107 protein-coding genes and 9 tRNA genes (1 of these 116 only partly in view) are annotated in these 115343 nt (G+C 62.5%); 36 read left to right on the forward strand and 80 right to left on the reverse strand.

Features of this window, described 5'->3' with window-relative positions; translation table 11 throughout:
- Nucleotides 1-74, reverse strand: the start of a protein-coding gene (locus tag PCJ49_RS06030) for a ligase-associated DNA damage response DEXH box helicase (RefSeq protein WP_269910163.1). Its footprint begins 2419 nt before the window's first position; only the first 74 of its 2493 coding nucleotides appear in the window; it begins with the start codon at nt 72-74; its stop codon lies off the left edge, out of view.
- Between the two features lie 98 nt (nt 75-172).
- Here PCJ49_RS06030 and PCJ49_RS06035 point away from each other — a divergent pair, with 98 nt between their 5' ends.
- The 4 genes from PCJ49_RS06035 to PCJ49_RS06050 are packed head-to-tail and all read left to right on the forward strand — an operon-like array spanning nt 173 to nt 1866.
- Nucleotides 173-415: a type II toxin-antitoxin system prevent-host-death family antitoxin gene (locus PCJ49_RS06035; RefSeq protein ID WP_269910164.1), complete on the forward strand. Its 243-nt coding sequence runs from the start codon at nt 173-175 to the stop codon at nt 413-415.
- A 3-nt stretch (nt 416-418) separates the two neighbouring features.
- Entirely contained in the window at nt 419-805 is a 387-nt protein-coding gene (locus PCJ49_RS06040) for a type II toxin-antitoxin system VapC family toxin (protein WP_269910165.1), read from the forward strand.
- Nucleotides 806-865: 60 nt separating this feature from the next.
- Nucleotides 866-1396 (forward strand): lipocalin family protein, encoded by a 531-nt coding sequence (locus PCJ49_RS06045; protein ID WP_269910166.1) that lies wholly within the window; start codon nt 866-868, stop codon nt 1394-1396.
- Nucleotides 1397-1428: 32 nt separating this feature from the next.
- Nucleotides 1429-1866: a GNAT family N-acetyltransferase gene (locus PCJ49_RS06050; protein WP_269910167.1), complete on the forward strand. Its 438-nt coding sequence runs from the start codon at nt 1429-1431 to the stop codon at nt 1864-1866.
- A gap of 6 nt (nt 1867-1872) precedes the next feature.
- Here PCJ49_RS06050 and PCJ49_RS06055 read toward each other — a convergent pair whose 3' ends face one another.
- The 3 genes from PCJ49_RS06055 to PCJ49_RS06065 form a co-directional block, all read right to left on the reverse strand.
- Nucleotides 1873-2700 carry an endonuclease/exonuclease/phosphatase family protein gene (locus PCJ49_RS06055; protein WP_269910168.1) on the reverse strand — a complete coding sequence of 276 codons (828 nt, stop codon included), beginning with the start codon at nt 2698-2700 and terminating at the stop codon, nt 1873-1875.
- Between the two features lie 98 nt (nt 2701-2798).
- Nucleotides 2799-3218: an HIT domain-containing protein gene (locus PCJ49_RS06060; protein ID WP_269910169.1), complete on the reverse strand. Its 420-nt coding sequence runs from the start codon at nt 3216-3218 to the stop codon at nt 2799-2801.
- 14 nt (nt 3219-3232) lie between these two features.
- Nucleotides 3233-4072 carry an alpha/beta hydrolase-fold protein gene (locus PCJ49_RS06065; RefSeq protein WP_269910170.1) on the reverse strand — a complete coding sequence of 280 codons (840 nt, stop codon included), beginning with the start codon at nt 4070-4072 and terminating at the stop codon, nt 3233-3235.
- 214 nt (nt 4073-4286) lie between these two features.
- On the opposite strand from PCJ49_RS06065, the gene PCJ49_RS06070 reads away from it, so the two are divergent.
- On the forward strand, nt 4287-6896 hold the full coding sequence (locus PCJ49_RS06070; protein WP_269910171.1) for a glycosyltransferase: 2610 nt from the start codon (nt 4287-4289) through the stop codon (nt 6894-6896).
- On the opposite strand, the gene PCJ49_RS06075 is transcribed toward PCJ49_RS06070, so the two are convergent.
- Nucleotides 6897-7082, reverse strand: a complete 186-nt coding sequence (locus PCJ49_RS06075; protein WP_089286648.1) for a DUF4169 family protein — start codon at nt 7080-7082, stop codon at nt 6897-6899. It abuts the gene before it with no gap.
- 78 nt (nt 7083-7160) lie between these two features.
- Between PCJ49_RS06075 and PCJ49_RS06080 the strand changes: the two genes are divergently transcribed.
- From PCJ49_RS06080 to PCJ49_RS06095, 4 genes are all read left to right on the forward strand, one after another.
- Complete coding sequence (locus PCJ49_RS06080; RefSeq protein ID WP_269910172.1) at nt 7161-10328, forward strand: AsmA family protein; 3168 nt, start codon at nt 7161-7163, stop codon at nt 10326-10328.
- Nucleotides 10329-10442: 114 nt separating this feature from the next.
- Entirely contained in the window at nt 10443-11225 is a 783-nt protein-coding gene (locus tag PCJ49_RS06085) for a 3-hydroxybutyrate dehydrogenase (protein WP_269910173.1), read from the forward strand.
- Between the two features lie 172 nt (nt 11226-11397).
- Entirely contained in the window at nt 11398-12486 is a 1089-nt protein-coding gene (locus PCJ49_RS06090; RefSeq protein WP_269910174.1) for a patatin-like phospholipase family protein, read from the forward strand.
- Between the two features lie 265 nt (nt 12487-12751).
- A complete protein-coding gene (locus tag PCJ49_RS06095; protein ID WP_269910175.1) occupies nt 12752-14329 on the forward strand; it encodes a peptide MFS transporter in 1578 nt (525 codons plus the stop codon).
- Between the two features lie 69 nt (nt 14330-14398).
- Here PCJ49_RS06095 and surE read toward each other — a convergent pair whose 3' ends face one another.
- On the reverse strand, nt 14399-15157 hold the full coding sequence (gene surE, locus PCJ49_RS06100; protein WP_269910176.1) for a 5'/3'-nucleotidase SurE: 759 nt from the start codon (nt 15155-15157) through the stop codon (nt 14399-14401).
- A 111-nt stretch (nt 15158-15268) separates the two neighbouring features.
- Between surE and PCJ49_RS06105 the strand changes: the two genes are divergently transcribed.
- Complete coding sequence (locus tag PCJ49_RS06105) at nt 15269-15601, forward strand: DUF1491 family protein (RefSeq protein ID WP_269910177.1); 333 nt, start codon at nt 15269-15271, stop codon at nt 15599-15601.
- A gap of 293 nt (nt 15602-15894) precedes the next feature.
- Here the strand turns inward: PCJ49_RS06105 and PCJ49_RS06110 are convergent, their stop codons facing one another.
- Both PCJ49_RS06110 and proS read right to left on the reverse strand, forming a co-directional pair.
- Nucleotides 15895-16338, reverse strand: coding sequence for a hypothetical protein (locus PCJ49_RS06110; RefSeq protein WP_269910178.1), 444 nt, complete (start codon nt 16336-16338; stop codon nt 15895-15897).
- 87 nt (nt 16339-16425) lie between these two features.
- The gene (gene proS / locus PCJ49_RS06115; protein ID WP_269910179.1) at nt 16426-17739 is read right to left on the reverse strand and encodes a proline--tRNA ligase; all 1314 of its coding nucleotides are present in this window, start codon (nt 17737-17739) and stop codon (nt 16426-16428) included.
- Nucleotides 17740-17896: 157 nt separating this feature from the next.
- Between proS and PCJ49_RS06120 the strand changes: the two genes are divergently transcribed.
- Both PCJ49_RS06120 and PCJ49_RS06125 read left to right on the forward strand, forming a co-directional pair.
- Nucleotides 17897-18109, forward strand: a complete 213-nt coding sequence (locus PCJ49_RS06120; RefSeq protein ID WP_269910180.1) for an antitoxin MazE family protein — start codon at nt 17897-17899, stop codon at nt 18107-18109.
- The gene (locus PCJ49_RS06125; protein ID WP_269910181.1) at nt 18106-18432 is read left to right on the forward strand and encodes a type II toxin-antitoxin system PemK/MazF family toxin; all 327 of its coding nucleotides are present in this window, start codon (nt 18106-18108) and stop codon (nt 18430-18432) included. Before PCJ49_RS06120 ends, PCJ49_RS06125 begins: the two co-directional genes overlap by 4 nt.
- On the opposite strand, the gene PCJ49_RS06130 is transcribed toward PCJ49_RS06125, so the two are convergent.
- The 3 genes from PCJ49_RS06130 to PCJ49_RS06140 all read right to left on the reverse strand — a co-directional run bounded on the left by PCJ49_RS06130 (nt 18392) and on the right by PCJ49_RS06140 (nt 21504).
- Nucleotides 18392-19228, reverse strand: coding sequence for a hypothetical protein (locus PCJ49_RS06130; RefSeq protein ID WP_269910182.1), 837 nt, complete (start codon nt 19226-19228; stop codon nt 18392-18394). The genes PCJ49_RS06125 and PCJ49_RS06130 overlap by 41 nt on opposite strands.
- A 25-nt stretch (nt 19229-19253) precedes the next feature.
- Nucleotides 19254-20969: an adenine deaminase gene (gene ade / locus PCJ49_RS06135; protein ID WP_269910183.1), complete on the reverse strand. Its 1716-nt coding sequence runs from the start codon at nt 20967-20969 to the stop codon at nt 19254-19256.
- A gap of 79 nt (nt 20970-21048) precedes the next feature.
- A complete protein-coding gene (locus PCJ49_RS06140; RefSeq protein ID WP_269910184.1) occupies nt 21049-21504 on the reverse strand; it encodes a hypothetical protein in 456 nt (151 codons plus the stop codon).
- 36 nt (nt 21505-21540) lie between these two features.
- Between PCJ49_RS06140 and PCJ49_RS06145 the strand changes: the two genes are divergently transcribed.
- A complete protein-coding gene (locus PCJ49_RS06145) occupies nt 21541-22836 on the forward strand; it encodes an NCS2 family permease (protein WP_089288024.1) in 1296 nt (431 codons plus the stop codon).
- Nucleotides 22837-23207: 371 nt separating this feature from the next.
- Here PCJ49_RS06145 and PCJ49_RS06150 read toward each other — a convergent pair whose 3' ends face one another.
- From PCJ49_RS06150 to purM, 31 genes are all read right to left on the reverse strand, one after another.
- On the reverse strand, nt 23208-23774 hold the full coding sequence (locus PCJ49_RS06150; protein WP_269910185.1) for a DNA-3-methyladenine glycosylase I: 567 nt from the start codon (nt 23772-23774) through the stop codon (nt 23208-23210).
- Nucleotides 23775-23919: 145 nt separating this feature from the next.
- Nucleotides 23920-25725, reverse strand: coding sequence for a sulfatase-like hydrolase/transferase (locus PCJ49_RS06155; protein ID WP_347710423.1), 1806 nt, complete (start codon nt 25723-25725; stop codon nt 23920-23922).
- A gap of 208 nt (nt 25726-25933) precedes the next feature.
- Nucleotides 25934-26179, reverse strand: a complete 246-nt coding sequence (locus PCJ49_RS06160; RefSeq protein ID WP_089288027.1) for a DUF1467 family protein — start codon at nt 26177-26179, stop codon at nt 25934-25936.
- Between the two features lie 12 nt (nt 26180-26191).
- Complete coding sequence (mce, locus tag PCJ49_RS06165; protein WP_269910186.1) at nt 26192-26596, reverse strand: methylmalonyl-CoA epimerase; 405 nt, start codon at nt 26594-26596, stop codon at nt 26192-26194.
- Between the two features lie 94 nt (nt 26597-26690).
- Nucleotides 26691-28376 carry a ribonuclease J gene (locus PCJ49_RS06170; protein WP_269910187.1) on the reverse strand — a complete coding sequence of 562 codons (1686 nt, stop codon included), beginning with the start codon at nt 28374-28376 and terminating at the stop codon, nt 26691-26693.
- Complete coding sequence (locus PCJ49_RS06175) at nt 28373-29176, reverse strand: type III pantothenate kinase (RefSeq protein WP_269910188.1); 804 nt, start codon at nt 29174-29176, stop codon at nt 28373-28375. The genes PCJ49_RS06170 and PCJ49_RS06175 overlap by 4 nt, the downstream gene beginning before the upstream one ends.
- Nucleotides 29177-29181: 5 nt before the next feature.
- Complete coding sequence (locus PCJ49_RS06180) at nt 29182-29967, reverse strand: biotin--[acetyl-CoA-carboxylase] ligase (RefSeq protein WP_269910189.1); 786 nt, start codon at nt 29965-29967, stop codon at nt 29182-29184.
- Nucleotides 29968-29977: 10 nt separating this feature from the next.
- A complete protein-coding gene (gene nuoN, locus PCJ49_RS06185; protein ID WP_269910190.1) occupies nt 29978-31426 on the reverse strand; it encodes an NADH-quinone oxidoreductase subunit NuoN in 1449 nt (482 codons plus the stop codon).
- Between the two features lie 3 nt (nt 31427-31429).
- Nucleotides 31430-33022, reverse strand: a complete 1593-nt coding sequence (locus tag PCJ49_RS06190) for an NADH-quinone oxidoreductase subunit M (protein WP_269910191.1) — start codon at nt 33020-33022, stop codon at nt 31430-31432.
- Nucleotides 33023-33040: 18 nt separating this feature from the next.
- Entirely contained in the window at nt 33041-34978 is a 1938-nt protein-coding gene (nuoL, locus tag PCJ49_RS06195; RefSeq protein ID WP_269910192.1) for an NADH-quinone oxidoreductase subunit L, read from the reverse strand.
- Between the two features lie 10 nt (nt 34979-34988).
- On the reverse strand, nt 34989-35297 hold the full coding sequence (gene nuoK / locus PCJ49_RS06200; RefSeq protein WP_089288127.1) for an NADH-quinone oxidoreductase subunit NuoK: 309 nt from the start codon (nt 35295-35297) through the stop codon (nt 34989-34991).
- Between the two features lie 5 nt (nt 35298-35302).
- Nucleotides 35303-35911, reverse strand: coding sequence for an NADH-quinone oxidoreductase subunit J (locus tag PCJ49_RS06205; RefSeq protein ID WP_089288034.1), 609 nt, complete (start codon nt 35909-35911; stop codon nt 35303-35305).
- A gap of 108 nt (nt 35912-36019) precedes the next feature.
- Nucleotides 36020-36508 carry an NADH-quinone oxidoreductase subunit NuoI gene (gene nuoI / locus PCJ49_RS06210; RefSeq protein WP_089288128.1) on the reverse strand — a complete coding sequence of 163 codons (489 nt, stop codon included), beginning with the start codon at nt 36506-36508 and terminating at the stop codon, nt 36020-36022.
- Between the two features lie 55 nt (nt 36509-36563).
- The gene (gene nuoH, locus PCJ49_RS06215; RefSeq protein ID WP_269910193.1) at nt 36564-37583 is read right to left on the reverse strand and encodes an NADH-quinone oxidoreductase subunit NuoH; all 1020 of its coding nucleotides are present in this window, start codon (nt 37581-37583) and stop codon (nt 36564-36566) included.
- A 6-nt stretch (nt 37584-37589) separates the two neighbouring features.
- Nucleotides 37590-39656, reverse strand: coding sequence for an NADH-quinone oxidoreductase subunit NuoG (gene nuoG, locus PCJ49_RS06220; RefSeq protein ID WP_269910194.1), 2067 nt, complete (start codon nt 39654-39656; stop codon nt 37590-37592).
- 21 nt (nt 39657-39677) lie between these two features.
- Nucleotides 39678-40976, reverse strand: a complete 1299-nt coding sequence (gene nuoF / locus PCJ49_RS06225; protein WP_269910195.1) for an NADH-quinone oxidoreductase subunit NuoF — start codon at nt 40974-40976, stop codon at nt 39678-39680.
- Nucleotides 40977-40992: 16 nt separating this feature from the next.
- Nucleotides 40993-41631, reverse strand: coding sequence for an NADH-quinone oxidoreductase subunit NuoE (gene nuoE, locus PCJ49_RS06230; RefSeq protein ID WP_269910196.1), 639 nt, complete (start codon nt 41629-41631; stop codon nt 40993-40995).
- Nucleotides 41628-42782: an NADH-quinone oxidoreductase subunit D gene (locus PCJ49_RS06235; protein ID WP_269910505.1), complete on the reverse strand. Its 1155-nt coding sequence runs from the start codon at nt 42780-42782 to the stop codon at nt 41628-41630. Before PCJ49_RS06235 ends, nuoE begins: the two co-directional genes overlap by 4 nt.
- Before the next feature lie 100 nt (nt 42783-42882).
- Nucleotides 42883-43524, reverse strand: coding sequence for an NADH-quinone oxidoreductase subunit C (locus PCJ49_RS06240; protein ID WP_269910197.1), 642 nt, complete (start codon nt 43522-43524; stop codon nt 42883-42885).
- A gap of 34 nt (nt 43525-43558) precedes the next feature.
- The gene (locus PCJ49_RS06245) at nt 43559-44131 is read right to left on the reverse strand and encodes an NADH-quinone oxidoreductase subunit B (RefSeq protein WP_089288041.1); all 573 of its coding nucleotides are present in this window, start codon (nt 44129-44131) and stop codon (nt 43559-43561) included.
- Nucleotides 44132-44165: 34 nt separating this feature from the next.
- The gene (locus PCJ49_RS06250; RefSeq protein ID WP_089288042.1) at nt 44166-44546 is read right to left on the reverse strand and encodes an NADH-quinone oxidoreductase subunit A; all 381 of its coding nucleotides are present in this window, start codon (nt 44544-44546) and stop codon (nt 44166-44168) included.
- Between the two features lie 436 nt (nt 44547-44982).
- Nucleotides 44983-45059: transfer RNA gene (locus PCJ49_RS06255), tRNA-Asp, on the reverse strand.
- Nucleotides 45060-45133: 74 nt separating this feature from the next.
- A tRNA-Asp gene (locus PCJ49_RS06260) sits at nt 45134-45210 on the reverse strand.
- Between the two features lie 39 nt (nt 45211-45249).
- Nucleotides 45250-45326, reverse strand: a tRNA-Asp gene (locus PCJ49_RS06265).
- Between the two features lie 232 nt (nt 45327-45558).
- Nucleotides 45559-45633 (reverse strand) — tRNA-Val (locus tag PCJ49_RS06270).
- Nucleotides 45634-45797: 164 nt separating this feature from the next.
- Nucleotides 45798-46070 (reverse strand): HU family DNA-binding protein, encoded by a 273-nt coding sequence (locus PCJ49_RS06275; RefSeq protein WP_089288043.1) that lies wholly within the window; start codon nt 46068-46070, stop codon nt 45798-45800.
- Nucleotides 46071-46213: 143 nt separating this feature from the next.
- Complete coding sequence (gene lon / locus PCJ49_RS06280; RefSeq protein ID WP_269910198.1) at nt 46214-48622, reverse strand: endopeptidase La; 2409 nt, start codon at nt 48620-48622, stop codon at nt 46214-46216.
- Nucleotides 48623-48909: 287 nt separating this feature from the next.
- Complete coding sequence (locus PCJ49_RS06285; RefSeq protein WP_269910199.1) at nt 48910-49134, reverse strand: hypothetical protein; 225 nt, start codon at nt 49132-49134, stop codon at nt 48910-48912.
- A 98-nt stretch (nt 49135-49232) separates the two neighbouring features.
- Entirely contained in the window at nt 49233-49691 is a 459-nt protein-coding gene (locus PCJ49_RS06290; protein ID WP_269910200.1) for a GNAT family N-acetyltransferase, read from the reverse strand.
- Between the two features lie 13 nt (nt 49692-49704).
- The gene (gene purN / locus PCJ49_RS06295; protein ID WP_269910201.1) at nt 49705-50358 is read right to left on the reverse strand and encodes a phosphoribosylglycinamide formyltransferase; all 654 of its coding nucleotides are present in this window, start codon (nt 50356-50358) and stop codon (nt 49705-49707) included.
- Nucleotides 50355-51422 (reverse strand): phosphoribosylformylglycinamidine cyclo-ligase, encoded by a 1068-nt coding sequence (gene purM / locus PCJ49_RS06300; RefSeq protein WP_269910202.1) that lies wholly within the window; start codon nt 51420-51422, stop codon nt 50355-50357. Before purM ends, purN begins: the two co-directional genes overlap by 4 nt.
- 108 nt (nt 51423-51530) lie before the next feature.
- Here purM and PCJ49_RS06305 point away from each other — a divergent pair, with 108 nt between their 5' ends.
- The 4 genes from PCJ49_RS06305 (at nt 51531) to PCJ49_RS06320 (ending at nt 55532) form a co-directional block, all read left to right on the forward strand.
- The gene (locus PCJ49_RS06305; RefSeq protein ID WP_269910203.1) at nt 51531-52685 is read left to right on the forward strand and encodes a DUF2066 domain-containing protein; all 1155 of its coding nucleotides are present in this window, start codon (nt 51531-51533) and stop codon (nt 52683-52685) included.
- 338 nt (nt 52686-53023) lie between these two features.
- On the forward strand, nt 53024-53629 hold the full coding sequence (locus tag PCJ49_RS06310; protein ID WP_269910204.1) for a CDP-alcohol phosphatidyltransferase family protein: 606 nt from the start codon (nt 53024-53026) through the stop codon (nt 53627-53629).
- Entirely contained in the window at nt 53626-54786 is a 1161-nt protein-coding gene (locus PCJ49_RS06315; RefSeq protein WP_269910205.1) for an AI-2E family transporter, read from the forward strand. The genes PCJ49_RS06310 and PCJ49_RS06315 overlap by 4 nt, the downstream gene beginning before the upstream one ends.
- A 47-nt stretch (nt 54787-54833) precedes the next feature.
- Complete coding sequence (locus tag PCJ49_RS06320; protein ID WP_269910206.1) at nt 54834-55532, forward strand: DnaA/Hda family protein; 699 nt, start codon at nt 54834-54836, stop codon at nt 55530-55532.
- 16 nt (nt 55533-55548) lie between these two features.
- Here PCJ49_RS06320 and PCJ49_RS06325 read toward each other — a convergent pair whose 3' ends face one another.
- The 16 genes from PCJ49_RS06325 to miaA all read right to left on the reverse strand — a co-directional run bounded on the left by PCJ49_RS06325 (nt 55549) and on the right by miaA (nt 70366).
- Nucleotides 55549-56136: a protein-tyrosine-phosphatase gene (locus PCJ49_RS06325; RefSeq protein WP_269910207.1), complete on the reverse strand. Its 588-nt coding sequence runs from the start codon at nt 56134-56136 to the stop codon at nt 55549-55551.
- 70 nt (nt 56137-56206) lie between these two features.
- Nucleotides 56207-56282 (reverse strand) — tRNA-Lys (locus PCJ49_RS06330).
- 35 nt (nt 56283-56317) lie between these two features.
- Nucleotides 56318-56393, reverse strand: a tRNA-Lys gene (locus PCJ49_RS06335).
- A gap of 36 nt (nt 56394-56429) precedes the next feature.
- Nucleotides 56430-56505 (reverse strand) — tRNA-Lys (locus PCJ49_RS06340).
- 166 nt (nt 56506-56671) lie between these two features.
- Nucleotides 56672-57823, reverse strand: a complete 1152-nt coding sequence (rodA, locus tag PCJ49_RS06345; RefSeq protein ID WP_269910208.1) for a rod shape-determining protein RodA — start codon at nt 57821-57823, stop codon at nt 56672-56674.
- 2 nt (nt 57824-57825) lie between these two features.
- Nucleotides 57826-59694 carry a penicillin-binding protein 2 gene (gene mrdA / locus PCJ49_RS06350; protein WP_269910506.1) on the reverse strand — a complete coding sequence of 623 codons (1869 nt, stop codon included), beginning with the start codon at nt 59692-59694 and terminating at the stop codon, nt 57826-57828.
- A 46-nt stretch (nt 59695-59740) separates the two neighbouring features.
- On the reverse strand, nt 59741-60250 hold the full coding sequence (mreD, locus tag PCJ49_RS06355) for a rod shape-determining protein MreD (protein ID WP_269910209.1): 510 nt from the start codon (nt 60248-60250) through the stop codon (nt 59741-59743).
- 11 nt (nt 60251-60261) lie between these two features.
- On the reverse strand, nt 60262-61140 hold the full coding sequence (mreC, locus tag PCJ49_RS06360; protein ID WP_089288056.1) for a rod shape-determining protein MreC: 879 nt from the start codon (nt 61138-61140) through the stop codon (nt 60262-60264).
- A gap of 172 nt (nt 61141-61312) precedes the next feature.
- Nucleotides 61313-62347 (reverse strand): rod shape-determining protein, encoded by a 1035-nt coding sequence (locus PCJ49_RS06365; protein ID WP_089288057.1) that lies wholly within the window; start codon nt 62345-62347, stop codon nt 61313-61315.
- A 325-nt stretch (nt 62348-62672) separates the two neighbouring features.
- Nucleotides 62673-64235 (reverse strand): 2-isopropylmalate synthase, encoded by a 1563-nt coding sequence (locus tag PCJ49_RS06370; RefSeq protein WP_089288058.1) that lies wholly within the window; start codon nt 64233-64235, stop codon nt 62673-62675.
- A gap of 230 nt (nt 64236-64465) precedes the next feature.
- The gene (locus PCJ49_RS06375; RefSeq protein WP_269910210.1) at nt 64466-64618 is read right to left on the reverse strand and encodes a hypothetical protein; all 153 of its coding nucleotides are present in this window, start codon (nt 64616-64618) and stop codon (nt 64466-64468) included.
- Between the two features lie 152 nt (nt 64619-64770).
- On the reverse strand, nt 64771-65697 hold the full coding sequence (locus PCJ49_RS06380; protein ID WP_269910211.1) for a hypothetical protein: 927 nt from the start codon (nt 65695-65697) through the stop codon (nt 64771-64773).
- 146 nt (nt 65698-65843) lie between these two features.
- Complete coding sequence (gene ilvC, locus PCJ49_RS06385) at nt 65844-66863, reverse strand: ketol-acid reductoisomerase (protein WP_089288060.1); 1020 nt, start codon at nt 66861-66863, stop codon at nt 65844-65846.
- Between the two features lie 72 nt (nt 66864-66935).
- A complete protein-coding gene (gene ilvN / locus PCJ49_RS06390; RefSeq protein ID WP_269910212.1) occupies nt 66936-67448 on the reverse strand; it encodes an acetolactate synthase small subunit in 513 nt (170 codons plus the stop codon).
- Nucleotides 67449-67503: 55 nt separating this feature from the next.
- On the reverse strand, nt 67504-69270 hold the full coding sequence (locus PCJ49_RS06395; RefSeq protein ID WP_269910213.1) for an acetolactate synthase 3 large subunit: 1767 nt from the start codon (nt 69268-69270) through the stop codon (nt 67504-67506).
- A 124-nt stretch (nt 69271-69394) separates the two neighbouring features.
- Complete coding sequence (gene miaA / locus PCJ49_RS06400; RefSeq protein ID WP_269910214.1) at nt 69395-70366, reverse strand: tRNA (adenosine(37)-N6)-dimethylallyltransferase MiaA; 972 nt, start codon at nt 70364-70366, stop codon at nt 69395-69397.
- A gap of 201 nt (nt 70367-70567) precedes the next feature.
- Here miaA and PCJ49_RS06405 point away from each other — a divergent pair, with 201 nt between their 5' ends.
- The 4 genes from PCJ49_RS06405 (at nt 70568) to PCJ49_RS06420 (ending at nt 74137) form a co-directional block, all read left to right on the forward strand.
- Nucleotides 70568-71722: an OpgC domain-containing protein gene (locus PCJ49_RS06405; RefSeq protein ID WP_269910215.1), complete on the forward strand. Its 1155-nt coding sequence runs from the start codon at nt 70568-70570 to the stop codon at nt 71720-71722.
- A gap of 62 nt (nt 71723-71784) precedes the next feature.
- The gene (locus PCJ49_RS06410; protein ID WP_269910216.1) at nt 71785-72369 is read left to right on the forward strand and encodes a hypothetical protein; all 585 of its coding nucleotides are present in this window, start codon (nt 71785-71787) and stop codon (nt 72367-72369) included.
- A gap of 103 nt (nt 72370-72472) precedes the next feature.
- On the forward strand, nt 72473-73372 hold the full coding sequence (gene serB / locus PCJ49_RS06415) for a phosphoserine phosphatase SerB (protein WP_269910217.1): 900 nt from the start codon (nt 72473-72475) through the stop codon (nt 73370-73372).
- 6 nt (nt 73373-73378) lie between these two features.
- Nucleotides 73379-74137, forward strand: coding sequence for a sulfite exporter TauE/SafE family protein (locus PCJ49_RS06420; RefSeq protein ID WP_269910218.1), 759 nt, complete (start codon nt 73379-73381; stop codon nt 74135-74137).
- Here the strand turns inward: PCJ49_RS06420 and PCJ49_RS06425 are convergent, their stop codons facing one another.
- A complete protein-coding gene (locus PCJ49_RS06425; protein ID WP_269910219.1) occupies nt 74138-74725 on the reverse strand; it encodes an FMN-binding negative transcriptional regulator in 588 nt (195 codons plus the stop codon).
- Between the two features lie 145 nt (nt 74726-74870).
- Between PCJ49_RS06425 and chrA the strand changes: the two genes are divergently transcribed.
- On the forward strand, nt 74871-76133 hold the full coding sequence (chrA, locus tag PCJ49_RS06430) for a chromate efflux transporter (RefSeq protein WP_269910220.1): 1263 nt from the start codon (nt 74871-74873) through the stop codon (nt 76131-76133).
- A 90-nt stretch (nt 76134-76223) separates the two neighbouring features.
- On the forward strand, nt 76224-78665 hold the full coding sequence (gene galA / locus PCJ49_RS06435; protein WP_269910221.1) for a beta-galactosidase GalA: 2442 nt from the start codon (nt 76224-76226) through the stop codon (nt 78663-78665).
- Between the two features lie 17 nt (nt 78666-78682).
- Here the strand turns inward: galA and PCJ49_RS06440 are convergent, their stop codons facing one another.
- A complete protein-coding gene (locus PCJ49_RS06440) occupies nt 78683-79528 on the reverse strand; it encodes a MoxR family ATPase (protein ID WP_269910222.1) in 846 nt (281 codons plus the stop codon).
- A gap of 105 nt (nt 79529-79633) precedes the next feature.
- Between PCJ49_RS06440 and PCJ49_RS06445 the strand changes: the two genes are divergently transcribed.
- Entirely contained in the window at nt 79634-79855 is a 222-nt protein-coding gene (locus PCJ49_RS06445; RefSeq protein ID WP_269910223.1) for a hypothetical protein, read from the forward strand.
- Nucleotides 79852-80190 (forward strand): type II toxin-antitoxin system PemK/MazF family toxin, encoded by a 339-nt coding sequence (locus PCJ49_RS06450; protein ID WP_269910224.1) that lies wholly within the window; start codon nt 79852-79854, stop codon nt 80188-80190. Before PCJ49_RS06445 ends, PCJ49_RS06450 begins: the two co-directional genes overlap by 4 nt.
- A 125-nt stretch (nt 80191-80315) precedes the next feature.
- Here PCJ49_RS06450 and PCJ49_RS06455 read toward each other — a convergent pair whose 3' ends face one another.
- From PCJ49_RS06455 to PCJ49_RS06490, 8 genes are all read right to left on the reverse strand, one after another.
- Nucleotides 80316-80468, reverse strand: coding sequence for a DUF2283 domain-containing protein (locus PCJ49_RS06455; RefSeq protein ID WP_269910225.1), 153 nt, complete (start codon nt 80466-80468; stop codon nt 80316-80318).
- Between the two features lie 342 nt (nt 80469-80810).
- Nucleotides 80811-83474: an alanine--tRNA ligase gene (alaS, locus tag PCJ49_RS06460; RefSeq protein ID WP_269910226.1), complete on the reverse strand. Its 2664-nt coding sequence runs from the start codon at nt 83472-83474 to the stop codon at nt 80811-80813.
- A gap of 123 nt (nt 83475-83597) precedes the next feature.
- Nucleotides 83598-84224: a thiamine phosphate synthase gene (gene thiE, locus PCJ49_RS06465; protein ID WP_269910227.1), complete on the reverse strand. Its 627-nt coding sequence runs from the start codon at nt 84222-84224 to the stop codon at nt 83598-83600.
- Nucleotides 84225-84416: 192 nt separating this feature from the next.
- Entirely contained in the window at nt 84417-85346 is a 930-nt protein-coding gene (locus PCJ49_RS06470) for a class I fructose-bisphosphate aldolase (protein ID WP_269910228.1), read from the reverse strand.
- 118 nt (nt 85347-85464) lie between these two features.
- Nucleotides 85465-85917, reverse strand: a complete 453-nt coding sequence (locus PCJ49_RS06475) for a hypothetical protein (protein ID WP_269910229.1) — start codon at nt 85915-85917, stop codon at nt 85465-85467.
- Between the two features lie 57 nt (nt 85918-85974).
- Nucleotides 85975-86931, reverse strand: coding sequence for a DUF481 domain-containing protein (locus PCJ49_RS06480; protein WP_269910230.1), 957 nt, complete (start codon nt 86929-86931; stop codon nt 85975-85977).
- A gap of 140 nt (nt 86932-87071) precedes the next feature.
- Entirely contained in the window at nt 87072-87554 is a 483-nt protein-coding gene (locus PCJ49_RS06485; protein ID WP_089287968.1) for a Dps family protein, read from the reverse strand.
- A gap of 350 nt (nt 87555-87904) precedes the next feature.
- Nucleotides 87905-88696 carry a 5'-methylthioadenosine/adenosylhomocysteine nucleosidase gene (locus PCJ49_RS06490; RefSeq protein WP_269910231.1) on the reverse strand — a complete coding sequence of 264 codons (792 nt, stop codon included), beginning with the start codon at nt 88694-88696 and terminating at the stop codon, nt 87905-87907.
- 131 nt (nt 88697-88827) lie between these two features.
- Here PCJ49_RS06490 and PCJ49_RS06495 point away from each other — a divergent pair, with 131 nt between their 5' ends.
- Complete coding sequence (locus PCJ49_RS06495; protein ID WP_269910232.1) at nt 88828-89706, forward strand: AraC family transcriptional regulator; 879 nt, start codon at nt 88828-88830, stop codon at nt 89704-89706.
- Here the strand turns inward: PCJ49_RS06495 and rpoH are convergent, their stop codons facing one another.
- Nucleotides 89707-90588 carry an RNA polymerase sigma factor RpoH gene (gene rpoH / locus PCJ49_RS06500; RefSeq protein ID WP_089288117.1) on the reverse strand — a complete coding sequence of 294 codons (882 nt, stop codon included), beginning with the start codon at nt 90586-90588 and terminating at the stop codon, nt 89707-89709.
- A gap of 136 nt (nt 90589-90724) precedes the next feature.
- A complete protein-coding gene (locus tag PCJ49_RS06505) occupies nt 90725-91816 on the reverse strand; it encodes an RluA family pseudouridine synthase (protein WP_269910233.1) in 1092 nt (363 codons plus the stop codon).
- Between PCJ49_RS06505 and PCJ49_RS06510 the strand changes: the two genes are divergently transcribed.
- The 4 genes from PCJ49_RS06510 (at nt 91807) to PCJ49_RS06525 (ending at nt 95444) form a co-directional block, all read left to right on the forward strand.
- A complete protein-coding gene (locus PCJ49_RS06510) occupies nt 91807-92202 on the forward strand; it encodes a hypothetical protein (RefSeq protein WP_269910234.1) in 396 nt (131 codons plus the stop codon). The genes PCJ49_RS06505 and PCJ49_RS06510 overlap by 10 nt on opposite strands.
- A gap of 89 nt (nt 92203-92291) precedes the next feature.
- Nucleotides 92292-93320 carry a low specificity L-threonine aldolase gene (locus PCJ49_RS06515; protein WP_269910235.1) on the forward strand — a complete coding sequence of 343 codons (1029 nt, stop codon included), beginning with the start codon at nt 92292-92294 and terminating at the stop codon, nt 93318-93320.
- A 71-nt stretch (nt 93321-93391) separates the two neighbouring features.
- Nucleotides 93392-93467: transfer RNA gene (locus PCJ49_RS06520), tRNA-Glu, on the forward strand.
- A 177-nt stretch (nt 93468-93644) separates the two neighbouring features.
- Nucleotides 93645-95444, forward strand: a complete 1800-nt coding sequence (locus tag PCJ49_RS06525; protein WP_269910236.1) for a calcium-binding protein — start codon at nt 93645-93647, stop codon at nt 95442-95444.
- A 27-nt stretch (nt 95445-95471) separates the two neighbouring features.
- Here PCJ49_RS06525 and PCJ49_RS06530 read toward each other — a convergent pair whose 3' ends face one another.
- Nucleotides 95472-96599 carry a class I SAM-dependent RNA methyltransferase gene (locus tag PCJ49_RS06530; protein ID WP_269910237.1) on the reverse strand — a complete coding sequence of 376 codons (1128 nt, stop codon included), beginning with the start codon at nt 96597-96599 and terminating at the stop codon, nt 95472-95474.
- A gap of 148 nt (nt 96600-96747) precedes the next feature.
- Between PCJ49_RS06530 and PCJ49_RS06535 the strand changes: the two genes are divergently transcribed.
- Nucleotides 96748-96823 (forward strand) — tRNA-Glu (locus tag PCJ49_RS06535).
- A 127-nt stretch (nt 96824-96950) separates the two neighbouring features.
- On the opposite strand, the gene fliG is transcribed toward PCJ49_RS06535, so the two are convergent.
- Both fliG and PCJ49_RS06545 read right to left on the reverse strand, forming a co-directional pair.
- A complete protein-coding gene (gene fliG, locus PCJ49_RS06540) occupies nt 96951-97973 on the reverse strand; it encodes a flagellar motor switch protein FliG (protein WP_089287977.1) in 1023 nt (340 codons plus the stop codon).
- Between the two features lie 113 nt (nt 97974-98086).
- Nucleotides 98087-99370 (reverse strand): GAF domain-containing sensor histidine kinase, encoded by a 1284-nt coding sequence (locus PCJ49_RS06545; RefSeq protein WP_269910238.1) that lies wholly within the window; start codon nt 99368-99370, stop codon nt 98087-98089.
- Nucleotides 99371-99478: 108 nt separating this feature from the next.
- Between PCJ49_RS06545 and PCJ49_RS06550 the strand changes: the two genes are divergently transcribed.
- On the forward strand, nt 99479-99841 hold the full coding sequence (locus PCJ49_RS06550) for a cupin domain-containing protein (RefSeq protein WP_269910239.1): 363 nt from the start codon (nt 99479-99481) through the stop codon (nt 99839-99841).
- Between the two features lie 24 nt (nt 99842-99865).
- Here PCJ49_RS06550 and PCJ49_RS06555 read toward each other — a convergent pair whose 3' ends face one another.
- A complete protein-coding gene (locus PCJ49_RS06555; protein WP_269910240.1) occupies nt 99866-102007 on the reverse strand; it encodes a ComEC/Rec2 family competence protein in 2142 nt (713 codons plus the stop codon).
- 89 nt (nt 102008-102096) lie between these two features.
- Here PCJ49_RS06555 and gltX point away from each other — a divergent pair, with 89 nt between their 5' ends.
- Both gltX and gltA read left to right on the forward strand, forming a co-directional pair.
- Complete coding sequence (gltX, locus tag PCJ49_RS06560) at nt 102097-103503, forward strand: glutamate--tRNA ligase (RefSeq protein ID WP_269910241.1); 1407 nt, start codon at nt 102097-102099, stop codon at nt 103501-103503.
- A 108-nt stretch (nt 103504-103611) separates the two neighbouring features.
- The gene (gltA, locus tag PCJ49_RS06565) at nt 103612-104940 is read left to right on the forward strand and encodes a citrate synthase (protein ID WP_089287912.1); all 1329 of its coding nucleotides are present in this window, start codon (nt 103612-103614) and stop codon (nt 104938-104940) included.
- A 325-nt stretch (nt 104941-105265) separates the two neighbouring features.
- Here gltA and rpoD read toward each other — a convergent pair whose 3' ends face one another.
- From rpoD to PCJ49_RS06585, 4 genes are all read right to left on the reverse strand, one after another.
- A complete protein-coding gene (rpoD, locus tag PCJ49_RS06570; RefSeq protein WP_269910242.1) occupies nt 105266-107215 on the reverse strand; it encodes an RNA polymerase sigma factor RpoD in 1950 nt (649 codons plus the stop codon).
- 190 nt (nt 107216-107405) lie between these two features.
- On the reverse strand, nt 107406-109274 hold the full coding sequence (gene dnaG, locus PCJ49_RS06575; protein ID WP_269910243.1) for a DNA primase: 1869 nt from the start codon (nt 109272-109274) through the stop codon (nt 107406-107408).
- Between the two features lie 125 nt (nt 109275-109399).
- Nucleotides 109400-110257, reverse strand: a complete 858-nt coding sequence (locus PCJ49_RS06580; protein ID WP_269910244.1) for a GNAT family N-acetyltransferase — start codon at nt 110255-110257, stop codon at nt 109400-109402.
- Between the two features lie 9 nt (nt 110258-110266).
- Nucleotides 110267-110725 carry a GatB/YqeY domain-containing protein gene (locus tag PCJ49_RS06585; protein WP_269910245.1) on the reverse strand — a complete coding sequence of 153 codons (459 nt, stop codon included), beginning with the start codon at nt 110723-110725 and terminating at the stop codon, nt 110267-110269.
- A 372-nt stretch (nt 110726-111097) separates the two neighbouring features.
- Here PCJ49_RS06585 and carA point away from each other — a divergent pair, with 372 nt between their 5' ends.
- A complete protein-coding gene (carA, locus tag PCJ49_RS06590; protein WP_269910246.1) occupies nt 111098-112282 on the forward strand; it encodes a glutamine-hydrolyzing carbamoyl-phosphate synthase small subunit in 1185 nt (394 codons plus the stop codon).
- 1 nt (nt 112283) lies between these two features.
- Nucleotides 112284-113288 carry a hypothetical protein gene (locus PCJ49_RS06595; RefSeq protein ID WP_269910247.1) on the forward strand — a complete coding sequence of 335 codons (1005 nt, stop codon included), beginning with the start codon at nt 112284-112286 and terminating at the stop codon, nt 113286-113288.
- Nucleotides 113289-113291: 3 nt separating this feature from the next.
- On the opposite strand, the gene PCJ49_RS06600 is transcribed toward PCJ49_RS06595, so the two are convergent.
- Nucleotides 113292-114266 (reverse strand): glycerophosphodiester phosphodiesterase, encoded by a 975-nt coding sequence (locus PCJ49_RS06600; RefSeq protein WP_269910248.1) that lies wholly within the window; start codon nt 114264-114266, stop codon nt 113292-113294.
- Between the two features lie 87 nt (nt 114267-114353).
- Nucleotides 114354-115286, reverse strand: coding sequence for a tetratricopeptide repeat protein (locus PCJ49_RS06605; protein WP_269910249.1), 933 nt, complete (start codon nt 115284-115286; stop codon nt 114354-114356).
- Between the last annotated feature and the right edge of the window lie 57 nt (nt 115287-115343).

Below are 115343 nucleotides of genomic sequence, written 5' to 3' on the forward strand. Positions count from 1 at the left end.
GCCCAGCCCTGCGCGCGGAACCAGCCGGCAATGGCGGGGGGGATCAGATTATCGATGGGCTCAAGCGCATCCATCGGCGCATCATGGCGGAACGCAGCACGAACGGAAAGGGTGATTGCTGGCAGGCAGCATTTAAACTAAGCTTAATAGACTAAGTCCGTAGGAGAGCGACATGACGCGTGTGGTAAACATCCATGAAGCCAAGACCAACCTTTCCCGTCTGATCGAGGATGCCGTGAAGGGTGAGGAATTTATCATTGCCAAGGCTGGCAAACCGCTGGTCAAGGTGGTTCCCCTTGCCGCGATTGAGAAGCCGCCACGCCGGTTGGGAACATTGGCCGGTCAATTTCTGGTACCCGATGATTTTGATGAGTTGGGGCGGGCGGAAATTGACGCCATGTTCAATGACGGGTGATCCATGGACCTCTTGCTCGATACCAATATCCTGCTGTGGTCGCGGATCACCCCGGAACGCCTGGGTGCAGCCGCGCAGACCCTGTTGACCTCTCCTGACAACAGGTTGTTTTTCAGCATCGCGTCACTGTGGGAAATTTCCATCAAGCGTTCTCTCAACCGGCCGGACTTCACCGTTGATCCTGCCTTGTTGCTGCGCGATCTGCTGGCCAATGATTATCAGGAACTGGGCATTTCCAGCGCCCATACCCTGGCTGTGATGTCGTTGCCCTGGCTGCACAGGGATCCGTTCGACCGGATATTGATCGCCCAGGCGAATATCGAAGGTTTGTTGCTGGTGACGGCAGACAGCACCATTGCCCGCTACCCTGGCCCCATAAAGCGGATCTAGACACTTGCCTTGGGTGAGGCGCGCCCCAGTTTGCATGACCGGTCAATCGAAAGCGCTATCATGCTGAAACGCCTCGCCCTTCTCACCCTGCCGCTGCTGTTGCTGGCCGGCTGCAACCGCATCCCGGAAAACGCGCCGCCCACCGTCGTTGCGGTGGATATCCAGCGCTATCAGGGCACATGGTACGAGATTGCGGCCTTCCCCAACCGGTTCCAGAAGAATTGCACCGCCACCCGTGCGGAATATCGGCTGCGCGATGATGGGAAAGTCGACGTTATCAACCGCTGCCACCTGGGCAATCCCAAGGGCGAAGAAAATATCGCCAGAGCCACCGCCCGGCTGGACCCGGCCAAGCCCGACGGCTCCAGACTGCTGGTCAGTTTCTTTCCGCTGATTGAGGGGAATTACTGGATTTTGGGCTTGGACCCGGATTATCGCTGGGCCCTGGTGGGGGCGCCGGGGCGGGATTACCTCTGGATTCTCGCCCGTACACCCGACATGGACCCCGGCACCTATGATGATATTGTCGCCCGCGCCCAGGCGCTGGGCTTCGATACAGCGAAGCTGAAAAAGACAGTGCAGCCGGGGTGAAAATCGGCCAGGGTCGGGGGGATGGAGAAATCATGACAACGTCCCCCGCCGATCACATCCGCCTTGCGACGAAATCGGATATCCCTAACCTGATGCAAATCCGGCTTTCGGTGCGGGAAAACATCCTGTCCAACCCGGCCAAGGTGCCGGAGAGCGCCTATGACCCGTTCATCGAACAAGGATCGCTTTGGCTATGCGAACAGGTCACAGGCAAATGTCTGGGGTTTGCCGCCGCCGATCTGCGCGATGGCAGCATCTGGGCGCTGTTCATTTCCCCCGCGGCGGAGGGCCGGGGCATCGGGCAAAGACTGATGGAACGGATGATCGGCGATCTGCGCCGCGCTGGCTGGCAACAGGCGACCTTATCCACCCAACCAGAAAGCCGCGCCGCCGCCTTTTATCAGCGCAATGGCTGGGTAGCGGGCGGGATGACCGGCGGCGGCGAGCAGATTTTTATCCGCCCCCTGTGAGCCAGCTTACCTGACCGCCGGCACAATATCCGCCACCAGCGGGTAATGGTCGGAAATCACCTGTCCATTGATGCTGTCGGTCAGGGTGGCAAAACGCGCCACCCCCAGACCGGCATCAATGAAAATATGGTCGATGGCTTCCCCGCTCTGGCGGATATCGAAATCATTGAAGGTGCCCTCCGGCCCGAAAATGATCGGGCTGAGCGGGCGGGCATCGCGCAGGCCGCTCCCCGTTGCCAACAGGCGATAGGCGCCGCCATCCAAGCCGCTGTTGAGGTCACCCAGCACAATGGTATGGGCCCCCGCCGCCACTGGAATCGCGGCAACCTGCCGGGCGCAATCACTGCGGGCGCGGTCGCTGACATTGTCGAAATGCACATTGCGGACATCGTAGAGCGCGCCATCCTGCCGATCCTTCAGCACCAGCCGGGTGATGGTGCGCGGTTCCCCTGCCCCGTCGGCCTTGCTGGGCCGATCGGGTGTCTTGGAACACCATTGGGTTTCGGCACGCACCTGTTCAAAGCGGGATTGGCTGTAGAAAATGGCCGTGCTTTCGCCCTCTACCCCGTCATTGCGGCCCTTGCCGTAATGGGCATAGCCGGGCAGCCCCTGGGCCAGTGCTGACAGCATATGCGGCAGCGCTTCCTGCACACCCAGGATATCCGGGGCGGTGAAGCGGATTTGCGCCAGCATCGGCCCCTGGCGCTGGCCCCAATTGGGCTGATCGTCGGGATTGTCGTAGCGGATATTATAGCTCATCACCCGCACGGGCGTGGCCGCCTGGACCAGGGAGGCAGAAAGGGCGACAGCCAGGCCGAACAGAAGGCGCTTCATAATAAATCCAATACCATTACCGCATTTGGATGGAACCAATCGGTAAAGGCCGTGGGACGGCCTGTCCAGCCCGTCACCAAAACTTCATGCCTGGGTGATCAGGCAGAACGTTGCAGTGCCGCCCAAAGCTGTCCCGCCAGCCGCTCTGCCTCCCCTTCTGCATAATCCACCGCCTGGCCGCTGCCCCAGACGGGGCCGGGCCAGGCGGGATCGTCGCGGCGGCGGGCGATGACATGAATGTGAAGCTGCGAGACAACATTGCCCAGGGCGCCAGTATTGATCTTGTCGGGCTGGAACATCTGTTCCAGCACCTTTGCTGCCGCTGAGGTTTCATGTGTCAACTGCATCTGATCCGCCACCGGCAGGCGATGGATTTCCACCGCCCCCGCCCGGCGCGGCACCAGAATCAGCCAGGGAAACAATCGGTTGCGCATAAGCAGCACGCGCGACAGCGGCCAGTCCCCCAGCAGAATTGTATCGGCTTCCAGCCGCGCATTCAGTTCGAAGCCACGATCCATCGCCGCCCCTTCCCTTACTTGATTGGATTTGGACCGGGAAACGCAGCCCGTAAAGCGGGTAATGCCGCCGGATGATAGATGGAATGGTGGCGTTCGCCCGGAAAATCTTGGAAATCCCAGGTCAGACCGGCCGGCGGTGCGGCCTTCAAAGCGGCCATTAAACGGTCCAACCCGCCGCGCATCCCCCCGCCTTCATTGCCGATGGAAAGATGCAGGCTGCGCGTCGCAGGCTTTTGCGCCTTCAACAGATCCGCCGCCTGATAAGACAGCGCCTCCTTGTTCCACCACATTGACGGGCTGACCGCGATGTAATGGGTGAACAGCTCCGGCTGGCGCAGGAAAGTTTCGACGATGAACAGACCGGCCAGACTTTCGCCAATCACGCCTGTTTCCGCCGTGGTGCGGAAATTCCGGTCGATATAGGGCTTCAGCTCGCTGGCCAGGAAGCGACGGAAATTGTCGGCACCGCCATGGGTCGGCAATTCCTTGATATCCAACGGATCTTGCGAGGGGGAGGTCAGGTCGCGTTTGCGATCCGTCCCCTCAATCCCCACCAGGATCACCTCCTTGGTAACGCCATTCATATCGCCCAGTTGCACCAGACCCGCGATGTGAAACCAATCCTCCTTCACGCCGCCATCGATCAGGTAAAGCACCGGATAGCGCTGATCGCCCGTGCCATAGGAGGCCGGAAGCAAAATATTGATCCGCCGCTTTTCCGACAGTAGCTTCGATTCCAGCACATAGCTGGTGCCGAACTGGATCGGTTCGCCAGCGCCGGGCTTGAGTGTTTCAGCGGCGAACACGGCCGGCGGGGTCAGCAAACAAGCGGTCAGCAGGACCGTTTTCAGCATCTTGTTCATCATCAATCCCAGATCACACCTACCCTGTTGCACGGGGCCGACAGGCAATGCCCGGTCTATACCAAAGCGGCCCGCCTGCGCTATGCTGTGTTCCAGCGTGAAGGATCATGATTGCGCTTTTCATAAAAATAACAAAAAACGGCTGCAAATAGTTGAACCGCCGCCATTCCTGGCCGGCAATGTTCCCAGGGGCTTGATTGGTAAGATGGGCAAAATCCTGAAGATGCGTGGTTCGGCCTGGCTGGTGCTGGTGCTGCTGGTTCTGGGCAATATCGGCGCCTGGGCCTTGTCGAACCGGCCCACCACGCCGGAACGGCTCTGGGCCGGCACCATTGCCGGCGTGGCATTCAGCCCCTATCAGGAAAATCAGAATCCGCAGGATGGCCGCCATCCCAGCCGCGCCGATATGGAGCGTGACCTGGAGGTGGTGGCCCCCTATGTCCGCTCCATCCGCACCTACACCGCCACCGACGGGCTGGAGGTGATCCCGGAGCTGGCCGCCAAACATGACCTGGATGTGACGGCCGGGGCCTGGATCTCCGGCGATCTGGGCAAGAATGAGCAGGAGATCAATTCCCTGGTCCGCCTCACCCGCGCCAACCCCAACGTCAAGCGGGTGATGGTCGGCAATGAGGTGATGTATCGCGGCGATCTGGAGGTCGGCGCGCTGATCGATTATGTGCAGCGCGTCAAGAAGCAACTGGATGTGCCGGTTTCCACTGCTGAGCCGCCCTATGTCTGGATCAAGCATCCTGAACTGGCGGAGGCGGTGGATTACATCACCATCCATCTGCTGCCCTATTGGGAAAAGGTGCCGATCGAACAGGCGATGGATCAGGTGCGCCGTGGCTATGACGAGGTGCGTGCCAAGTATCCCGACAAGCATATCCTGGTGGGTGAGGCCGGCTGGCCGTCCGATGGCCCCTATCGCGGCGGGGCCCAGGCCAGCCTGGTGAACGAGGCCACCTTCATCCGCAATTTCCTGAACCTGGCCGGTGAGAACCGCTGGGACTATTACATCATGGAAGCCTTCGACCAGCCCTGGAAGCGGGAGATCGGCGGCGAGGCGGAAGCCAACTGGGGCATCTGGGATACCCATCGCCAGATGAAATTCCCCATGGAAGGCGGCGTGTTTGAGGTGCCGGGCTGGCCCGTGCTCTGCGCCATCGCCACCGCGCTGGCCTTCCTGCCCATGGTCTGGTTCGTGCTGCAGCGCGACGATCTGAAACCTGCCGGCCAGTTGTTTTATGGCGCCCTGATCCAGGGGATTGCGTCCGGTCTGGTCTGGACGGCAACAGAGGCGATGACCACGGGCATGAACACCATGTCCTTCATCGCCTTCCTGGTGCTGATCTTTGCCCAGATATTGCTGTTGGTGGTGGTGCTGATTGACGGGCTGGAACTGACGGAGGTGGTGTGGACCGACCGTTGGAAGCGGAAATTCGCCCCCGTCAAGGCCAACCCCAATAATTACTATCCCAAGGTTTCCATCCATGTGCCCTGCTATAATGAGCCGGCGCATATGGTGATTGAGACCCTGAACGCACTGGCGAAGATGGATTATCCCAACTTCGAAGTGCTGGTGCTGGACAACAACACCAAGGATGAGGCGGTGTGGAAGCCGCTGGAGGAACATTGCGCCAAGCTGGGGCCGCGCTTCCGCTTCTTCCATCTGGCGAAATGGCCGGGCTACAAGGCCGGTGCCTTGAATTTCGGTCTGGCCGTCACTGCCCCTGATGCCGAAGTGGTGGGCGTGATCGACAGCGATTATCAGGTCACGCCGGACTGGCTGTCCTCCACCACCCCCTATTTCGAAAATCCCAAGGTCGCCTTTGTGCAGAGCCCGCAGGATTACCGGGATTGGCACATCCATCCGTTCCATCGGATGATCAATTGGGAATATCAGGGCTTCTTCCATATCGGCATGGTGCAGCGGAACGAACGCAACGCCATCATCCAGCATGGCACCATGACGCTGATCCGCACCTCCATCCTGAAACAGGTGGGTTGGTGGGCCGAATGGTGCATTTGTGAGGATGCGGAACTGGGCCTGCGCCTGTTCGAGGAGGGGCTGGAATCGGTCTATATGCCCGACAGTTTCGGCAAGGGCCTGGTACCGGACAGCTTCGCCGGCTACAAGACACAGCGTTTCCGCTGGGCCTATGGGGCCGTGCAGATCATCAAGCGGCATTGGCGGGAATTCCTGCCGTCCGGCAAGAAACTGACCTTCGGCCAGAAATACCATTTCGTCACCGGCTGGCTGCCCTGGTTCGCCGATGCGGCCCATATGGGCTTTGTCATCGGCGGTGTCTTCTGGTCGCTGGGCCTGCTGCTGGCACCGCGCTATTTCGAATTCCCACCCACCGTCTTCATCATGCCCACGCTGGGGGTGTTCTTCTTCAAGGTGGCCTGCGGTCTGTGGCTTTATGCGGCGCGGGTGAAGTGCGGCTTCCTGGACAAGGTGAATGCCGCCGTGGCCGGCATGGCGCTGACCCACACCGTGGGCCGCGCCGTCTGGACCGGGCTATTCACCCAGGGCCGCCCCTTCGTGCGCACACCGAAATGCGAGGATCAGCCGGCGCTGATCCAGGGCTTCCTGCACGCCAAGGAAGAGGTGATGCTGATGGTGGCCCTGTGGATCACCGCCTTTGCCGTCGGCTGGCGCGAAGGTGGTGACAACCGCGACGCCTATATCTGGTCGGCCATGCTGGTGGTGCAGTCCCTGCCCTATATCGCAGCCCTGGCCGTGGCCACCATCAACGGTCTGCCCATGCCCAAGCAGGATGAACCGCAGCCGGCACCGGCGGCGGAGTAATTATTTCTCTGGTTTATCCAGCTTGTGACCTTCCAAAAGCCGGGCCTTGGCTTCATCCTCGGCCCGGCTTTTTTGTTTTTCAGCCTTGGTGCGGCCGAACTTCACCCGGTTCTCTGCCGCCTGTGCTTCCCGTGCGGCCTTTTCCTTGGCCTTGCGGGCCCGATTGAGATTCACGATTTCGCCCATTTCATCCCCTATCCCTCGGCGGCGTTCCCGCGATAGGTTAACGCCGGTCTGCACGGCGATGGCAAGAAGGTTGGTCCGTTGCGCAAATTCCTGGTCCTGGTGGTTCTGTTGCTGCTGGTCGGCGCCGGTCTGGTGCTGGCCCCCGCACTTATTCCCTGGAACCAGTTCCGCGATCAGGTGGCCGCCGTCCTGGCCGACCTGACAGGGCGGCAGGTGGTGATCGATGGCGACCTGTCGCTGACCCTGCTGCCCGCCCCTGCCTTGACCGTGGCCGATGTGCGGCTGCTGGATGGCGGGGAGAATGTCGCCAGCGTGGAAAAGGTGGCGCTGCGCGTGCGCCCGCTGGCCCTGCTGTCGCAATCCATCGAAATCGAATCGCTGCGCCTGCAAGGGGCGGACATGCGGGTGCGCCAGGACCGTGACGGCACTGTGCGCTGGCCCATCGCCGTGCAGTCGCTGGGCAAATCGGTGCAGGTGGAAAGCCTGCATTTCAGCGACAGCCGGCTGAGCTGGGAGCGCCCGGAGCGCCCCACCCTGCGGCTGGATTCACTGGCGGGGGAGCTTTCCGCCGGGGGCCCGGACGGGCCGTTTGAACTGACCGCCAATGCCAGTGTGAATGACCAGCCGCTGCGCCTCAGCTTTGCCGCCGCGCGCCGGGCTGCGGGCGGTGCCTTGCCGGTACGCGCCACCCTGTCCATGCCGGCCGGCAAGACGGAAATGCGCTTTTCCGGCGTGCTGCCAGCGGGCGACAGCGACAAGCTGACCGGCGATATCAGCCTGCAGGCGGTGGATGCCAATCCGCTGGCCGCATTGTTGCGCCCGCTGCTGGGGCTGACGGCACAACCGGCCGAGGGGCTGGGCCGCTCGGTGCAGTTTGGCGGGCGGCTGACGGCAGACCATGACAGTGTCGGGATCGATGGCATCGACCTGCAATGGGGTGTAGCCCGCGCCACCGGCAGCGCCGAATTCCCCCGTTCTGCCGAGGCATCGGGATCGCTGGTGCTGGCCTTCAGCCAGCTGGATCTGGATGCGCTGGGCAAGCCTGGCGAATTGCCGGTGGATTTCTGGCCCAGCGCCCTGATGGAAATTGACCTGCTGGCCGATGAGGCGCGCTGGCATGGTGATACGCTGCGTGACCTACGGCTGGTGGGCCGGATGCAGGATCGGGTGCTGGCCCTGGATCAGAGCAATGCCACCCTGCCCGGCGGCACCACAGTCACCCTGTCGGGCAGTGCCGATCTGAGGGAAGCGGCAGCGCGCATGGAGCTTGCCGTCAGCCTGACCAGCCCGTCCCTGCGCGACACGCTGGCCTGGGCCGGGCTTGACCTGACCAAGGTGCCGGTGGAACGGCTGCGGCAGGCTGATCTGCATGGCAAGCTGGCCGGCAAGCCGGATGACCTGTCGCTGACCGACCTGACCGGCAGTATCGACACCACGAAACTGAGCGGGGCCGTCAGCCTGACAAGGCGGGAACGCACCGGGCTGGGCGCCCGGCTGGTGCTGGATAGGCTGGACCTGGATGCCTATCGCACGGCCGACGCGCCCGGCTGGGCCGATCTGCTGGCCCCGCTGGTGAAGCAAACCGACCTGACCCTGGACCTGAAGGCGGATCAGTTGGCCCTGGCCGGCTTGCAGACCGAAGGGTTGGCCCTGGATGGCAGCCTGGAAAATGGTGCTGTCACCCTGCGCCAACTGGCGGTGAAATCCCTGTCCGGCATCGCCCTGCAGGCCAATGGCCGCTATGCCGGGGGTGGGCAGACCGGCGGTTCCCACCTGACCCTGACCGCCAGCGCGCCGACCCTGGCCCCGCTGTTCCGCGCACTGGCCATCGATGCCATCCCGCTGGCCGACCGGCTGGGGGCCGTATCGCTGGAGGCGCGGATGGTGGGCGATGATGCCAAGGCCGCGCTGGATATCCGCGCCGGCCTGCTGGGCGGCACCGTCCAGATCGGCGGGGAGGTGCTGGAACCAGCAACGGCACCCAACCTCGCCTTGAAAATCCGTACCACCCTGCCGGAAACCGCCGACGCGCTGCGCCTGCTGCAGCCCGATGCCGCGCTGGCGGGGTTGGGCAATCTGGACCTTTATGGGGAACTGGGTGGCCGACGGGGCGAAGTGCTGACGCTTTCCGCCCTGCAAGGCAATTTCGCTGGCCAGCCCCTGGAAGGCACCCTGCGCTGGACGCAAGGCAAGCCGGCCCCGGCAGAGGGGGGGGAAGCCAAGCCGCCCAATCTGGATGGGGAATTGAGCCTGGGTGCGCTGGACCTGGACCGGTTCATCCCCAACCTGACCAAACCGGAGGGGGATATCGGCCTGGGCTGGACCCGCCGCTATAATGGGACGCTGACCCTGCGCAGCACCGCCCTGACCCTGGCGGGGGAGAAGGCGGAAAACGCCCTGTTGCGGCTGGAGGCGCGGCCCGGCCTGCTGCGCCTGAATGAAGGTGCCGGCACCTGGCAGGGCGGCAGCCTGAGCGCCAGCGGCGCCTGGGCACAGATGGAAACGGGACCGGAGGGCGGGCCGCCGCCGCTGACCGGCAATCTGACCCTGGCGGTGAAGGGCGCAACCCTGCCCGAGCGGTTCGCCGCACTTCCCACCGGTATGGGTGTCACCGCCGGTCAGGTGGAGTTGAGCTTCACCGGCACCGGGGAAGGCAAGAACCCGCGTACCCTTTGGTCCGGGCTGAATGGCCAGGGCAAGGCCGCGTTCCGAAACGGCACGCTGAGCGGGCTGGATTTGGGGGCCGTTGCCAAGCGCATCGACCAGGGCGGGGCCAGTCTGGCCGCCGATCTACGCCGCCTGTTGCCGCGCGGCGGGCAGACCGGATTCGATCAGCTGACGCTTGACTGGTCGCTGGCCGACAAGGTGGTCGCCCTGAGCGGGGTGAGCCTTGAATCCGCCGCCGGCAGTGTGACCGGCGGCGGTGCCTGGGCGCTGGAGCCGGAGAGCCTGACCATGGCATTCAGTCTGCTGCCCGCCGCCGATGGCAGCCCCCCCGCCATCGGACTTGCCCTGAAGGGGCCGAAAAACAACGCCACACGCACAGCCGATCTTGCCGCCTTGCAGAGCTGGAGCCAGAAGCGGGAAGCCGCCAAGGCCCCCAAGCCCGCCCCGGCGCTGGCAGCGCCCACCAGCACCCCCGCCGCGCCGTCCAAGCCAGCGACCAAGCCGGCGGCCAAGCCCACCCCCACCCCGCGTGACCCGGTGGGCGGGATTCTCGACCGGCTGCGCAAGGGGGATGGCTGATGCCCGCATCGCCGCACCCCCTATCGCACTGCCGAAAAGCGTGGTTGGATGGCGGCGCGATCCGGGTTATTCCATCAACCTGAATAACCATTCACTTTCGGGAGCCTGCACAGCATGTTGAAGGGTAAGACCGCCATCGTCACCGGTTCCACCAGCGGCATCGGGCTGGGCATCGCCCGCAAGCTGGCCGCCGCCGGGGCCGACATCATGCTGAACGGTTTCGGCGATGCCGCCGAGATTGAGGCGGAGCGTCAGGCGATTGAGGCGGATTTCGGCGTCAAGGCGCTCTATTCCGCCGCGGACATGAGCAAGCCTGACCAGATCGCCGCCATGGTGGCCAGTGCGGCGCAGGCCTTTGGCGCCGTTGACATTCTGGTCAACAATGCCGGCATCCAGCACACGGCCCTGGTGGAGAATTTCCCGGCGGAACGGTGGGAGACCATCATCGCCATCAACCTGTCCGCCGTCTTCTATGGCACCCAGGCCGTGCTGCCGGGCATGAAGGCGCGCAACTGGGGCCGCATCATCAATATCGCCTCGGCCCATGGTCTGGTCGCCAGCGCCCAGAAGGCCGCCTATGTCGCCGCCAAGCATGGCGTCGTCGGGCTGACCAAAGTGGTGGCCCTGGAAACGGCGGAAAGCGGCATCACCTGCAACGCCATCTGCCCCGGCTGGGTGCTGACCCCCCTGGTGCAGAAGCAGATCGACGCGCTGGCCGAGCGGGAAAACATCACCGTTGCCGAGGCACAGGTAAAGCTGCTGTCCGAAAAGCAGCCTTCGCGCCAGTTCACCACCCCTGACCAATTGGGCGATCTGGCCGTCTTCCTGTGCAGTGAAGCCGCTGGCAATATCAAAGGCGCTTCCCTGCCCGTCGATGGCGGCTGGACAGCGCAATAATTACCAGGAGCCATGTGCCATGGCTCCTGGTATGTGCATTTTCCCTCAGGCGCCGGGCGGGCGCCTACGCGCCCTTGGCTTGCGCGCACATGTGTGCGCGGGCCAGCGGTCGCTGGCCTGCAAGGGGCATGGTCCATGCCCCTTGGTGTAATTTTATGAAGACACCGGAACCATGACCAAGCCCCCCTCCCCGCGCACGCCGGGCCGCCGTTCCGCGCCCGTCGCTGCGCAGCCATCTGCTGTGCCCACCCGCCATCGCGTCAATCTGGCCCTGCAGGGGGGCGGCTCCCATGGCGCCTTCACCTGGGGTGTGCTGGACCGGCTGCTGGAGGATGGGCGGCTGGAGGTGGAGGGGATCAGCGGCACCTCCGCCGGTGCCATGAACGGCGCCCTGCTGGCCCAGGGCCTGCTGACCGGCGGACCGCAGGCAGCGCGGGAGCTGCTGGAGCGGCTATGGCGGCGGGTGGCCAAGTCGCACGCGCTGGGGCCGCTGTCACAGCCCTGGCCGTTTCCCTTTGGCAGCGGCCCCAACCTGGACAGCAACCCCATCTATGCCGGACTGGACATGATGGTGCGCATGATGTCGCCCTATCAGTTCAACCCGATGGGGTTGAACCCGCTGCATGATGTGCTGGAAGGGCTGGTGGATTTCAGCCTGCTGCGGCAGGCGACCGATGTGCGCCTGTTCGTCAGCGCCACCAATGTCAACCGGGGCCAGTTGCGGGTGTTCGCCGGGCAGGAACTGTCGGTGGAATGCCTGCTGGCATCCGCCTGCCTGCCCATGCTGTTCCAGGCCGTGAAGATCGACGGCGAACATTATTGGGATGGCGGCTATATGGGCAACCCGGTGATCGACCCGCTGGTGAAACATTGCCAGTCGGCCGATGTGATGATCGTCCAGGTCACGCCCATCCATCGGCCGGAACTGCCCCGCGCGCCGAGCGCCATCATCGACCGCATCAATGAAATCAGCTTCAATTCCACCTTCTACCGCGAACTGCGCTCCATCGAACTGGTGAACCGGCTGCTGGCCGACGGGCGCATCGGCCCGGAAAGCGGCCTGCGCCCCATCCATCTGCATATGGTGGAAAGTGAAGCCGGCATGGCGGAGCTGGGCGTTTCCAGCAAGCTGAACGGCGATTGGGGCTTCCTGTGCGAATTGCGCGATATGGGCCGCAGTGCCGCCGATTCCTGGCTCACCAGCCATTCGGACCGCTTAGGCCACGGCAGCAGCTTTGAAACAGGGCCATTTTTTGTCTGATCTATGACGGGTGGGTGAAAAAAATTTTCCCCACCCGCAACGGTCAGCCATGGTGATGATGGCGGATTATTTCAAGCCAGACGTTGGTTGAGAGGCATTATTTCAACACAACGCCCCTGCTGATGGAAAATGTGCCGAACACCCCTTGAACATCGCTCATCCCGCACTTGCGAAGGGCCATGTCTGTCCCGCAAAGCCGGTATTCCAGACCCGCCAAACATGATATAGCCCGCGCCTTCGGACATATATCACCCGCAAGGCGACGATGGCTTTGATCTCTAACGACCCGGAGCGCGGCTTCTTCGGCCACCCGCGTGGTCTGGCACCCCTGTTTTTTGCCGAGATGTGGGAGCGCTTTTCCTTTTACGGGATGCGCGCCCTGCTGACCCTCTATCTGGTCAAGCATTTCCTTTACAGTGACGAGATGGCGGGCTTCATCTATGCCAGCTATGCCTCGCTGAACTATGCGATGCCGGTGATCGGCGGCGTCATCGCCGACCGTTATCTGGGCAACCGCAAGGCGGTGATGCTGGGTGCCATCCTGCTGGTCTGCGGCCATATCGGCATGGCGTTCGAGGGCAGCCCGGCCCAGATCATCGATGGCGTCATCGTCCGCCAGTCGCCTTTTGATCAGATCATGTTCCTGTCGCTGGCCTTCATCATTGTCGGCGTCGGCTTCCTGAAATCCAACATCTCCACCATGGTGGGCAAGCTCTATCCCAGCAAGGATGATCCGCGCCGCGACCCCGGCTATACGATCTTCTACATGGGTGTGAATCTGGGCTCCTTCTTCTCCACCATCGCCTGCGGCTATCTGGGCGAAACCTATGGCTGGGCCTATGGTTTCGGCCTGGCCGGCATCGGCATGGTGGCGGGCCTGGTGGTGTTTGCCCGTGGTACCCAATGGTACCGCAATGCCGAACCGCCCAATCCGGCACAGTTGAAGGCGCGCACCGCCATCGGCCTGTCGCGCGAAGCCATGATCTATGTCGGGGCCGTGGCCGCCGTGCTGATCAACTGGCAACTGGTGCAGTGGCACGCGGTCGTCGGCAGCCTGCTGCTGGTGATTGTGGCCGTGGTGCTGGCCGGTATCCTGTGGTTCAGCCTGACCCAGTGCAGCAAGATCGAACGCGACCGCATGGTCGTGGTGCTGGTGCTGACCTGTCTGTCGGTGGTGTTCTGGACCCTGTTCGAACAGGCCGGCACCTCGCTGACCCTGTTCGCCGACCGCAATTCCGACCGCTCCTTCTTCGGTCTGTTCATCGTGCCGGCGTCGGTGGTGCAGGTCTTCAACCCGATGTTCATCGTGCTGCTGGCCCCCGTCTTCTCCTGGGGCTGGGTGAAGCTGGCGCAGAAGGGCTGGGAGCCGTCCACCCCGATGAAATTCGCGCTGGCCATCCTGCAGGTGGGCCTGGGCTTCGGCGCGCTGGTCTTCGGTGCCTCGCTCGCGGGGGAGGATGCGCAGACCGGCCTGTTCTGGCTGGCACTGGGCTATCTGCTGCACACGACGGGTGAGCTGTGCCTGTCGCCGGTCGGCCTGTCGATGATCTCCCGCCTGTCGGTGGCGCGCATCACCGCCATGGTGATGGGCGTCTGGTTCCTGGCCTCTGCCGGGGCGCATTTCCTGGCCGGCTGGGTTGCGGCCCTGGCCAGCACCAGCACGGAACCGGGCAAGGTGATGACGGCGCAGGAAAGCCTGCCGGTCTATAGCGGCGTGTTCTGGGATCTGTTCATCGGGGCCACGGTGATCGCCGTGCTGGTCGCCCTGGTCAGCCCCTTCCTGCGCAAGCTGATGCATATGGACGCCGCCGATATGCACACCTCCAAGAACGGCAAGAAGTAATCAAAACAAGCCGTCCCCAAGGCAATCCAGAATGGCCCGCCGGATCACCCTCCGGCGGGCCGTTTATTTTTAAATTCCCCCCGCCGCGCGCAGCTCCTCCAGCATGGCCTCATCGGTGAAATCAAAGCCCAGCGGGCAGACGCTGATTTCCCCCCGGCGCAGGGCCGCAATGTCGCTGTCATCGGGCGTGGGGGCCCCCTGGCGGCGGCGCAGGGCCAGCCAGTGATAATCATAGCCCCGCGTATCGCTGCGCCGTTCCACCTCCACCGACATGGAACCCGGCTGGCCCTGGCGGGTGATGGACAGGCCGGTCAGTTCGTCGGGCTCCAGATCGGGGAAATTCACGTTCAACACCGTGCGCGGGGCCGGGCCGAAGCGGCGCACCACGGCGGGCAGCGCCTGGATGGCCGTGTGCCAGCGCACATTCTCCCGGTCGCGCCAAGCCTGGCTGACGGCATAGGCCGGCACGCCCAGCAGCCGCGCCATCATCGCCCCGCTGACCGTGCCGGAATAGCCCACCTCATCGGCCAGATTGGCGCCGCGATTGATGCCGGAAAACACAATATCCGGCGGGTTGTCCACCATCACCACCCGCAGCGCCATGGCCACACAGTCGCTGGGCGTGCCGCTGACGGCAAAGCGCCGCTCCCCCCGTGGATAAAGCCGCAGCGGGGTGTAAAGCGACAGCGCCCGCGACACCCCGCTTTGATCATGTTCCGGCGCCACCACCCAGATTTCCCGCGCCAGCGGGGCCACCGCCGCCGCCAGGGCGGCCAGACCGGGGGCATCGATCCCGTCATCATTGGTCAGAAGGGCGCGATTGAACATCACTGGCTCTTGCATCATCGGGTCCGCATGGTGTTGTTGATCTCTCGTCGGCCCCATTTGAAGCCAACGGGCGTTTGAAGTCGATCCCCATCCTGCCGGAAAGCCAATCCCATGGAAGACCGCCTGCCCACCCACCTGATCGTGCAGGCCGGCCTGCGCCGCTGCAACAGCACCGGTATCGGTGCCTATGTGCTGCGCAAGGGGGATCGGGAGGGGGGGCTGATCCTGCTGAAAGTCGCCGTGCTGGGCCAGGGCAACCGGCTGTTCACCCAGGGCCGCGACCTGTCCGGCAAGCTGGGCTGGGTGCCGGGCGCCAATGGTGCCCTGATGGATGAGATGGAGGCCACTGCCTTCATCGACCGCCACACCAAGCGCGACCCCGACCTCTGGGTGATCGAGGTGGAAAGCCGCGATGGGGAAAATCCGTTCCAGATGGCGGATTGACCCGGTGGAATCGGCGACGGCTTCTTCCCCTGCGCGGCGGAACCGGCTATGCTGTTGCCGACAGGGATAAGCGAGCGGCCTGGTACCCCTGGAAACCCCGGCACCCGCTCGCAAGCCGGCAAGCCATTGAGATGGTTTGTTTCTTGGACATGGTGAATACGGGAACAAGCCTTTGCCCGATGTTTTTTCGTCTCCTTTCCGGACCCGCTCACAATGACAGGCAATTTGCCTTATCATGCAGTGGCTTCCGACAGGGGGCCCTTTCATGCGCGTTCAGGACCGGCCGGTCCCGGTCAGCCTGTATGAAAGGCGAGGTGTCGGTCTTCAGTGGATAGGTGGGGGGCTTCAGCCGCCTCGGTCAGCCAAGTGAGGGCGGCCGTTTCTTCCGTGAAGCTCCGATGGCGCATGACGGGATAAAGCGCGGCAAGAACGTTGATCAGCAAGCGCCGCATATCGCCCGGTTCCAGAATATAGGCACAGACATTGCGAATGGCGGGATCATCGATCCACGGCCCCAGCGCACGCAGTTCCCGTATGGCACCCCAATCGACCGAACCAGTGAACTGCCGTAAATCCACCAGCAGGCGATTATCGGGCGATAGCCAACCGCGCTGTTGAGCGATCTTGAAACCCGCCACAATGTCACGCGAAACGGCATCGAAATATAGACGCACCGTCACAAGATCGGCTTGTTTGGCGAAGGTGATGTAACCGTCGCCATGCCCAACACAGAACATACAGAATACTCAAATACCGGATGGGACTCTGCCCCAAAACGGGCCGGCGGGGGCTGAAAAGACACCCCGCCGGTTCCCCTTCTTTGCTCAGCCGATCAGTTTGGCCAGCGCTTCTTCCAGCGGCAGTTCCAGCTTTTCCCCGCTGGCGCGGCGCTTCAGTTCCACCGTGCCGGCCTTCAGGCCGCGCGGGCCCACGGTCAACTGCCAGGGAATGCCGATCAGGTCCATATCGGCGAACTTGGCACCCGGACGCTCGTTACGGTCATCATAGATCACCTCAACGCCCGCCGCGTTCAGCTTGGCATAGAGCTCATCACAGGTGCTGCGGCAGGCCTCGTCATCGGCCTTCAGGTTGATCAGCGCCACCTTGAACGGGGCCACCTGATCCGGCCAGATGATGCCGGCATCGTCATGGCTGGCCTCAATCAGGGCCGCGACGACGCGGGACACGCCGATGCCATAGGAACCCATTTCCACCGTCACCGGCTGGCCATCCGGCCCGGTGACGACGGCACCCATGGGGGCGGAATATTTGGTGCCGAAATAGAAGATATGGCCGACTTCGATGCCGCGCGCGGTTTCCAGCTGTTCAGCCGGGACCGGGCAGTTGGCGGCGTCGTGCATCTCTTCCGTCGCGGCATAGACGGAGGTGTATTTGGCAAAGAAATCCTTCAGGTCGCCATTGGCGTCCGGGTTATCGGCCAGCACGTCCAGTTCGAGCCACTTCTTGTCGCAGAAGACCTGGCTCTCGCCGGTTTCCGCCAGGATGATGAATTCATGGGACAGGTCACCGCCGATGGGGCCGGTATCGGCGCGCATCGGAATGGCCTTGATGCCCATGCGGGCGAAGGTGCGCAGGTAGGCCAGGAACATCCGGCGATAGGACAGGCGCGCACCTTCGGCATCCAGATCGAAGGAGTAATTGTCCTTCATCAGGAATTCGCGGCCGCGCATCACGCCGAAGCGGGGGCGCACCTCGTCCCGGAATTTCCACTGGATATGGTACAGGTTCTTCGGCAGGTCCTTGTAGGACTTCACGAAGGTCTTGACGATATCGGTGATCATCTCCTCATTCGTCGGGCCGAACAGCATTTCGCGGTCATGCCGGTCGGTGATGCGCAGCATCTCCTTGCCATAGGCCTCATACCGGCCCGACTGGCGCCACAGGTCGGCCGACTGAATAGTCGGCATCAGCAGTTCCTGCGCCCCGGCGCGGTCCTGCTCCTCCCGCACGATCTGCGCCACCTTCTGCAGAACCTTCCAGCCCAGCGGCAGCCAGGCATAGATACCAGCAGAGGTCTGCCGGATCATGCCGGCGCGCAGCATCAGACGATGGCTGACAATCTGCGCCTCAGACGGCGTTTCCTTCAGCGTGGGCAGGAAATAGGTGGACATGCGCATGGGGGAAAACTCGCAAGGTCGATGAGGATGAAACTGGCCGCGACTTTAGGGGCTGCGCAAGCCGGCGGCAAGGCGGGAGAGTGGGAAGCCGCCGGATGGCCGGCTTGCAAGGGCACCTGTGTAAGCCTATGTTACATGTAACAGGAGGGCTATAGCCATGAGCATGTCCAGCGCATCCCGTGTGCAGAAGCACCGCGCCCAGTTGCGGGCCGCCGGTCTGCGGCCCATCCAGATTTGGGTTCCCGACACGCGCCGCCCCGGCTTTGCCGAGGAGTGCAGGCGGCAATCGCTGTCCCTCCGCGATGATGCGCAGGAACGGGAGGTTGGGGAATGGCTGGAACAGGTCGGTGATAGGGACGGTTGGGAATGAGGCGCGGCGATATCGTTATCGTCGCCCTGCAAGGGGATTTCGGCAAGCCGCGCCCCGCCCTGGTCATCCAGTCAGACCTGTTCGCCGAGCATCCGACCGTGACGATACTGCCAATCACTAGCGACTTAAGGGGCACGCCCCTGTTTCGGCTGAACGTAGAGCCGGAAGCAGGGAATGGCCTGCGCCAACCCTGCCAGATCATGGTGGACAAAGCGCAGAGTGTGCGAAAAGAAAAGATCGGGGGACGCATTGGACGCTTGGAGGATAGTCGAATGCTAATGGTCAGTCAGGCATTGGCGCTTTGGATGGGGTTGGCCCAGTAGAAGGCGGTAAGAAAACGACATTTTCCACTTCGTTGAAATTTATATTCAAGAATCTATGGTTGTCTTTTTTAAGTTTCTCCCAATCAAATTCATACATTTCATCATCACACCAATCAGTCGGATATTTCACCATAAAAATACCACCAATTGAGTACGAAAATTCCCCATCTCCCCCGCCAATAACTTTCAATTCACTTGAGCCAACATCAATATCTTTAAATTGTGAAGTTATTAAAACCAGCAATCCCGAAACAGCTTTGATTAAATTCTCAAAGTTTGCTTCCTTAAAATTTTGATACCTGTCATGTTTTGAATTATTATACGCTTTATACCACTCCAACGGAGTAAAATCGCCTCTCTTAATCTGCTTACCTCGATAGGGTCTCCATTTTTCGAATGGAACCCACCTCCCAAAACCATCCCATATTGGTAATAACACCTCATAAGAAGATAAATGGTGCGTATGATCTACAAGAAAATAATCAACCATATTTGGTTTATTTTTTTTATAGCCATTCTCCCTAAGAATTGCCTTAAAATTTGCCTCTACCTCTACACATGCCCTCATGAACATTTCATGTATTCTATGCGAATACGAACGCAAACATTCGTCGCTTGGCTCAATATAGTTAAATAGATTTTTTAAATCATCAATTATTATTAAGAATCCACGAATATAACGCTGGGCATGTAAAGCATACTCACGATCAACGATGTACTGCGCTGTGTCATCAAAATGATTTATCAAGCCCTTCATTGGACGATAACAGCGGCGATAAGGCTTGGTGCTGCTCATATTCCACTCTCCCATAACCAAGCCATCACGCCGCCACCAGTTCAAACTTATCCACATCCACCAGCCCCATATCGGTGATCTTCAGGTGCGGGATCACCGGCAGGGGCAGGAAGGCCAGTTGCAGGAAGGGTTCGGCCAACGGGCAGCCCAGCGCCTTGACCGAGGCGCGCAGGGCTTCCAGCTCATGCTCCACCGTCTCGAACGGTTTCAGGCTCATCAACCCCGCCACCGGCAAGGCCAGTTCGCCCACCACGGCCCCATCCTTCACCGCCACGAAGCCGCCGCCAATCTCGATCAGCCGGTTGATCGCCACCACCATGTCGGCGTCGCTGGAACCCACGGCACAGATATTATGGCTGTCATGGCCAACGGAACTGGCCAGCGCGCCCGACTTGATGCCGAAGCCCTTCACAAAGCCCTTGCCGATATTGCGGGTGAAGCCGTGGCGTTCCACCACCACGATCTTCAGAATATCATTCTCCGGGTCGGCATGGCGGCGGCCATTGCGATAGGGCACGGACGCCTGCAACGCCTCCGTAATGATCTTGTTGGGCAGCACGCCAATGACCGGCGTGCCGGGGCCGCTGGCCGGGATGGCCAAATCCTCCGCCACGATCCGCGCCCGCTTAATCGACCCCAGCCCCACCGGCGGCGGGGAGCGGCGACCGGCGAAGGTTTCAGCCGTAACAGGCTTGCCGGCGCGGATCACCTGGGAAACGGTGCATTGCGCCAGATCGTCCAGCAGCACGATATCCGCCAGATAGCCCGGTGCCACCAACCCGCGATCCTTCAGGCCAAAGCCGCGCGCTGCCGACCATGTGGCCGTGCGGTATGTGGCGGCAATATCGGCCCCATGGGCGATGGCGCGGCGGATCAGGTGATCGAGGTGCCCTTCCTCGGCAATATCCAGCGGGTTGCGGTCATCGGTGCAGAAGGCCAGGAAAGGACTGGTCAGCGGATCAATCAGCCCCGCCAGCGAATCCACATCCTTGGAGACGGAGCCATCGCGGATGAGCACCTGCATCCCCTTGGCAATCTTCTCCCGCGCCTCCGCCTGGCTGGTACATTCATGGCAGTTGCGGATACCGCACGAAAGATAGGCGTTCAGTTCCTTGCCTGTCACCAGCGGGGAATGGCCGTCAATATGGGCACCATAGAATTCCGCCAGCTTGTCCAGCGTCTCCTCATCCTTCCACAACACGCCGGGGAAGTTCATGAACTCGGCCAGGCCAATCACCTTGGGATGGTGGCGGTGGCGGGCCAGATCGTCGGCACTCAGCCGCGCGCCCGCCGTTTCCAGATGCGTGGCCGGCACGCAAGACGATAGCTGCACCCGCAAATCCATGGCGGTGGAAAGGGAGCTGTCGAGGAAATATTTAAGCCCCGTCTCCCCCAGCACATTACAGATTTCATGCGGGTCACAGATGGCCGTGGTGGTGCCGCGCGGCAGAACGCAGCGGTCAAATTCGCTGGGTGCCACCAGGGTGCTTTCGCAATGCACATGGGTGTCGATGAAGCCGGGAACGGCGAAGCGGCCCTTGCCATCGATTTCCACCAAGCCGTCATAGCGGTCATAGGTGCCAACGATGGTATCGCCGCAGATGGCGATATCAGTTTCGGCAATGGTGCCCGTCGCCACATTCAGCAGCCGCACATTCTTGATCACCAGATCGGCGCGCGACCGGCCCATGGCCTGATCAATGCGCTGTTTCAGGATGGTCTTGGCAGTGGCGCGGTCCATGAAGGCTACTCCGGCGGGTACGGGCGATAATGATGCCCTATCCTGCGCCGAACCGGCTATGCGGCGCAACAAGCCGGTGTTACTGCCCCTTCTCCCGACACAGGACCAGCAGTTCCTGTTCGGCCTCCGGCTGGATGGGTTTGCCGTTGAACAGCACCTGATTGCCGCGCACCGTCACCATGCCCACCTGCACCTCCCCCTTATAGAGGTCATTGGCGGGGATACCTAAGCGCTTGGCCGTGTTCACCGTAATGGCGATATTGATATCCTGGGGCAGGTCGATGCCCCCGCTGTCCGGCAGATCGGCCGGGGCCACCGCATTGCCATTCACATCCACCCCCGGCTTGTACTCCACATCGGCGGACGGGTGATGGCGCGTCACCCATTGGCAGGCGGCGGGATCAATGCGGATGGTGGGTTCGCGGCCGGGCGCTGGCTGCGGCGGGGTTTGGGCCAAAGCCGGGGCTGCCAGCGTGCTGCACAGCAGCAAACCTATGGCGCCCCATGATTTTCCGTTGAATACTGGCATATCCATCCCGCCTTTTCCCGTCTGCCCTGGGGAGCCGAAACCTTGCTGGAATCCTACTTCAAACTGAAGGCGTTGGGCAGCGATGTCCGCACCGAGCTGCTGGCCGGATTCACCACCTTTTTAACCATGGCCTACATTATCTTCGTCAACCCGCAGGTACTGGCGGCGGCGGGGATGGATCAGGGGGCTGTGTTCGTGGCCACCTGTGTCGCCGCCGCCATCGGCTCGGCCATTATGGGGCTTTACGCCAATTACCCCATCGCCCAGGCACCCGGCATGGGGCTGAACGCCTATTTCGCGTTCACCGTCGTCGGGCAGATGGGGTACAGCTGGCAGGTGGCGCTGGGGGCCGTGTTCATTTCCGGCATCCTGTTCATCATCCTTTCCGTGCTGCCGGTGCGGGAGGCGGTGGTGAACGCCATCCCTAAAAGCCTGAAGCTGGCCATTTCCGCCGGGATCGGCCTGTTCCTGGCCATCATCGCGCTGGAAAATGCCGGCATTATCAAGGCGCACCCGGTGACCCTGGTGACCTTGGGTGACATGTCGAAGCCGCCGGCCATTCTGGCCGCTGTCGGGTTCCTTCTGCTCTGCGCCCTGGTGGCGCGGCGGGTGACCGGGGCGGTGATCATCACCATTCTGGCGGTGGCCGGGCTGGGCATGGCACTGGGGGTAACACCGTTCAGTGGACAGATCTTCTCGCTGCCGCCGGACCCGACGCCAACCCTGTTGGCCATGGATATCAAGGGGGCCTTGAATATCGGCCTGATCACCGTGGTCTTCGCCTTCTTCTTCGTTGATCTGTTTGATACGGCCGGCACGCTGGTGGGCGTGGCCCACCGGGCCGGCCTGCTGGATGAACAGGGCCGCCTGCCCCGGCTGAAACGGGCCCTGTTTGCCGATGCCGCAGCCACCACCGTCGGGGCGGCCCTGGGCACCTCCACTGTCACCTCTTATATCGAGAGCGCGGCCGGCACCAATGTCGGCGGGCGTACCGGACTGACGGCAGTGACCGTGGCGCTGCTGTTCCTGGCCTGCCTGTTCCTGGCACCACTCGCCGCCAACATACCCACTTATGCCACCGCCCCTGCCCTGCTCTATATCGCCTGCGTCATGGCCCGCGGATTGACGGAAATCGACTGGGAAGAGGTTACGGAATATGCACCCGCCGTCGTGTCAGCGCTAACAATGCCACTTACTTACTCAATTGCACACGGAATAGGCTTCGGCTTTATCGCCTATGCCGGCATAAAGATCCTCGCGGGGAAGTGGCGGGAGGCGGGGCCGGTGGTGATCGGCTTAGCGGCTCTTTTCCTTGCGAAATTCGTCCTGCTGGGCTGAAATCGGTTGCGGCGCCCCTGATACGGTATACCCCTGTCAGTGGTGCTGCCACGATCAAGGCTCGCACCTTTTTTGTGCGTTTTTTTGACAAAATATGATTTTGGGGATGGACGGGCGGGAAGAGCGCCTCTATACTCCGCCCCACAAAAAGAAAGACCGCGCCGAAAGGCAGCGCGGCCTGAGTTTAGGGAGGAATCGCCACCAGGCGTGTCAAGAAGGGATCCAACCCCGCTCGACAAGATTTAGTTTTTTCTTTTTACTGATCGAAGGCAAGCCGAAAATTCGGCTTGCCTTTTTGTTTGTGCATTTTTTGCCCGTTTTGCATAAACACTTGGCAACTGCATAGGCAGGGGCAGAAAAATGCCGCTTTATTAAGCGGCATATCCAGCAAAACCCGCCTGCTGCGCCGTGATCCAGGGGATTTCGTGATTCGTCAGGCGCAGATGCGCCGGGCAATCCGGCCGGTGGGCACCGGGCAGGTAGCCAATGCTCATGAGGAACTCGCCCACGATCTCCCCACCGGTGAAACGGAAAGTCTTGGCGAACAGCTTCACCCAATCCGCCTTGGCGCGGGGATGATGGGCAGCGATCCAGCCATGGAACCCGCCATGGCTGTCGCGCAGACGCTGGATCACCTGGGCATTATGGATGGCAGCCTGTACCTTCAGCCGGTTGCGGATGATGCCGGGATCGGCCAGCAGACGGGCAACATCCGCCTCCCCATAGGCAGCCACCTTGTCGACCTCAAACTGATCATAGGCGGCGCGGAAGCTCTCCCGCTTTTTCAGAATGGTCAGCCAGGACAGGCCGGCCTGATTGATCTCCAGAATCAACCGTTCAAACAGCTCCGCCTCCCCTGTCAGCGGCTGGCCATATTCATGGTCGTGATAAGGGCCGTGCCATTCGTGGCCGGGGGCAATATCGCAATAGCCGGACATGGCGGCAATTCCTGCATTTGCTGAGATGGTGCCTCAGCGTAGCCGAGTAGCGCAGCCTTGTCGCCCAAAAATGTTCCTGTTTTGTACATAATAAAATGCCCGGCCATCCTCGGGAATGGCCGGGCACAGCAGCAATTATACCGGATCAGCCGTTAAACACCGTCGGCAGTTCCCGACGGTTCTGGAGATTGTCGATATAGGCCCAATAAGCCTGCTCGGCCTCCCGCTGGGCGGCCCGCAGGTCCGGCGGCAGCGGCTTTTGCAGCTCATTCGGGATCAGCTCCTTGAACAGCACTTCCTTCATGGCGTCGGCTTCTGCCGTATCTGGTGTGCTGTCCAGCTCCAGCAGGCCGCGCGGGGTGGCGTAGTTGTAATATTCATACTCCAACGACTCCGTGACGATCTCCTGTGACGCATCCTTCCAGATCGAATAGGCGCCCAGCTTTCCCGCCGGCCCGATGGCGCCCAGCACATGTTCCGGCACCGGCACACCATTCAAGGGGAAGCTCTCATCCGTCGCCGTAACAGCGAACTGCCGACCGGGGGCCGCTGGGTCGCGCAGAATGGCAAGCAGATCGGCCCGGTGGCCATACAGATCATTCAGCCAAGGATCATTCTTCCACCCATTGCCATCATCCGCCAGGGACAGGAACAGCGGCAGGATATCAACCGTGCTGGTCAATTGCTGGCGGGGAATGTCCGTGGCCGCGGTAAAGCGGCCGGAATAATCGGCCACGATCAGCGGCACCTGCACACTTTCCCGATAGACAGCCGCGCCCTTGCCCTGCAACCCGTGGGAGCCAGCATATTCGCCATGGTCGGACATGAAGACGAAGACCGTCTCCTTCACCACATCTTCCGGGATGTTGCAGAGGAACTGACCAATCTGGCGGTCAACCTCCCGGATGGCCTGAGTATACATGTCCTGGCACTTGGCCCAGTAATGGAACGGTGCCAACGCCTGATACTGGTCTTGTAACTTGGAAGGCTCCAGGCGGAATTCCTTCTCGGCTGGGTCTTCACTGATACCACCGACCCAGCAATTGGTGAAGGATTGGAAATAAGTCTGCAGCTTGGGCTTCTTCGCCAGCTCTTCACTGGTTTCCCAATTATCGGGAACACCATAGCCCAATTCCGGCGGAAAACATTGTTCCAGCACCGTGGTATTCCACGATTGCATCGGCTTCTGATCCGCCTGATCAAACAGGGCGGAATAGCGCTGCCATTCAATACCACCCCAGAAAAACTGCTTGTCGTGCGGATTGACGAAGCCGACGGAGAGACAGAAGGGCGGCAGCTCCTTACCCGTCACCTGCTCTTTACGGGCATTCTGTTCGATCCAGGCGATGGCCTGAGCGGCAATATAGGCATCGTTGGGAATGACCGAACCATGGGCGATGGCCGGCGGACGCCCGCCCAGCCCTTCCCCCGGCATCCCAATGGGATCGGGCGTCGTCAGCCCTTCAAATCCATAGGCATTGAGATAATCCAGTGGCGCATTCAGCACCAGGGGCGCGTCGCTGAGATGCCATTTGCCGATGTACGGCGTGCGGTAGCCGCGCTGGCGCAACAACTTACCATAGGTGGGGAAAGCCGTATTCAACGAAGGCTGCGGTGCTGGAAGATCCGTGCCCGTCTTATTGGCACGTGTCAACATCATATAGGTTTGATGAGAATAAAGACCGGTGACGAACGCACCACGCGAAGGGGTACAGTCGCAGGCGGCAATCTGATGATTATAAAATTTTACACCTTTATTCCAAAGGAACTCAAAAGTGTTGGGCATGAAGCGGCGCATGAACTCATCAGCGTTCGCGACACCATTCGGGAAATTCATCGGAAAGCGAAGTTCGTCGACGGTGATGAAGATGATATTGGGACGCGTCGTCATGGAAAACCTCCTGTGCAGCGACAGGTTGATATGTGGCCACGACTCCTGGTTGCTATCCATCACATTTTCAGTTTTTGATGGAAAAAATTATATTTCCCAACCCAAGTGGGTTGCAATATTTCTGTCGCAGAATTTTACGCGATAAAAATCAATGATCTACGCTCAAAGTACGGAAATGACGAGAGCGGGCGCGCCATACCCTGTGCAGACGCACCCCACCCCTCAAGGTAGCAAAAGACGACAGAAATGCCGCGAATCGGGCACAGCGTTACTCGCGCAGCAGCGCCCGCCAGTCGATCCAGCCGAAATAACTGGTGGACCAGGCGGCCAGCACCAGAAGGGCGGAGATCAGGCTGGTCCAGATAAATTTCTTGATCAACAGCGGGTTGGCGGGGGCACCGGGCTGGTGCCCCACCTGTTCAGCCGCCTCGCGCTTCACGCCGAACGGCAGCACGGCGAACAGAACCGTCCACCAGACCGTGAAATAGATCGCCGCCCAGGTCGCCCAGCCCATCGCGTGCCCCCATCAGACCTGTTCGATTTCAACCAGGGTGCCGTAGAGATCCTTCGGGTGCAGAAACAGCACAGGTTTGCCATGGGCCCCGATCTTCGGCTCCCCATCCCCCAGCACGCGCAACCCGTCGGCCTTCAGCTTGTCACGAGCGGCCAGAATATCCTCCACCTCATAACAGACATGGTGAATGCCACCGGACGGGTTGCTGGCCAGGAATTTGGCAATGGGGCTGCCCTCCCCGAACGGGTGCAGCAACTCAATCTTGGTGTTGGGCAGTTCCACGAACACCGTGGTCACGCCATGGTCCGGCAGGTCCAGTGCCGCGCTGACCTTGGCCCCCAACGTATCCCGATAGGTGGCGGTGGCCGCCGCCAGATCGGGCACCACAATGGCGACATGGTTCAAACGACCGATCATTTCTTCCCCCTGTTGATTCTTTTATCGACAGATAGACACAAGGGCCGGGTACCGAAAGCCCCGGCCCTTGCGACATGGTGGCGCGCACGGAAAGCTAAATCCGGACCAGATGGATTTCCGTCATTGGCTTGCGCCCCTGCATGGCGGAGAAATTGCGCCGCACTGCCACGCGCGCCGCTTCCTTCACCGAAGAATCCTCCAGCCGGGCGGTACGGGACAGCTGGTCCACCGCCCCGCGGATGCGGCTGATCAAATCCGCCGTCTCCTCCTCATACTCATCCTCTTCCAGCAGCCCCATGATGGAGACTTTGGGATCAGCCAGAAGGTCACCCCGCGGCGTCATCACCAGCGTCACCACCACCGCCCCGCTCTGGGCCATGCGGGTACGGCCGCGCAGGGCGTGGTTATTCATCGGGACAATGCGCTTGCCATCAATGCATAGCCGGCCGGCATGGACATGCCCCACCAGCGCCGCTGGTCCGGGGGCCAAGCGGATGGCCCCGCCATCCTCCGGCACCAGCACCTCCGGCACCTGGCAATCCCGCGCCAGTTCGGCATGGGCCGCCAGATGGCGCCCTTCGCCATGGACCGGTATGGCGATCTTGGGCCGAACCCATTGATACATCTGCACCAGCTCTTCGCGCGCCGGATGGCCGGAGACATGCACGAAGGCGTCATCGGCGGTGATGATCTTGATGCCCCGCCGCAGCAGGCCATTCTGGATCTTGCCGATCGACTTCTCATTACCGGGAATTTCACGGGCGGAGAAAATCACCACATCGCCGCGTTCCAGCGTCACATCCGGGTGCTCGCCGGTGGCCATACGTGACAAGGCGGCGCGCGCCTCCCCCTGGCTGCCGGTGCAGATCAACAGCACCTTTTCGCGCGGCAGGAAGCCCGCCTCCTTCTCCGTCAGGAAAGGCGGCAGATCGGTCAGATAGCCATTCTCCCGCGCGGCGTCATTGATGCGCCAGAGGGAGCGGCCCACCAGCGCCACCTGCCGGTCATGCGCATGGGCCGCCTGGGTGATCGAATGCAGCCGGGCCACGTTGCTGGCAAAGCAGGTGACGGCAATCCGCGTGTCCTTATATTGCCCGAACAGGTCCATGAAACTGTCGCGGACTTCTGATTCGGAACCGGAACGACCGGGTACCAGCGCATTGGTGCTGTCGCACACCATGGCGGTGACGCCTTCGCGCCCGAGATTCTGCAGGGCCGTCTCGTTCGACAGCAGACCGATTACCGGGTCGGGGTCCAGCTTCCAGTCGCCCGTATGCAGCACCGTCCCCGCCGGGGTGCGGATGACCACGGCATTGGGCTCGGGGATGGAATGGGTCAGGCTGATCAGTTCGATATCGAAAGGACCGATATGGCTGCGACCACCAAGGGGCAGCACATGGATCGGCACCTTGTTCTGCAACCCCTTCTCCACCAGCTTCGCCTTCAGGAAGCTGGCGGCAAAGGGCGTACACCAGACCGGGACGCGCAAATCCTCCCACAGATAGGGGATGGCGCCCAGATGATCCTCGTGCGCGTGCGTCACCAGGATGCCGGCCAGATCGCCCAGACGCTCCTCAATGAAGCTGGTGTCGGGCAAAATAATCTCGATACCGGGGGTCGTTTCGTCAGCGAAACTAACACCCAGATCAACCATCAGCCATTTCCCGGCATGATGGTAGAGGTTGAGATTCATGCCGATTTCGCCGGAACCGCCCAGCGGCAGGAAATACAGGGCGGCGGGATCGAAATCCTTTGTCGTCAAATGTTTGCTATCGCTCATTCGGTCCTGTTTTCAGTCCGGGGGCTGTTGCGTTCATGGATCAACCGGAGACCCCGCAACGTCAGGTCTCCATCAATATGGTGGATCAGGTCGCTTTCCTCGGCGAACAGGCGCACCAGCCCGCCGGTACCGATGACCGTCACCTTGCGCGAACCGTCGGGGGACAGTTCGGCGATAATCCGTTTCAAAATCCCTTCGATCAGGCCGGTATAGCCCCAGAACATGCCCGATTGCATGGCCCCCACCGTGCCGCGCCCAATGGCGCTGGCCGGCCGCAGGATATCGACCTTGGGCAATTGGGCGGCCACCTTATGCAGGGCATCCAGGGAAAGCGCCGGTCCGGGTGCGATAACACCACCCAAAAAGGCCCCCGTCTCATCCACCACGTCAAAGGTGGTGCCGGTGCCAATATCGATGACCACCAGCGGCACCGGATAGGAGGCGCGGGCGGATATGGCATTGACCAACCGGTCCGCCCCTGCCTCCCGCGGGTTATCCAGCTTGATCTCGATCCCCAGATCGACACGCGGGTCGCCGACGCGTTTCGGTTCGCAACCGAAATGTTCCTCGCACAGCTTGGTCAGGGCATAGGTCTGGGCGGGGACCACCGACGACAGGATGGTATCGGTGATATCGGCGACTTTCAGGCCCTTCATTGCCATCAGGCTGATCAACCAGACGGCATATTCATCGGCAGTACGCTGGCTGTTGGTGGAGATGCGCCAATGACCCCGTATCGCCGTACCCTCGAAGACGGCGCAAACCACGTTGGTGTTACCGGCATCAATGGCCAACAGCATCGGCCCTACCCTTCCCTACCGAAAAATACGTCACCCGCCGTCACACGACGAATGAACCCGTCACAATCAACCAGCAGAGCGCCATCCATATCAAGATCCCGCAAGATGCCGGAGAAATTTTCATGCGCCAACCGCACCGTGACCGGCGCCCCCAGCCCTTGCGCCGCATTCAGCCACGCGGCGCGGATGGGGGCGAAGCCCTGGCGCAGCAGACGCTGATACCAATGTTCAAAATGGCGGCTGTAATGGGCCAGGACAAGGCGCGGGGTGATATCCGCCACGGCACCCACCGCCCTTAAGCAGGTCGCAGGATAAGGTGTGTCATCTGGGAAGGTCGAGACATTAATGCCAGTTCCCAGCACCAACCAATCGACCAGTCCCGTTGGGCTGGGCTCTGACTCCAACAGGATGCCGGAAATCTTCGCACCGCCGACCAACACATCATTAGGCCATTTCAATGTCGGGCGTGCTGGCGTCAACGCTGCCACCGTCTCCGCCACAGCCAAGGCGGCCACGAAGGAAAGCAGAGCCGCATCAGCCGGCGGCAGGGCCGGCCGCAAAACCAGGGAACAAGCCAAGTTCCCTTCCGGGGAGTTCCAGGCGCGGCCCCGGCGCCCCCGTCCTCCTGTCTGGCGGTGGGCAAAGACCATGGTGCCTTCCGGGGCGCCTTGGCGCGCCAGTTCCTTGGCCTCGTCGTTGGTGCTGCCGCAGCTTTCCAGTTCCACCAAATAAAAGAACGCGGGCAGCTGAGCTGCCCGCGTTGCTCCATTCATCTCTTCAGACTGGTTCATGCCGATGCCGTCAACGGGCACCGAACAGAGAAGCCGCCGCCGCCGCCGCACCGGAGGTGATGGGCGCCAGGAAGAAGATATAGACGGGGAAGACGAACAGGGCCGCCCCCGTGGCCACCACACCCGTCAACAGGGCCGGCCGGTCGAGCTGTTCCGTCACATCATCAAAATACATCACCTTGATAACGCGCAGGTAATAGTAACAGCTGATACCGGAAGCGACGACGCCGACAATGGCCAGCCCATAGAGCTGAGACTGAATGGCCGGCAGGAATACCGCCCACTTGCCCCAGAAGCCCGCCGCCGGCGGTACGCCGGCCAGGGACCACATGAACAGCGCCATGGCAAAGGCCAGCAGCGGATGGGTCTTGGACAAGCCCGCCAAATCGGCGATTTCTTCCACGGCGCGGCCATTCTGGCGCATCGACAGGATGATGGCGAACACACCGACATTCATGGCGAGATAGATCGCCAGATAAATCAGCACGCCGCGCACACCTTCCTGGCTGCCAGCAGACAGACCGACCAGCGCGTAACCAATATGGCCGATGGAGCTGTAGGCCATCAGACGCTTGATGTTCTTCTGCTGAATGGCCCCCAGCGCACCGACAATCATCGATGCGGCAGCGCAGAACCAGATCACCTGATGCCACTGCGCCGTCAGATCGCCAAAGGGACCGACCAGCACACGGATGAACAGGGTCATGGCCGCCACCTTGGGCGCCACGGCGAAGAACGACGTCACCGACGTCGGCGCCCCTTCATAGACGTCCGGCGTCCACATATGGAACGGCACGGCGGAAATCTTGAAGGCCAGACCGGCAGCCACGAACACCATGCCGACAATAACACCCAGCGACGGGGTTCCGGTCAGCACCTCGGCCAGACGCTCAAAGCTGACGCTGCCGGTAAAGCCATAGATCAGGCTGGAGCCGTAGAGCAGCAGGCCGGAGGACAGCGCGCCCAGCACGAAATACTTTAGGCCCGCTTCCGACGACTTGGCCGTATCGCGCTTGAACGCGGCCAGCACATAGAGCGCCAGCGACTGCAGCTCCAACCCGATATAGAGCGAAATCAGGTTGTTGGCCGACACCATGCCCATCATGCCGAGCGTCGCCAGGACAACCAGCACCGGATATTCGAAGCGGGCCACCCGCTCCTTTTCCAGATAATTGATCGACAGGATGATCGAGAGGCCAGAGGCCGTCAGGATCAGCAGCTTGGCGAACACCGCGAACGGGTCGGTGACGAACAGGCCGTTGAAGGTGACGACGCGGCCGGTCAGCCCCACACCGGTGACGGCCAGGAAGCCGGCACCGATGAGGGACGCCACGGCCAGCCAGGAGACCAGACGCAGGGAGCCTTCACCCCGGAAGACGCCGATCAACAGCAGCGCCATGGCGGCAACGGCCAGAAAGATCTCCGGCAAGGCAGGGATCAGGTCGGGAAAGGTTGCCATGGCTCAGTTCTCGCTCGCCTTGTCGGCCACCGACTGCCCTTGGGTGGCAGTCGACGCGGTCTCTTGGGTGACGTGTGCGGTCTGGGTCGGCTGGGCTTCGATCAGCCCGGCCGAACGCAGGGACGCCTGATGATCCGCCAGGATCTTCTCCAGCGTCGGGTTATAGACATTTTGGAAGCTGGCCGGATAGACGCCCATGATGATCACGATGGCGACCAGCGGGGCGAAGAAGCTGACTTCCTTCCAGTTCAGATCCTGCATCGCCTTCACTTCAGGCTTGTCCAGCTTGCCGAAGAACAGCTTGCGGAACAGCAGCAGCATATAGGCGGCACCCAGAACCAGACCGGTGGCGGAGAACAGACCGACCCAGGTATTGGCCTGGAACGCCCCCAGCATGGTCAGGAATTCACCAACGAAGCCAGAGGTACCCGGCAGACCGACCGAGGCGAACATGAAGATCGCGAACACCACCGCGTAACGCGGCATGTTCTTGGCCATGCCGCCATAGGCAGCCATTTCACGGGTATGCAGACGGTTATAGGCAACGCCGATGCAGAGGAACAGCGCGGCCGACACAAAGGTGTGGCTCAGCATCTGGAACATCGCGCCGTCCAGACCCTGCTGGTTCATGGTGAAGATGCCCATCGACACGTAACCCATATGGGCCACAGAGCTGTAGGCGATCATCTTCTTCATGTCGGTTTGGGCCAACGCCACCAGCGAGGTGTAGATGATGGCGCCGATCGACATCACGAAGACCAGATTCTGGAAGTAGAAGCTGGCTTCCGGCAGCATCTGGATATTGGCGCGGATCAGACCATAGCCACCCATCTTCAGCATCACGCCGGCCAGCATGACCGAACCGGCGGTCGGCGCTTCCACGTGGGCGAACGGCAGCCAGGTATGGGCCGGCCAGATCGGCGTCTTCACCGCAAAGGCGATGAAGAAGGCCAGCCACAGCCAGATCTGCATGTTGCTGCTGAACGGATAGTCCACCATCACCCGCATATCCATAGTGCCGGCGGTCAGATACATGGCCAGAATGGCCAGCAGCATCAGCACCGAACCCACGAACGTGTAGATGAAGAACTTGTAGGAGGCATAGACGCGGTTGGGACCGCCCCAGACGCCAATCATCAGGAACATCGGCAGCAGCACCCCTTCGAAGAAGAAGTAGAACAGCACGAAGTCCAGCGCCGTGAACATGCCGACCAGCATGGTTTCCAGAACCAGCAGGGCGATCATGAATTCCTTGACGCGCTTTTCAACCGCATCCCAGGAGGCCAGCACGCAGATCGGGGTCAACAGGGTGGAGGCCAGGACGAACCAGACCGACACGCCGTCAATGCCCTTGATATAGGCAATGTTGAAGGCCGGCAGCCACTGCACCTCCTCCACGAGCTGAAAGCCCGGATTGGAAGGGTCGAAGCCAGTCAGGATGAACAGCGAAACAATGAAGGTGATGATCGACGTCCACAGCGCCACACTCTTGGCGTTGCGCGCGACATTCTGCTCCTCCCCACGGATCAGCAGGATGAACAACGCGCCGACAAGGGGCAGGAACGTCGTCAGCGAAAGGATCGGCACATCGGCCATTTCGAAAGACTCCCTACCTCAGCGCGCCAGGAAGAACCAGCCGGCCAACGCGACCACGCCGATCACCATCACGAAAGCATAATGGTACACATAACCGGACTGCAGCCGACCGGCGATCACGGACAGGCCGCGCGTCACCTTGGCCGCCCCATCGGGGCCCAGACCGTCGATGATGGCCACATCACCCACCTTCCACAGGCCGAAGCCGAGCTTCATGGCCGGACGGACAAACAGGGCATTGTACAGCTCATCAAACATGTACTTGCGGAACACGAAGGCATGGATGGCCTTGAAGGTGCCGACAAAGGCGCCCGGCAGGCCCGGTGCGAACATATAGAAGACATAGGCCAGCGCGATACCGGTCAGACCCGCCACCAGCGGGGCATAGGGCACCCAGCCCGGCACATGGTGGGCGGCATCGATGATCGTGCCATGCTCACCCGCCAGCATGAAGATGCTGCCGGACCAGAATTCCGCCAGCTCATGGCCGACAAACCAATCCTTGGCGACGATACCGGCCAGAACCGCACCGACAGCCAGCACGAACAGCGGGGCCAGCATCACCAGCGGGCTTTCATGCACATGCGCCATCACCTTTTCGGAAGCGCGCGGCTTGCCGTGGAAGGTCATGATCAGCAGACGCCAGCTATAGAAGGCGGTCATAAAGGCAGCGGCGATACCCATCCAGAAGGCAAAGGTGCCGATGGCGGTATGCTTGGCGAAGGCCACTTCCAGGATCATGTCCTTGGAATAGAAGCCGGCGAAAATCGGGATACCCGCCAGCGCCAGATTACCGATCCACATCATCGCATAGGTGACGGGGATCTGCTTCCAGATGCCACCCATATTGCGCATGTCCTGTTCATCGGACATGGCATGGATCACCGAACCGGCGCCCAGGAACAGCAGCGCCTTGAAGAAGGCGTGGGTCATCAGGTGGAACACGGCGGCCGGATAGGCGCCGACACCGATGGCGAAGAACATGTAACCAAGCTGGCTCATCGTCGAATAGGCGATGACGCGCTTGATATCGAACTGGGTCAGGCCAATCGTGGCGGCGACGAAGGCCGTCAGCGCACCCAGCACCGTCACCACTTCCAGCGCCGCCGGGGCATATTCGAACACCGGGCTCATGCGGGACAGCATGAAGACGCCGGCGGTCACCATGGTGGCCGCGTGGATCAGGGCCGACACCGGGGTCGGGCCTTCCATGGCGTCCGGCAGCCAAGTGTGCAAGCCCAGCTGGGCCGACTTGCCCATGGCACCGACGAACAGCAGCAGGCAGGCGCAGGTCAGCGCGTGGACCTGGAAGCCCAGGAAGTTGAAGCTGGCATCGGCCTTGGAGGCCGCCTGCGCGAAGATCGTATCGAACTGCACGCTGCCGAAGATGACGAAGATCGCCATGATGCCCAGCGCGAAGCCGAAATCGCCCACGCGGTTGACCAGGAACGCCTTCATGGAGGCGTCGTTGGCGCTCTTCTTCTCGTACCAGAAGTTGATCAGCAGGTAGGAGGCAACGCCCACGCCTTCCCAGCCAAAGAACATCTGCAGCAGGTTATCGGCGGTCACCAGCATCAGCATCATGAAGGTGAACAGCGACAGGTAAGCCATGAAGCGCGCCCGGCTCGGGTCATGGCTCATGTAGCCAACCGAGTAGACATGCACCATGGACGACACACCGTTCACCACCACCAGCATGACGGCGGTGAGCGTATCAATCCGCAGCGACCAGGACACCTCGAAGGTGCCGCTGTCGATCCAGGTAAACAGGTGAATGGTGCGCGCCGCCTCGTGACCGCCGAAACCGATTTCGGTGAACAGCAGAACGGACAGGACGGCAGCGGTCAGCACGCCGGCACAGGTGACGATCTGGGCACCCCGGTCGCCGATCAGGCGCCCGAAGAACCCGGCGATGAAGGCGCCCAACAGGGGCAGGAAGATGGCAGCGATTTCCATGATGCCCGCCTCAACCCTTCATCATGTTGATGTCTTCAACCGCGATCGTGCCGCGGTTGCGGAAATACACCACCAGGATCGCCAGACCGATCGCCGCTTCCGCGGCGGCCACGGTCAGGATGAACATGGTGAAAATCTGGCCCACCAGGTCATTGAGATAGACCGAGAAGGACACCAGATTGATGTTGACCGCCAGCAGGATCATTTCCACGGACATCAGGATGATGATCACGTTCTTCCGGTTCAGGAAGATGCCGAACACGCCGATGGTGAACAGCACCGCCGACAGGATCAGGTAATGCGAAAGTCCAACTTCCAACATGATCAGACGCCCCCCCGCGTCGGCACCTTCCGCACCGCGACAACCTGGTCGCGTTTGCGGTCAAGCTGCTGGCCGATCTGCTGGCGACGGACACCCTTGCGCGACCGAAGGGTCAGCACGATGGCGCCGATCATCGCGACCAGCAGGATCAGGCCGGAAGCCTGGAAGGCGTATACGTAGTCGGTATAGAGGATATGGCCGATGGCCTGTGTATTGGTCAGTTCCGACGCCGGCGGAATGGCCGTGGGGCCGCCCGCGGCCTCCACCGGGCCGATCAACTGCGTGGCAGCCAAGAAGCCCAGTTCCACCGCCAGGATGCCGCCGACCACAAGGCCGACCGGCAGATAGCGCAAGAAGCCCTGGCGCAGTTCCTGGAAGTTGATGTCGAGCATCATCACCACGAACAGGAACAGCACCGCCACCGCGCCGACATAAACGATGACCAGGATCATGGCCACGAATTCGGCGCCGATCAGCACGAACAGGGCTGCTGCGCTGAAGAAGGCGAGGATGAGGAACAACACCGAGTGAACGGGGTTCTTGGCGGTGATCACCCGCACGGCCGAAGCCAGCAGGATCGCGGCGAACACGAAGAATGCGATATTCACCATGGTTACGCCGCCTCCGGCGCGGGTCGTTTGCTGAAACAGGTCACGGAGGATACTCCGGGCGAAGGGCAGGCGGACGTTCCGGCGGGATCGCCGGAACGCCAAGGGTTTTTATCGGTACGGCGCATCTGCCGCAAGATTGGCAGCGATCAGGGCTTCCCAGCGGTCGCCATTCGCCAGCAGCTTTTCCTTGTTATAGAAAAGCTCCTCGCGGGTTTCCGTGGCAAATTCCAGGTTCGGCCCCTCGACGATGGCATCCACAGGGCAGGCCTCCTGGCACAAACCGCAATAGATGCACTTCGTCATATCGATGTCGTAACGCGTGGTCCGGCGGCTGCCATCCTCACGCGGTTCGGCTTCGATGGTGATGGCCAGGGCCGGGCAGATCGCCTCGCAAAGCTTGCAGGCGATGCAGCGTTCCTCGCCGTTCGGGTAACGGCGCAGGGCATGTTCACCGCGGAAGCGCGGGCTGGTCGGCCCGCGCTCATACGGATAGTTGATGGTCGCGCGTGGGCGGAACATGTAGCTGAATGTCAGCGCCATGCCCTTCACAAGCTCCACCAGGAACAGGCCGCGCGCGGTACGGTCGAGCAGGGCCATGATCACCTCCATAACCGGGCGGGGGAACGATGCCCCCTACCCTTTACAAGCGATATCATTTCGGCAGCAGGTCGAAATAGACCAGGACACCGGCGGTCAGGACGACCCAGATCAACGAGAACGGCAGGAAGACCTTCCAGCCCAGCCGCATCAACTGGTCATAGCGGTAACGCGGCAGCGTCGCACGCACCCAGATGAAGCAGAACAGGCAGAAGCAGATCTTCAAGATGAACCAGAGCGGGCCCGGTATCCAGTTCAGCGGCGCAATATCCAGCGGCGGAAGCCAGCCCCCCAGGAACAGGATGGAGGTCATTCCGCTCATCAGGATCATGTTGATGTACTCGCCCAGGAAGAACAGGGCGAACGCCATCGACGAATATTCGACGTTGAAACCACCGGACAGTTCAGATTCGCCTTCCGGCAAATCGAAAGGAGCGCGGTTGGTTTCCGCCAGTGCCGAGATGAAGAAGATGATGAACATCGGGAACAGCGGGAAGCAGAACCAGAGGCCTCGTTGAGCTTCCACGATCTTCGACAGGTTCAGCGACCCGACGCAGAGCAGCACGGTGATGATCACGAGGCCAATGGAGACCTCGTAAGAAACCATCTGTGCTGCAGCGCGCAGACCACCCAGGAAGGCGTATTTCGAATTCGACGCCCAGCCCGCCATGATGATGCCATAGACACCCAGCGAACTGATGGCGAAGAGGTAGAGGACGCCGACATTAATATCTGCCAGCACCAGCCCCTTGCCGAACGGGATCACCGCCCAGGCGACCAGCGCCAGCAGGAAGGTGAGCATCGGTGCTGCAACGAAGACGACGCGGTTGGCACCGGCCGGAATGATGACTTCCTTACCGAGCAGCTTCAGGCCATCGGCGAATGCCTGCAGCAAACCCCAGGGACCGACCAGGGCCGGACCTTGGCGAAGCTGCATCGCCGCCATCACCTTGCGCTCGAAATAGGTCAGCATAGCCATGCCGATCAGCAATGGCACGGTGATGACCAGGATCGATGCGACGATCCGGATTATCAGCGGCAACTGATCCCACAGTTGAGCCACATTCTCGAACATCGTCGCTTACTCCGCAGCGGCGGCCGGCAGAGCCGGCTTCAGGAAAGCTTCCGTACATTGCGCCATCGTCTGCGAGGCGCGGCTGATCGGGTCCGTCATATAGAAATTCTCGATCGGCGAGGCGAAATGCGCATCGGCAATGACACCGGCCTGACCGAACGGGCCCCAAACGGCCGGCAGCAAGCGATCCAGTGAACCGAATACCGGGTTGACCTGCACCAGCCGCTGGCGCAACTGGGCCAAGGTGTCATAAGGCAAGGGCCGCCCCAACTCCGTCGACAGGGCGCGCAGGATCTTCCAATCCTCGCGCGCCTCGCCCAGCGGGAAGGTGGCGAAGCGGGCGTGCTGCACGCGGCCTTCCGTATTGACGTAGGTGGCGTTCTTCTCGGTATAGGCGGCACCCGGCAGGATCACGTCGGCGCGATGGGCGCCACGATCGCCATGATGGCCCTGATAGATCACGAAGGCCTTGCCCAGCTTGGCGCCATCGATCTCGTCAGCCCCCAGCAGATAGACCGCCTCAATCTCACCCGACTGCGCACCGGCCAGGATACCGGCCAGATCGCGCCCACCGTTGCCCGGCAGGAAGCCGGCATCCAGCGCGCCAACCCGGCCGGCGGCCAGATGCAGCACGTTGAAACCGTTCCAGTCTTCCCGTACAGCACCAACATTCTCGGCAATGGCGCGAGCAGCGGCCTGAACGGCCAGCCCATCGCCACGGCGCAGCGCACCGGCACCCAGAATGATCAGCGGGTTCTTGGCGGCCTTCAGCGTTTCGACAAACGGATGCGAGCCGTCAGCCAGGGCCGACAGGACCGAACCGCTATTGCCCAGGAATTCAGTCGGATAAGTCAGATCGAAATTCTGGCCGACCACGGCAACCTTCTTCAGCTTGCCGGTTAGATAGGTCTTGCGGATACGGGCATTGACCAGCGGGGCTTCCCACCGCGGGTTGCTGCCGATCAGCAGCACGACATCGGCATTCTCAATACCGGCAATGCCAGTATTGAAGATATAGCCGGCGCGGTTGCTGGCATCGAACAGGGCGCCGTCCTGACGGCAATCCATGTTCGCCGAACCCAGCTTGGTCAGCAGATCCTTCAGCGCCACAACGCTTTCGACATCAACCAGATCGCCGACGATACCGGCCACCTTGTTGCCCGGCAGCGGCGCCACGCGGGCCTTGATGGCCGCAAAGGCTTCCGCCCAGGTCGCGGGCTTCAGCTTGCCGTCGGCGCCGCGCACATAGGGGCGGTCCAGACGCTGACGCTTGAGACCGTCAATGGCATAGCGGGTCTTGTCGCTGATCCATTCCTCGTTCACATCCTCGTGCAGGCGGGGCAGCACACGCAGCACCTCGCCGCCACGGGCGTCGACGCGGATGTTGGAACCGACAGCATCCATCACATCGATGCTTTCGGTCTTGCGCAGCTCCCACGGACGCGCATTGTAGGCGTAGGGCTTGGAGGTCAGCGCGCCAACCGGGCAGACATCCACCAGATTGCCCGACATTTCCGAATTCACACCGGCTTCCAGCGCCGGGGTGATTTCCAGATGCTCGCCACGGGCCAGACCGCCCAGGGCCGGCACGCCGGCAATCTCATCCACGAAGCGGATGCAGCGGGTGCACTGAATGCAGCGGGTCATATAGGTCCGGATCAGCGGACCCATATATTTATCCTTCACCGCCCGCTTGTTCTCTTCATAGCGGCCACGATCGTAGCCGTAGGAGACCGCCTGGTCCTGCAGATCACACTCACCACCCTGGTCGCAGATCGGGCAATCCAGCGGGTGGTTGATCAGCAGGAATTCCATCACGCCCTTGCGGGCCTTATGGACAGTGTCGGTATTGGTCTTGACGACCATCCCCTCCCCCGCCGGCATGGCACAGGATGCCACCGGCTTGGGGCTGCGCTCCACCTCGACGAGGCACATGCGGCAGTTGGCGGGAACGGACAGGCGCTCGTGGTAGCAGAAGCGCGGCACCTCGATGCCGAGCTGCTCGCAAGCCTGAAGCACGGAGGTACCGGGGGCGACTTCGACCTCGATACCGTCGATGGTGAGCTTGGGCATGGTATCCTCTCGGGCCCCGACTTACTCTGCGGCCACGCGCGCGCCGCGTTCGGCGTGCGTGCGGTATTCAAGAATGCGGCGTTCCACCTCGGGGCGGAAATGACGCATCAAACCCTGGATCGGCCACGCGGCGGCATCACCCAGCGCGCAGATCGTGTGACCTTCCACCTGCTTGGTCACGTCCAGCAGCATGTCGATTTCCTCGACACGGGCATTGCCCTTCACCAGACGCTCCATCACGCGCCACATCCAGCCGGTGCCTTCACGGCACGGCGTGCACTGGCCGCAGCTTTCATGCATGTAGAATTTCGACAGGCGGGCGATGGCACGGACAATGTCGGTCGACTTGTCCATGACGATGACGGCCGCCGTGCCAAGGCCCGAACGGACCTCCCGCAGGCTGTCGAAATCCATCAGCACCGTGTCGCAGATTTCCTTGGGCAGCAGCGGTACCGAAGAACCGCCGGGAATGATGGCCAGCAGATTATCCCAGCCACCACGCACGCCGCCGCAATGCTTCTCGATCAGTTCCTTCAGCGGAATGCCCATCTCTTCTTCGACGGTGCAGGGCTGGTTCACATGACCGGAGATGCAGAACAGCTTGGTGCCGCTGTTCTTCGGACGGCCCAGACCGGCGAACCAGGACGGACCCCGGCGCAGAATGGTGGGAACCACGGCGATGGACTCGACGTTATTCACCGTCGTCGGACGGGAATAAAGACCCGCCATGGCCGGGAAGGGCGGCTTGTTACGCGGCTGGCCCTTCTTGCCCTCGATGCTTTCGATCAGCGCTGTCTCTTCACCGCAAATATAGGCGCCGGCGCCCAGATGCAGATAGACGTCGTGATCATAGCCGGAGCCACAGGCGTTCTTGCCGATCAGGCCCGAAGCGTAAGCCTCGTCGATGGCGCGCTGAACGTTGGCAGCCTCGTAATAGAACTCGCCACGAATATAGATATAGGTGGCGGTGGCCCCAATGGCGAAACCGGCAATCAGGCAGCCTTCGATCAGCTTGTGCGGATCATGGCGCATGATTTCCCGATCCTTACAGGTACCGGGCTCGCCTTCGTCGGCATTCACGACCAGATAGACAGGGCCATTGCTGGTCTTGGGCATGAAGGACCACTTCATGCCCGTGGAGAAGCCAGCGCCGCCACGACCACGCAGGCCGGATTCCTTTACCAGCTCGATGATCTTGTCACGACCGAGATCCAGGATATCCTTGGTGCCGGACCAGTCGTCACGGGTCTTGGCCCCGTCCAGGAACGGGCTTTCAAAGCCGTAGAGGTTGGTGAAGATACGGTCTTCATCGCGAAGCATGATCTCTCCCCTCCCCTCAGTTCTGCGGCTTCACGCCAGCGGCCAACGCCGACTGGGTGAGCGTGGTCGGACCGCCCGCCGGGCAAGACCGGATGCGGCCATTCTGCGGCCCGACCGTCGGCTTCTCGCCACGCGCCAGCGCGTCGAGAACCTTTTCCGTCGTCTCCGCCGTCAGGTCTTCATAGAAATCGTCGCCGATCTGCATCATCGGGGCGTTCACGCAGGCGCCGAGGCATTCCACCTCGATCACGGTGAACTGACCATCCGGCGTGGTCTGGCCGGCCTTGATGCCCAGCTTCTTCTCGCAGGCGTGCAGCACATCATCCGACCCGCGCAGCCAGCAAGGCGTGGTGGTGCAGACCTGAACGAAATGCTTACCCACCGGCTTCAGATTATACATCGTATAGAAGCTGGCGACTTCCAGCGCGCGGATCGGCGCCATGTCCAGATAGTGGGCCACATAATCGATGGCGACCTTGGGCAGCCAGCCGCCGCACTGGCGTTGGGCCAGGTCAAGCAGCGGCATTACCGCGCTCTGTTGTCGGCCTTCGGGATATTTGGCGATGATGCGCTTGGCGTGCTCCACATTCTCCGCAGAGAATTCGAAGCTGGTCGGCTCCGCCACGGCGGGACCATGGGAATGGGCGGCACTCATCGGTCAATCTCTCCGAACACGATGTCCATGGAGCCGATGATCGCCACAGCGTCGGCGAGCATATGGCCCTTGGACATGAAATCCATCGCCTGCAGATGCGAGAAGCCGGTCGGGCGGATCTTGCAGCGATACGGGCGGTTGGTGCCGTCGGACACCAGATACACACCCAGCTCGCCCTTCGGCGACTCCGTCGCCGTATAGGTCTCACCGGCCGGCACGTGATAGCCTTCGGTATACAGCTTGAAATGATGGATCAGCGATTCCATCGACCGCTTCATTTCGCCACGCGACGGCGGCGACACCTTGCGGTCATTCACCTTCACCGGGCCCGGCGTCTTGGACAGCTTGTCCAGCGCCTGACGCATGATGGAAATGGATTGCTTCATCTCCTCCATGCGCACCAGATAGCGGGCATAGCAGTCGCCGGTCAGGCCGACCGGGATATCGAAATCGAATTCCTCGTAGCTGTCATAGGGCTGCGCCTTGCGCAAATCCCAAGCCACGTTGGAGCCGCGCAGCATCGGGCCACTGAAGCCCCAGGCCAGCGCATCGGCGGCGCTGACGACGCCGATATCAACCGTGCGCTGCTTGAACACGCGGTTCTCGGTCAGCAGGGTCTCCAGGTCGTTATAGAACTTGGGGAACCGCTCCGTATATTCGAAAATATCGTCGGCCAGACCGGCCGGCAGGTCCAGATTGACGCCACCGGGACGGAAATAATTAGCGTGCATACGGGCGCCGGAGACGCGCTCGTAAAATTCCATCAGCTTTTCGCGCTCTTCAAAGCCCCAGAGTGCCGGCGTCAGGGCGCCAACGTCCAGGGCGAAGGTCGTCAGGTTCAGCAGATGGTTCAGCACACGCGTCAGCTCGGCATAGAGCACGCGGATATACTGGCCACGCTTGGGCGGGACGATGCCCAGCAGCTTTTCCACCGAGAGAACCCAGGTGTGCTCCATCGACATCGGAGACACATAATCCAGCCGGTCAAAATAGGGCGTGGCCTGGGTATAGGTCTTGTATTCGATCAGCTTTTCGGTGCCACGATGCAGCAGCCCGATATGCGGATCGGCGCGTTCGACGATTTCGCCATCCATCTCCATCACCAGGCGCAGCACACCGTGCGCTGCCGGGTGCTGGGGCCCGAAATTCATCGTCAGCGGCTTGATCTGCACTTCGCCGGGCTGGCCGGCGACAGCGATCCCGGCGCCCGTCTGGGTTGCGACGTTGGTCGTTGCCATTGGGATGGCCCCCTTAACGCTTGGCCGCGGGCGTCGGCGCGCCCAGCGGAATGACAGCCTTCTCATCACCCGGCAACTGCACGTCCGTCATGCCTTCCCAGGGAGAGAGGAAATCGAAGCTGCGGAAATCCTGCCGCAACGTCACCGGCTCATAGACGACGCGCTTCTGCTCTTCGTCATAGCGCAGCTCGACATAGCCGGTCAGCGGGAAGTCCTTACGCAGCGGATGCCCCTCGAAACCGTAATCGGTGAGGATGCGGCGCAGATCCGGATTATCGGCAAAGAAGATGCCGTACAGATCCCAGGCTTCACGCTCAAACCAGCCGGCTACCGGGTAGAGCGAAACGATGGAGGCCACGGGCGTGTCCTCATCCGTCGTCACCTTCACCCGGATACGGTGGTTATGCTTGACGCTCAGCAGGTTGTAGACCACCTCGAACCGCTCCGGGCGGTTCGGGTAATCCACGCCGGCGATGTCGGCCAGCATCTCGCAGCGGGTCGTCGAGTCGTCGCGCAGGAACTGGATGCCGCGCAACGCACCTTCGCGCGTCAGCGTCACCATCAATTCACCATGCGCCACCTCGGCCTTCAACACAGCAGCGCCCAGGGCGCCACTGATGTAATCACCGAGTTCCTTCAGGGCCTCATCGCTCATAGCCAAGCGTCCTACAAACCGTCTTAAGCCAAACTCAGGCGCGGATCAGGCGATTGCCGCCCTTGATCTTCTTCTGCAATTGCAGAATGCCGTAGACCAGCGCCTCGGCGGTCGGCGGGCAGCCGGGAACATAGATATCCACCGGCACGATGCGGTCGCAGCCGCGCACGACGGAATAGGAATAATGGTAATAGCCGCCGCCATTGGCGCAGCTACCCATGGAGATCACCCAGCGCGGCTCCGCCATCTGGTCATAGACCTTGCGCAGAGCGGGGGCCATCTTGTTGCAGAGCGTGCCGGCGACGATCATCACATCCGACTGGCGCGGGCTGGGGCGCGGAATCACGCCAAACCGGTCCAGATCGTACCGCGACATGTAGGAATGGATCATCTCCACCGCGCAGCAGGCCAGACCGAAGGTCATCGGCCACAGCGAACCGGTGCGCGCCCAGGTCAGCAGATCATCCATCTTGGCGACGATGAAGCCCTTATCCTCAATCTCCGTCGTGACGGCCTTCAGATAGGCGTCCTGCGCGGAGCCGGGCGGCAGCGGGCTGGTATTGGTCACGACGCTGTTAGCGTTGCCGGTGACGAGATTGTTGCTCATGGCGCTGTTGCTCCCAGGCGGCGCGGAAACGGGATCACTCCCACTCCAGCGCGCCCTTCTTCCATTCATAGATGAAGCCGACGGTCAGGATGCCGAGGAAGATCATCATCGACCAGAAGCCGAACATGCCGATCCCACCCAGGGAAATAGCCCAGGGGAACAGGAACGCCACTTCCAGATCGAAAATGATGAACAGGATGGCGACCAGATAGAAGCGCACATCGAACTTGCTGCGCGCATCGTCGAACGCTTCGAAACCGCATTCATAGGCCGACAGCTTCTCACTATCCGGCTTCTTAGGCCCCACCAGAAGGGCGGCGCCGACCATCGCACCGGCGATCACGGTAGCGATAACCAGGAAGACCAGGATCGGCAGGTACTGCACCAACAGCGGGTTGGACAACGGATCGGACATCGTCACACCGTTTCAGCCCGGGCTTATGCCACGGCGCTCTGCCGACCCGTCGATACGGGCCGGTGGGCATCTGGCAAAACCGCGGGCGGTTCATGGACTGGCAGGCTTGCGAGGGACATCCCAAGCCCAACGGAATATAGGCCCCGGCCCTGCACAAAGGAAAGCGAATTACGCCATTTTTTGGCCTGAGAAACGTTCTCAACTCCATGGAAATGGTTGGCTTTCCGCCTTTTGATGCGCTGCGGCAAGGCAGCCTTGCATGGACAGTGAGGCTGAGGCGAAATTGCCGGCATCAACATCCCTGTATGCAGGTGCCGGTGTCGGAGACCGGGAAACAGACAGGGGCAACAACCCCATGATCAAAAAGCAAAAAAGCCGTACAGAACGCTGTGTGCGTTCCACGGCTTTTTGCAGCAAAAAATTATAAATGATAAAGTGGCGCGAGTGACGGGACTTGAACCCGCGGCCTCCGGCGTGACAGGCCGGCGCTCTAACCAACTGAGCTACACCCGCGCAGGGTGGGAAGTTTTACCGCCCCTTCCGAAGGGCATCGTCTTTAAGGCGCCATCACCCTTTGTCGTAAGGGGTGGCGCGAGTGACGGGACTTGAACCCGCGGCCTCCGGCGTGACAGGCCGGCGCTCTAACCAACTGAGCTACACCCGCACAGCAAAACCAGTCTGCTGGCTTAAACCTCATGGAGAGTGGCGCGAGTGACGGGACTTGAACCCGCGGCCTCCGGCGTGACAGGCCGGCGCTCTAACCAACTGAGCTACACCCGCTTAACTCTTCCCGGCGCCGTCGTCTCGTTTCCGATCACCCCGTCGCCGTGAGGTGGGCGGGTGTATAAGCGACCCACCCACCCTTGTCAAACATGAAATCAGCTTTTTTTCGAAAAACCTTTTTCAGCACGACGGCATCCACCGAAACACCGGAACCCAGACAGCAAAAAGGCCGCCAGGCATCTGCCAGCGGCCTTATTCATCAGATATTTCAATGCGCAATTAGGGGCAATGGTGGGCGGTGAGGGAGTCGAACCCCCGACCTGCGGTGTGTAAAACCGAAGCTCTACCTCTGAGCTAACCGCCCGAACCGTTTGCGGGGGCGACATTAGCGGCGCGGCGCAAAGAATCAACCCTGTTCTTCACTCAAGACCAAAAAAAGAAAACGGGCGCGCCTTCTGGCCGCCCGTTTCATCAACATCTGATGGGTACACCCGGCCGGAAACCGGCCGGAGGCATCCAAACGCCAGATCAGTTCAGCGCGTCCTTCAGGCCCTTACCGGGCTTGAACTTCGGCTGCTTGCTGGCGGAGATGGCGATCTTCTCACCGGTGCGGGGATTACGGCCTTCGGAAGCCGCACGCTCGGCAACGGCGAAAGTGCCGAAACCAACCAACCGCACTTCGTCGCCCTTCTGCAGCGCGCCGGTGATCCCATCGAAGACCGCATCCACGGCCTTATTCGCGTCCGCCTTGGACAAACCAGCCGCTTCGGCGACCACGGCAACGAGATCGTTCTTGTTCACTTAAGGCCCCCCTCATCAAGAGAGTATCGGTTGCGCGTGCCCGAACGGCATGTCCAGGCACAAGGAGATTGGATACCGCTGCCGACGCCCACATTGGTCGGGGGGGCAGCGGGAACCCAATTCACACGATTTCCTGATCCACTTCAATGGCGAATCACGCCATCCCGGTCCTCTTCCCCAGCTTTTCCGGGCATCTGAGCCACTTCGTCGGGCTCAGACCACTCGATTTCAACCGGAGCGGAGGCCAAAGCGTTGGCAATCACCTCATCAACCGTGGAAACCGGGATGATCGTCAGGCCCTTCTTCACATTGTCGGGGATCTCCGCCAGGTCCTTTTCATTCTCCTGGGGAATCAGAACCCGCTTGATACCGCCCCGCAGGGCTGCAAGCAGCTTCTCCTTCAGCCCGCCAATGGGCAGCACCTTGCCGCGCAGGGTGATTTCACCGGTCATCGCAATATCCTTGCGCACCGGGATGCCGGTCAGCACGGAGACGATGGTGGTGATCATGGCCACGCCAGCCGAAGGGCCGTCCTTCGGGGTTGCCCCCTCCGGCACGTGGACATGGATATCACGCCGTTCGAACAAGGTCGGCTTGATGCCGAATTTCAGTGCATTGGCCTTCACGTAAGATTCGGCCGCCTGCACCGATTCCTTCATCACGTCGCCCAGCTTGCCGGTGGTCTGGATGCGGCCCTTGCCGCGCAGCATCACCGCCTCAATGGTCAGCAACTCGCCGCCCACCTCGGTCCAGGCCAGACCGGTGGTCGCACCCACCTGATCCTCCAGCTCCGCCTCACCAAAGCGGAAGCGGCGCACGCCGGCGAACTTCTCCAGATTCTTCGGTGTCACCTTCACCTTGGTGACACCCTGCATCAGGATTTCCTTGATCGCCTTACGGGCCAGGTTCGCCAGCTCGCGTTCCAGCGACCGCACGCCGGCTTCACGGGTGTAGTAGCGGATCAGGTCGCGGAGTGCCTCGTCGCTGATGGCAAACTCGCCTTCCTTCAGCCCATGGTCGGTCACCTGCTTGGCGATCAGGTGGCGCTTGGCGATCTCCACCTTCTCATCTTCGGTGTAACCGGACAGGCGGATGATCTCCATACGGTCCAGCAGCGGCTGCGGCATCCGCAGCGAATTGGCCGTGCAGACGAACATCACGTCGGACAGGTCGTAATCCACCTCCAGATAATGATCGCTGAAGGTGCTGTTCTGTTCCGGGTCCAGCACTTCCAGCAATGCTGACGACGGGTCGCCGCGCCAGTCGGCGCCCAGCTTGTCGATCTCGTCCAGCAGGAACAGCGGGTTGGAGGTCTTGGCCTTCTTCATGCCCTGGATGATCTTGCCGGGCATGGAGCCGATATAGGTGCGGCGGTGACCGCGCACCTCGGCCTCATCACGTACACCGCCCAGCGACATGCGCACGAAGGTGCGGCCGGTGGCCTTGGCGATGGATTTGCCCAGCGAGGTCTTGCCCACACCCGGCGGACCGACGAGGCAGAGAATCGGACCCTTCACCTTATCCATGCGCTGCTGCACAGCCAGATATTCTAGGATGCGCTCCTTGACCTTCTCCAGACCGTGATGGTCGGCGTTCAGGATGGATTCGGCGCCCTTGATGTCCTTCTTGACCTTGCTGCGCTTCTTCCAGGGAATCGACAGCATCCAGTCCAGATAGTTGCGCACGACGGTCGCCTCGGCGCTCATCGGGCTCATGGTGCGCAGCTTCTTGACCTCGGCCTGGGCCTTTTCACGGGCTTCCTTGCTGAACTTGGTCTTGGCGATCTTTTCCTCGATCTCCGCCACCTCGTCCTTGCCGTCCTCGCCCTCGCCCAGCTCCTTCTGAATGGCCTTCATCTGCTCATTCAGATAGTACTCGCGCTGGGTCTTCTCCATCTGGCGCTTCACGCGGTTGCGGATGCGCTTTTCCACCTGCAGCACGCCGATCTCGCCTTCCATGAAGGCATAGACCTTCTCCAGCCGTTCAGCGACGGTGGGGGTCTCCAGCAATTGCTGCTTTTCGGGAATCTTCAGCTGCAGATGGCTGGCGATGGTATCGGCCAGCTTGCCCGGCTCCTCGATCTGGTTGATCGAGACCAGCACCTCAGGCGGAATCTTCTTGTTCAGCTTGATATATTGCTCGAACTGCGAGACGGCGGCGCGGGACAGCGCCTCCAGCTCCTGCGGCTCGCTGGCCGCTTCCTCGATCAGCTCGGCATAGGCCTGGAAGAACTCCTCGTTCTCACCGAACTTGGTGATGGTGGCGCGCTTACCGCCTTCGACCAGCACCTTCACGGTGCCGTCGGGCAATTTCAGCAGCTGCAACACCGTGCCGACGGTGCCGACACTATAGATGTCGGCCGGGGTCGGGTCATCCTGCGAGGCGTTCTTCTGGGTGACCAGCAGGATCTGCTTGTCATCCTTCATCACGTCTTCCAAGGCGCGGACCGATTTTTCGCGGCCCACGAACAGCGGGACGATCATATGGGGGAAGACGACGATGTCTCTCAGCGGAAGGACCGGGTAGAGAACACCACGGGGGATGTCCAGCATATCTATCTGCCTTCTGATCTCAATGCACCGCCAGCCCCGCTGGGCCTGGACCCGACCGCCCGCCCCAGATGGGCACGGCAATGAACGGTGGGTGACGGTTCAGCTGTTAACGTGGCACAGGGGTGTGCCCCCTTCAAGGGCTTGAACCGTGACCAACGCGCACTAAAGGTCAGGGCGGGCGGATAAAGCCACCCGTTGCGGGGGCGGAAAAATACAAAAAGGGCTGTCCGATCATCCCGGACAGCCCTTTGAACGTCGCTCAATCGATTAAAACCGATTCGAAATGCCTATATCTTGCCCAGCAGGGCCAGAATGGCCGTGGCAACCCAGCCGATCAGCATGAAGAAGACCGCATAGCCCCAGCCCACGGCGAAATGCAGCATGAACATCAGCAGGATGAGCGTGACGCAGATGATGCTGATGGTGGTGAAGCGGGTGAAGGAATGCCACCCTTCCGCATGTTCGCGCACAAGCTTGTCATTGACCACCGCCGGTCCGTGGCTGCCCGCCATGATTCTTCCTCCCTGACTGTCATATCGACCAGTTATGTCAATTATGTACAGGCGGAACGGTTCCATGCCAAGGGGGGAAGTGCCGACCGGGGACGGGACTAGCGGATATCCTTGACCAGCCGCAGCGTCTCTTCCCCATAGCCCTGTCTGGCATAGAAGGCACGGCCGCGCACATTGCTGGCGAACACATCCAGAGCCACATTGGCATAGCCCTGCCCACGGGCCCAGGATTCCACCGCCGCCATCAGGGCGGCGGCAACGCCCCTGCCCTCCGCCACCGGCGTGACGGCCAGCAGCGGCACATAGGCGCATTGCCGGTCGGTGAAGATATCCAGTTGCGGCTCGGCGTGGATGAAGCCCAGCCGTTCATCCCCGTCGCAGGCGATGAAGGTGACGGCACCGGGCCGGGGAGCTTCCAGCGTTTCATGCATGAAGGCACGCTGGAAATGCATCACCTCCTCCGCTGTCCGCCAGGCCAGATCGGCCACGCCGGCCAGACGCGGGGCCTGGGCGTGGATGAACGACAGGTCGTCGGCGGTGGCGGGGCGGATGATCATGGGATTTTAGCCGCTATAGGGACGATGCCACGGGGCAGATCACCGGTGCGGGCAACGCCGCCCCTTCGATATGGGCCACCGCCCCTTCCACCCGCACCCTTCCCTCACCGATCAGCCGCACAGCCAGGGGATAGGCCTGATGTTCCTGCACCAGCACGCGGGCGGCCAGATCGTCGGGCGTGTCACCGGTCAGTACCGGCACGGCGGCCTGCACGATGATCGGGCCTTCATCCATCACCTCGCGCACATAATGCACGGTGCAGCCATGGAAGCGCACACCGGCGGCCAGCGCGCGGGCATGGGTGTCGATGCCGGGGAACGACGGCAGCAGCGACGGGTGGATATTGATCAGACGGTCATGCCAATGGGCGACGAATCCACCCGTCAGCAGCCGCATGAAGCCGGCCAGACAGACCAGCCCGACGCCGGCCTGCTCCAGGGCCGCCGTCATCGCCGCCTCATGCGCCGGCTTGTCGGCGAAATCCTTCGGCTTCAGCACCAGACTGGGGATGCCGGCGGCGGTGGCACGGGCCAGCCCGCCGGCATCGGCCTTGTTGGAGATGACCAAGGCCACCTCCGCCGGGAAATCCGGATCGCGGCAGGCGTCGATCAGGGCCTGCAGGTTCGACCCCCGGCCGGAGATCAGGACGCCCAGGCGCAGCTTCACGACCAACGCTCCAGCCCGCTGATGGCCACCCGGTGATCGGCACCGTCACGCGGCACGACGGTGCCGATGCGGGTGACCTTTTCACCCTTTTCGGTCAGCAGCGCCAGGGCCTCGTCCGCCTTGTCGGCGGGGACGATGACCACCATGCCGATACCGCAATTGAAGGTGCGGGCCATTTCCGTGGCATCCACATTGCCGGTACGCTTCAGCCAGCCAAACACCGGCAGCAATTCCCAGGCGCCGGCATCCAGATCGACACCCAAGCCATCGGGCAGCACGCGCGGGATATTTTCCAGCAGGCCGCCGCCGGTGATATGGGCCATGGCATTCACCAGACCAGCGCGCACCGCCGCCAGCAGCGGCTTGACATAGATGCGCGTCGGGGTCAGCAGCGCCTCGCCCAGGCTGCGGCCTTCATCCCAGGGGCACGCACTTTCATAGGTCAGGCCGGAGACGCCCACCAGCTTGCGCACCAGCGAATAGCCGTTGGAATGCACCCCGCTGGAAGCCAGACCCAGCACCACGTCACCGGCCTGCACCTTGTCGCCCACCAGCACCTGGGAACGTTCCACGGCACCGACGGAGAAACCGGCCAGATCATAATCGCCCTCGGCATACATGCCGGGCATTTCCGCCGTCTCCCCCCCAACCAGGGCGCAGCCGGCCTGACGGCAGCCCTCGGCGATGCCGGCGACAATGGCGCGACCGGCGGTCACGTCCAGCTTGCCGGTGGCGTAATAATCCAGGAATAGCAGCGGCTCGGCGCCCTGCACCACCAGATCATTGACGCACATGGCCACCAGATCGATACCCACCGTGTCGTGATGGTTGGCATCGATGGCGACCTTCAGCTTGGTGCCCACACCATCGGTGGTGGACACCAGCAGCGGATCGTGGAAGCCGGCGGCACGCAGATCGAACAGGGCCCCGAAGCCACCCAGCCCGGCATCGGAGCCGGTGCGGGCGGTGGATTTCGCCAGCGGCTTGATGGCCTCGACCAGCGCATTGCCTGCATCGATATCGACACCGGCATCCCGGTAGGAATAGCTGCTCATCGCCTTCATCCTCGCTGCTGGCGTAAAGGGGGCCGGGTGCGGTAGAACCAACCGCAACAAACCCGGCACCGGACTGTTTAGACGGCGCCGAACATAGCAATATCGGAAGCCAAGGCAATGCCGGTTCCCTGCACCCCCGCTTTGCGCAAAGTCCTGTCCGCCACCCTGACCGTCCTGGCGCTGGCTCTGCCCGCCTGGGCCGCGCCGTCGGACGATCTGTTCACGGTGCGTGATGTTTCCGTCGATGTCACGGCGGATTCGGCCACGGCGGCGCGTGATCGCGGCATCCGCGACGGCCAGCGCAAGGCGTTTGAGGCTTTGTTCGACCGGCTGACCCCGGACAGCGCCCGCAGCGCCCTGTCCGGCCTGGACGGCGCCAGTATCGATCAGATGGTGCAGAGCTTTGAGGTGCAGGAGGAGCGGACGTCCGCCGTGCGCTATCTCGGCCGGCTGGCCGTCAGCTTCAATCCGGCGGCCGTGCGCAATTTCATGCGCAGCCGTGGTGTCTCTTATACAGAGGTGCGGTCCAAGCCGGTGCTGGTGCTGCCGGTGGACCAAACCGGCGGGGCGCCCGTGCTGTGGCAGGCGGAAACCGGCTGGCGGCAAAGCTGGGCCAACCTGCCGCTGCAGGGTGGCTTGGTGCCCGTAACCGTTCCTTATGGCGAAGCGGCGGATGTCGCCGATATCGGGGTGGAACAGGCCCTGTCCGGCGATGCTGTCGCCCTGCGACGCATCGCCGAGCGTTATCAGGCGGGTGAGGTTGCCGTCGCCGTACTGACCAACACCAGTGGCGGGGTGACCGCCACCGTCACCCTGCATCCCGCCAACGGCAGCGCGGAAAGCTTCACCATCAGCCAGCCAACGATGACGGCCAGCGGCGACGCCACCGCGCGGGGCAACCCGACTCTGCGCGAAGCCGTGAACAAGATCGTCGGCCGGCTGGAGGAACGCTGGACCGCCGCCAATGTGGTGGTGGGCGGGAATGAAGGCGGGCTGAGCCTGAAGGTGCCTTTCGCCGCCCAGAATGAATGGGTGGAAACCCGCCGCCGCCTTGCCAGGATTCCCACCATCACCCAGACCCGCGTTGTCTCCCTCGCGCGCGGCGGGGCAGAGCTGGAGCTGCGCTACATGGGCGGGCTGGAACAGTTGCGCAACGCCCTGGCCCAACAGGATCTGATCCTGAGCGAAGGCGGTGGTACTGGCGAACTGCGCTGGCGCGGGGCCGCAGCGGCGGCCAGCAGCACGCCTGCCCCAGCCCCGGCGGTGCCGTAAGGCAAGGTTGCTGGCAAAGCGGTTCGGTCAAAAACGGCATCGGCGCACAGGCCCCGATGCCTTTTTTTTATGTCCCCCACCGAGCAGACGCCAAAAAGCCAACGATCAGAAGCGCTTGGCGATCCATGCACGGCTTTGGACACATTATTCCTGAAACATGGGGATAATTTCATTAAAAGCGACTGGACAACCGGAACATTATGGGAACATCTTTTCCCCAGCCGTGGATAATGGGGAATATGGGCATGGGGGTCCGGGTGGGGGCCGGGGCCTCTATAAGGCGCCTGCAAAAGCGCCTAGATTAAATTCAGAACCTGCCTTCGCCGGATCACGCCCAGATGACAACCGAAAAACCGAATCCAATGCTGCATGTGCCGAACCTGATCACAGGTGGCCGCCTGCTGGCCGTGCCGGTGACGGTTTGGCTGATCTTGTCCGACCATCTGACCCTGGCTTTCTGGCTGTTCATGCTGGCGGCCGTTTCTGATGGGCTGGACGGGATGATCGCGCGGCTGTTCCGGGCGCGCAGCAAGCTGGGTGCCTGGCTGGACCCGCTGGCCGACAAGGCCCTGCTGGTGGGCTGCTTCGTGGCCATGGCCACGGTGGGGCTGGTGCCGCTCTGGCTGGTAGCGCTGATTCTGCTGCGGGATATCACCATTATCCTGGGGCTGGCCGTGCTGCTGGTGATGCTGCGCGAAAGGCTGTCCATCCAGCCGCTCTGGGTGGGCAAGCTGAATACCGCGCTGCAACTGGCCTTGGCGGCGCTGATTTTGGCCGTCTATGGCGCCCGTCTGGCCCCGGAAGAATATGTGTTGCCGGCGGAACTGCTGGTCGCCGCTACCACGCTCTGGTCGATGGTGGCCTATGTGCTGCGCGGATTGTTCATCCTGCGCACACGTGATGCCGGGGATGATGCCGGCGACCAATCGGGAGACGCGGCATGACGGCCGGACGGCAATGGCGATTCTGGGTCTGGGGGCTGGTGGTTTTCATCGCCCTGGTCTGGCTGCTGCGCAGCATGTTGGCCCCGTTCGTGGCCGGCATGGCGCTGGCCTATCTGCTGGACCCGGTGACCGACCGGCTGGAACGGCATATGCCGCGCTGGGCCGCCACCAGCGTGGTTCTGCTGGGATTCGCCCTCACGGCGGTACTGGCCCTGCTGTTGTTGGTTCCGCTGCTGCAGGGCCAGATCGTGCAATTGATCGATGCCGCCCCGCAATGGATCGCCTGGGCCAAGCGGGAACTGCTGCCGCAGATTCAGCGCTTCATCAACCGGCTCTCGCCGGAGGATGTGGAACGGCTGCGCAGTGCCGCCGGTGATTATGCCGGCACCGCGATGAGCTGGACGGCCGATTTCCTGAAAGGGCTGGTGAGCCAGGGTGTTGCCCTGGTGGATATCATCTCCGTCACCTTCATTACCCCCATCGTCGCCTTTTACCTGTTGCGCGACTGGGATCGGATGGTCGGCGCCATCAATGGCTGGCTGCCCCGCCAGCAGGCCGACACCATCCGTGAACAGGCCCGCGCGGTGGACACCACCCTGGCCGGATTCGTGCGCGGGCAGGCCACGGTCTGTCTGGCGCTGGGCAGTTTCTATGCCATCGCCCTAACGCTGGCCGGGCTGGATTTCGGCCTGATCGTCGGCATGGTGTCCGGCCTGCTCTCCTTCATCCCCTTTGTCGGCTCGCTGGTGGGGTTCTGTGCCTCTGTCGGTATCGCCCTGTTCCAGTTCGACGAGCTGTGGCGGGTCGGCATCGTGGTCGGCATTTTCTTCTTCGGTCAGGCCGTGGAAGGCAATGTGCTGACGCCAAAGCTGGTGGGCGACAAGGTGGGGCTGCATCCGGTCTGGGTAATCTTCGCCTTGATGGCCGGCGGAGCGCTGTTCGGATTCGTCGGCGTGCTGCTGGCCATGCCGGTGGCGGCCGTCATCGGCGTACTGGTCCGATTCGCCATCACCCGCTACCTGGATAGCAGCCTTTATCACGGCCCCCAGCCGCCAGCGCCGCCCTGCCCTGACTTGGGCGCCGACCCGCTTCCCGCCAATCCCGCCGCGGAAGGAACCGACCTCCGCCGCCCCGCAGATATTCCGGCCGCACCATGATCATGGATACGACAATGCCCATCGGCTCCCTTCCTCCGGGACTGCCGTTGAGCAGCACCCGGCAAATCCCCCTGGATCTGGGTCACCGTTCCGCCATGGGCGAGGCGGATTTTCTGGTGGCCCCCGGCAACCAGGATGCCGTCGCCTGGCTGGACAGCTGGCCGGACTGGCCGGCCCCGGCCCTGGTGATTTTCGGGCCCAGCGGTTCTGGGAAAAGCCATCTGGCGCAGATCTGGCGCGCCCGTGCGCGCGCCAACCTGTTGCAGGTGGATGATCTGCGTACCGACGACCTGCCCGACCTGCTGCACCCGACCCGCGCCGCCGTACTGGATGGGGCGCAGCAGGTGGCCGGCGACCCGGTGCTGGAACGCGCTTTGTTCCATCTCTACAATCTGGCCCGCGATGCTGGCGGCCATCTGCTGCTGCTGGCAGACAAGGCGCCCATCAATTGGGTGCTGCGCCTGCCGGACCTGCGTTCGCGCCTGCTGGCGGCCCCGGCAGTCGGCATGGCCGCCCCTGATGATGCCCTGTTCATGGCCGTGCTGGTGAAGCTGTTTGCCGACCGGCAGATCAGGGTGGGCGAGGATGTGATTGTCTGGCTGCTGACCCGCACGGAGCGCAGCTTTGCCAATGCCCGCCGGGTGGTGGACCTGCTGGACCGGGAGGCGCTGGCCGCCAAGAAGCCGATCACCGTGCGATTCTGCCGGCAAATTCTGGGCGACAGCGGCGAGTCGGCCTGGGCCTGATCGGCCTGCCCACCGGTCAACCGCCTTCCAGCAGCCGCACCTCTCGCCCCCGGTGATTCTTTTTCAGGTAATCCAGCCAGTCAGCCGGCCAATGCGCCGTGGCCCGCTGATAGATGGCGGGCAAGGCCGCCAGCAATTCATCCCGGCAGCCCAGCATTTCCCCGCCCATTTCCAGGATGCGCAGATTGGGCCAGGCCTGGGGCCGGATACGCGCCACCTCCGCCAAAGCCTCCGCCGCCGGCCGATCCGACCGCGCCTGGGCCAGAATCAGCGCCATCGCTGCGGTGGACCGCGACACGCCCATATGGCAATGCACCAGAAGATGCGCCTTTCCCGGCGGCTCTGCGGTCAGGCTGCGCCCGAAATCCAGAATCTGGCGCACATGCGCCGGCTGCGGCGGCTGTTTACCGGGCACCGGCTCCACCACATCATCGAATCGCAAATCCAGCCGTACATGCTCACCATAGCCGTTGAAGATTGGCAGCTTGGACCGGCCAGGGTCCATGATCGACAGCATATGGCTGACGCCGACCCGGCAATGGTCAGGCAATTCCTCGATCCCGCATACAGTGATGCGGAAGGGGGCATATTGGGTGCTGAGCATAAAAAACCCGCCGAGACTGATCTGTCTGGCGAGTATATCGGGATTTGATGTCAGTATGTTGTTTCAAGGTTGGTGGGCGCACAAGGACTCGAACCTTGGACCCGCTGATTAAGAGTCAGCTGCTCTACCAACTGAGCTATGCGCCCAACCTTGAGAGGCTGCAACGGTCAGGGATCAAGGTTGGTGGGCGCACAAGGACTCGAACCTTGGACCCGCTGATTAAGAGTCAGCTGCTCTACCAACTGAGCTATGCGCCCAACCTTGATATCCGCCGGAGCGGCCATTTTTGGGAATGGTGGGCGCACAAGGACTCGAACCTTGGACCCGCTGATTAAGAGTCAGCTGCTCTACCAACTGAGCTATGCGCCCATTCCCAACCCGCTTTCGCGGCCCCGACGCGTCGTTCATCGCGTCGAGGCGCGCTGTGTAGCAAAGGGTTCACACCTTGTCGACAAGAAAATGAAGGCTGCCGACCGGGATTTCACGCAGCCGGGCACTGCACGCAATTCAACCCTCTGCCCCACCCCTGCCAGGGTCAAAGGTCACCCATCCCCCGGCGCGACATGCGCACATCCCGATGCACATGCACCGACAGCAGCAGGCCGAAACCGATCATCACCCCCAACGTCGCCGTGCCGCCATAGGAGATCAACGGCAGCGGCACGCCCACCACGGGGATCAGCCCCATGATCATGGCCACATTGATGAAGAGATAAAGGAACAGGTTCACCGTGACGCCCAACGCCAGCAGCTTGCCGAACTGATGGCGACAGCGCCCGGCAATGATGAAGCCATAAAGCAGCATCAGCCCATAGAGGAACAGGAAGAACAGGCTGCCCACTAGCCCGAACTCCTCCGCCAGCATGGTGAAAATGAAGTCGGTCTGCTTTTCCGGCAGGAAGTTCAGATGGCTCTGCGTGCCCTGCAAGAAGCCCTTGCCCATGAGCCCGCCGGAGCCAAACGCGATCTTTGACTGGGTGATGTGATAGCCGGTGCCCAGCGGATCGCTGTCCGGGTCCAGAAAAGTTTCCACCCGGTCGCGCTGATAATCATGCAGCACGAACTGCCAGGTCAGCGGCACGGCAATGATGACGGCGGCGATAAGCACGCCGAACTTCCACAGCCGCACCCCGGACAAGAAGAACAGCGCCCCCGCCGCCATTATCAGCATCAAGGAAGTGCCGAGGTTGGGCTGGGCCAGCACCAGCGCCACCGGCGCCCCCACCAGCAACAAGGGCGGAATCAGAAAGGGGATGCGGCCGCTATCTTCCAGCGTGGCGCCATGGAAATAGCGGGCCAGGACCATCACCAGCGTGACCTTCATGATTTCCGACGGCTGCAGCTGGATGATGCCCAGATCGATCCAGCGCTGCGCCCCCTTGCCAACATTGCCGAATAAATCCACCCCGATCAGCAGCACCATGACGATGCCGTAAAGTGGATAGGCCAGCTTCATCCAGAGCCGAATATCGATCAGGGCGATCAGCAGCATCACCACCAGCCCGACGCCGAAGCGCAGCATCTGGCGCGAGGCCCAGGGATCGAAATGGCCATTGGCGGCGGAATAGAGCATGGCAAAGCCGATGCTGGCCACCAGGGTGATCAGGAAGACCAGACTCCAGGAAATCTGGCCCAGCTTCTCCCCGATGGTCATCGCCCCCCGGTCAATGGAGAGGTCCAGGCTCATGGCTATTGCCCCGTGCTGCCGGCATCAGGCCGGGAAGGTGCGGCGGCCGGTTCCGGCTGCTGGGCCACGCTGGCGCGGGCCGCATCCAGCATCTGGCATTCCAGCAGAATGTCGCGGGCAATCGGCCCCGCGACACCGCCGCCGCTGCCGCCATGTTCAACGAACACGGCACAGGCATATTTCGGCGCCTCCACCGGTGCATAGGCGACGAACAGCGCGTGATCGCGCTCCCGCCAGGCCAGATCCTCGTTCTTGCGCACGCCGCTATTGCGTTCCGCCATGGAGATGCGGCGCACCTGGGCGCTGCCTGATTTGCCCGCCATCTCCATCCCCGAAATGGTGATGCGCGATTTGAAGGCGGTGCCGCCCGGCACATTGGTCACGGCATTCATGCCTTTCAGCACAACTGCCAGATTTTCCGGCTTCACATCAATGCGCGGCCATTCCGTCTGTTCGCGGTACTGGCCTTCGATCATCTTGGCCAGATGCGGCTGCACCGCATGGCCACTGGCCAACCGCGCCGTCATCACGGCCAGTTGCAAGGGCGTCGCCAGCACATAGCCCTGGCCCATACTGGCGATCAGGGTTTCACCGGGGTGCCAGGAGGCCTTCAACGCCCGGCGCTTCCAGGCTGGGTCGGGCACCAGCCCCGGCCGTTCCCCCGGCAACTCCAGCCCCACCTTGTCGCCCAGCCCGAATTTGCGGGCCATGGCGGCGATTCGGTCCATGCCGATGCGCTGGGCCAGATCGTAGAAATAGACGTCACAGCTGTTCATCAGCGCGCCGACCATATCCAGGGTGCCATGGCCACCGCGCCGCCAGCAATGGAAGCGGTGGCTGCCCAGTTCGATATGGCCGGAGCAATTGACCCGATGATCGGCATTGACGATGCCCGATTCCAGCGCTGCCAAAGCCGTGATCATCTTGAAGGTTGATCCCGGTGGATATTGCCCGGCAATCGCCTTGTTGATCAGCGGCGTCCGCTCATCCTTCAGCAGCGTCTGATAGGCATCATAGCCAATGCCCATGGCGAACTGATTGGGATCGAAGGCGGGGCAGGAACAGAGTGCCTGGATACCGCCGGTGCGCACATCCATCACCACGGCGGCAGCGCTCATCTCCGCCGACAGCCGCTGATGCACATAATGCTGCAGCTTGGCATCCAGCGTCAGCGTGGTTTCCCGCCCCGGCTGGCCATTATCGCGTGACAATTCACGAATCACCCGACCAACGGCATTAACCTCCAGCTGCTGGGTGCCGGCCGCACCCCGCAGGGCAGAATCAAACTGCTTTTCCACCCCGCCCTTGCCGATGCGGAAACCCGGCAGAGTCAACAGCGGATCATCGGATTTCTCCAGATCCTTGTCCGTCGCGGCGCCGACATAGCCCAGCACATGGGCCAAAGCCTCCCCGAACGGGTAGGAACGGACCTGCCCGACATCGATGGAGATGCCCGGCAGATCGGGCAGGTTGACCTCAATGGCGGAAACCTGATCCCAGCTCAGATTTTCCTTGATGGTAATCGGGGCAAAGGCGCGGGAGCGCTGCAGGTCACGCTGGATGCGCCGTTCATCGGCCTCCGTCAGCGGCACCAGCTTGCCGACCTCATCCAGAATCTGCCGCACGTCGCCGGCGCGTTCCGACACCACGGTGACGCTGAAATTCTGCTCATTCACCGCCAGCGGCACGCCGAACCGGTCCAGTATCTGGCCGCGCGGCGGGGCCACCAGCCGCAGCGAGATTCGGTTATCATCCGCCAGCATACTGTAGCGGTCGCGCTCCACGATCTGCAGGTAATAGAGCCGCCCCACCAGTGCGGAAACGGCAGCCACCTGCATACCGCCCAGCACCAGCGTGCGGCGGCTCAGCATACGCTGTCGCTCGGCATCGCGATCATAGGCGGACAAGATTGTCTCCTCAGCTCAAATAGGCGCGGTGCAGACGTTGCAGCAGATATGTCGGCAGCGGGAATATTGCCACCCCCAGGGCGGCATGGACCAGCACTGGTCGCGCATCCAGCAGATGCGCGCTCATCAGGGCAAAGACCAGCCATTGTACAGCCGACGCCCCGAACGCCACCAGGGCGAAGCCAAGCCATAGCATCCCAAAAGACCGGCCCAGGAAAAAGCGGCGCTGGGTGATCAGCAGCCAATAGGTCAGAATCAGATAAAGCGAGGTCACCCCCAGCGGCGAACCGCTGATCAGGTCATGCAGGACGCCCAGGGCGAAAACCACCAGCGGGCGCAGCAAATCCGGCCGGTGGATGACCCAGTAGAACAGGCAGATCAACACCAGTGGCGGTGTCACCACCGAATAGCCGGGCAAGGGCAAGGGCACAATGGCCAGCAGCATGGCCACCACGATGGACCCGAAGGGAAGCAGGTTGCGCGCGGTTTGATCAAGACGATGCCAGAAACCACCGGCCAAGGCCGAACCCCTCACTGCATCGCGCCCGGTTGTGCGGCTTCCGCCGCCAGCCCGCCGGTGCCACCGAACCGGACAATCTGCAGATGTTCCAGACGGGAAAGGTCGGCCATGGGCACAACATGGGGCTGACCATCCTGGCCAATTTCCATCACCCCCACCGGCAGGCCGGGCGGGAACAGCCCGCCATGACCGGAGGTAAAGACCCGTTCACCGGGCGAAACCGCCGTATTGCCCGGCACATAAAGCAGGGTCGGGTGATCGGAATTATCGCCGGCCAGCATGGCGCGCTGGCGGCTGGTTTCCAGCACCACGGGGATGCGGGCATTGAGATCGGTGATTAGCAGCACGCGGGAAGACCATTCCCCCACCTGCACCACGCGGCCCACCAGCCCCTGGCCAGACATGGCCGCCTGCCCACGCTCCACACCGTCGCGCGCACCGGCGGTGATGACAACAGTGCGCACGAAGGCACCACCCGGATCGCCCACCACGCGGGCGGTGATGAAGCGGGCCGGCGGATCGGCCTTGAAGGCCAGCAGGGAGCGCAGGGAACCGTTTTCCGCCTCCAGCCGCAGGGCCACCTGCTCCCACTGGCGCAGGCGTGTATTCTCCTCCCGCAGCCGGGCATTCTCTTCATGCAGATCGACCAGCTGGCGCCCATATTCCAGCGCATCGGCCACGCTGGCGGCCGGACGAGACATCACATTGAGAATCGGGGTGAAGGCATCGGTCACGCGGGCGCGGGCCTGATCGACCGCGCCGACATTGACATGCCCGATCATCATCAGCGCGACGGCGGCCAGCACCAGCAGCGGGAAGTAGAATCGCTGCATCAAGCCCCAGAAAGGGGCTGCGATCCGCACGACCGATCCGTTGTTGCGCGTCTTCACCGGGGAATGTCCCGTTATTGGGCCGACGGCGGAAAGCCGGCGACTGGGTTAAAGGTGCCAGGGTTACCGGCAGCTTACCGCCAAAAGTGAAATTAAACCGTTAACAAGCGGCTGTAAATTGCTGCTTTTCAATGCAGCAGGGCCGCGAATATCGCGGCCCTGTCCTGACGCCTCACATGCGGATCAGCACGTTGCGCAGGCTTTCCTCTTCCAGCGCGCGGCCGGAGCCCAGCGCCACACAGGAAAGCGGATCGTCGGCAATCGAAACCGGCAGGCCGGTGGCATGGCGCAGCACGAAATCCAGATTGGCCAGCAGCGCACCGCCACCGGTCAACACAATACCCTTGTCAACAATATCCGCCGCCAGTTCGGGAGCGGTATGTTCCAGGGCGACCTTCACCGCCTCAATGATCTGGCTGACCGGTTCGGCCAAGCTCTCGGCGATCTGCCGTTCGCTCATCACCAGTTCCTTGGGCACGCCATTCATCAGGTCGCGGCCCTTGATCTCCATCACCCGGCCTTCGCCATCTTCCGGCGGGCAGGCGGAGCCGATTTCCTTCTTGATGCGCTCGGCAGAGCCTTCACCGACCAGCAGGTTATGGTGACGGCGGATATAGCCGATGATCGCCTCATCCATCTTGTCGCCGCCGACGCGGGCGGAGCGGGCATAGACGATGCCGTTCAGCGACAGCACGGCCACTTCCGTGGTGCCGCCACCGATATCCACCACCATGCTGCCCGTCGGTTCCGTCACCGGCAGACCAGCGCCAATGGCGGCGGCCATCGGCTCTTCGATCAGGGAGACGCGGCGCGCACCGGCGGCTTCCGCCGATTCCTGAATGGCGCGACGTTCCACAGCGGTGGAACCCGACGGCACGCAGATGACGATCTCCGGGCTGGTGAAGCTGCGGCGATTGTGCACCTTGCGGATGAAATGCTTGATCATTTCCTCCGCCACTTCGAAATCAGCAATGACGCCGTCGCGCAAGGGGCGGATGGCCTGGATGTTACCCGGTGTGCGGCCCAGCATCAGCTTGGCCTCGTCACCCACGGCAAGCACCTGCTTCTTGCCGCGCAGGTCGCGGATTGCGACCACCGACGGTTCATTCAGAACGATGCCGCGTCCCTTGACATAGACCAGCGTATTCGCCGTTCCCAGGTCGATCGCCATGTCGGCCGAGAACATACCGAGCAGGTTTGAAAGCATGGATGAAAAATATCTCTGAATGTCCGGATTTTGCCGCCCTTGGTGCGGCCGAACCCCGGATATGCCGAACCGCGACTGTTGCATAGACCATTTAGTCCCGGTCCCTCAAGCCTTGAAAGCCGCAGCAAGTCAGATTCTATATGGCATTTTAGCGATTGGTGAACATCCTGCGCACATCCGCATGTCGCGGCGGAGATTGCGGCAGGAATAGGGCGGAAGGCTGCGACATATCCCGGTTCCGACCGCCTTATCATGAAAAGACAATCCCCGCCGGCCAGGGGCCGACGGGGATATCACGGGACTCGGGAAAAAAGGGCAAACCCGATCAGGCCGACATGGCCACCGGTGCCGTCTTCTGCCGCTTGGTAACCAGCTTGTTCAGGGCATGGATATAGGCACGGGCGGAAGCAACCAGCGTGTCCGCATCGGCCCCCTGGCCATTGACCGACTTGCCGCTCTCTTCCAGCCGCACGGTCACCTCTGCCTGGGCATCGGTGCCCGCTGTCACGGCATGGACCTGATAAAGCTGCAACTTGGCCTCATGCGGGAAGGCCAGTTTCAGGGCATTGAACACGGCATCCACCGGGCCATTGCCGAAGGCCACCACCGGGGCGATGGGCTTGCCATCCACCTCCAGTTCCAGCACGGCATGTTGCGGCCCGCGGGAACCGGCCACGACATGCAGCGCCTGGAAGCGGATATGTTCGTGCTGACGGCCAGCCTCGTCATCCATGATGGCGACGATATCTTCGTCGTAAATATCCTTCTTACGGTCGGCCAGATCCTTGAAGCGGCCAAACGCGTCATTGATCTGGTTCTCGCCGATCTCATCATAGCCAAGCTCCTTCAGCTTGGCGCGGAAGGCGGCGCGGCCGGAATGCTTGCCCATGACCAGGGAGGAACGGTTGAGACCCACCGATTCCGGGGTCATGATCTCATAGGTTTCGGCATGTTTCAGCATGCCATCCTGATGGATGCCGCTTTCATGGGCAAAGGCATTGGCGCCAACGATCGCCTTATTGGGCTGCACCTGGAACCCGGTGATGGTGGAAACCAGCCGGGAAATGCGGGTGATATGTTCGGTCTTGATGCCGGTGGTGCAGCCGATCAGATCATGGCGGGTGCGCAGCGCCATCACCACTTCTTCCAGCGAGGCGTTGCCGGCGCGTTCGCCCAGGCCGTTGATGGTGCATTCGACCTGACGCACACCGGCGCCGATGCCGGCCAGGGAATTGGCCACGGCCAAGCCCAGATCATTATGGCAATGTACGGAGAAGATGGCCTTGTCGCTGTTCGGCACGCGGGTCATCACGTCGCGGAACATCGCGGCATATTCTTCCGGCAGGGCATAGCCCACCGTATCGGGAATATTGATGGTGGTGGCACCGGCCTTGATGGCAGCTTCCACGGTACGGCAAAGGAAATCACGGTCCGACCGGCTGCCATCCTGGGCCGACCATTCCACATCATCCACCAGATTGCGGGCATAGGTGACGTAATCGATGGTGCGCTGCAGCACCTCTTCTTCCGTCATCTTCAGCATATACTTCATATGCACCGGGCTGGTGGAGATGAAGGTGTGGATGCGCTTGCGGGGGGCAAACTGCAAAGCTTCCGCCGCACGGTCAATATCGGCGCGGGCGGTGCGGGCCAGGGCGGCGATGACGCTGTTCTTCGCCAGCTTGCCCACTTCGCGCACGGATTCGAAATCACCATTCGACGCGATGGGGAAACCGGCCTCGATGACATCGACACCCATTTCTTCCAACACCGCCGCGATGCGCAGCTTTTCTTCCAGATTCATGGAGCAGCCGGGCGCCTGCTCCCCATCACGCAAGGTGGTGTCGAAAATGATGACGCGGTTCTTGTCGCGGGAAATGCTGGTCATGATCGTCGGTCCCTGAAGCCCTGGGGCACCGTCATTCTTGATTAGCGGTGCCGTGGTTGGTTTTGGCGGGCAAGCCGTCCATTGCCGGTCGAATGGAGATCAATCTGGATGATCGCATTTGGCCGGTGATGGCCTGACCCGTCGGATCAGATCGGCGGTGCGCATAGGGCGCGCACCCAGTCCCCTGAACGCGAACCCGTCCATCAGTGATGGGACGGGACACAGAGCGCTCAGGGGCTGATTAGTCGTAGCCCGCCCAGGCCAAGCGCCTTGGACGCCAGCAGCAGGGCAAAGGTCAGGAACAAGCCGGATGCGCACAGCACGGCCATGGCGGGGGAACGATCCCCGGCGATGGCTTCAGGCTGTTGGCGACGGCTGGTCACAGGGTGACGTCCTGATTGAGGGTAAAAGATATGACAGCCGGAACTGAACCGACCGCCGTTCGATAATCTTTATGCCGCAATTGACTTAGCCGCAATAGCTTTGTCAGGCAAAAATCTGTCGTCCTCGCAAGGCAGCGATGCCGGAAGTTGCGTCAGGCGGTAACGCTGACACTGGTTTCGCTGAAGGCCACAGCGATGGTGATGGTCTCCGTGCGCACATAGGTCTGCGTGACCACCAGCGCATCCGCGCCCCCTTCCCCTGCTGCTTCTGCGCTGCCCGCCGCATCCGCATTGGCATCGCCCAGCGCCCCTTGCAGGCGCGTCAGGATCTGATCGCTGGCGGCAAGATCGTCGCGGGCGGCCCGCAACTCCTCCTCCCGTTCCTTGCGTTCCTCTTCCGTCAGGGGGCGGCCCCGCTGTTCGGCGCGTTGGGTTTCCGCCTGGGTCAGCATGGTGCGGGCCCGGCCGGCAACGTCACGGACTTCCTGCACATAGGAACGCGCAAAGCCGGTGGTGACACCGCCCGCCGTCATACCGGGCGGAGCAGCCACCCGGATATTGGGATCACCCTCCCCTGCGGCAATGGCCGCCGCCCGTTCCGCGGGGCTGGCATCCTGCCCCTCCACAATTCCCTTGGCCTCCGCCGCCAGCCCCTTGGTGATACCAGCCGCCTCACGCGCAATGCGGGCTAGCTTGGCACCATCGCCCTTGGCGGCGGCCTGACGGGCTTCCTGTTCCAGTTCACTGATACGGCGGCGCGATTGCTGCAGCTTTTCCGCGGCCGCCTTCTGGTTCATCTCTGTCCGGGCTTTATTCATATAGTCGGAGAGCGCATCGGCACCAGCCGCATTCTTCGCGGCACCATCAAAGGCGTCACCGGACAGGCCCAGGCTCATCAACCGTTTATAGATGGCATCGTTGGACTTGCCACCCTTAATGCTGCCCTTGTCGGCCGCCGACTCGTCCTTACGGTTCCGGTCCCGCTCCCCCACCGCCTGATCGATGTGACGTTCGATCTGCGCTTTCAACGCCTTGGCGTTGGTGGCGGAAAAGAGCGGACTCGCATTTAGCGATATCATCTTTGCCCCCGCACGATAGATCCTTTTGATCTATACCCACGATAAGCCATTCGCGCGGCGGCTGCAATATCTGCCCAAACAAAACGCCCGGCCCCCTCTCAGGGGCCGGGCGTTTGAACGATCAGGCTTCAGACAGAAGCAACCGATCAGTTCTTGGACTTGTCCACCAGCTTGTTGGCGGAGATCCAGGGCATCATGGCGCGCAGCTTGGCGCCCACTTCTTCGATCGGATGCTCGGCCTCAATGCGACGGGTCGCCTTGAAGGACGGGGTACCGGCCTTGTTTTCCAGCATCCAGTCGCGGACGAAGCGGCCCGACTGAATGTCGGCCAGAACGCGCTTCATCTCGGCCTTGGTCTCGTCCGTCACGATGCGCGGACCGGTGACATAGTCACCATATTCGGCCGTGTTGGAGATGGAGTAGCGCATGTTGGCGATGCCGCCTTCGTAGATCAGGTCCACGATCAGCTTCACTTCATGCAGGCACTCGAAATAGGCCATTTCCGGGGCGTAACCGGCTTCGACCAGGGTTTCGAAACCAGCCTGGATCAGCTTGGTCAGGCCGCCGCAGAGCACGGCCTGTTCACCGAACAGGTCGGTTTCGCACTCTTCCTTGAAGGTGGTTTCGATGATGCCCGAACGGCCACCGCCAACGGCGCAGGCATAGGACAGGGCGATATCGAAAGCATTGCCGGACGCGTTCTGGTGAACAGCCACCAGGCAGGGAACGCCGCCGCCCTTCTTGTACTCACCGCGCACGGTGTGGCCGGGGCCCTTCGGCGCGATCATGAACACGTCGGTGTCCTGGCGCGGCTCGATCAGGCGGAAATGCACGTTCAGACCGTGGGCGAACGCGATGGCGGAACCCTGCTTCAGGTTCGGGCCGATCTCGTTATTGTACAGCTCTGCCTGATGCTCATCCGGGGTCAGGATCATGATCAGGTCGGCAGTGGCCGCAGCCTCCGCCGGGGTGACGCAGGTGAAGCCGGCGGCTTCAGCCTTGGCGCGGGTCGGCGAATTGGCCTTCAGCGCGATGATCACGTCCTTCACGCCGCTGTCGCGCAGATTCTGGGCATGGGCGTGGCCCTGGCTGCCATAGCCGACGATGGCGACCTTCTTGCCCTTGATCAGGTTGACGTCGGCGTCGCGATCATAATAGACGCGCATGGGAATCTTCCTTTGTGTTCAGACAGATGTTGGATTGCCGGATTGCCGGCGTTGGACAAGTGAAACGCTGTATCAGAAGGCCGCCGTGCCGCGCGACAGGGCAACCGCCCCGGTGCGGCTGACATCGACAAGGCCGAGTTGGCGCATCAGATCGATGAAGCGGTCCAGATCCTCACCGGTGCCGGTGATTTCGAAAACGAAGCTGGTAATGGTGGCATCCACCACGCGCGCCTTGAAGATATCGGCGATGCGCAGGGCCTCCACCCGCTTCTCGCCGGAGCCCACCACCTTCACCAGGGCCATTTCCCGGTCGATGAAGGGGCCTTCCAGGGTCAGATCCTTGACCTTGTGGACGGGCACCAGACGATCCAGCTGCACCTTGATCTGTTCGATGATCATCGGCGTGCCAGAGGTGACGATATTGATGCGCGACAGGCTTTCATTGCTGTCGACCTCGGCCACCGTCAGGCTTTCGATATTATAGCCACGGCCGGAGAACAGGCCGATGACCCGCGCCAGCACGCCCGGCTCGTTATCGACCAGAACAGCGATGGTATGGCGGCGGATGGTATCTTGGGTCGTCACTTGAAACAGCTCCCGGACGGGTTGCACAGCGGATGGGATAAAAGGAACCGGCGGATCAGACCAGTACCATCCCCTCCTCTGGCGTTGCCTCGCTCACACGGTCTTCCGGCCCCAGCAGCATTTCATTATGCGCCTTGCCGCCAGGGATCATGGGGAAGCAGTTTTCCTTGGAATCGACGCACATATCGACGATCACGGCGCGCGGCGTCTCAATCATCTCCCGGATGACGTCATCCACTTCCGACACCTTGGTTGCACGCAGGCCCACACCGCCGAATGCATCGGCCAGCTTCACGAAATCGGGCAATGCCTCAGAATAGCTTTCCGAATAGCGCGAACCGTGCAGCAGCTCCTGCCACTGGCGGACCATGCCCATCCATTGATTGTTGAGGATGAACACCTTGACCGGCAGGCGATACTGCAGGGCGGTGGACATTTCCTGGATATTCATCTGGATGGAGGCCTCACCGGCCACATCGATGCAGAGCGCGCCGGGATTGGCGATCTGCGCCCCGATGGCGGCCGGCAGGCCGTAGCCCATGGTGCCCAGACCGCCAGAGGTCAGCCAGCGGTTCGGCTTGTTAAACGGCAGGAACTGCGCCGCCCACATCTGGTGCTGCCCCACCTCGGTGGAGATGAACACGTCATCACGGCCAGCAATGGCGGCGCGCAGGCGTTCCAGCGCGAATTGCGGCTTGATAACCCGGTCGGTCTTCTCATACCGCAGGCATTCGCGGGCCCGCCAGAAATTGATCTGGTCCCACCAGACCTTCAAGGCCGCCTGATCGGCGCGCTTGTTGCGCGCCTTCCAGATGCGGATCATATCTTCCAGCACATAGGCGGCATCGCCGACGATGGGCAGATCGACCCGGATATTTTTGTTGATGTTCGACGGATCGATATCGATGTGGATCTTCTTGGAATTGGGCGAGAACTCACTGACCTTGCCGGTGACGCGATCATCAAACCGGGCGCCGACGCAGACCATCAGGTCGCAGCCATGCATGGCCAGATTGGCCTCGTAGGTGCCGTGCATCCCCAACATGCCCAGCCATTGCTGATCATGCGCCGGGAAGGCGCCCAGGCCCATCAGGGTGGTGGTGCAGGGATAGCCGGTCATCCGCACCAGTTGGGTCAGCAACTGGCTGGCCACCGGGCCGGAATTGATGACGCCGCCGCCGACATAGAAGATCGGCTTCTTGGCATTGGCCAGCAGTTCCACCGCCTCTTCCACCTTGTTCAGGTCGGGCTTGACCTGCGGGCGGTAGGACTTGGGCAGGCTTTCGCCCGGCGTGCGATAGACACCGTCGGCGAACTGCACATCCTTGGGAATATCAATGACCACCGGGCCGGGCCGGCCCGACTTGGCGACGTAAAACGCCTCATGCACCGTGCGGGCGAGGTTGTTGACGTCCTTGACCAAGTAATTGTGCTTGGTGGCCGGGCGGGTGATGCCGGTCGTGTCGCATTCCTGGAAAGCGTCATTGCCGATCAGATGCGTCGGCACCTGGCCGGTCAGGCAGACGATTGGAATGCTGTCCATCAGCGCATCAACCAAGCCGGTGACGGCATTGGTGGCGCCAGGGCCGGAGGTGACGAGGACGACACCGACCTTGCCGGACGAGCGCGCATAGCCCTCAGCCGCGTGAACCGCCGCCTGTTCATGGCGAACCAGGATGTGGCGGATATGGTTCTGCTTAAACAGCGCATCGTAGATGGGTAGTACCGCCCCGCCCGGATAGCCGAAAATGGTGTCAACACCCTGGTCCCGCAGGGCCTTGATGATGATTTCAGCACCGGAGAGGATGGTTCCCGACGACATGGCTCAGAGCTTTCGGATCAGTTCCAGAAGGGTTGAAAAACGTCGCCTCTCGCAGGGGCGAAGGGCGACGATGGCGGCACCCTAGACGGAACCGAAAAGCCGGTCAACCCGTTTCGGAAATCTTCTAAGTCATACCTGTCATGAACCTATCATAAAATTTCTTAAAATCGGTCGCCTGAGAAATATTCAGAGGATCGACCCGCAGAACCGCCCCCATCTGGTTGCGGAACCAAGTCAATTGTCGCTTAGCATAGTTCCGGGTCATTTGCTGCGCCCGCGCGGTGGCGGTGGGTAGGTCCATCTGACCGTGCAGCACCGCGCGCAGTTCCGGTACGCCCAGCGCCTTCATCGCCGGTAGGGCCGGGTCCAAGCCCAGCCGATCCAGCGCTTCCGCCTCAGCCAGCGCGCCTTGTTGCAGCATCGCAATGAATCGGGCGTCGCACTGGGCGTATAGCCGGTCACGCGGCGGCTCCACCACCAGGGGGTGGAACTGCAGGTGGTTCGGGGCTGCCTCCGGCGGGGCGGCCTGCCAATCGCTGATCGACCGGCCGGTGGACTGCCACACTTCCCAGGCGCGGATCAGCCGCTGGCTGTCGGTCGGGTGCAGGCGGGCGGCGGTGACAGGATCAACCTGCGCCAGCTTTGCATGAAGCGCAGGGCTGCCGATGTCGGCCTGCAATTCCATGGCGGCCGCCCGGATGTCGGCGGGGATATCCGGGATATCCGACAGGCCCTGCATCAGGGCGCGCAGATAAAGCCCTGTGCCCCCCACCACGATGGGCAGGCGACCTTCACCATGGGCCTGATCAATCTCTGCCAGCGCCAGTTCCCGCCAGCGCGCCGCACTCATCCGTTCCGCAGCCGGAACGATGCCGTAAAGCCGATGCGGGGCCGCCGCCTCATCCGCAGCCGGCGGGCGGGCAGTGATGAGATGCAGTTCCCGATAGACTTGCATACTGTCGGCATTGATGACCACGCCATTGGCATGGCGGGCCAGCGCCAGCGCCAGACCGGATTTACCGGACGCGGTGGGCCCGCCAATCACCAGCACGGGCTTTGTATCGCCCTGGGGGAAAGAAGAATCAGCAACCGTCACAGCCGGAACCACGCCCTTCGCGCGTCATCAACATATCGTACCTGTCCCTTGGGTAGCCGCCCGCCGCCCCCTTTGTCACCTTGATATCACGGTGGGGCCGGCAAATTTGCGCGCCTTTGCCATGATTCATGCGTTGCATCCGTTATCAGGCAGGACAGGCGGCCACGCCTGCCACAGGCCGTGGGATGGGAGTACCGCGCCATGCGTGATCTGCGGATTGATTTCTTTCGGGGGCTGGCGCTGTGCGCCATTTTCCTGAACCATATCCCTGGCCCTGCAACCCTGTTGACCTGGCGGCATTACGGCTTTTCCGACGCGGCCGACACTTTCGTCTTTCTGGCCGGCTTCAGCGCCGCCCTTGCCTGGGGTGCCGGATTCCGGGGCGACCGCGACACGGCCAAAGCCAAGGAAAGCGCCGGCCGCCGCGCCCTGCACCTGTACCGCACCCATCTGGCCCTGGTGGGCGCCATGCTGATGCTGGTGACATTCAGCGCCTGGGCCTATGGCAATCCCGGCTTAAGGGAGATGATGGGGCTGGGTTATCTGGGCGCCAACCCTGCCGATGGCTGGCTGCGGGTGGCGCTGCTGGCCTATCTGCCCAATCTGGCCGATATCCTGCCCATGTATATTGTCTTCATCGGCGCGCTGGCCCTGCTGGGGCCGGCGATGGCCCGGCTTCCACTGGCAACATTCTGCATTTCCGCCCTGGTCTGGCTGGCCGCCGGCATGGCGAAGATCGCCCCGCCGGCCCACCCGGATGGCGGGCAATGGTTCTTCAACCCGCTCTGCTGGCAGTTCCTGTTTGTCATCGGCTTCCTGCTGGGCAACCGTGCCTCGATGGGCAAGGCGGTGCCCCGGCATCCGCTGGTCATGGCGGCGGCGGTGGGCATGGTGCTCTATGGGCTGTTGGCGACGGCCCCTTGGCATGTGTTCGGCATCGCGCCTGATTTCCGCATCTTCGATCCGGCGGCGCTGATCCCGCATGGGAAGGAAACGCTGGAGATCGGCCGCCTGCTGCATTTCCTGGCCCTGGCCTATGTGATTTCCAGCCTGGTCGGCCCCAGTGCCGGCTTTTTCCACGCGGTCCCCGGCCGGCTGTTCGGCACCATGGGGCGCCACAGCCTGCCGGTTTTTGTCGGTGGCGTGTTGCTGTCAACGCTGTGGACCATCCTGATCCAGCAGACCCCCACCACCAATGCCATGGAATGGGTGATGGGCCTGTCGGGCCTGCTGATCCTGCTGGCCATCGCCATGGTGTGGGAGCGCGACCGGGTGGAAGACACGAACAACATGAAGGTTCGATCGAGAGAGGCTTACGTTGCTTCGAAAGTTCGTATTTTCTCAACTCTCCCTTGACAAATTCCACCAAAAGAATAACGGTGTAAAAATAGACTGTTTTTCTAAATGGGTACTACGACATGCGACGCAAGTCCCTTTTTCTGTCTTTTGCATTCCTAATAACACTGACAAGCTCTGCCACTGCTGGCCCCTTCGGCCAAGAAGCAGGACAACAGAAAAATCAGATAAACGTGATAAAAGAAATAGCTCCATTCAAATATGAAATTAAACCCAAAAAAACACACTCCGCGTTTAAGTTATATATCGCATACGCACACCCTTCAACTGGAATGTGCTTGATAAGTGGGATTGGACTTACAAAAATAAATGACAAATATGGCACAGAAACCAGAAAAGTTTTTGAAGATTTAAGAGAACAGCTATCTCGCGTATACGGCGCAAGCGGGACTTATAACATTATAGAAAAAGATGCAATATGGAAAGATGATGATGAGTGGATGATGTCTATTTATAAAAATGAACGAACCTATGAAGCATTGTGGGACAAAGAGAGCCACCCACATCTCAAGGACGATATTGAAGAAATATTATTATATATAAGCGCGCTCAACGATTCTTCTGGCTACGTCACTGTTCGATATAGATTTTCAAACTGGGACAAATGCAAGACGGCCATACAGAATTCCCAAGCGGATGCCTTATGAAAGCCCAGCTTATGTGGGGCCTGCAGAAGGTTGCCTAGAGCGCCTTATGAAGCCATAAGGGGGCCATGTTAACCCTGCCGCCACTCACTATCCAGGTTGCCCCATGCCCCAGACGCTGACCCTGATCGCCAATCCCGCCAACCCGGTGCTGGATGAAGGGCTGGCCAAGGCCGCCCGTACAGCATTGGCCGATCTGGGGGCCTCCACCTCCCCCGCCGACTGGCTGGCCAAGGGTATTGCCTGCGATATCGGCTTTGACGGGCTGAATGATGATCAGGCCCAGGCCGCCGCCGCCAAGGCGCTGGCCGGCCAGCCGGTGGATATCGTCGCCCAGGCCACCGAAGGCCGGCGCAAATCGGTGCTGGTGGCCGATATGGAATCCACCATCATCCAGCAAGAAATGCTGGATGAGCTGGGGGAGTTGGTCGGTGCGCGCGACCGCATCGCCGCCATCACCGCCCGCGCGATGAATGGGGAGATTGATTTCAAGGGCGCCCTGCGGGAGCGGGTGGCCCTGCTGGCCGGGCTGCCGGCAACCGTGCTGACCGACATGATCGGTCGCATCACCTGGATGCCCGGCGCGCCCAGCCTGATCGCCACCTTGAAGAAGCACGGGGTTTACTGCGCCCTGGTGTCGGGCGGTTTCAAGACCTTCACCGCCAATGTGGCCGGGCGGCTGGGCTTTGATGAGGATCAGGCCAATGATCTGGAAATCGCCGATGGCAAGCTGACCGGCAAGCCGTTTGAGCCGATTCTGGACAAGGATGCCAAGTTGCAGGCGCTGATCCGCATCACCGGGGCGCGGCGCGTGCCGGTGGCGGCCAGCATCACCGTGGGTGATGGCGCCAACGACCTGCCGATGCTGCAGGCCGCCGGCATCGGCGTGGCCTTCCACGCCAAGCCCACCGTCGCCGCCCAGGCCCGCGCCCGCATCGACCATGGTGACCTGACGGCGCTGCTCTATCTTCAGGGCTATCGCGCGGATGAGATTGTCGCCGGCTGATCGGCGGTGATCGATCTTTCCATCCTGCTGGACCTGTTGCCCACGCCCGCCCAGGCGGCGGGGCTGCTGGCCGTGGCCCTGGTGGCGGGTGTCATCCGGGGGCTGACCGGTTTCGGCGCCGCCCTGCTGATGGTGCCGGGCCTGTCGCTGTTCCTGCATCCGGCAGAGGCCGTGCCCACCAGCGTGCTGGCCATTGCCGCCACCAACCTGCCCTTGCTGCCGGGGGCCTGGCGGGAAAGCGACAAGCGCATGGTGGCCGTCTGTCTGGCCGGCTGCCTGATCACCATTCCCTGCGGCATCTGGCTGCTGGCGTTTCTGCCGGCCGATATTCTGCGCCGGGCCATCGGTGCCAGCGTGGTAGTGGCAGGCCTGCTGCTGCTCTATCGCGGGTTTCGGGTAGAGCAGGCGGGCCATGGGCTGAAATTGCTGACCGGTACCATCTCCGGCCTGATGAACGGATCGGTCGGCATGGGCGGGCCGCCGATCATCCTGCTGATGCTGGCCATGCCATTGGCCCCCGCCGTGGCGCGGGCCAGCCTGCTGCTTTATTTTACCGGCCTGAATGCCATGTCCGTGGCTGGCATGACCTGGGCCGGGCTGTTCACCCGCCATACGCTGGTCTGGTCGCTGCTGATCATCCCGCCGCTGATCGGCGCGGCCCGGCTGGGCGAAATCTGGTTCCGGCGCGGCAGCGGCGCCCAGTTCCGCCCCATCGCCATCGCGGTGCTGATTGGCACCGGCGTGGTCGCCCTGGCCAAGGGCTGATTACATGTCCAATACGCCCGCCAAGCCGGCCCGCACCGCCGCCTGATCCTCTGCCGGGCGGTTCTGGCTCAGTTTCGCCTTGCCCTCCACCCGTTCCACCAGCAGTTCCAGCCCGACAATGGCCTTCAGCATGGTGGCGAGATAATCCGCCGGTGCATCACTGACGGCCCAGGGCATAAGCAGGTCCGCCTCGTGCCGGTCCGTCAGGCGGCTGACGATTTCCAGCAGCGCCGCCGGCTCCTCCACCAAACGCAGCGTGCCGTGAATATGCACGGCCTTATAGTTCCAGGTCGGCACCACCTTGCCCGTCTCCTGCTTGGCCGCGTACCAGGACGGGGTGACATAGGCATCCCCGCCCTGGAAAATCGCCAGTGACGGGACCGCCGGATCGAAATCGCGCCAATGCGGATTGGCACGGGCAATATGGCCGATCAGCCGTACCTGATCCCCCTGGCGGTCCAGCAACAAGGGCAAGGGCGTGGACAGCAACCCGCCGCTGCCGAGGCTGACCAGGGTGGCAAAGGGATGTGCCGCGACAAGGGCCAGGGCGGGATCGGTCTCCATACGGAAGGCGGTGGGGATATACATGGAACGGCTCCGGTATCGGGGGTGCTTCTTTTGTGCCGCAAGCAGGGCCAGCCGTGCAGTCATAAGCTTGTCATCGAGACAAACTTGCCAAACCCGCTGCCCGCCCGCAGGTTGGCAGCCCCACCCATGATCACGGCCCAAACCCATGCCCCGCCTGCGTGATGTGCTGCCCTTCTGGTTCTGGCTTGGCTGCGTCAGCTTTGGCGGCCCTGCCGGTCAGATCGCCCTGATGCAGCAGGAACTGGTGGATAAGCGCGGCTGGATCGATCAGCGGCGCTTCCTGCATGGCTTGAACTTCGCCATGCTGCTGCCGGGGCCGGAGGCGCAGCAACTGGCGACCTATGTCGGCTGGCGTCTGCATGGCTGGGCCGGCGGGCTGGTGGCGGGCGGGCTGTTCGTGCTGCCGGGGGCGGTGTTGATGCTGGCCTTGTCCTGGCTGGCGGCGGCGCATGGCGATCTGGCCTGGGTGGGCGCAATGTTCGACGGGGTGAAGCCCGTCATCGTCGCCATCATCATCGGGGCCCTGTGGCGGCTGGGCCGCCGCACCCTGCAGGGCTGGGCCCCGCCTCTGCTGGCGGGTGCCGCCTTTCTGGGGCTGTTCCTGGGCCATCTGCCCTTCCCCGCCATCGTCGCGGCTGCGGCATTGATTGGCTGGCTGACGGCCCGGCGCGGCCTGCACCTGTTCGCCGCACCCCATGGCGGGGCGGCGGATGATCCCCTGCCCGAACCGGCAGCCATTGCCACCGCGGGGGCGGCGCGGCTGATCCGGCTGGCGCTGCTGTTCGGGCTGTTGCTGGTGGTGCCGGTGGGGTTGGCGCTGTTCACCTTCGGGCGCGACCCCTGGGCGGATATCGCCCGGCTGTTCACCCAGGCGGCGTTTGTCACCTTCGGCGGGGCCTATGCGGTGCTGCCCTATATCGGGCAGGCGGCGGTGGAGAAATATCACTGGCTGACCGCCGCCGACATGCTGAACGGGCTGGCGCTGGCCGAAAGCACGCCGGGGCCGCTGATCCTGGTGACGCAATATGTCGGCTTCTTCGCCGGCTGGAACCAGCCGGGCAGCCTGTCCCCGCTGGCGGCGGGGCTGTTGGGCGGGGTGTTGACCACCTATGTCACCTTCCTGCCCTGCTTTTTCTTCATCTTTGCCGGCGCCCCCTATGTGGAACGGCTGATCCATCACAAGGCGGCCGCCGGCGCGCTGGCCGCCGTCAGTGCCGCCATTGTCGGGGTGATTCTGAACCTTGCCGTCTGGCTGGGGGTTCAGGTGCTGTGGCCGGGCCAGCCAGACCTGTTCGCCTGGGCCCTGGCGGCCGGCGGCCTGCTGGCTTTGTTGCGCTGGCGCCTGCCGGTGCATTGGCTGGTGCTGGCCGGTGCCGCCGCCGGGCTGGCGCGGCTGATGCTGGGGTAGGACCGCACAGAACCCGTCACGCCGCTTGACGGTACCACGCCCCCGAAGCGTATACTTTATTCAGTTACGCAAACAGGGGGAGGCGAACCGATGGGAAATCTGTCGCGGCGGGGGTTTTTGCAGGCAGGCGGGGCGCTGGTGGCCTTGGGCGCGGTGGCGGGCCATGCAGCGGCTGAGGCGGCAACATCGCCCCCCGCCCGGCAGGTGACGCCGCTGGATAGCGGCTGGCGCTTCCATCTGGGTCATGCGGCGGACCCGGCGCGGGATTTCGGCTTCGGTGCCTCCCACGATACCTATGCCAAATCGGGCGATATCGGCACGGCCATCCAGGCCGCCGATTATGATGACAGCGCCTGGCAGGCGGTGGAATTGCCACATGATTGGGCGGTCGACCTGCCCTTCACCCCCTTCGGCGCACCGGGCAGCGAGGCGGACAAGATCGGCGCCTATCAGGGTTTCAAGCCGCTGGGCCGGCGCTTTCCCGCCACCAGCGTCGGCTGGTATCGCCGGGAACTGCCCATCGCCGCCGCTGAGGCCGGGCGCCGCCTGTTCCTGGATTTTGACGGGGTGGGCCGGGATTGTCTGGTGATCCTGAACGGCTTTGTTGTCGGTGGCAATGAGAGCGGCTATGTCCCCTTCCGCCTGGATATCAGCGACTTCGCCAAGCCGGGGGAACCCAACATCCTGCTGATCCGCTGCGATGTCAGCTTAGGCGAGGCCTGGTCTTACGAAGGGGCCGGGCTTTACCGGCAGGTACGGCTGGTCAGTTGCGCCCCCGCCCATATCCGCCACTGGGGCACCGCTGTCCGCTGCACAGTGGAGGGGGAAGCCGCCAGCATCGCCATCACCACCGAGATCGACAATGACGGCCCCGCCCTGCCCGTCCGCCTGCGTTCCACCCTGCTGGACCCGCAGGGAAAGCCGGTGGCGGCGCTGCTGTCCGATCCCGTCACCCTGCCGGACTGGGGGGCGCATGAACTGACCCAGACGGTGCGGCTGGACCGCCCCGCCCTCTGGTCGCTGGAACAGCCCTCGCTCTACCGGTTGATCAGCGAAATCCTTGAAGGCGAACACACAATCGACCAGCAGGAGACGCCATTCGGCATCCGCAGCTTCCGCTTTGATGCCGATCATGGCTTGTTCCTCAACGGCAAGCCGGTGAAGGTGAAAGGCACCTGCAACCATCAAGACCATGCCGGGGTCGGCTTTGCCGTGCCGGACAGCCTGCATGTCTGGCGGATCGAACAGTTGAAGGCGATGGGCAGCAACGCCTATCGCTCCACCCACCACCCGGCCCCGCCGGCGGTGCTGGAAGCCTGTGACCGGCTGGGGATGCTGGTGCTGGAGGAAACGCGCCAGATGTCCAGCAACCCGGAAGCGCTGGGCCAGTTGGAACGTATGGTGCGCCGGGGCCGCAACCACCCCAGCATCTTCCTGTGGAGCATCGGGAATGAGGAGATTCACCGGGGTACGGAAACGGGCGCCCGCATCGCCGAGACGATGAAGCGTCGCGTCTACGCCCTGGATGGCACCCGCCCGGTGACAGAGGCCTTCAACGGCAAGCTGGGCAAAGGGGCCAGCCGGGTGCTGGATGTGATGGGCTGCAATTATTATCTGGATGAGATCGACGCTTTCCATGCCGCCCACCCCACCGTGCCGATGATCGGCACGGAGACGGCCAGCACGGTGATGACCCGTGGCGCCTATCACCGTGACGACCAGGCCGGCATCCTGCCCGCCTATGACCGGGAATTCCCGCGCTGGGCCAGCACAGCGGAGCGCTGGTGGCGTTTCTATGACGAGCGGCCCTTCCTGGCCGGCGGCTTTGTCTGGACCGGTTTCGATTATCGCGGCGAACCCACCCCGTTCGAACGCTGGCCGCAGCACAGCTCCTATTTCGGGGTCATGGATAGCGGCGGTCTGCCGAAGGATAATTACTTCTATTACCGCGCCTGGTGGCGCAATGAACCAATGCTGCACCTGTTCCCGCACTGGACCTGGCCGGGACGGGAGGGCCAGCCGGTGGAGGTCTGGGTTCACGCCAATTGCCATGCGGTGGAACTGCTGGCCAATGGCAGCAGCCTGGGCCGACAGAATCTGGAACGGAACGGCCACCTGCAATGGACCGTGCCCTATGCGCCGGGCTGGATCGAAGCGCGGGGCTTTGACGCCCAGGGCCGGCAGATCTTGACCCAGCGGCGGGAAACGGTCGGCCAGCCGGCCGCCATCGCCCTTTCCAGCGACCGGCAACGGCTGAAAGGTGGTGAGGTGGCCGTGGTGCGGGCCGCCGTGCTGGACGCGGCGGGGCGGGAGGTGCCGACGGCCGACACTCTGGTCCGCTTCCGGCTGGCCGGTGCCGCCCGGCTGCTGGGCGTGGGCAATGGCGACCCGCGCAGCCTGGAACCCGACCATGCCGACCAGCGCCACGCCTTCAACGGGCTCTGCGTTGCCATCCTTCAGGCCAAGGGCAATGGCCCGATCCGGGTGGAGGCGGAAGCGGCAGGTTTGAAGACCGGCGAGCTGGCGCTATAGAGGGGCAGCGCTGCCCCTCACTGCCCCCGCCGCGCCATGAAGGCCAGCCGTTCGAACAGGTGGACATCCTGTTCGTTCTTCAGCAAGGCCCCGTGCAGCGGCGGGATCAGTTTCTTCGGGTCGCGCTGGCGCAGCACCTCGGGCGACACATCCTCCACCAGCAGCAGCCTGATCCAGTCCAGCAGCTCCGACGTGCTGGGTTTCTTCTTCAGGCCCGGCACCTCGCGCACCTCATAGAACAGGGTCAGCGCGTCGCGCAGCAGGTCGGCCTTCAGGTTGGGGTAATGCACCGCCACGATGCGTTCCATGGTCTCGGCATCGGGGAAGCGGATGTAATGGAAGAAGCAGCGGCGCAGGAAAGCGTCCGGCAGTTCCTTTTCATTGTTCGAGGTGATGATGACGACGGGGCGCTGGATGGCCTTGATGGTCTGCCCCGTCTCGTAAACGAAGAATTCCATCCGGTCGAGTTCCTGCAACAGATCGTTGGGGAACTCGATATCCGCCTTGTCGATCTCATCAATCAGCAGCACCGGCGGGTTTTCCGCCTCAAACGCGGTCCAGAGCGGACCTTTGCGGATATAATTGGCAATGTCATGCACGCGCGCATCGCCCAACTGGCTGTCGCGCAGGCGGCTGACGGCATCATATTCATAAAGCCCCTGCTGGGCCTTGGTGGTGGATTTGACGTGCCAGGATTGCAGCGGCCGCCCCAGGGCCTTGGCCACCTCCTGCGCCAGCACGGTCTTGCCCGTCCCCGGCTCCCCCTTCACCAGCAGGGGCCGTTGCAGGGTGATGGCGGCATTGACGGCCACACGCAGATCATCGGTGGCGACGTAATCCTGGGTGCCTTGGAAACGGGTCATGCGGGCAGCGTCCTATCCGGGCTCTATATGGAATGTATTATTGCTGCAAGCGCCGGGAATGACTACGTTGAAGATGGTCATGGGTTTGGCGGCAGGAGCCTAGCAATGCGACAGGTTCTTAAGGATATCGAAGCGGAAGAGCTTCCCAACGCCTTGCGCCGGCTTGGAATCCAGCCAAAGCAGCGGTTACAGGTGATCGTTGACACAGATCAGGATGAAGAACCCGGCATCACCGCGATGAACGCGGCGGGAGGTGCTTTCACTTGGCTGGAGGAAGAGCCGGAGCTTTACAGCGATAATGATCTTGTCGACCGGTTCAAGCCGTGATCGACATCCCCTTCGGATCGATCATTCTGACGGCTTTCCCTTTCACTGACCTCAGCAGCATAAAGCGCCGTCCTGCGCTGGCGCTTTCGCGGGATCAAGCAGGGGCGCCCGATATCATCGTGGCCTATATCACCTCTGTGCCACGGATAGACCCTTTTGCCGTTCCCTTATTTCCTGACCGGGAAAACGGATTAAAAGTCCCATCAATGGTTCGATTCGACAAGTTGGCCACCATCGATAAATCAATCATCAGTGGGCGATTGGGCAGCGTCAAACAAACTTGGCTACAAAACCAGCGGGCACTTTTTTACAGCATCTTTGGCTTTGAAATTTGACGGCCTGACCAGCACCGTAAAGGGCAAATGATGGGCAGGGTGTAAACAGGTCAAGCAGCAACTTGTGAATATCGCTGCAACAAAGCCAATGCCTCAGCGATCACATCGGCATGTTTGCTGGCAAACTAAATATCATAGCCAACGGGCTCGCCATCGGCGCCGAGATCGATAATCACATCACGGGTATCGTCATAGTGCTGACGAACAGAGCTTCCGGGACGGATCTTCACATAAAGGCTGTCAGTCGACTGATCATAGGAGACGGCATTGCTGCTCATGGCCTGAACTCCTCATCCAGGTAATAGGTGTGGACAGTCTGGTCATCACCCAAGGTGATGACACTAAGTACCCGTCACACTTTGATTCCCCGTATCACCGTCACCCCGGCGAAGGCCGGGGTCCAGAATGACAAGCGCCTTGCTCTATGAACTGGACCCCGGCCTTCGCCGGGGTGACGGAGTGAAATTAGTAATGAATTGATAATAAAGAAAAATTTCTTAGGCGAACATGAGATAGCTGCCCGGTTCCAGCACCAGCCCCCACTATGGCACACCACCATTGATGGTGCACCAGAATGGCGGGGGTGGAAAGCTCTCCGGTTCCACCCCCGCCATCACCGATCAACCCGCCAGGGCCGCTTCCACCGCCGCGATGGCATCCGCCGCCTTGTCCCCATCGGGACCGCCGGCCTGGGCCATGTCGGGGCGGCCGCCGCCGCCCTTCCCGCCCATCGCCCCGGCCGCAACGCGGACCAGATCAACCGCACTGACCTTGGCAACCGCATCCTCGGTCACACCAACCACCACCGATGCCTTGCCATCCGCGACGGCGATGGCGACGACAACGCCGGTACCCACCTGCTTCTTCAGCTCATCGGCGAACGGCTTCAGATCCTTGGCCGGCAGGTCGGCCACAACGCGGCCAATGAAGCCCAGACCATTGATCTGCTTCACTTCCGAGGCAGCACCGCCACCACCACCGCCCAGCGCCACCTGACGGCGCAGGTCGGCCAGTTCCTTTTCCAACTTGCGGCGTTCATCCACCAAGGCCGTGACCTTGGCCACCACCTCACCCGCCGGCACTTTCAGCGCCTGGGCTGCTTCCAGCAGGCGGCCTTCCTGCTGCTCCAGATAAGCCAGCGCCCCGGCACCGGTCAGTGCCTCCACCCGGCGGATGCCAGCGGCCACAGCCCCTTCCGACACCACCTTGAACAGGCCGATATCACCTGTGCGGCGGACATGGGTGCCGCCGCACAGTTCGACAGAGAATTCCTTGTTGCCATGGGCATCCACGCCACCCATGGAGACAACACGGACCTCCTCGCCATATTTCTCCCCGAACAGGGCCATGGCGCCGATCTCAATGGCGGCATCCGGGGTCATCAGGCGAGTGGTGACCTCGCTATTGCCACGGATACGCTCATTCACCTGGGCTTCCACCTCGGCAATGTCGGCAGCCGACAGCGGCGTCGGCTGGGAAATGTCGAAGCGCAGCCGATCGGCAGAAACCAGCGAACCCTTCTGCGTCACATGCTCACCCATGCGGCGGCGCAGCGCCTCATGCAGCAGGTGGGTGGCGGAATGGTTGGCGCGGATAGCCCCACGGCGGGTGCCATCCACCTTCAGTTCCACCGCATCGCCGACCGCCAGCGTGCCCTTGGTCACGCTGGCGACATGGGCGAACACGGCACCCAGCTTCTTCTGCACGTCACGGACGGTGACTTCCGCGCCCTTGGCGGAGATCATCGCGCCGGCATCGCCGACCTGACCGCCGGATTCGCCATAGAACGGGGTCTGGTTGGTGACAACCAGCACTTCTTGGCCCGCCTCGGCCTTGTCCAGCCGCTTGCCTTCCTTGTCCAGGATGGCAGTGACGGTGCCTTCAGCGGTTTCGGTGTCATAGCCCAGGAACTCAGTCGCCCCCAACTCGTCCTTCACCTCAAACCAGACGCGGTCGGTCGCAGCCTCACCGGAACCAGCCCAGGAGGCGCGGGCCTTCTTACGCTGTTCGTCCATGGCGGCGTTGAAGCCATCCACATCCACGCCGCGCTTGCGACCGCGCAGCACGTCCTGCGTCAGATCCAGCGGGAAGCCATAGGTATCGTACAGCGTGAAGGCGACATTGCCCGGCAGGGCCTGGCCGTCGGCCAGATTGCCCTCTGCCTCGTCCAGCAGCTTCAGGCCGCGTTCCAGCGTCTGCTTGAAACGGGTTTCTTCCAGCCGCAGCGTTTCGGTGATCAGCGCCTGGGCGCGCACCAGTTCAGCATAATGGCCGCCCATTTCGCGCACCAGGGCCGGCACCAGACGGTGCATCACCGGTTCCTTGGCCCCCAGCATATGGGCATGGCGCATGGCGCGGCGCATGATGCGGCGCAGCACATAGCCGCGCCCTTCGTTCGACGGCATCACGCCATCGGCGATCAGGAAGGAGCAGGAGCGCAGGTGATCAGCGATCACCCGATGCGAGGTGGCCTGCGGCCCCTTCAGGCTGGCGCCCGTCGCCTCGGCAGAGGCTTCCAGCAGGCCCTTGAACAGGTCGATATCGTAATTGTCATGCACGCCCTGCAGCACGGCGGACAGGCGTTCCATGCCCATGCCGGTATCGATGCTGGGCTTCGGCAGGGCAACGCGCTCGCCGCCTGGAAGCTGCTCATACTGCATGAAGACGAGATTCCAAATCTCGATGAACCGGTCACCATCCTCATCCGGGGAGCCCGGCGGGCCGCCGGGGATATGGGCGCCGTGATCATAGAAGATTTCCGAGCACGGACCGCAGGGGCCGGTATCGCCCATCATCCAGAAATTATCGGACGTGGGGATGCGGATGATCTTCTCGTCCGAGAAGCCGGCGATCTTCTTCCACAGGTCGAACGCCTCATCATCGGTGTGATAGACGGTGACGGTCAGCTTCTCCTTCGAGATGCCGAATTCCTTGGTGATCAGGTTCCAGGCCAGCTCAATGGCGTCGGCCTTGAAATAATCGCCGAAGGAGAAATTCCCCAGCATTTCAAAGAAGGTGTGATGGCGAGCGGTATAGCCCACATTTTCCAGGTCATTATGCTTGCCGCCGGCGCGCACGCATTTCTGCGAGGTGGTGGCGCGGCTATAGGGGCGCGCTTCCTGACCGGTGAAGACATTCTTGAACTGCACCATGCCGGCATTGGTGAACATCAATGTCGGGTCGTTGCGCGGTACAAGCGGGGAGCTGTCGACCACGGCATGGCCATTCTTCCCGAAATAATCAAGGAAGGTGGAGCGGATTTCGTTGACGGTCTTCTTGGACATGGAAACGGCCTGGCTCAAGCATGGTCGCGACAATGCGGGGCTTGGGTTTTACCGCGCCATGCCGGGCCTGTCCATGCCCGGATCGTCAAGGGGCGGCTTGCAAGAACCGCCCCCGTGGCCCCTTCATACGCCGGCAATCACCTGATTGAACGCCTGCACAGCCGCCGCAGGACCATTGGGGTGGTTCCACACCCCACCGCTGACGGCCAGGAAATCGGCCCCTGCCTCCACCAGCACGCGGCAATTCTCCACCGTAATGCCGCCAATGGCGACACAGGGGATTTCCATCATCTCCTGCCACCAGGAGAGGATTTCCGGCTCGGCCCGTGCCTTGGGCTCCTTGGTGGCGGTCTCAAAGAAGGCGCCGAAGGCGACATAATCGGCCCCGTCTTCCCCCGCCACCATGGCCAGATGCCGGCTGTCATGGCAGGTGACGCCGACAATGGCGTCGCGGCCCATGATCTTGCGGGCCTGGGCATAGGGCGTATCTTCCTGCCCCACATGCACACCGTCACAGCCGCCCGCCGCCGCCAGATCGGGCCGGTCGTTCAGGATGAAGGCGACCTCGCGTTGCTGCACGATGGGGCGCAGCGCGTCGATGGCGCGCTTTACCACATCATCCGCCGCATCCTTCAGCCGCAACTGCACACAGGCCACATCGCCGGCATCCAGCGTAGCGGCCAGCAACGGCTTGAAACTGTTCAGGTCCAGGGTGGGCGGGGTGATCAGGTAGAGGCGGCAATCGGTCATGGTCTTCTCTGGACAATAAAAGCAAAGGCCCGGTGCGGCGAACCGCACCGGGCCCCAAGCTGGTACTCTATAGCAAGGGTCAAACCCGTTGACCCTTGCTATCCGCGCCGACCGGCGCGGCGCCCGCGCGTGCGGGCGTGAGCCAAGCCGCCGGATGGCGGCGCCCGGCGCCTGAGGGAACAGGCGTAATTTTTATTCTTTGCCCTGGTAGATTTTCACCAGCTTGTCCAGCAGGGCCAGCGCATCTTCACGGCTACGCTGGAAGGCGTTGCGGCCGATGATGGAGCCGTTGCCGCCACCATCACGGATGGCGCGGGCATCTTCATACACCGCATCCTCACCCTTGGCGGCACCGCCGGAGAAGACAACGATGCGACGGCCGTTGAAGCTGGCCTGCATGATGTGCTTCACGCGTTCCGCCAGGGTTTCGCGCGGCACATTGTGCTTTTCATAGATCTTGCGGGCTTCGTCCTGCTCCAGGTCCGCCGTCGGCAGCTTGACCTTGATGATATGGGCGCCCAGCAGGGCGGCCATATGGGCCGCGTAGGCGTCCACATCCAGGGCCAGTTCGCCCTTCTTGGAGATGGCACCACCGCGCGGATAGGACCAGATCACCGTGGCGATGCCCTTGGACTTGGCTTCGCGCGACAGTTCGCGGATTTCCTCGAACTGGTTGAACTGGGCATCGGAGCCCGGATAGATCGTGAAGCCGATGGCCGAGGCGCCGATGCGCAGGGCATCGTCAACGCTGGCGGTAACGGCCTGATCGGCATTTTCCTTGAAGGTGGACAGGCTGTTGGCGCTGTTCATCTTCAAGATCAGCGGGATGGAGCCGGCGAAGGTCGCGGCACCGGCTTCCAGCGGGCCCAGCGGGGCGGCATAGGCCGACAGCCCGGCATCAATGGCCAACTGGTAGTGATAGTGCGGATCATAGGCCGCCGGGTTCATGGCAAAGCTGCGGGCCGGGCCATGTTCAAAGCCCTGATCCACCGGCAGGATCACCAGTTTGCCAGTACCGCCCAGCCGGCCTTCCATCAGGATGCGGGCGAGATTGGCCTTGGTGCCGGGATTATCGCTCTCATACCAGGAAAGGATTTCTTTGACGCGGCGCGTGAGCTTCATTGTTGGGTTTCCTGCCGTGGTTCGTGGGTCGGAACGACCAAAAAGAGTGCCGGTTTGATAGCCCAACCGACCCCGCATTGCAACGCGGCAAGGCCGTCAGGTAGTGAAGTCAAAAGCACTACATCCCTTGTATATCAAGCTGTTGGCTCAGCCATTGCCGAAGCGATGCATCACGGTTGCGTATCCAGCACGGCTCAATGGCATGGGCCGGGCGCTGGTACAGCGTGGCCCCATGTGCCGCCGCCAGCCCCAGCAGCCGGCCGATTCCATCATCCGGCATCGCGGCCGGGGGCGCGAAAGCGATGGCTTGCACACCGGCCCGCAGGGCGGTCAGCACCTGCCCCATCTGGTCCGCCGCATCCAGCAACAGCAGGACGCCATCCTGTTGCAACCCCTCCCCCAAGGCGGCCCACCAGCCCGCCCCCGCCAGCCCGACGATACCGGGGGCAGAGGCAAGGATCAAAGGCCGGCTGGCCGCCAGCTCCAACACCAATTGACCCGCCACCAGCCCATCAATCCGCACACAGGGCCAGGGGGGAAGCGGGGTGAACCAAGGGGGCATGGCAGGCATGGGCACTTTCAGGGACAAAAGGGCGGTGAGAGCGGGGGATCATACCCCCCTGCCCCGTCAGAAGGAATAAACCAGCGTGGCGCGGCTGACCGTATCGGTAGCCTTGCGGTCATCGGGCGGGTCGCTCTCGTTGCGCACCGTGAAGCTGATCTTGGCGGAGAACAACGCATTGATCCGGGTGGTCAGGGCGCTTGTCGCCTCCAGCGTGCGGTTTTCCGCCCCGATCAGCGTCTTGGCCGTCTGGCTGAAACTGGCATCATCGCTGAACCGGTAGCTGAAGGCGCTGGCGGCGCGGAAGACGAATTCATGTTCGGTGAAGGAAGGATCGGTATCGCTGGCGGCATAGAGCGTATGGCGCGCACCGGGGCCGCCTTCCACCTCCAGCTTGATGGTGCCATCATCCACCAGCACATAACCCAAACCGACGGTTTCGGTGAAACGGTGGCGGTAGCCGGCGAACATGTCGCGTTCCCAGCCGAACTGGCCGGCGGCATAAAGGGCTTCATTGATGAAATAATTCGGTTCGTAACCGGCGCTGTAGCGCTGCTTGTTGGTGCGCCCCTCGCTGCGCTGATAATCGGCGGCAGCAATCACCCGATGCCGCCAATCCACGGTTTCCTTGGTCAGCGCCAGACCGACAGCCACGGCCTTGTCATCGCTGTTGCCGGTGGAAAGCGAGGCACCCAGTTCCCCCGTACCGGTCCAGCCGGACAGGATACGCCGGCCATTGGCCTTCTTCGCCGCCAGCGCCTGGGTTTGGCGCTGCTGGCGCAGGCTGTCGCCCAGCGCGGTGATCGGCTCCGCCTGATCGGGGAAGGCGGCCAGCGCCAGGCTGATGGTCTTGTCCAGGGTGGCGGCATCGCCATCGGCGGCGGCCTGGCGGATCATCGCCTCCACCCCGGCCGGCAAGGCGGGGGCGGGTTCAGCGGCAGCGGCCAGGGGGGAAAGCAGCAGGCAAAATGCCAGCACGGCGGCGGCACGCGGCGTGCGGGTCGACGGTGCAGAAATCAGCATAGGAAGGGTCGATGCTCCGGTTTGCGGGCCCGGCAAGGGCGGGGAGCATCGGAAACTGACGGCAGGGATCGACCGAATCAACCCTGCATAAGGCAATAGACGGGAAGCGGCCGGCATTGCGGCCGCTTGCCCAGATCATCCTATTCCAGCAGGGAGCGCAGCATCCAGGCGGTCTTTTCATGGATCTGCAGGCGCTGGGTCAACAGGTCGGCCGTCGGCTCGTCACCGGCTTCCTCCACGGTGGGGAACAGGGCGCGGCCGGTGCGGGCCACCGTCTCATGCCCATCGACCAACTGGCGGATCATTTCTTCCGCCTTGGGCACGCCGGTTTCCTCCGCAATGCTGGTCAGCTTGGCATATTGGGTGTAGCTGCCGGGGGCCGGGAAGCCCAGGGCGCGGATACGTTCCGCAATCTCGTCCACCGCCGTGTGCAGTTCCGTATACTGCGCCATGAACATGGTGTGCAGCGTGTTGAACATCGGGCCGGTGACGTTCCAATGGAAATTGTGCGTCTTCAGATACAGCGTGTAGCTGTCGGCCAGCAGGGCGGACAGGCCTTCGGCGATCTTTTCCCGGTTCTTGTCGGAAATACCGATATTGATGCTGGGGGCCTTCTTGGCCATGGCGGTTCATCCTCAGAGGGTTGGGATACACACCCCTTAAGATAGGATGTAAAGCGCACAAGCAGAACGATAAAAGCGGATGCCAGGGGCGGGAAATTGCCGCAAGGGCATGAATGTACAAAAGGCAGGGGTGGCCGCGTTGATCGCAGGGGCGTTAAGCGGCCACCCCCTCAAGGTGCAGCGGGTTATGGGCAAACCCGCGCAACGACGCCGGATAAGGCATGCGGAACCGGCGTCGGTGCCTCAGTAAAGGGCGTATCGGCAGGGGCTGATGCTGATGGGGAAACCCCCGTTTTCATCCCGCCCTTGGCCTTTTACGCCGCAGCGCCGAAAACCCGTCGCAGCCGATTTCAGGAATTTTCCGTCTGTTCCCCAAACAGCGCAATCAGTCGCCGGACAATCAGGGCCGCCCCACCCGCCGCCGCGCGGGCGAAGCTGGGGAAATCCACATGGCTGTCGCCACCAGCCAGATCGGACAGGGCCCGCACCACCACCAGCGGCAGGCCAAACCGCTCCGCCAATTGGGCCAGGGCGGCCCCTTCCATCTCCACCGCCTGGGCCTGAAAACGGTCATGCAGGTCGGCGCGGGTGGCGGCACAATTCAGGAAATAATCGCCGGTCAGCACGGTGCCGAACCGGATCGCCGGCTGCCTTGCCTGCCCGCCGGTGGCCATCGCCGGCATGGCGGGCAGTTCCAGCCCGGCCAGGACCGCCGCGATGCGCCCTTCCATCCCGTCGGCAAGGTGATACCCGACCGGTCCTTCCAGGCCGGGCAGCGGCGGCACGCCCGGCTGATAGGGTGTCAACCGCCCATCACAAAGTGCGCCATAATCATGCTGGATCAAGGTGCGGGCAATCACCACATCGCCGATGCCCAAATCCGGGTCCAGCCCGCCGGCCACGCCGGAGAAAACCAGCGCCCGCACGGCAAAATGCTGCGCCAGCAGGGTGCCGACAATGGCGGCATTTACCTTGCCGATGCCAGCCTCCACCAGCACCACCGGCACGCGATCCATGTCACCGGCCAGAAACCGGAACTCTGCCAGTTCCGTTACCGCCGCCACCTGCAGATGCGCCCCGAAATGGCCGATCTCCTCCGGCACGGCGCAGATCAGGCCGATGGGGCGGGCGTGGGTGGTCATGGTTCAGGCGCTCCGATGATGGGAAAACGCCGGCAGAATGCGGTGGTGGGGAGAAGAAAGGCAAGATCGGTCAGGCACCACCCCCTGCCCTGCCCTATCATCCCCCCATCGAAGCCGGGCGGGGATGGGGGATGGCAACGGTGTACAGGCAGCGGATGGCGCGGGCGATCCGCCATATCCATCAGCATCTGGATGGCGATCTCAGCCTGGAAACCCTGGCCGGCATTGCCGCCTTTTCACCCTTCCATTTTCACCGCCAGTTCGCCGCCCATGCCGGCATGACGCTGAACCGCTATGTGCAGCGCGTGCGGTTGAAACGGGCGGCGCACTGGCTGGCCTTCCGCCCCGATCTTTCCATCACCCAGGTGGCGCTGGAATGTGGCTATGCCAGCCCGGAATCCTTCAGCCGCCTGTTCCGCCAGACCATCGGCCAATCGCCCAGCGCCTTCCGCACCGCCCCCGATTGGGCCGGCTGGCGCCACGCCCTGGCCCCCATGAAACAGGAGAGTTCAGCCATGACATCCCCCTTCACCGCCGGTCAGGTCCGTCTGGTCGATTTCCCGCCAACGCGGGTGGCGTTTCTGCGCCATCAGGGCGACCCAGCGCTGATCGGCGACAGCATCCGCCGCTTCATCGGCTGGCGGCGAGCGAACCGGTTGCCACCCGCCATCAGCGCCACCTTCAATATTTTCCATGATGATCCCGACAGCGTCGCGCCCGACGCTTACCGGTTGGATATCTGCGCCGCCATCACCGGCCCGCTGGCCCCCAATACGGTGGGCGTGGCGGAAGGCAGCATCCCAGGCGGCCCCTGCGCCGTGCTGCGGCAGGTGGGGGCCGGCGATGATCTGCGCGCGGCAGCACAGTTCCTTTACCGGCAATGGCTGCCGGCCAGCGGGTATGAGGCGCGGGGCTTCCCGCTCTTTGCCCAACGGTTGCGTTTTTTCCCCGATGTGCCGGAAGATCAGGCCGTCACCGACCTGTTCCTGCCCCTGACAGCGGCGGCCTGATCAGGCCAGCCGCTGCTCCACTGCCGCCGACTTGATGGCCTTTTGCAGCTTTTCGAACGCCCGCACCTCAATCTGGCGCACGCGTTCACGGCTGATGCCATATTGGGCGGAAAGGTCTTCCAGGGTGGTCGGCTCATCACGCAGGCGGCGTTCAGCCAGGATATGCCGTTCGCGTTCGTTCAGCGACTTCATGGCGTTGGCCAGCAAGGCCTGACGCTTGCCCAGTTCCTGCTGTTCACCCAGGCGGATTTCCTGGCTGTCCGTTTCATCCACCAGCCAATCCTGCCACTCCCCCTCGCCATCCACGCGCAGCGGCGCGTTCAGCGAATGGTCGGCGGCGGCCAGCCGGCGATTCATCGACACCACATCTTCTTCCGGCACATCCAGCGTCTGGGCGATCTTGGTCACCGTTTCGGGGGCCAGATCGCCCTCGTCGATGGCCTGCATCTGCCCCTTCAGCTTGCGCAGGTTGAAGAACAGCTTCTTCTGCGCCGCCGTGGTGCCCATTTTCACCAACGACCAGCTATGCAGAATATATTCCTGAATGGCGGCGCGGATCCACCACATGGCATAGGTGGCCAGCCGGAAGCCCCGCTCGGGGTCAAACCGCTTGACCGCCTGCATCATGCCGACATTGCCCTCGGAGATCAGTTCCGACACCGGCAACCCGTAACCGCGATAGCCCATGGCGATCTTGGCGACCAGACGCAGATGGCTGGTGACCAGGCGATGGGCGGCCTTGGTGTCCTCATGCTCCCGCCAGCTCTTGGCCAGCATATATTCCTCTTCCGGCTGCAGCATCGGGAACTGCCGGATTTCGGTCAGGTAGCGGGACAGGTTGCTTTCAGAACTGACAACCGGAATGGCGGGTACGCTCGGCATGGTCATTCCCCCTTCATGGGCTTGATACCCCCGTCCGGCCCTGACAAGGCACCGGCGGCGGCCAGCATTGCAGAATGCGGCGATGCGCAACGGATACCGGCCATGGCGGCCCGGCGGCTGTTGCGCATCGCCGCCATTATAACGTTTCCAGGGACTGGATTAAGCCCCTGAAATCATCCGGTAACACAGTTTCGAAACGCAGCCGCTCGCCTGTGGCCGGATGGATGAACTCAATGGCCGCCGCGTGCAGGGCCTGACGCGGAAAACCATTCAGCGCCTGTTTCTGCCCGTCCGACACGCCGCGCGTGCGGCCGGGGCGGATGCGCCCATAAACCTGATCGCCCACCAGCGGGTGGCCGATATGGGTCATATGAACGCGAATCTGGTGGGTACGCCCGGTCAGCAGCTTGCATTCCACCAGGGAAGCGGCCAGACCCAGCGGGCGCAAAACACTATAACGGGTAACGGCCGGCTTGCCGCCGCGTTCCAACACCGCCATGCGTTTACGGTCGCTGGGATGGCGGCCGATATTGCCACTGATCTCGCCTGCGCGCGGGTTGGGCACAGCCCAGACGACCGCCTGATAGGTGCGCGACAGCGACCGGTCGGCAAACTGGGCCGACAGGCCCTGATGCGCCTTGTCATTCTTGGCCACCACGATCAGGCCGCTGGTATCCTTGTCCAGCCGGTGGACGATGCCGGGCCGGCGCACCCCGCCAATGCCCGACAGGTCGGCCCCGCAATGGTGCAGCAGCGCATTGACCAGCGTGCCATCATGGTTGCCGGCGGCGGGATGCACCACCATGCCGGCCGGCTTGTCGATCACCAGCAGATGCGCATCCTCATAGATGACCGACAGCGGGATATCCTGCGGCTGCGGCAGCGCCGGGGCGGAGGCCGGCACGGTGACATCATAGTGCTGGCCCTGTTTGACCCTGCGGGACGCGTCCAGTATGGTCTCACCGCCCGTGGCGACATGGCCCTGCGCGATCAGCGCCGCCAGCCGTGACCGCGACAGGCCGACCCCGGCCAACGCGTCGGCCAGTGCCCGATCCAGCCTGTCGCCATCGCGTGCCGGATCGATCATCACTTTGTGGAAAGCGCCCTTGCCCGCCTCGGCGGCGTCATCGGCGCCACCATCGACCAGGTCGTCATCCAGATCGTCAAAGTCCAGCCCGGCCCCAAGGCCGGCTGTCTCCAACGCAGGAAGTGCGGTACGTGCGGACACTGAAACTTCTCCTCATCCTCGGGGCCCTGGCGATTGCTGCGGGCTTCGCATTCCTTGGCTACGAAGTCTACAAGCGTTCGACCGACCCCGACCATCCGCGTAAATTCAGCGAACGGTTCGGCACCAAACAGACAGTGCAGGACACCACCAGCCCCACCCCCGCCGCCCCGCCGACCAACGCCGGCGAACCGGTGGCCGTTGGGCCGCTGACCGCCACCCCGCTGGCCCTGCCCGCCGGGGCAGAGCTATTGCCGGGTCTGGCCAGCATCGGCGGACGGATCGCCCTGCAGGTGCGCCAGCCCGATGGGCGGGTGCAGATTCTGCTGGTTGATCCGCGCGATGGGACATCCCATCTGCTGGTTACCACCACGCCGGCCAGCCCTTGATCCTCTTGTGACAAAATGCGGGCCGACCGACGCCTGTTGCCGTGATTCATGTCACAGGCAACCCCACTTTCCGCTGGATCAAACGTTAAATGAATTTCATGTCGGATAATGTGGCGGGTGCCGCACCGGAAATCATGGCGGCCCTGCTGGAAGCCAATGCAGGGACCGCCCCCTCCTATGGGGCCGATGCCATCAGCAAGCGGCTGGAGCAACGCTTTGCCGATCTGTTCGGCCGGCCGGTGGCAATATTTCCGGTGGCCACCGGCACGGCCGCCAATGCCCTGGCGCTGGCCCAGTTCACCCCGCCCTGGGGTTCCGTCTATTGCCATGCCGAGGCGCATATCCAGGCCGATGAATGCGGCGCACCGGAAATGTTCACCAGCGGGGCCAAGCTGGTGCCCCTGCCCGGCCCGCATGGTAAATTATTGCCGGAGACCCTGGCCGCCGCCCTGGACCGCGCGCCGAAGGGCTTTGTCCATGCCGTACAGCCGGCCGCCCTGTCGCTGACTCAGGCGACGGAGGCCGGCACCGTCTATCGCCCCGACGAAGTGGCAGCATTGGCCGACATCGCCCATCGCCATGGCTTGGCGGTCCATATGGATGGGGCACGGTTCGCCAATGCCGTTTCCCATCTGGGCTGCGATCCGGCGGAGGTGACGTGGCGGGTGGGCGTGGATGCGCTCTCCTTCGGCGCCACCAAGAACGGGGCCTTAGGTGCGGAGGCGGTGATCTTCTTTGATCCCGCCAAGGCGGCGGATTTCGCCTATCGCCGCAAGCGGTCCGCCCATCTTTTCTCCAAGATGCGGTTCCTGTCCGCGCAGTTGGATGCCTATCTGGCGGACGGGTTATGGCTGCGGCTGGCCGCCCATGCCAATGCCATGGCTGCCCGTCTGGCCCAGGGGCTGGCCGCCCTGCCCGGCGTCACCCTGGCCCACCCGGTAGAGGCTAACGAGATTTTCGCCGCCCTGCCGGAAGCGATGATCACGCATCTGCAGACCCATGGCGCCGGCTTCTATCGCTGGGATGGGCAGGTGGTACGGCTGGTGACGGCCTGGAACACGCCGGCCGCCGATGTGGAACATTTCCTGGCGCTGGCGGCGGCGGCAGCGGAAAAATGACGGGAGGGTGAAAAAAGGGCTTGCCCGAACCCGATCAAGCCTATAAACACCCCCTCCACCGCGAGGCTCTAGTCCCCATCGTCTAGAGGCCTAGGACACCGCCCTCTCACGGCGGTAACAGGGGTTCGAATCCCCTTGGGGACGCCATCTCTCGTGTGTGTCTACAAAAGCCCGGCTTTCAGCCGGGCTTTTGTCGTTTCTGCTTTGGCAAAAAAATCTACCGAGAAGTGGTATATCAACAGACCTCTGTTGATCGACGTGTATATTTCGCCCTAATATATCTGAAAGGATAGGTATTCTAAAATTCTTCTAAAAGGTGGTGCAATGGATCTCAGTTCCAAAGTGGATTTGCCCGGCATCGCCGGCATGGTTTACGATGAAAAACGCGATTTGATCTATTTCACCACCCGCACCGGCACCGTAGAGCGCTGGTCACCCACCGAGCAGAAATTCCTGTCCCCCATTAAGCTGGGTGGGACGCTGGCTGACCTGGATATCACCGCCGATGGCAGCTATCTGCTGGTGGCGCAATCCAATACGACGGCGGTCACCGTCAGCGATGTCTGGTGGAACGACCGTTACAAGGACACGATTCATCGCATCAATCTGGATACGCTGAAGGTCCAGGATTTGAACTTCCTCGTCGAGGGACAGGAACGCGGCACCTATGATATTGCCATCGCCGGCAATGATACGGCCCTGGTCACCACTGATTTTTCTGGTTCCGGCTGGAACCCGCTGCGTTGGTTCGATGCCGATGCCAACGCCTTCATCACCCAGCCCCTCATCAATCCACAAGGCGGCACTGTCACTGTCAGGCAATCTTCTTATCTGATCCCGTCAGAAAATAACCGCTATATCCTGATCCTGGAGAGCAACATCTCCAACGCGCAGATGCAGCTCTATGATGTCCAGGCCGGCAATATTGTTTCAAGCGGTGACTTGTATGCTTTCAACAGCAGTGGCTTCAACAACGGATCCGGTGACATTTCCGAAGCACGTGGCCTCGCCTTTAACTTAGGATATGCCTTCGATTTCAAATTTTCTCTGGCAAAAAACCTGGGTGCCCAGGGCTATTATTCCGGGGAATTCTCTGGCACCGGCAATTACCTCTTTGCTCAACGCACTTCCGGCGAAGTGGTTATCATGGACACCCATAGCTGGACGCCGGTAGGCATATTCGCCGTAGATGATACGGCGGAGATCAAGACCGGCAGCCTGGAACTGATGGGCAAGGATGGGCGCTATCTGGTCGGGCAGACCGCCACCGGTTTTGCCGTGCTGGATCTGGCGGAAAAGCTGAAGCTGGATCTGACCGGCAATGACCGCGCCAATTTCATCAGCGGCGAACTGGCCGCCGATACCCTGCGCGGCGGCGCTGGGGCCGACACGATCAGCGGCTTTGGCGGCGATGACCAGCTGTTTGGCGATGATGGGCGCGATGTTCTCAATGGCGGCGCCGGGAACGATACGCTGAATGGCGGCAATAGCGACGATATTCTGATCGGCGGCGCCGGCGATAACGTGCTGAATGGCGGGGCCGGTATTGATGTCGTCCGCTATGATGGCCCGCGCAGCAACTATCAGATCAAGGTGGATGGCAACCAGGTCATCGTCACCGGCCCGGCCGGCACAGGCACCGACACGCTGACCGGGGTGGAGCTGCTGCAATTTGATCATCAGGTGACGCCCGTCACCCCCCTGAAGATGCTGGAAAATGGCACCCTGTTCGATGAAGCGGGCTATCTCGGCCAATATGCCGATGTGGCCGCTGTCGTCGCCTCTGGCGCCCTGGGCTCCGGTGCTGAACATTATCTACGCTATGGCCAGTATGAAGGGCGCAGCCCCTTCGGGCTATTCAACGCCAACTATTATCTGGAAAAGAATCCGGACGTGGCGGCGGCAGTAAAGGCCGGCATCATCGGCGCCTGGCAGCATTTCCAGCAATATGGCTGGCGGGAGGGACGTGACCCCTCCGCCCTGTTCGATGTTTCCGCTTATTTGCAGGCAAACCCGGACGTGCAGGCGGCCGGCATGAACCCGCTCTTCCATTATCTGGCCAATGGCATGGCGGAAGGCCGCGCCACCAGCGTCGCCGACGTGGATTATTACGGGCTATATTAAAAGGCACCGCCGGGCGGTATGGGGCCCTCAGGCCACCGTACCGCCCAAGGGCCCGGTCCGATAAAGGGTCACCTTGATGCCGCCATGCAGCACCGGGTCAGCGTTGGGCAGGAAGGGCAGTTCCGTCACCTTGGCCAGGGCCGGTTCATTGGTGATGATGCCCACCCGCCAGCCCCGGAACCGGTTCATCAGCACCTTGCCCAGCGTGCCGTACAGCGCATAGAGCTGGCGCGTATCACCGATACGGCCGCCATAGGGCGGGTTGAGGATGACCAGACCCGGCCCGCCTTCCGGCGGGTTCAGGTCGCTGATGGCATGGTGATGGAAATCCGTCCAGGCGGACACACCGGCGCGGGCGGCGTTTTCCTGGCTCATCTTGATGGCACCGGCATCCCGGTCACTGCCGTAAAAGCGCACGGTCGGCGGGGTGGCCGTTCCCGTCGCTTTCAGGGCTGCCCAGGCGGCAGCATCAAATCCGGCCAGTTTTTCAAAGGCAAAGGAGCGGGCCCGCCCCGGTTTCAGGCCGGCGGCGATTTCCGCCGCCTCAATGACGAAGGTGCCGGAGCCGCACATCGGGTCCACCACCGGTTCCTTACCGTCATAGCCGCATTGGCGCAGGAACAGCGACGCCATCGTCTCCCGCATCGGCGCCTTGTTCACCGCCTCCTTATAGCCGCGCTTGTGCAGCGGCTCGCCCGACGTATCGATGCTGAAGGTACAGAGATCATCATCGATGCGGGCCTTGATGGTGATCTCCGCATCCTCTGCAATGGGGGCACCCAATTCTTCGGTGATGGCACGGGCGATGCGCTGGGCGGCCGCCCCAGCGTGATAGATGCGGGATTGGGTGCAACTGGCATCCACCCGCACCGGCACATCGGCGTGCAGGAAATCGGCCCAGGGGAATTTACGCGCCCGCTTGTCCAACTGGGCCAGATGCAGCACCCGGAACCCGCCAATGCGGGCCAGCACCCGCGTGGCCCCGCGCAGTTCCAGATTGGCGCGCCAGACCTCGCGCCAGCCGCCATGGGTAACAACACCGCCCTTGCCGGGCTGCGGACGGGCGAAACCGGCGGCCTTCATCTCCGCGCACAGCGCGGATTCCAGGCCGGGGGTGGTCACCACATAGATTTCGAATGGGGTCTGGTCGCTCATAGCGCCTTGATATCGTGCCGCCTGCGGCCCGGCGAGGGCTTTCTCACCATGGCACCCGTGCCGTCGAGCAGATGATTTTCACGGACATGAAAAAAGTGCTTGCGTCCCGATCCAGAGCCCATTATACACCGCGCCACCTCACGGACACGTCCCCATCGTCTAGAGGCCTAGGACACCAGCCTTTCACGTTGGTAACACGGGTTCGAATCCCGTTGGGGACGCCACCGTCCGCACGCAAGTGCCTGTGAGTAAAACGAAAAGGCCCGACGACAACGTCGGGCCTTTCGCTTTTCCAGGATCTGTTGGCCGGGCCTTGAGAAGGGGTTGCCCCCTTCCCGCACCGCCACAGACTCAATAAACCAGTTCGTCCTCGCCCTTGCCGCTGGCAATGACGATTTCGCCGCGCGCAGCCATGTCCTTGGTCAGCTGCACCATATACATCTGCGCCTCGTCCACATCGCGCAGGCGCACCGGCCCCATGGCGCCCATATCCTCGCGCATGATCTTGGCGGCACGTTCGGACATGTTGGTGAAGAACATGTCCTTCAGCGTGTCCGATGCCCCCTTCAGGGCCGTGGCCAGCTTCTGCTTGTCGACATTGCGCAGCAGGGTCTGGATACCGCTGGGATCCAGCTTGGACAGATCCTCAAACGTGAACATCAGGGCGCGGATACGTTCGGCACTGTCGCGGTTACGCTCTTCCAAGGCGGCCAGGAAGCGGCTTTCCGTGTTGCGATCAAAGCTGTTGAAGATTTCCGCCATCATTTCGTGCGCATCGCGGCGGTTGGTGCGGGCCAGGTTCGACATGAATTCGGTACGCAACGTGCGCTCGATATCGTCGATCACCTCCTTCTGCACCGCCTCCATGCGCAACATGCGCATGATCACTTCCATGGCGAAGCTTTCGGGCAGAAGCTGCAGCACGCGGCCGGCATGGTCGCCCTTGATCTTGGACATGATCACGGCCACCGTCTGCGGATATTCGTTCTTGAGATAGTTGGCCAGCACCTGCTCATTCACATTGGTCAGCTTGTCCCACATGGTACGGCCGGCAGGACCACGGATTTCCTCCATGATCTGGTCGACCTTGTCCTTGGGCAGCACCTTGGTGAGCAGGCGTTCGGTACTGTCGAACGTACCGACCAGGGAACCGGTGGAGCTGATCTGCTCGGCAAATTCCACGAACAGGCGTTCCACCAGATTGGAACTGACCGAGCCCAGATTGGCCATGGTCTGCGACAGTTCCTTGATCTCGTCATCGCCCATCAGCGCGAACAGCTTGGAGGCAATTTCCTCCCCCAGCGCCAGCATCAGGATGGCGGCTTTTTCGGGACCGGTCAGACCGCGGTAATCTTCACGGACGCGCATGGCCATGACGGCAAACTCCCCGGAAACGCAAAACCTGTCGGATCAGGTATCAAAATGACAACGAGCGGACTCTAGCATAGCCCCGCTGACAGGTGAATCTGCCTTGTGCACGCGCCTGTTCAGGCGGGGCGGCTGCCATAGGGGGCCAGCGGCAGGTCGAAACTGGCGATGGTGCCCCGCCCCAGCTCGCTTTCCAAACGCAATTGCCCGCCATGGCAGCGCACCAGCTCATGCGACAGCGCCAGCCCCAGGCCGGTGCCCTTGGACCGGCTGTTTGCATCGCCAGCCTGCTCATAGGGCCGGCCCAGCCGGGCCAGATCGGCCGGCGCGATGCCATCGCCATTATCCCGCACCGTCAGAACCAGCCGCCGTCCGCGGCGATGGGCCGATATCTGCACCACCCCGCCCGCCGCCGTAAATTTTACCGCGTTGGAAAGCAGGTTCAGCAGCACCTGCTTGATAGCCCTTGCATCCACCTGCACCAGATGCCAATCGCCCTCCGACAACAGCTCAATCGTCACCTTGCGTTCGAACGCCAGCCCACGCACCAGCCGCACCACCTGATTGACCAGGGCCTGGCTGTCAAACGGGGCGGCGCAGAGTTCCAGCTTGCCAGCCTCCACCCGGGCGATATCCAGCATGTCATTGACCAGGTCCAGCAGGTGCTGGCCGCTGGTGCGAATATTCTCGACAAATTCCTTATAGGCCGGGTCGCCCAGCGGCCCCATCACCTCCCCCGCCATCAGGCCGGAAAAGCCGATCACCGCCGTCAGCGGGGTGCGCAATTCATGGGTCATGGTGGCCAGGAACAGGGAGCGGGCGGCCAGCGCCGCCTCCGCCTGTTCGCGGGCATGACGGCTTTCCGCCTCCGCCTTCCGGCGCGCAGCCAGTTCGGCCACGGCCTGCATCCCGGCATGTCGCAGCTCAATCAGCTGCATCGCCGTCTGGGCCAGATCGCGCAGCACCTGCCGGTCACGGTCGCACAAGTGGCGGGGCTGTCGGTCGATGACGCAGAGCGTACCCAGCCGGTGGCCGCTGGGGGTCAGCAGCGGGGCGCCAGCATAAAAACGGATGTCCGGCGCGCCCGTCACCAGCGGGTTATCGGCGAAGCGCGCATCCAGCAGCGCATCCTCCACCTCCATAATGTCGGTGCCCAGGATCGTATGGGCGCAAAAGGCCATTTCGCGCGGTGTCTGCGGAGCCTCCAGCCCATAGCGAGCCTTGAACCATTGCCGCGTCTCATCCACCAGGGAAACCAGGGCGATGGGGGTGCCGATCAGGGTGGCCGCCATTCGGGCCAGCCGGTCAAAGGAATCCTCCGGATCGCTATCCAGAATAGCATAGCCATGCAGACTGGCGACGCGCTCCCCTTCATCGTCTGGTACGGGCGGCAATTTCATCATGCAGGTGGGCCGCTTGATCTGTAAAATATTCACGTGAGTATAAACGGCTTTGGCGCACTTGACGATAGGCGCCATGCGGACATCTGTATCAACGGATTGGAGAAGACCATGCATCCCCCCGCCCTTCCCCCCATCGTGGTTCTGGGTGATGACGGGCCGGCACCGGAAAGCTATCGCCCGCCGGCAGATCGCATCCTGGCGGGCGATCCGGTGCAGACCGTCTCCAACCGCTTTGCCAGCGCCGACGGGCGCTTCAATTGCGGGGTCTGGAGCTGCCAGCCTGGCAAATGGCGGGTGATTTTCAGCGAGAATGAGTTCTGCCAGTGGCTGGAAGGGGTGGTGCTGGTCACCGGCGATGATGGGCAGCAGCGCCGCTTCCAGGCCGGCGATGCCTTCGTCATGCCCGCCGGCTTCACCGGCACCTGGGAGGTGCTGGAGCCGGCGCGCAAATATTATGCGGTATATGAGTGATCAGCGGGGCGGTGGTTCTACGGTCTACTGCCAAGGCCGTGCCCCCGGCTGCGGCCTTGTCGTTTCAACCCTGATGCCAGACGGGGAAAGATGCAGGGCATGGGCACCCCGCCGCACAATATCATCCCGCCGGATGATCAGCGGGGCCGGGCATTCTGCTTCCTCCCGCAGGCTGATGACGGCATTCAGCGCCTCTGCCGGGCAGGTCACGGCGCCTTCCCGGTCGTCGATCAGCGCCAGCACCTGCCCCTTGGCCCGGTATAAACAGATGGCCCCGTCACAGGTCAGCCCATCCTTGGCACTGCCGGATTTGGGCCAGCGGCGGGGTGGGTCCGGCAAGCCGTCCCGCAGCGCCCAGGCATTGCTGTCAAAGCGTGCGCGCTGTCGGGTGGAGACCAGCAAACCGCCATCGGCGGCGCGGATGCCAATCACCCCAGCATCGGCATCCACCCGCACATCCGGCAGGGTGAAGAACAGAAAGCTGAGCGGCATCAGCAGGATGCCGATCAAGCCCCACCAGCGCACCCGCCCCTGCCAGATGCCCAGCCACAGACCACCCAGCGTGAAACCCACCAACCCCCAGAGCGGCATGACCGGCAGGGTCAGCGTGGCACCGGGCAGGCCGGCCACCAGACGGGCTGTCCATAAAATCCCTTCCACCCCCCAGCCCATGGCGCTGATGGCCCAGCCCTCCAGCCCCAGCGGCATCAGCAGGCAGGCCAGCAGCCCGCAAGGCATCACCCAGAAGCTGGTCAAGGGCACGGCAATCATGTTGGAGAGCAGCCCGTAATTGGCCACTTTCTGGAAATTATAGACGGCGTAGGGTGTCGTCGCCAGACTGGCCACCAGGGAAGTGAGAATCAGCCCACCGGCATAGGCGGCCAGCTTGCCCATCCAGCCGCCACCGCCTTCCCGCCGTCTCCGCGCCAGCCAGGGGGCGAGTGCGTCATAGACCATGATCAGGGCGGCCACGGCAGCAAAGGACATCTGAAAGCTGGGGCCGGTCAGGCTGTCCGGCACCACCAGCAGCACCGCCACCCCGGCGGCGGCAATGACGCGCAGGGAAAACGGGTTGCGATCGGCCAGCACGGCCAGCAGCATGATCCCCGTCATCAGCACCGATCGCAGCGTCGGCACCGGCGACCCCACCATCAGCATGTAGAAAAAGGCCGCCGCCATGGCCAGCACGGCGGCATATTTCTTGATCGGCTGGCGCAGGGCCAAGGCCGGCCACAGCGCCAGCCCGCCCCGCACCAGCAGAAACACCAGCCCCGCCACCAACCCGATATGCAGGCCGGAGATGGAGATCAGGTGCTGCAGGCCCGAGACCCGCATGGCCGCCAGATCATCATCGGGGATGCCGCTGCTGTCCCCGTTCAACAGGGCGGTGGTCAGCCCGGCGGCCCCGCCTTGCAACCGCGCCTCCACCTTCGTGGCGATGGCTTGGCGCAGCCGCTCCAGCCACAGGCTCCAATCCCCGCCATCTGCCGGGACTGCCTGCCCCTGCCGTTCGATCCGCACATAGGCCACGACACTGCCGCCAATGCCCTGGAAATAGGAATAGCGGCGAAAATCAAAGGCATCCGGCTCCACCGGACCGCCAGGGCCGGCAACCCGGCCCCAGATGCGCACCTTCTCCCCCAAGGGCGGCAACATGTCATCCGGCCGCAACAGGACAGTCAGGCGTTTTGGCGTCTCCGCAGTCGGGACAACGGCAATCCAGGGATCGGCCAGTTGCAGCCGCAAATCATGTTCCTGCTTTTGCAGCGCCACCACCCGGCCGGTCACCACCGTGGGGCCACGGGCGGCATCCAGCATGGGGGCAGCCATGCCGGCCGTCCGCCACGCCCCTGCCAGCAACCCTAGGGCCGGGACCAGCAGCAGGATGGCCGCCAGCCGCCCCGCCAGGGGCCAGCGCAGCGCCAGCGCCAGGCTGAGGGTCAGCATCGCCACCGCCAGCACCCCCACAAGCCACAGGGGCGGTTCCAGCGGCAGGGCGAAATAAGCGCCAATACCCAGCGACAACGTGACCGGTATCCACAGCAGCCATTGGCCCTGCTCTGCCGACAGCGCGCCTAGCAGGCGCCGTGCCAGCGTCAGCGGTGTCCAGCCCTCACCCGTCCAGGCCCGGGGCCCCGCTATTCTTATGTGCGTGCTTTGCCGCATTGGTGATGACCGTCACGGTGCATAAGGCCCGCTGCTGTGCTACATCTGCCGGCAACGGACTGGTTTACCCGCAGAAGATTGTATTAATCATGAAAATTGTCACCCGTTTCGCACCATCCCCCACCGGTTTTCTGCATATTGGCGGTGGCCGCACAGCCCTGTTCAACTGGCTTTTCGCCAAGCACCATCAGGGTACCTTCCTGCTGCGGATCGAGGATACCGACCGCGCCCGCTCCACCCAGGCCGCCGTCGATGCCATTCTGGATGGGCTGAAATGGCTGGGCCTGGAATGGGACGGCGAGGCGGTCAGCCAGTTCCAGCGCAAGGACCGTCACGCCGAAGTGGTGGCGGAAATGCTGGCCAACGGCACCGCCTATCGCTGCTATTGCACGCCGGAAGAGCTGGACGCGATGCGGGAGGCGCAGAAAGCCGCAGGCCAGCAGCCGCGCTATGACGGTCGCTGGCGCGACCGCGACCCGTCGGAAGCGCCCGCCGGCATCGCCCCCGCCATCCGCCTGAAGGCCCCGCGTGAGGGGGAGACGGTGGTGAATGACCATGTGCAGGGCGAAGTGCGGGTGCAGAATAGCCAGTTGGACGACCTGATCCTGCTGCGCTCCGACGGCACGCCGACTTATCTGCTGGCCGTGGTGGTGGATGACCATGACATGGGTGTGACCCATGTGGTGCGCGGTGACGATCACCTGACCAACACTTTCCGCCAGCTCCAGATCTATAACGCCATGGGCTGGGCGGCCCCGGAATTTGCCCATATCCCGCTGATCCATGGGCCGGACGGGGCCAAGCTGTCCAAGCGTCACGGCGCCTTGGGGATTGAGGCTTACCGCGACATGGGCTTCCTGCCGGAAACCATGCGCAATTATCTGCTGCGTCTGGGCTGGGGCCATGGCGATGCGGAGATTATCTCCACCGAACAGGCCATCGACTGGTTCACGCTGGAAGGGATCGGCCGTTCCCCCTCCCGGCTGGACTTCGCCAAGATGGAGAACCTGAACGCCCATTATATTCGGGAGGCGGATGATGCGCGGCTGGTGGCCCTGACCAGCCCCTTCATCGAGGCCAAGATCGGCCGCGCCTTGACGGACGCGGAGAAGGAACGGCTGTTGCGTTCCGTGCCCGGTTTCAAGCCGCGCGTGAAAACCCTACTGGAATTGGCCGAAGGTTCACTCTATCTGTTTGCCAACCGGCCGCTTGCCCTGGATGACAAGGCAGCGGCCCTACTGACGGCCGAGGCACGGTCGCAGCTGGCGGCGCTGGCAGAAGCGTTCGCCGCGTCGCCCGATTGGAGCGGTGCTGCACTGGAACAGATCGTGCGCGACCATGCGGAGCGCACCGGTCTGAAGCTGGGCAAACTGGCCCAGCCCTTGCGCGCCGCCCTGACCGGTTCCACCGTTTCGCCGCCGATTTTCGAGGTGGCGGAAATTCTTGGTCGCGCCGAGACCTTGGTGCGGCTGGAAGATGTCGCAAAGGGTGGATAATTTGATGCAGTTGCGTTGCCATTGCTGCGCCGCGCAACTACACTCCGCCACCTAAAAAGAACCCCGGGGCAGCCGCCCCACCCAAGAACACCTTGAGGACGTGCCGATATGAGCCAGACTCCCCAGACGGCGGGCGATGGAACCGCCGATACGGTGACCCTGATCGATAACCGGAACGGCAAGCAAGTCACCTTGCCCATCCTGCACGGCGCGACGGGGCCGGATGTCATCGACATCCGCAAGCTCTATGCGGCCACCGGCTGCTTCACCTACGATCCGGGTTTCACCTCCACCGGCTCCTGCGAATCGGCAATCACCTACATCGATGGCGATGAAGGCGTGCTGCTGCACCGCGGTTACCCGATCGAGCAGCTGGCGGAGAAGAGCGACTTCCTGGAAGTCTGCTACCTGCTGCTGAATGGCGAACTGCCGAACCCGGAGCAGAAGGCCAAGTTCGAACAGACCATCACGCGCCACACCATGGTGCATGAACAGCTGGCGAACTTCTTCCGTGGCTTCCGCCGCGATGCCCACCCGATGGCCATCATGTGCGGCGTCGTCGGCGCCCTGTCGGCCTTCTATCACGACAGCACCGACATCAATGACCCGACCCAGCGCATCATCGCGTCGCACCGGCTGATCGCCAAGGTGCCGACCATTGCTGCCATGGCCTATAAGTATTCGGTCGGTCAGCCCTTCGTCTATCCGCGCAACGATCTGGGCTTTGCCGAGAACTTCCTGCACATGACCTTCGCGGTCCCGTGCGAGCAGTACAAGGTGAACCCGGTCATCGCCAAGGCGATGGACAAGATCTTCATCCTGCACGCCGATCACGAGCAGAACGCCTCGACCTCCACCGTGCGTCTGGCCGGTTCGTCGGGCGCCAACCCGTTCGCCTGTATCGCCGCCGGTATCGCCTCCCTGTGGGGTCCCGCGCATGGTGGTGCGAACGAAGCCGTGCTGAAGATGCTGGAAGAGATCAAGTCCGTTGATCGCATTCCGGAATTCATCAAGCGCGCCAAGGACAAGAACGACAATTTCCGTCTGATGGGCTTCGGCCACCGGGTCTACAAGAACTACGACCCGCGCGCCAAGGTCATGCAGCAGACCTGTAAGGAAGTGCTGGCCGAGCTGGGGATCAAGGACGATCCGCTGCTGGATATCGCCGTGGAGCTGGAGCGCATTGCCCTTTCCGATGAGTACTTCATCGAGAAGAAGCTGTACCCGAACGTCGACTTCTATTCCGGCATCATCCTGAAGGCGATCGGCTTCCCGACCAGCATGTTCACCGTGCTGTTCGCGCTGGCCCGTACCGTCGGCTGGATCAGCCAGTGGAAGGAAATGATCGAGGATCCGACCCAGAAGATCGGTCGTCCGCGTCAGCTCTATACCGGTCACGTGACGCGGGATTTCGTCCCGCTGAACGAGCGTGGCTGAGCGGCTGAATAGTCAGCATAAAGCGGGCGGCCCCCTGTGGGCCGCCCGTAATGCCCAATCTATGTTCGCAGCACCCGTCTTTCTCTGGCGGGCGCCAACTGCCGCCAATGATAATCCCGCGCCCCTGGGCAAAAGACTGGCCCGTCTGGCCAAACTATTGGCGATTATCGCTGTGGTCGGTGGTCTGGGTTATGCGGTGTTGGCACTGTAAAGTTCCAACATCTGCCTAAACGAAAAAACCCCGCCGGGCTTGATTGCCCAGGCGGGGTTTTTTCGTATCCCCTCCCCGCCCGTTGCCGAGCGGGGAAAGGCTTAACCGAACCGATCACGTATCCAGGAAGCTGCGCAGCTTGCGGGAACGCGACGGGTGCTTCAGCTTGCGCAGCGCCTTCGCCTCGATCTGGCGGATACGCTCGCGGGTCACGCTGAACTGCTGGCCCACTTCTTCCAGCGTATGGTCGGTGTTCATGCCGATGCCGAAGCGCATCCGCAGAACCCGTTCCTCACGGGCGGTCAGGGTGGCCAGTATACGGGTGGTGGTCTCGCGCAGGTTCGCCTGGATGGCGGCATCGAGGGGCAGAACGGCGTTCTTGTCCTCGATGAAATCGCCCAGATGCGAATCTTCCTCGTCGCCAATCGGCGTTTCCAGGGAGATCGGCTCCTTGGCGATCTTCAACACCTTGCGGACCTTTTCCAGCGGCATCATCAGCCGCTCGGCCAGTTCCTCCGGCGTCGGCTCCCGCCCGATCTCGTGCAGCATCTGGCGGCTGGTGCGCACCAGCTTGTTGATCGTTTCGATCATGTGCACGGGAATACGGATGGTGCGGGCCTGATCGGCGATCGACCTTGTGATCGCCTGCCGGATCCACCAGGTGGCATAGGTGGAGAACTTGTAGCCGCGCCGATATTCGAACTTATCCACCGCCTTCATCAGACCGATATTGCCTTCCTGGATCAAGTCCAGGAACTGCAGGCCACGGTTGGTGTATTTCTTGGCGATGGAGATCACCAGACGGAGGTTGGCTTCCACCATCTCCTTCTTGGCGCGGCTGGCTTCCTTCTCGCCCTTCTGCACGGTGGAGACGATGCGGCGGAACTCACCGATCGGCAGCCGGGCCTGGGTGGAGACGTCGCCAATGCTTTCCCGCACGCGGGCAACCTCGTGCGACGACCGCTCGGCAAAGCGGCCCCAGGCCTTGGAGATATTCTTGCAGCGCTCCAGCCAGTTCGGGTCCAGTTCCGACCCGTAATAATGCTGCAGGAAGTCTTCACGCTTCACGCGGCAATCGGTGGCCAGACGCAGCAGGCGGCCTTCAAAGCCCAGCAGCTTGCGGTTCAGGGCATAGAGCTGTTCGACCAGCTGTTCGATACGGCCATTGTTCAGGCGCACGGAATTGACCAGCTCGGTCAATTCGGCCTTCACCTTCTCGTACTTCTTGTCCGCACCCTTGACCTCTTCGCCGCGCTGCAAGGCCGCCAGACGCAGCTCCTGCATCTTGTGCAGGCGCTCATAGGTCTCTTCGATCTTGCCGAAGGTCTCCAGCACCTTGGGCTTCAGCTCGGCTTCCATGGCGGAAAGGGAGACATTGCCTTCCTCTTCGCCGTCGGCGGCCGGGCCGGCGCCCTCGCCTTCACCCTCGGCGCGTTCGCCTTCCTCTTCCTCGCGGTCGGCGGCGGGGCCGTCCAGCGTCTCCGGCGGCAGCTCACCCGATTCCGGGTCCACGCCGTAAGAGGCATCCAGATCGATAATGTCGCGCAGCAGCATCTTGCCGTCCTGCAACGACTGATGCCATTCGATAATGGCCTGAATGGTCAGCGGCGATTCGCAAATCGCCCCGATCATCATTTCCCGGCCGGCTTCGATGCGCTTGGCGATGGCGATTTCGCCTTCGCGCGACAGCAGCTCCACCGACCCCATTTCGCGCAGATACATGCGCACCGGGTCATCGGTGCGGCCGATATCATCATCGTCCAGGTTACCGGACTGGCGGCCTTCGCCGTCGCCGGCTTCGCCGTTGCTCTCTTCCTGTTCCTCTGCCTCGACGACATTGATGCCCATTTCGGACAGCAAGGCCATCGTGTCTTCGATCTGCTCGGAAGACGAACTGTCCTGCGGCAGGGCCGCGTTCAGCTCGTCATAGGTGACGTAGCCACGCTCCTTGCCGCGCGCGATCATCTTCTTGACGGCAATTGCCATGCCGTCCATCAGAGGGCCGTTCGCTTCCTCTTCACGCTGCTCCGACACTTCCGCCGTCTGCGCCGCTTTAGTCGCCATTCGCTCGCTGCCCCCGTACCTTCAAGGCTGCCACCGGTAAACGCAAATGGACGACTCGGGCAAGTACCCGGTCATCCACCAATCTCTGTCCTGGCTATAAAATCAAAGAGTGACATACGACTGTGTCGGCCAAGACACAGTTTTGGCGTGAACAGGTAATGTTGGCACCGACACCCACCGGCATGTGCCCTCATCCCCCATCCTGATCAGGATCATTGGTATGCCCCCGGCGGTTCAGCACTTCCTGTTGAAGCAATCGTAAGCGTGCCAGATCGGCTTCGCTGAAGGTTTCAGCGAAACGTCGCTCGGCTTCCCGCAGTTCCTGCTGAAGCAATGTCACCTCGGAGCCTAACCAAACCTCCTGCCAGCCACTCTTCGCCGCTTCGATGGACGCTCCTGGTTGCGCAAACTTCGGCGCGTCTGCACTCAGCAGACTATCCAGCGTCTCTTGAAAGCCGCGCAGAGACAGGTGGCGCTTCAAGCCGTCCGCGTCAAGTGCTGATTCGGCCGTCAGACATGCAACAAGCGCCTGACGCAGCATTTCCAGCGCAGGATCGCTGAAATCCGCCTGGCCCAGCAGTTCCCCCACCTGTTCGAACAGGGCGGGATGGTGCAGCACGGTGACCAGCAGCCAGCGCTCCCGCCGGCGCGGATCGGTCAGGATAGCGCCGCTGCGATGGCTTTTGTCCCACAAATGACTGATGGGGATTTCACCCGGCCGCTGTCGGCGCGGGCCGCCGCCAGCGCCAAAGCCGCGCGAACCACCCCCGGCAAAGCCCGCTCCCCGGATGGCGGCGCGCAGCTTGTCGCGCAAAGCGGCGCGGTAATTATACTGCACCGACTTGTCGGCGATGGCGTCGGTCAACTGGTTGATGGTGCTTTCAATGGTCAGGCGGCCTTCCGCCGTGCGCGGCTCATTGCCCTGGCGGGCATATTCCCAGATGAAATCTTCCAGCGACAGGGCCCGGTCCAGCACCGCCTCAAACGCCGCCTTGCCGCCACCCCGGATCAGGCTGTCCGGGTCTTCCTTTTCCGGCATGAAGGCGATGCGGGCCGACACCTCCGGCGTCAGCACCGGCAGGATACGTTCCACCGCCCGCTGTGCCGCCCGCCGGCCGGCATTATCACCATCGAAGCAGAGGATGGGCCGCCGGCGACCTTCCGGTGCCAGCTTCCACAGCTCCTGTATTTGGGTTTCCGTCAGGGCCGTGCCCAGGGGTGCCACCGCCCCCTCGAACCCGGCCATGACGCAGGAAATCACATCCATATAGCCTTCGGTGACGATCAGGGCCTGACCATCCGCCGCCGCCTGCCGGGCCCGCGACATACCATAGAGAATGTGCCCCTTGTGGAAGAGCGGGTTTTCAGCCGAGTTGATATATTTCGGCCCATCCCCTTCCAGCACGCGCCCGCCAAAGGCCACCACCCGGCCCCGCCGGTCGGTGACGGGGAACATCACCCGGTTCCAGAAGAAATTGCGTACCGCCTTGCCATTTTCGGGCCGCTTGAACAGCCCGACCTCGATCATGTCGGCTTCGCCATAGCCGGCCTCGGTGAGCACGGCATAGAGCCCAGCCCCGTCCTGCGGGGCGTAGCCGAGGCGGAAGCGGGCGATACCCTCGCCATCCAACCCGCGCCGACGCAGATAATCCAGCGCCATGCGGCCGCCATGGCTGAACAGCTGCTGCTCGTAATATTTGGCTGCGCGTTCCACCAGGTCATAGAGCGACTTCTGCCGCTCGAACCGTTCACGCTCCTGCGGGGTGGCCTTGGGCACCGCCATGCCCACTTCGCCCGCCAGATTCTCCACGGCCTCCATGAAGGAGAGGTTGTCATAGCGCATGACGAAACCGATCTGGTCGCCATGGGCACCACAGCCGAAGCAGTGAAAAAAGCCCTTCTGGTCGTTGACATAGAAGCTGGGCGATTTTTCATTGTGGAAGGGACAGGGCGCCTTGAACTCCCGCCCGGCGCGGATCAGGCGCATACGTTTCTGCACCACTTCCGACACGGAAATGCGGGTGCGCAACTCTTCCAGAAACTGCGGCGGCAGGGCCATGTGAAGGCGGACTTCCCATCAACGGGCAGACAGATCAGCCGGCAACCATACAACAGGCACCCGCCGCTGTGCCATGTGGCTGCAGACTTATCCCCAGGTTGCTCTGTTATCCACAGGCAACCGGGTCAACAAAGCAGGATGGCGTAATCGCCGATGATCTGGAAACCCAGCGCCAGATAGGCGCGGCGCGCCGGCTCATTCTCCTTGCCGGTGAACAGCACGGCAAGCCTTGCCCCATCCTCAAGGGCGGCCAGCAGCGCGCCGGCGACCACGGCACGGGCATAGCCCCGACCCCGGCTGTCGCGCGGGGTCCAGACACCGCCAATCTGCACCGTATCGGGAATACGGGCATTATGGGTAGCCATGGAGAGAATCGCCCCATCGGCACCGGTCAGCAGGAAGACGTCGCCCGCTGACACCCAGACGGCGATATCAGCTTCTGCCTGCGCCCGCAGGGCGGCATCCGGCACGGCGTCCAGCGCCTCTACAGAATAATCCACCCGCCATCCGGCCAGCAGCGGAACATCCTGCGCCGTCGCGCGCCGCCAGCGACAAGTACCGCTGCTCAACAGGGGCGGGACGACCAGCCGATCCAGCGGCAGGTCAAACAGATCCTCTGCCCCACCCCGCCGGAAGGATTGTTCAGGAAATGCGTCTGCCACCGCGCTGGCCGCCTCCAGCGGCCCGATCAGACCGCAGAGGGGGCGATCACCCTCAGCCATCAGATGGCGGGCCAGTTCCACCGCCAGCACAGGCGGGGCCTGGATCAGCATATTGCCATTCCAGCTATGGGCGATGACGCCGGCAATCTCGCCTTCCGCCGTCAGGGCCGCTTCATAGCGGCCTTGGAAGCGCTGACCTTCATCCACCAGCCCGGCGCGGCGCAGGTTGGAACGCAGGAACAGTGACGTGGCCGGATGGCCGGCCAGATAGGTATCCAGCCGCCCCTCATCCCCCGGTGCCAACCGCACAATCCGCGTCAAGGCGCCCTCTCAGCTCACCAGCTTTTCGCGCACAATGGCGCTGGCCTTGGTGAAATCCATCTGGCCGGCGAAGCGGCCGCGCAGTTCGGCCATCACCTTGCCCATATCCTTCACGCCAGTGGCGCCGATCTCCGCGATCAGGGCGGCAATGGCGTCGCGCGTCGCGGCTTCATCCAGTTGCTGGGGCAGGAAATTCTCGATGACGGTGATTTCTTCGGCTTCCTGCTGGGCCAGTTCCTGACGGCCGCCCTGCTCATACATGATGATGCTTTCGCGGCGCTGCTTCACCATGGTCTGCAGCATGGCCAGGATTTCGGCATCATCCACGCCATCCATCTGGCCACGGGTGCGGGCGGCAATATCGCGGTCCTTCAGGGCGGCGATGATCAGACGCACCGTGGCGACGGTGCGCTGATCCTTGGCGCGCATCGCATCCTTCAGGGCCTCGTTCAGCGTCTGACGCAACATGACATACCTCGGGGTTGGTCCAGAAAAACAGGGGCGAAGAGTAAACAACATAAGCTTCAAATGCCAGCCATTCGGAAACCCCGACAAGAAACACCCGTATGTTTGCCCCCTGCATGGCGACGCTTAGCAGGGGCGCGCAGAGGTCGGGTTGACCGCTGTAACGCGATTGTCTATTTCAACGCCCGAACCGTTCCGGCCCCGGCCGGCGCGCGGTATCGGCGCGACCTGCCATAACCCAGAGGGTGCAAACCCAGCGGGCGATGGATGGGGCGCGACGCCCCGCGGGCAGGCCGCCCCGCTTTTCAGCGGGTGGCCAACCATTTTTGGGTGCCCGCCCCCGGGCATCGCCACTGATCATAAGGTACGCCGCCGATGACCGACACCCCGTCGATGGGTTCCCCCACCCACGCGCCCGCCCCGACCGGAGCCACTGGCGTTCTGGTTCTCGCAGACGGATCGGTGTTCTGGGGGCGCGGCATCGGCGCCGCCGGCCATCGCGTGGGCGAGGTGTGCTTCAACACCTCCATGACCGGTTACCAGGAAATCCTGACCGATCCGTCCTATGCCGGCCAGATCATCACCTTCACCTTCCCGCATATCGGCAATGTCGGCGCCAATGCCGAGGATATCGAGACGCTGACGCCGGTGGCGCGCGGCCTGATCCTGAAGGCCGATGTGACGGAGCCGTCGAACTGGCGCGCCACGCGCCACCTGAATGACTGGCTGCAATCGAACGACATTGTGGGGATCAGCGGGATCGACACCCGCCGCCTGACCCGGCGCATCCGCGATGCCGGCGCCCCCAACGGCGTCATCGCCCATGCGCCCGATGGCAAGTTCGACCTGGAGGCGCTGCTGGCGCTGGCCAAGTCCTGGCCCGGCCTGGAAGGCATGGATCTGGCCAAGGATGTCAGCACCCGCCAGAGCTATGGCTGGGATGAAAGCATCTGGTCGCTGAAAACCGGTTACGGCAAGCAGACCGAACCGAAGCACCATGTCGTTGCCATGGATTTCGGCGCCAAGCGCAATATCCTGCGCTGCCTGGCCGCATCGGGTTGCAAGGTGACGGTGGTGCCGGGCGACACGCCCGCCGCCGATATCCTGGCGCTGAACCCCGATGGCGTGTTCCTGTCCAATGGCCCCGGCGACCCGGCCGCCACCGGCACCTATGCCGTGCCGACCATCAAGGCCATTGTCGATAGCGGCAAGCCGGTGTTCGGCATTTGCCTGGGCCATCAGATGCTGTCCCTGGCGCTCGGTGGCCGGACGGAGAAGATGGAAAGGGGCCATCGCGGTGCCAACCATCCGGTGAAGGATCTGGCCTCGGGTGTGGTGGAGATCACCAGCCAGAACCATGGCTTCGTGGTGCTGCCGGAAAGCCTGCCGGACACAGTGGAGGTCACGCATGTCTCCCTGTTCGATGGCACCAATGAAGGTATCCGCCTGAAGGGCCGCCCGGTCTTCTCCGTGCAGTATCACCCGGAAGCCAGCCCGGGACCGGAGGACAGCCATTACCTGTTCAACCGCTTCATCGATGCCATCGAAGGGCGGTATTGAGGTGACCGATTTTACCAGGGCGCTGCGCTTAGGTGAACTGAACCGCCCGTCCGCCATGCCGGACGGGCTGGCCGCCCTGGTGGCTGAATGGCCTGTCATCCAGCGCTCCCCCGGTGGGGACGCGCTGCTGGATGAGCGTGGCCTGCTGCGGGTCAGCGACCGCTGGAACCTGCCCGATGGCAGCTTCCCCACCGACACGCCCATCGCCAGCCATGGCGGCTGGGCGCTGGGGCGGCTGACCGGCGACGTCTGGCAGCTGGTGCAGCAGGAACCGGCCCTGCCGCGCGATCAGGCCCGCGCCCTGTTGCGGGAGCGCACGGAACGGCTGCTGCATGGCCGCCGCTGGACCGGTGCCGACCTGGAAGCGATGGACAGTCTGGCCAAACAGGCCCCCCTGCCGCTGGCCGACTGGCTGGCGGCACAGGAAGGGCGCGAACGGTCGCTGAAATCGCTGCTGAAGCTGGAACTGGTGCTGCAGGCGGATGGCGACCACCCTGCCCTGCCCGCCAATGTGCGGGAACGCATTGCTGATGCCCCCATCCTCTGGCTGGACACGGACGGGGCGGAGGTCGTGGCCGACGTGCTGGCCCACAGCGCCCGGCGCATGGAGATTGCTGCCAAGCGCAGCACCCGCAATGACCGTCAGCGCGGCCAGGATCTGCGCTCCAGCCTGGCCGAAGCGGTGCAGGCGGCTTTCCCGCTGATGCCGCATGATGTGGCCTCATCGGTGGCAGCCCGGCTGGCCCCGGCGGCGATCAAGCTGGGCCGACGCCCCGCCACCCAGGCGATTGTCGATTGCGTGGCGGAACTGCGCCTGGAACGCTGGCGACAGGTGATTATTGGCGAGCCGCGCGTGGCTGCCCGCCTGCAAGACATGCTGGCAAAGGGCGAGAATAACCGCGCCCGCAAACGCTACCGCGATCAGCGGGCGCTGGAAAAGGTGGCCAAGGAAGTGGCGGAATGGCGGGGGGAACTGCCCCCCGTCACCTCCCGCTGGCTGGATTAAGGCTCAGCGCCCTGCCGGCGGCAGGGCCAGCCCCTTTTCGGCCACCACTTGGCGCAGCAGCACCGGGTCATCGCTGATGATGCCATCCACCTGCCAGTCGATCAGCTGGCGCATGGTGTCGGCATCATTGACCGTCCAGGGCAGCACCTGCAGGCCCAGCGCCTTGGCCTGGGCCACCAGTTCCTTGCTCAGATTGCGGTAATAGGGCGACCAGACTTTACCACCGGCCGCCTTCACCGCCGCCGGAACGCTGCCACCATGGTCCGCCGGGGCGAACCCGGCTGTCCAGGCCGCTGCCTTGGGCCCGGTCACGTTGCTTTCCTGCGGATCATCGATGGTCAGATAGGCGGTGGGGATGTTGGGTGCGATGCGCTGCACCACCTGCAAGGTCCGCCAGTCGAAGCTCTGGATCGTCACGCGGCTTTCCATCCCGGCCTTGCGCACCGCCTCCACCAGCGTGCGGGCAAAGGGCTCCGGGTCCACCGTGTCGCCGGGTGCGGTCGGGTCGATCTTGGTTTCAATGTTGAAGCGGACCTGATCGGCCCCTTTCGCCTTCACCAGATCAAACAGGCTGGCCAGGGTGGGGATGCGGGTGCCATCAATCGCCTGCTGTCGGCTGAACCGCTTGGCATAATCGCTGTCCGGACGGATGCGGCCCACATCATAGCGACCGATTTCCGCCAGGGTCAGGCTGTGCCAGGACGGCGTCGGTGCTGTCACCCATTGCCCATCGGCCCCACGGGCCAGATGGGTATCCACATGCCGTTCATGGGCGATGATCACGGTGCCGTCCTTGCTGATGCCGGTATCCAATTCCAGCGTTGTCACGCCAAGGGCAATGGCATTGGCAAAGGCCGGCAGGGTATTTTCCGGCCACAAGGCGCGCCCCCCGCGATGGGCTTCCAGATCGAAAGCCCCCGCCGCACCGGACAAGAGCAGGGAGGACAGGGCGGCCAGCGCCAGACGCTTGAAAGACATTGATTTTCCACCATCAACCGGATCATCCGTCAGGGTGCTGACTGTAGCGACCGGCCGAAGGGGGTGGCATGAAGTTTACGTGAAAACTCAACCACCCATCGCCCATTGGCGGGTCAGCCCATAGGCCCGATAATCCTCTTCCACCTCCGGGTCGAGTTCGAGGGCCGCTTGCAGATCAGCCTCCGCCAGGGCCGCCTCTGCCGGGTCTTTACGGGCCAGCCACAGGCGCGCCAGGCCGCGCATGTAAAGCGTAGGCGCCATATCAGGCTCTTTCGTCAGGGCCTTATTGAAGGCGGCAATCGCCTCCGCCGGGCGCCCCAGCCGCAACAGCACAACACCGCGGCTATCCAGTGCCTCGGGAAATTCCGGCGCTTCGGCAAGCGCCGCATCACAATTTTCCAACGCCTCTTGCAGCTCAATATTCCGTGTCACCCGCACCCAGCAAAGATGGTTGAGCAGGCTGGGCGAAGGCTGCTTTTCCACCAGCTCGACCAACATATCCTTCACATCCGACGGCCGGCCCGCCGCTTCGGACAAATCACCCCGCAGGCGCAGCAGCAGATCAGCGTTCGGAAAGCTCTCCAACAGCGTATCGATTTCCGCAATGCCTTCATCATAGGCGCCATCCTGGATACGCATCGTCGCCCGCATGTCGATGGCGCGATCGAACCCCGGTAATTCAGCCAGCACGGCGGCCAAGTCGTCATAGGCCCCCTTCCGCACCCGGTCATCGGGATGGTGGCTGCGTGCCTGGGCGCGGCGCATATAGGCAGCGGGTGAGGGTTGAAGGGCGATGGCACGGTCATAATCTGCCAGGGCCGCGTCCAGTTCCTCCAGATGATAGAGCAGATTGGCCCGCGCCAGCCGGACATTCGGGTCATCCGGCCAAAGCCAGATCCGCAAATCCAGGAAGGACCGCTCCAGACGGTCCAAGGGGCCCGGCACCTCTTCTGCCACCGCAGCCGGCACGCCCGCGAGAAAAATGCCTGAAATGACCAAAGCCAGGATGTGACGTCGCATGGTTCCTCCCGTCTCAGGATGCATCAGGGCGGGCGCAATGAAAAGCCCCCGCACCAT

Origin of the sequence: Niveispirillum sp. BGYR6 (genome assembly GCF_027568365.1) — a bacterium.
GTDB lineage: Bacteria > Pseudomonadota > Alphaproteobacteria > Azospirillales > Azospirillaceae > Niveispirillum.

Excerpts from the sequence above, each read along its gene's own strand:
- PCJ49_RS06250 (WP_089288042.1), bottom strand. The coding sequence starts at position 44,546 with ATGTCCGATCCGTTGTCCAACCCGCTGTTGGTGCAGTACCTGCCGATC.
- PCJ49_RS06550 (WP_269910239.1), top strand. The coding sequence starts at position 99,479 with ATGCATCCCCCCGCCCTTCCCCCCATCGTGGTTCTGGGTGATGACGGG.
- PCJ49_RS06160 (WP_089288027.1), bottom strand. The coding sequence starts at position 26,179 with ATGGGCTGGGCGACCTGGGCGGCGATCTATTTCACGGTCTGGTGGACG.
- PCJ49_RS06445 (WP_269910223.1), top strand. The coding sequence starts at position 79,634 with ATGCGACAGGTTCTTAAGGATATCGAAGCGGAAGAGCTTCCCAACGCC.
- mce (WP_269910186.1), bottom strand. The coding sequence starts at position 26,596 with ATGATCGGTCGTTTGAACCATGTCGCCATTGTGGTGCCCGATCTGGCG.
- PCJ49_RS06310 (WP_269910204.1), top strand. The coding sequence starts at position 53,024 with ATGACAACCGAAAAACCGAATCCAATGCTGCATGTGCCGAACCTGATC.
- PCJ49_RS06140 (WP_269910184.1), bottom strand. The coding sequence starts at position 21,504 with ATGGATATGCCAGTATTCAACGGAAAATCATGGGGCGCCATAGGTTTG.
- PCJ49_RS06060 (WP_269910169.1), bottom strand. The coding sequence starts at position 3,218 with ATGGATCGTGGCTTCGAACTGAATGCGCGGCTGGAAGCCGATACAATT.
- PCJ49_RS06480 (WP_269910230.1), bottom strand. The coding sequence starts at position 86,931 with ATGCTGATTTCTGCACCGTCGACCCGCACGCCGCGTGCCGCCGCCGTG.
- PCJ49_RS06285 (WP_269910199.1), bottom strand. The coding sequence starts at position 49,134 with ATGGCGGGCAGCCACGGACCGGCGGTGGTCAATGACAAGCTTGTGCGC.
- PCJ49_RS06065 (WP_269910170.1), bottom strand. The coding sequence starts at position 4,072 with ATGCTGAAAACGGTCCTGCTGACCGCTTGTTTGCTGACCCCGCCGGCC.
- nuoL (WP_269910192.1), bottom strand. The coding sequence starts at position 34,978 with ATGGAAATCGCTGCCATCTTCCTGCCCCTGTTGGGCGCCTTCATCGCC.
- PCJ49_RS06290 (WP_269910200.1), bottom strand. The coding sequence starts at position 49,691 with ATGATCATCCGCCCCGCCACCGCCGACGACCTGTCGTTCATCCACGCC.
- thiE (WP_269910227.1), bottom strand. The coding sequence starts at position 84,224 with ATGACCGATTGCCGCCTCTACCTGATCACCCCGCCCACCCTGGACCTG.
- PCJ49_RS06240 (WP_269910197.1), bottom strand. The coding sequence starts at position 43,524 with ATGAGCGATGAGGCCCTGAAGGAACTCGGTGATTACATCAGTGGCGCC.
- serB (WP_269910217.1), top strand. The coding sequence starts at position 72,473 with ATGCCCCAGACGCTGACCCTGATCGCCAATCCCGCCAACCCGGTGCTG.
- proS (WP_269910179.1), bottom strand. The coding sequence starts at position 17,739 with ATGCGCATGTCCACCTATTTCCTGCCCACGCTGAAGGAAACGCCGTCT.
- carA (WP_269910246.1), top strand. The coding sequence starts at position 111,098 with ATGACCGACACCCCGTCGATGGGTTCCCCCACCCACGCGCCCGCCCCG.
- PCJ49_RS06040 (WP_269910165.1), top strand. The coding sequence starts at position 419 with ATGGACCTCTTGCTCGATACCAATATCCTGCTGTGGTCGCGGATCACC.
- rpoD (WP_269910242.1), bottom strand. The coding sequence starts at position 107,215 with ATGGCGACTAAAGCGGCGCAGACGGCGGAAGTGTCGGAGCAGCGTGAA.
- PCJ49_RS06410 (WP_269910216.1), top strand. The coding sequence starts at position 71,785 with ATGCGACGCAAGTCCCTTTTTCTGTCTTTTGCATTCCTAATAACACTG.
- galA (WP_269910221.1), top strand. The coding sequence starts at position 76,224 with ATGGGAAATCTGTCGCGGCGGGGGTTTTTGCAGGCAGGCGGGGCGCTG.
- PCJ49_RS06490 (WP_269910231.1), bottom strand. The coding sequence starts at position 88,696 with ATGACCACCCACGCCCGCCCCATCGGCCTGATCTGCGCCGTGCCGGAG.
- PCJ49_RS06475 (WP_269910229.1), bottom strand. The coding sequence starts at position 85,917 with ATGCCTGCCATGCCCCCTTGGTTCACCCCGCTTCCCCCCTGGCCCTGT.
- gltX (WP_269910241.1), top strand. The coding sequence starts at position 102,097 with ATGAAAATTGTCACCCGTTTCGCACCATCCCCCACCGGTTTTCTGCAT.
- nuoN (WP_269910190.1), bottom strand. The coding sequence starts at position 31,426 with ATGGCAACCTTTCCCGACCTGATCCCTGCCTTGCCGGAGATCTTTCTG.
- PCJ49_RS06600 (WP_269910248.1), bottom strand. The coding sequence starts at position 114,266 with ATGTCTTTCAAGCGTCTGGCGCTGGCCGCCCTGTCCTCCCTGCTCTTG.
- PCJ49_RS06105 (WP_269910177.1), top strand. The coding sequence starts at position 15,269 with ATGGAAGACCGCCTGCCCACCCACCTGATCGTGCAGGCCGGCCTGCGC.
- surE (WP_269910176.1), bottom strand. The coding sequence starts at position 15,157 with ATGTTCAATCGCGCCCTTCTGACCAATGATGACGGGATCGATGCCCCC.
- PCJ49_RS06055 (WP_269910168.1), bottom strand. The coding sequence starts at position 2,700 with ATGAAGCGCCTTCTGTTCGGCCTGGCTGTCGCCCTTTCTGCCTCCCTG.
- ilvC (WP_089288060.1), bottom strand. The coding sequence starts at position 66,863 with ATGCGCGTCTATTATGATCGCGACGCCGACGTCAACCTGATCAAGGGC.
- PCJ49_RS06245 (WP_089288041.1), bottom strand. The coding sequence starts at position 44,131 with ATGAGCAACAATCTCGTCACCGGCAACGCTAACAGCGTCGTGACCAAT.
- PCJ49_RS06120 (WP_269910180.1), top strand. The coding sequence starts at position 17,897 with ATGAGCATGTCCAGCGCATCCCGTGTGCAGAAGCACCGCGCCCAGTTG.
- PCJ49_RS06130 (WP_269910182.1), bottom strand. The coding sequence starts at position 19,228 with ATGAGCAGCACCAAGCCTTATCGCCGCTGTTATCGTCCAATGAAGGGC.
- PCJ49_RS06235 (WP_269910505.1), bottom strand. The coding sequence starts at position 42,782 with ATGAATTTCGGGCCCCAGCACCCGGCAGCGCACGGTGTGCTGCGCCTG.
- purM (WP_269910202.1), bottom strand. The coding sequence starts at position 51,422 with ATGAAGGCGATGAGCAGCTATTCCTACCGGGATGCCGGTGTCGATATC.
- rpoH (WP_089288117.1), bottom strand. The coding sequence starts at position 90,588 with ATGCCGAGCGTACCCGCCATTCCGGTTGTCAGTTCTGAAAGCAACCTG.
- dnaG (WP_269910243.1), bottom strand. The coding sequence starts at position 109,274 with ATGGCCCTGCCGCCGCAGTTTCTGGAAGAGTTGCGCACCCGCATTTCC.
- PCJ49_RS06370 (WP_089288058.1), bottom strand. The coding sequence starts at position 64,235 with ATGACCAGCATTTCCCGCGACAAGAACCGCGTCATCATTTTCGACACC.
- nuoF (WP_269910195.1), bottom strand. The coding sequence starts at position 40,976 with ATGCTTCGCGATGAAGACCGTATCTTCACCAACCTCTACGGCTTTGAA.
- PCJ49_RS06545 (WP_269910238.1), bottom strand. The coding sequence starts at position 99,370 with ATGATGAAATTGCCGCCCGTACCAGACGATGAAGGGGAGCGCGTCGCC.
- PCJ49_RS06455 (WP_269910225.1), bottom strand. The coding sequence starts at position 80,468 with ATGAGCAGCAATGCCGTCTCCTATGATCAGTCGACTGACAGCCTTTAT.
- PCJ49_RS06155 (WP_347710423.1), bottom strand. The coding sequence starts at position 25,725 with ATGGATAGCAACCAGGAGTCGTGGCCACATATCAACCTGTCGCTGCAC.
- PCJ49_RS06190 (WP_269910191.1), bottom strand. The coding sequence starts at position 33,022 with ATGGCCGATGTGCCGATCCTTTCGCTGACGACGTTCCTGCCCCTTGTC.
- chrA (WP_269910220.1), top strand. The coding sequence starts at position 74,871 with ATGCCCCGCCTGCGTGATGTGCTGCCCTTCTGGTTCTGGCTTGGCTGC.
- fliG (WP_089287977.1), bottom strand. The coding sequence starts at position 97,973 with ATGGCCATGCGCGTCCGTGAAGATTACCGCGGTCTGACCGGTCCCGAA.
- PCJ49_RS06170 (WP_269910187.1), bottom strand. The coding sequence starts at position 28,376 with ATGAGCGATAGCAAACATTTGACGACAAAGGATTTCGATCCCGCCGCC.
- PCJ49_RS06305 (WP_269910203.1), top strand. The coding sequence starts at position 51,531 with ATGCCGGTTCCCTGCACCCCCGCTTTGCGCAAAGTCCTGTCCGCCACC.
- PCJ49_RS06205 (WP_089288034.1), bottom strand. The coding sequence starts at position 35,911 with ATGGTGAATATCGCATTCTTCGTGTTCGCCGCGATCCTGCTGGCTTCG.
- ade (WP_269910183.1), bottom strand. The coding sequence starts at position 20,969 with ATGGACCGCGCCACTGCCAAGACCATCCTGAAACAGCGCATTGATCAG.
- PCJ49_RS06180 (WP_269910189.1), bottom strand. The coding sequence starts at position 29,967 with ATGAACCAGTCTGAAGAGATGAATGGAGCAACGCGGGCAGCTCAGCTG.
- PCJ49_RS06035 (WP_269910164.1), top strand. The coding sequence starts at position 173 with ATGACGCGTGTGGTAAACATCCATGAAGCCAAGACCAACCTTTCCCGT.
- nuoG (WP_269910194.1), bottom strand. The coding sequence starts at position 39,656 with ATGCCCAAGCTCACCATCGACGGTATCGAGGTCGAAGTCGCCCCCGGT.
- lon (WP_269910198.1), bottom strand. The coding sequence starts at position 48,622 with ATGCTGGACATCCCCCGTGGTGTTCTCTACCCGGTCCTTCCGCTGAGA.
- PCJ49_RS06095 (WP_269910175.1), top strand. The coding sequence starts at position 12,752 with ATGGCTTTGATCTCTAACGACCCGGAGCGCGGCTTCTTCGGCCACCCG.
- PCJ49_RS06515 (WP_269910235.1), top strand. The coding sequence starts at position 92,292 with ATGAATTTCATGTCGGATAATGTGGCGGGTGCCGCACCGGAAATCATG.
- alaS (WP_269910226.1), bottom strand. The coding sequence starts at position 83,474 with ATGTCCAAGAAGACCGTCAACGAAATCCGCTCCACCTTCCTTGATTAT.
- PCJ49_RS06405 (WP_269910215.1), top strand. The coding sequence starts at position 70,568 with ATGCGTGATCTGCGGATTGATTTCTTTCGGGGGCTGGCGCTGTGCGCC.
- mrdA (WP_269910506.1), bottom strand. The coding sequence starts at position 59,694 with ATGCTGAGCCGCCGCACGCTGGTGCTGGGCGGTATGCAGGTGGCTGCC.
- gltA (WP_089287912.1), top strand. The coding sequence starts at position 103,612 with ATGAGCCAGACTCCCCAGACGGCGGGCGATGGAACCGCCGATACGGTG.
- PCJ49_RS06075 (WP_089286648.1), bottom strand. The coding sequence starts at position 7,082 with ATGGGCGAAATCGTGAATCTCAATCGGGCCCGCAAGGCCAAGGAAAAG.
- PCJ49_RS06050 (WP_269910167.1), top strand. The coding sequence starts at position 1,429 with ATGACAACGTCCCCCGCCGATCACATCCGCCTTGCGACGAAATCGGAT.
- PCJ49_RS06525 (WP_269910236.1), top strand. The coding sequence starts at position 93,645 with ATGGATCTCAGTTCCAAAGTGGATTTGCCCGGCATCGCCGGCATGGTT.
- PCJ49_RS06315 (WP_269910205.1), top strand. The coding sequence starts at position 53,626 with ATGACGGCCGGACGGCAATGGCGATTCTGGGTCTGGGGGCTGGTGGTT.
- PCJ49_RS06325 (WP_269910207.1), bottom strand. The coding sequence starts at position 56,136 with ATGCTCAGCACCCAATATGCCCCCTTCCGCATCACTGTATGCGGGATC.
- PCJ49_RS06150 (WP_269910185.1), bottom strand. The coding sequence starts at position 23,774 with ATGTCCGGCTATTGCGATATTGCCCCCGGCCACGAATGGCACGGCCCT.
- PCJ49_RS06395 (WP_269910213.1), bottom strand. The coding sequence starts at position 69,270 with ATGTCGTCGGGAACCATCCTCTCCGGTGCTGAAATCATCATCAAGGCC.
- PCJ49_RS06125 (WP_269910181.1), top strand. The coding sequence starts at position 18,106 with ATGAGGCGCGGCGATATCGTTATCGTCGCCCTGCAAGGGGATTTCGGC.
- rodA (WP_269910208.1), bottom strand. The coding sequence starts at position 57,823 with ATGAGCCTGGACCTCTCCATTGACCGGGGGGCGATGACCATCGGGGAG.
- PCJ49_RS06555 (WP_269910240.1), bottom strand. The coding sequence starts at position 102,007 with ATGCGGCAAAGCACGCACATAAGAATAGCGGGGCCCCGGGCCTGGACG.
- nuoE (WP_269910196.1), bottom strand. The coding sequence starts at position 41,631 with ATGAGTGCCGCCCATTCCCATGGTCCCGCCGTGGCGGAGCCGACCAGC.
- PCJ49_RS06440 (WP_269910222.1), bottom strand. The coding sequence starts at position 79,528 with ATGACCCGTTTCCAAGGCACCCAGGATTACGTCGCCACCGATGATCTG.
- PCJ49_RS06045 (WP_269910166.1), top strand. The coding sequence starts at position 866 with ATGCTGAAACGCCTCGCCCTTCTCACCCTGCCGCTGCTGTTGCTGGCC.
- PCJ49_RS06175 (WP_269910188.1), bottom strand. The coding sequence starts at position 29,176 with ATGCTGTTGGCCATTGATGCCGGTAACACCAACGTGGTTTGCGCCGTC.
- PCJ49_RS06070 (WP_269910171.1), top strand. The coding sequence starts at position 4,287 with ATGGGCAAAATCCTGAAGATGCGTGGTTCGGCCTGGCTGGTGCTGGTG.
- PCJ49_RS06085 (WP_269910173.1), top strand. The coding sequence starts at position 10,443 with ATGTTGAAGGGTAAGACCGCCATCGTCACCGGTTCCACCAGCGGCATC.
- PCJ49_RS06470 (WP_269910228.1), bottom strand. The coding sequence starts at position 85,346 with ATGAAGCTCACGCGCCGCGTCAAAGAAATCCTTTCCTGGTATGAGAGC.
- PCJ49_RS06605 (WP_269910249.1), bottom strand. The coding sequence starts at position 115,286 with ATGCGACGTCACATCCTGGCTTTGGTCATTTCAGGCATTTTTCTCGCG.
- PCJ49_RS06110 (WP_269910178.1), bottom strand. The coding sequence starts at position 16,338 with ATGTTCTGTGTTGGGCATGGCGACGGTTACATCACCTTCGCCAAACAA.
- PCJ49_RS06495 (WP_269910232.1), top strand. The coding sequence starts at position 88,828 with ATGGCAACGGTGTACAGGCAGCGGATGGCGCGGGCGATCCGCCATATC.
- nuoI (WP_089288128.1), bottom strand. The coding sequence starts at position 36,508 with ATGGCCCTGCTCGACCGTACCGCGCGCGGCCTGTTCCTGGTGGAGCTT.
- PCJ49_RS06585 (WP_269910245.1), bottom strand. The coding sequence starts at position 110,725 with ATGTTGCGTCAGACGCTGAACGAGGCCCTGAAGGATGCGATGCGCGCC.
- PCJ49_RS06425 (WP_269910219.1), bottom strand. The coding sequence starts at position 74,725 with ATGTATATCCCCACCGCCTTCCGTATGGAGACCGATCCCGCCCTGGCC.
- nuoH (WP_269910193.1), bottom strand. The coding sequence starts at position 37,583 with ATGTTCGAGAATGTGGCTCAACTGTGGGATCAGTTGCCGCTGATAATC.
- PCJ49_RS06485 (WP_089287968.1), bottom strand. The coding sequence starts at position 87,554 with ATGGCCAAGAAGGCCCCCAGCATCAATATCGGTATTTCCGACAAGAAC.
- PCJ49_RS06380 (WP_269910211.1), bottom strand. The coding sequence starts at position 65,697 with ATGATATCGCTAAATGCGAGTCCGCTCTTTTCCGCCACCAACGCCAAG.
- PCJ49_RS06530 (WP_269910237.1), bottom strand. The coding sequence starts at position 96,599 with ATGAGCGACCAGACCCCATTCGAAATCTATGTGGTGACCACCCCCGGC.
- PCJ49_RS06090 (WP_269910174.1), top strand. The coding sequence starts at position 11,398 with ATGACCAAGCCCCCCTCCCCGCGCACGCCGGGCCGCCGTTCCGCGCCC.
- PCJ49_RS06365 (WP_089288057.1), bottom strand. The coding sequence starts at position 62,347 with ATGCTTTCAAACCTGCTCGGTATGTTCTCGGCCGACATGGCGATCGAC.